Here is a 115,343-nt window from a genome sequence, read left to right on the forward strand (position 1 = left end):
CCCACTATAGTGAAGTGATGATGGCAAAGAGGTCACACCCGTTCCCATACCGAACACGGAAGTTAAGCTCTTTAGCGCCGATGGTAGTTGGGGGCTTCCCCCTGTGAGAGTAGGACGTCGCTTCGCTCAAAAAGTCGCTGCTGATTTAGTCAGTAGTGGCTTTTTTATATTATTGAAGATAATATATATGGTATAAACAATATAAAGAGTAAACTCATAACACAATAAACCAAAGATGGAGTCTTAAATAATGACTGCCTTCTTTGGTTTTTTATTTGAATTAAATTATTTTGCATGCCTTATAAGAGAATTGCTTTAGTAGTTGACCATTAAAGCTGAAAGAAATACGATTAATGAATGTAAAAGTTCTTACAAGGCGAAACATTGGAGGAAGTAACATGACAGCACCATTTTTAACAGTAGTGGACTTACGATTAATCGAGCAACAAGTAAATAAGATACTGAAGGCAAAGCTAACATCGAATGACAAGAAAATTGTAGCGGCTATACGGGAACTGGCAATTACAGAGCTAAGAGGAAAACTGACGCATGTAAATGAAGATATTATTAAAGAAGTGGAAACGGTTGAGGATACTATCGGTGCAGAACTATTTTTCCAAAGCATAAAGTCGTATACTATTCCGTTTAAGTCAATTTCCGAGCAAGGTTTGCAAAAGCTATTTAAAAAGGATAAAAAGTTGAAGTTACCTAAACTAGAAATGATTGATTGGCAAGCAATCAGTTATCTGTCCTGGGTTGATAAAGGAACAAACCGCCAATACATTGTACTGGAAAAGGAAGGTCAATACACGGCATTGCGTGGGGTTGTAGACGCCCATAACCCTATAAAAGGTGTCTGTGCGATTTGTAATCAGCATAGTGCTGTTCATTTGTTTACAGCTACAGTAAAGGGCAATGGTGATAATTATACATCTTACAGTAACTACATTTGTGAAGACTCACAACTATGTAATCAAAAGGTCAGTGATTATGAAAAACTTCAGGATTTTGTTGCCCGTAATTTAATATGAAAGTAAAAGTCATCTTTATTGGTGGCTTTTTATTTTGAAACTTTTTCCTGTTCTAACCGTAAAGGGAATTAAGAACCGAATCGGGGAGGATAGAGCCGTGCGAAAGATTGCTTATAGTTTAGCTATTGTGTTATTGCTGGCAGCTTGTAGTAGTGAAAGTACAGATAAGTCAACAGCGGAGGAACAAACGAAGCAGGAGGTTGTGCATATGGAGGAAGCATTATTAGGAAAATGGCGGGGGATGATTGAAATTCCGCAGTCACCTCTTGAAATTATTTTAAATTTGAAAGAGTCGAGTGGAAGTCTTTCTGTACCAGCACAAGGAATCAGTGATTTTGCATTTGAATCAATTAAGTATAATGAGTCGGATGTGGCCATCACCATTAATTTAGGCGGATCTCTAATTAAAATTGCAGGGAAGCTAAAAAATGAAACGATAGAGGGAACGTTTACGCAAAATGGACAATCCTATCCTATTACGTTGAAGGCTTATACAGAGACACCTGTTACGTATGAGAAGCTATTGATTCCTGTTGCAGGCGGAGAGCTTAAAGCAGCATTGCAAATGCCGGATAAAGGAACGGGAGAACTTGTTATAATACATGCAGGGTCAGGCCCTACAAATAAAGACGGCAATACAATAGGAGCTGGTTCGAATAATAGTTTAAAGATGATTGCAGAGAGCTTAGCGGAGAAAGGGATTGCTTCTATTCGTTTCGATAAGCGTGGAATCGGTGATAATACGGCATTAATTAAAAAAGAAGAGGAATTAACATTTGATCTGTATGTAGAAGATGTTAAAGCAATTATTGATTATGCTAAAAAGGATGACCGCTTTAATGAAATTCATCTACTAGGTCATAGTGAAGGTGCTTTGATAATGACAGTTGCTTCACAGCAAAATGACGTGGCATCTCTTATTTCGATTGCAGGTATTGGCAGACCGGCAGATGAAGTTTTAATGGAACAATTGTCAGCAAGCTTACCTCCGAATTTATTAGTGGAATCGGAAAAAGCATTGCAGCAATTAAAAGCAGGCAAAAAAGTAGAGACAGTATCTGGACAGCTCCAATCATTATTTAGACCGTCTGTTCAACCATATATGATTTCATGGCTTAAATACGATCCCCAGCATGAAATAAGCAATGTTAACGTTCCAATTATCATCCTTCAAGGAAAAAAAGATATTCAAGTAACAGAAAAAGATGCAGAAAACTTATATGCAGCAAATAATCATGCCACAGTCCATTATTTTGATAAGATGAATCATGTGTTAAAAGATGTAGAAGGCGATCGAGACCAAAATCTTGCGAGCTACTACAACCCTGATTTACCGCTAACAAATGGTCTGATCGAGGAAATTACTAAGTTTATAAAGCAGTAATGGACGACAAATATTCATTAATATGAGGTTTTTTCAATGGAAGAGAAACATAATAAATAAAATGTTCAAATTATTTCAAAAAACTACTTGTATAAATTTAAAACGTTGCTATAATAATAAATGTACGAAAGATGCCTTGTACATCACTGTATAATAGTAGCGTTCCGAAGTAGCTCAGTTGGTAGAGCATCCGGCTGTTAACCGGCAGGTCGCAGGTTCGAGTCCTGCCTTCGGAGCCATTTTTTTGCCTTTTTACTATTACTTAATAAACAATAAAACTTTTTTAAAAAAGTTTTCGAAAAAGGCTTGCACTATATAAAAAATGATGATATTATAAATCTTGTCTTAAAGAGAACTTCTTATATAACGGCCCGTTGGTCAAGTGGTTAAGACACCGCCCTTTCACGGCGGTAACACGGGTTCGAATCCCGTACGGGTCACCATTTAAGGCTTCATAAAAAAATAAAGCAGTAACACTTGTTATGTATGGAGGATTAGCTCAGCTGGGAGAGCACCTGCCTTACAAGCAGGGGGTCGGCGGTTCGAGCCCGTCATCCTCCACCATTCAACTTTAACAGTGTTGCATCATTTGTCGGAGGGGTAGCGAAGTGGCTAAACGCGGCGGACTGTAAATCCGCTCCTTAGGGTTCGGCGGTTCGAATCCGTCCCCCTCCACCATCTATAAAATGTTTGGGGTATAGCCAAGCGGTAAGGCAACGGATTTTGATTCCGTCATGCCCTGGTTCGAATCCAGGTACCCCAGCCATTTTTTTATTTTTTATGAGCCATTAGCTCAGTTGGTAGAGCATCTGACTTTTAATCAGAGGGTCGAAGGTTCGAGTCCTTCATGGCTCACTTTTATTTTATAAACTTAGAAGTGTACTTAAATATCAAATAACAATCCTTTACTTATTCATAAGTAAAGGATTTTTTGCGTATAAAAAGGGAAAATCGTTTAGTTGCTCGAAATTTCTATAGGAGGGTGAGCGGAGAAGAGAAAAGAATAGAATAGGAAAAATTATATGACATGTTAGGGGATGCAGAAATGATGAATAAGAAAATTTCAATTGTAGGGGTACCATGTGATTATGGACAACAGCGCCGTGGGGTAGATATGGGGCCAAGTGCCATTAGATATGCAGGGCTGCAGCAGCGTTTGGCTGATCTTGGATATGAAGTCGAAGATGAAGGGAATATACAAGTTATTGAGGGGGATGCAGCTGTACATAAAGATGAAAAGCTGCTTAATCTGGAAGAAGTTATTAAGGTCAATACAGCACTTGCCGAAAAAGTATTGAGTGTTGTAAAAAAGGATTACATACCGCTTGTATTAGGAGGCGACCATAGTATTGCAATTGGCACATTGGCAGGTCTCTCGATGAAATATAAAAATCAGGGCATTATCTGGTTTGATGCCCATGCAGATTTAAATACACCGGAAACAACGCCATCCGGAAATATTCATGGGATGCCCTTAGCAACAAGTATTGGGCTAGGACATGAAAGGCTAACATCAATTTTACATGCAGAACCTAAAATCAAAGCCGAAAATATTGTTATAATTGGCGGACGTTCTATCGATGAAGGCGAACGGGAGCTAATTAAGTCCAGAGGCATTAAAATTTACACTATGCATGAAATCGATCGCCTTGGAATGACATATGTAATGGAAGAAACTCTAAAATATTTTAAACAATTGCAAATAGACGGTCTTCATTTATCACTTGATTTGGACGCATTAGATCCTTTATATACTCCTGGGGTGGGAACACCTGTAGCAGGTGGAATCACTTATCGGGAAAGTCATTTAGCAATGGAAATGATCCAGGAATCCGGCTTAATGACATCGGCAGAGTTTGTAGAGGTGAATCCTATATTAGATGAACGAAATAAAACAGCAGATGTAGCGGTTGCCTTAATCGGCTCTTTATTTGGCGAAACTTTAGTATGATTATTACGAAAAAATTCGATTGGTCGTTACGAAGTTTGTTATAATAAAGGCACATATTTATGGGTGGAAAAAATTTTTTAGAGAAAATGAAACCTTTTAAAAAGCAATCCGTATATATAGAACAGCTGAAAAGGTGGAGAGGAAAGACAAATGGATGCGTTAGTTAATAAAAGAATAAAGCAAGTGCTTAAAGGTGACCAAAACGCATATGCCGACATCGTTAACCTCTACCAGCACAAGCTGTATCAAGTGTGCTATCGAATGCTTGGAAATAAACAGGAGGCTGAAGATATTGCACAGGAGGCATTCATACGTGCCTATATTAATTTACATTCGTATGATCAAAATCGAAAATTTTCAACATGGCTTTACCGAATTGGAACAAATCTTTGCATTGACCGAATTCGTAAAAAGAAGCCCGATTATTACTTAGATGCGGAGGTAGCAGGAACAGAAGGGCTGGATATGTATTCGCAAATTGCCGCAGAGGAGCAGTTGCCGGAAGAGGCCGTTGAGCAGATGGAGCTTCAGGACCGAATACAATATGAAATCAGCCGCCTTCCCGATAAGTATCGATCGGTTATTGTATTAAAATATATTGAAGAACTGTCCCTACAGGAAATAAGTGAAATATTGGATATGCCTTTAGGAACAGTTAAAACGCGGATTCACCGTGGCCGTGAAGCGTTAAGAAAGCAGCTAAACAATTTGTAGGAGGAAGATACGCATGAAAACGTGTGCATCAGAATTCGTGGATTATATGCACGAATATTTAGATGGTGATATTAGTCGTGAGCATGAACAAATATTGAAGCAGCATATACAAACATGCCCTGATTGCCAACAACATATGCATGAATTAAGTGACACGGTTGCGTTTATCAAGAGTGCAGCACATATTACTGCCCCTCCGCGCTTTGAGGATCTAGTGATAAGTCGTTTACCGAAACGCAAAAGTTCTGCTGGCATCAAACGTTGGTTCCGTCAGCATCCTGTACTTGTAGCTGCAGCAGTATTCTTATTATGTATGAGTGCCACATTGTTAGGCAGTTTTCCGAATGATAATCAATTCTCTGTGACGAAACAGCCTAATTTAGTCGTTGAAGGGCAAACGGTGACAGTGCCGGTCGGTGAAGTTGTTAAAGGTGACATCGTTGTGAAGAATGGAGATATTATTGTCGAAGGGGAAGTGGACGGCAATATTACAGTTATCAATGGCAACTACATGGCATCTACGGCAGTTGTTACAGGGCAAGTAGAGGAAATTGATGAAATGTTCGAATGGCTTTGGTACAAAATTAAAGTTGGCTTCAATAAAGCGATTGCTGTTCTTAATGAATAATAACTTAGAACTATCATCACGGTAATTACAATAAGAAATAATATTTTCTTAATAAATCGGAACTTTTCCCAAAAAAATCCGTTCTAGTATAGAAAGAAAAGTCTACTCGTTCGGGTAGACTTTTTTCTGTTAGGAAAGTTAATCACTGACAGAATTGTGCTATACTAAAATCAAGATGGAATAGCAAGTAAAGGTGGGGGATGCCACATGCAAATAATTGAGCAATTTACAGACATTGCTGCTGTAGATATGATTTTTAAAGTACTGGACGTACTGCTCGTATGGTACGTAGTTTATAAAGCATTGACCCTCATTAAAGGAACGAAAGCCGTTCAATTATTGAAAGGGTTATTAATTGTGGTGTTAGCGAAATTTGCTACCTACGTTTTCGGTTTAGACACCCTTGATTGGTTACTACAAGAAGTAATTGATTGGGGTTTCTTAGCCATTATTATAATATTCCAGCCGGAAATCCGCCGAGCCCTTGAGCAGATAGGACGGGGTAAGATTTTCCAACGAACGAATAACCAGCAGGAAGATGAGCAGACACGCTTAGTCGAGGCGATGAAAAAATCTGTAAGTTATATGGCGAAACGTCGAATTGGAGCACTTATTTCAATTGAAAAAGATACAGGATTAAATGAATATGTAGAAACGGGCATCAAGATGGATGCCGCAATTTCTTCTGAATTAATGATTAATATTTTCATCCCAAATACACCGTTACATGACGGGGCCGTAATTATACAGAAAAACCAAATAGCCGCTTCGGCATGTTACTTGCCATTATCAGAAAGTGCATTTATTTCCAAAGAACTAGGTACTCGTCACCGGGCAGCACTTGGGTTAAGTGAAGTAACAGATGCAATTACAATTGTTGTATCCGAAGAAACAGGTGCGATTAGTATAACAGCTAATGGTAATTTACACCGTAATCTCACTATTGCAGAATTTGAAGAATTACTGCGTAAACTGTGGTTTGGTCCTGAACAAGATTCTAACTTAGCATCTAAGTGGACTTGGGGAGGGAAAAAGAATGGATAAAATATTTGATAGCTCATGGATGCTCCGTTTAACCGCTTTGTTTTTAGCAGTGGCACTATTCTTGTATATTCAAACAGAAGAAAAACGTGAAACGGACTCGAGCACATCCAATGAAACAGATGTCATCACAAATGTGCCATTGGAAGTGTATTATGATTCTGATAACTTATTTGTGACAGGGCTCCCTGAAACGGTCGATGTGAAAATTTCAGGACCGAAACAAATTGTAATGAAAACAAAGCTTGAAAAGGATTTCAAACTTTTTGTCGATTTAAACTCATTGTTAATTGGTGAACATAGCGTTACAATACATCAAGAAAACTTTTCGGAAAAACTGGATGTATCAATTGAACCAAGAATAATTAATATAACAATTGAGGAAAAGGTTACTGAACAGTTTCGCGTAGAGCCGGAAATGAATAACCGTCTTTTAGCTGAGAACTTCGTACTGAACGAGATGACGGCAGAACCGTCAAAAGTAGCGGTAACAGGAGCGAAAAGCGTCATTGATAACATAAGTTATGTAAAGGCGACGGTTTCAGGCGAGAAAGATGTGAATAAATCATTTGAGCAGGAAGCGGCTGTAAAGGTACTCGACCGTGATCTGAATAAGCTCGATGTCAGCATTAATCCGGATAAGGTCAATGTAAAAGTAGAAATTAATGAATATAGTAAAGAAGTCCCGATTAAGATAAACGAAATTGGGGAACCAGTAGAGGGGCTTACAATTGACAGTTTATCCCCGGAAAAATCTAACATAACGGTATATGGTTCGAAATCTGTAGTGGATTCATTAAAAGAAGTTGTCGTAGACGTGGATGTTTCAAAAATAAAAAAATCCGGTCCATACGAATTTAAAGTTGAGCTTCCAACAGGGGCTACCAAGTTATCTCAAGAAAAACTAACGGTACGCGCAAATGTGAGTGGAGAGCCGGTTCGTGAAAAGGAAAAAGATAGTGAAACAAAAACAGATGCAGATTCTAATGGTGAAGATACAGATGGAAACTAACTATCAATAAAACAAGCAATCCACTTTAGGTGGTAAATTTAAAAACGTATGGTATTTCAAGCGTTGAAGGAGAGAAAAAGTAAATGGGTAAATATTTCGGAACAGATGGCGTTCGCGGTGTCGCAAATAGTGAACTAACACCAGAGTTGGCATTTAAACTAGGCCGTATTGGCGGCTATGTGCTGACGAAGGATGCTAAAGATCGCCCGAAAGTATTAATTGGACGTGATACACGTATTTCTGGGGAAATGTTGGAAGGTGCACTTGTTGCAGGTCTTCTTTCAATTGGGGCAGAAGTTATGCGTTTAGGTGTAATTAGTACACCAGGTGTTGCGTATCTTACACGTGTTATGAATGCTGAAGCAGGTGTTATGATTTCAGCATCTCATAATCCTGTTGCAGATAACGGCATTAAATTTTTCGGTCCAGACGGCTTTAAATTAACGGATGCACAAGAAGAAGAGATTGAACGTATTCTTGATGCAGAAGAAGATACATTACCACGCCCAGTAGGTGCTGCTGTTGGTTCAGTAACAGACTACTTTGAAGGTGGACAAAAATATATTTCATACTTAAAACAAACAGTTGAAGAAGATTTTGAAGGATTACATGTGGCATTAGATTGTGCGCATGGTGCGACTTCTTCTTTAGCAACACATTTATTCGCAGATTTAGAGGCAGATATTTCAACAATGGGTGCTTCACCGGATGGACTGAACATCAATGAAGGTGTCGGTTCAACACATCCTGAAAAATTAGCTGCATTTGTCGAGGAGCGCGGCGCAGATGTTGGTTTAGCATTTGATGGAGATGGAGATCGTTTAATCGCTGTAGATGAGAACGGTACGATTGTTGACGGTGACCAGATTATGTTCATCATCGGAAAATATTTACACGGAAAAGGCCGCTTAAATAAAGGTACGATTGTTTCTACAGTTATGAGTAACATGGGCTTCTACAAAGCGCTTGAAGACAACGAAATGACAAGTGTTCAAACAGCAGTTGGAGACCGCTATGTTGTGGAAGAAATGCGTGCAAATGATTATAACTTAGGTGGCGAACAATCAGGTCACATCGTATTTTTAGATTACAATACAACAGGCGACGGTTTGCTAACAGGTATTCAGTTAGTGAATATTATGAAAGCAACAGGCAAAAAACTTTCTGAACTTGCAGGCGAAATGACGATTTACCCGCAAAAGTTAGTGAACGTGCGTGTAACAGATAAACATGCTGTAACACAAAATGAAAAGGTTGCCGCTGTCATCGCTGAAGTAGAAGCGGAAATGGCAGGCAATGGTCGTGTATTAGTACGCCCTTCAGGTACAGAGCCTTTAGTGCGCGTTATGGTAGAAGCAGCTTCTGAAGAGGCTTGCGAAAACTATGTAGCACGCATTGCAGATGTAGTACGTACAGAAATGGGTTTAGCTGAATAAATCAAATAAACAGCACCGGTAGTGATGGAGACATTGCTATCGGTGTTTTTTTGTGATGGTTTTTCTAATATCGGGCTTAGAAAGTTCTAATAAAAAGGCGTTCTTCTAATAAAACTACCCAATGTTCCAAATGTTATCCAAGTATTTAAATATCCATATGAAACTTTCGAATATCGAATGCAATTCTTCTAATATCACCTATTGTTCTAATAAAAGAAGCATTAGATTAGCTCAAAACGACAAAACAACCTTTTTACCGCTTAAACCCAGTTATAAATTTTACCATTCTAATGAATACTGAACCTGTTCTACTATTTGCGGAAACCGATCTAAAACTACTTACATTTGTTCTAATAAAAGAACATAACTCATGTAAATATGTTTCATTTTCAAGAATTCGGGGAAACAAAATAAAGTATCCTAATAAGACGAAGGAGTGTTTTACATTGGCTAAAATTGCAACATTAATTACTGACAAGTTTGAAGATGTGGAGTTCACAAGTCCGAAACAGGCACTAGAGGCTGCAGGGCATACAATTGTAACAATCGATAAAGAAGGTAATAAATCGGTTACAGGTAAAAATGGCGAAGCAACAGTTCAGATTGATAAAGGGGTAGCAGAAGCAAACCCGCAGGACTTTGATGCGTTATTTATTCCAGGTGGTTTTTCACCGGATTTACTGCGTGATGATGAACGCGTTGTAGCATTTGCAAAGTATTTTATGGATGAAAAGAAACCAGTCTTTGCAATTTGCCATGGACCACAGCTGCTAATTACAGCGAAGTCATTAGAGGGACGAGATGCGACAGGTTATAAATCGATTAAAGTCGATATGGAATATGCAGGGGTAAAATTCCATGATGAAGAAGTATTTGTTTGTCAAAAACAGCTTGTAACAAGCCGTACACCGGATGATTTACCTGCATTTAACCGAGAAATTGTAAATTTATTGGAAGAGAAGGGGCTTTAATCGAGCTCTTTGCATACGATAGAAAATAGTGCATATCCCGTTTTGATGTCATGTGGAATGAGTCTTGTAATCAGTGGGAATGACAACGTTACTGCTGTTACAAACTTCATTTCCCAAATCAAAACGGGATGTTTTTCTTATGGGGAGAAATTCACATATGTAAGGCAACAGCCGCACTATTTTTAAGAAAATTTTTTTTCTGTGAAGCGCTTACAATGATAGCGTAGGATTGACGGTGAAATTGTTTATGTGTATGATGTAAATGCTCAGCAAATGGAAATCGTTGAGCTGCGCAAAAGGAGAGAAAATCGCGCATACAAAATCGGAAAACAATTATAGCGCCAGAACTAAGGAAATCGAGCGGACATAATCCTTAGTTGACGAGGTGGAGGTTTATCGAAATTTCGGCGGATGCCTCCCGATCGCACATGCCCGGTTGTAAATTTCGTTTTAAAACAGAGAAGTGATTTTCTGGACAGAAAAGCGAAACGGCATACAATTTAAAATAATATTTAGCTACATCACCTTTTTAAAAAAAGAGCAGGAATGTTACCGATGCGTGCTAGCTTTGCTAAACGAGAGCAAACATCACCTTCAGATTAACTTCCCATAAAGTGCACTAGGAGAAAAAAGGTAGATTTCGTAGTCTACTTTTGTGTTGCCAAAATGTACTTTGATGTAGCAATTACATTGGAGGAAACGGATTATGTGTGGAATTGTAGGATATAACGGCGTATTGGACGCTAAAGAGATTTTATTAAAAGGTTTAGAGAAACTAGAGTACCGTGGCTATGATTCTGCAGGGATTGCTGTACACAATGAAGAAGGCGTAACAGTATTCAAAGAAAAAGGACGTATTGCAGATTTACGTAAAGCAGTTGATGGCGATGTGGAAGCAGCTGTAGGAATTGGTCATACACGTTGGGCAACTCACGGTGTACCAAACCGCTTAAATGCCCACCCTCATACAAGTGCTTCAGGCCGTTATACGCTTGTACACAACGGGGTTATCGAAAACTATCACTTATTACAAAAAGCTTATCTTAAAGGAATTCAAATGAACTCGGATACTGATACAGAAGTTATCGTACAGTTAATCGATTTATTTGCGAAAGAGGGCTTATCTACATTAGAAGCATTCCGTAAAACATTATCGTTAGTGCACGGATCTTATGCATTAGCGCTTTTAGATAATGAAGATGTGGAAACGATTTACGTTGCGAAAAACAAATCACCGTTATTAGTAGGTGTGGGTGAAGACTTCAACGTTATTGCTTCAGACGCAATGGCGATGCTGCAAGTAACTGACCAGTTTATCGAATTACATGATAAAGAAGTTGTAATCGTTCGTAAAGATAAAGTTGAAATTACAACATTAAATGGACGCATTATTGAGCGTGCACCATATACAGCACAATTAGATGCTTCTGATATCGAAAAGGGAACATACCCTCACTATATGTTAAAAGAAATGGATGAACAGCCAACTGTTATCCGCAAAATTATTCAAGCATATGAACAGGGTGAAGATGTTACGGTTGATGCAGAGATTCTAAAAGCAATTGCGGAAGCTGACCGTCTTTATATTATTGCGGCAGGTACTAGTTACCATGCAGGCTTAATCGGGAAACAGTATTTCGAGAAAATTGCTGGTATTCCAGTAGAAGTACACATCTCAAGCGAGTTTGGCTATAATATGCCGTTACTATCGAAAAAACCATTATTTATCTTCATTTCACAATCAGGTGAAACTGCGGATAGCCGTCAAGTATTAGTAAAAATCAAAGAGCTTGGCTACAAAGCGTTAACTGTAACAAACGTGCAAGGATCAACACTTTCACGTGAAGCGGATTATACATTACTATTACATGCCGGACCGGAAATTGCTGTAGCATCTACAAAAGCGTATGTTGCGCAAGTAGCTGTTTTAGCAGTAGCTGCCTATGCAGTTGCAAAAGAATTAGGAATGGAACTGGACTTTGACTTAAAACAGGAGCTGGCGATCGTTGCAAACGGCATCCAGACTATTATCGATTCTAAAGATGAAATGGAGCAGATTGCCGAAGATTATTTAAAAATCGCGCGCAATGCATTCTTCATCGGTCGTAATATGGATTTCTGTGTATCATTGGAAGGTGCATTAAAACTTAAAGAAATCTCATACATTCAGGCAGAAGGTTTTGCAGGTGGTGAGTTAAAACACGGTACAATTGCATTAATCGAAGAAGGTACACCAGTCTTCGCTTTAGCAACACAAAAAGGTGTGGCGCTTAACATTCGCGGTAACGTGAAAGAAGTAGTGGCGCGCGGTGCCAACGCATGTATTATTGCAATGGAAGGCATGGAAGAAGAGGGCGACCGTTTAGTCATTCCTTCAGTACATGAATTATTAACACCACTTGTATCTGTTGTACCATTACAATTAATCAGCTACTATGCTGCCCTTCACCGTCGTTGTGACGTTGATAAACCTCGTAACCTGGCAAAATCAGTTACGGTTGAATAGGATAGAATATAAAAAACCGTTCGCTTATCTATTAAGTGAACGGTTTTTTTGTATATTAATATAGCTAATTACCTTCAGCGAAATTTCTATATAAAAAAATTAAATAGTTTATATAAAGTTTACATTTGAGGACTATACTAAAAAATGAAATGGAAGAAAATTATATTTATCCAATTTTTAATAACTATAATTTACTATCGGATTATAGTTTTTAAAAGGAAGATAATTTATTTAGAGGTGATCAATTTTCTAGTAATTAGAAGAGTTGAAAAGATCGGTTGATATATATTACTAAGGAGGATTTAGAATGTTTTTAGCAATTAAAGAAATGAAACACGCAAAAAAACGTTTCATGATGATTGGCGCAATTATTATGCTCATCGCATGGCTTGTTTTTATTTTATCGGGATTAGGTAATGGTTTATCGTCATTAGCTGCAGCAACGATGAAAAATATTGACGGAGATCTTTTTATTTATGAAGAAGGCTCTGAAGCAACTATGATGAAAACGAAGGTAGCAGGTACAATTGCCGATGACGTTGAAGGACAGTATGGTGTCAAAGAGGCAGCGAAGTTTGGACAATCAACTGTTATCGTGAAATCACCTGATGCGAAAGAAAAAGTAGACGTAGCATTCCTTGGAATCGAACCAGGTAAATTTATCGAGCCAAAAGTCGTAGCAGGTAAACAAATGACTGCTGATGACAAAATGGGTGTAATCATTGACGAGTCATTACAAGAAAAAGGCTACGAGATTGGCGATACAATTGAAGTAACAAGCTCAAGCATTGAATTAACTGTAGTCGGCATTACAAAAGGGGAAACGTTTAACCATTTACCAAGTGTATTTGTAAACTTAGACGTTTGGCAAAGCTATGCATTTGCAGCACCAGGATCAGATAATGGTCTAGAGAGTCCAGTAGCAATGATTGCGTTACAAGGTGCAGACATTGACGCTGAAAAGATCGAAAACAACTTTGATGAAATTGAAACATTTACAAAATCAGAAGCTGTAATGGGAATGCCGGGTTATAAAGAAGAAAGCGGTACAATCTATATGATGCTTGCCTTCTTATTCATCATTTCAGCCGTTATTATTGCGGTATTCTTCTATGTATTCATTTTACAAAAAACACAGCAGTTTGGTGTCATGAAAGCAATTGGCGCCTCAAACAGCTTTATTAAAAAATCAATTATTTCACAAGTATTTGTGTTATCACTAATCAGCATTATTGCAGGCATTGTATTAACGTACTTAACAGCTCTTGTTTTTCCAGAGGGAATGCCGTTTAACTTAGACTTTAAAATGGTTATTTTATATGCGATTGTGTTATTAATTGTATCTGTTTTAGGTTCTGTTATTTCAGCTCGCCAAGTGACAAAAATTGATCCTTTAACAGCGATTGGGAGAGTGGAATAAATGACAGGTTTAGTACTAAAAAACGTAACGAAATCATTCAAAGAAGGGGACTCTACAGTGGATGCACTTAAAAATGTATCCCTTACAGTAAACCCGGGTGAGTTCATCGCTATTATCGGTCCATCAGGTTCAGGGAAAAGTACACTTTTATCGATTGCGGGGGCATTACTTCAGCCATCGACAGGCGAAGTACTTGTTAACGGTACAGATATCGGCAAGATGAAAGAAAAAGATTTATCGGCTTTTCGTTTAACAGATGTCGGGTTCATTTTACAAACATCAAACTTAATTCCGTATTTAACGGTGTTAGATCAGTTGCTGCTAGTGCGTAAAATGAAAGGCAAAGTAAAAGCAGAAGATACAAAATTTGCGAAAACGTTATTAACGGAGTTAGGGTTGGGCGATAAGTTCAATAAATTCCCGAATGAGCTATCTGGTGGGGAGCGTCAGCGTGTTGCGATTGCCCGTGCGTTTGTGAATAATTCAAACATCATATTAGCAGATGAACCAACGGCAAGCTTAGATTCCAAGCGTGCATTTGAAGTCGTAAAGCAAATCCGAAAAGAAGTTAAAGAACGCAACAAAGCTGCTGTCATGGTAACTCATGACGAACGTATGCTGGAGTTTTGCGATAAAGTGTATCGTATGGAAGATGGACTGTTAACTCTGGAAGGATAATCAAATTATATTTAACCGTATTTAAAGTAAACTCATACTTTAAATACGGTTTTTTTATTTTCATAAATTATCTGCATTAGCCATACGACTAACTATACTCAGTGAAAGGTGATAACGATGTGGCTACTAGGTTTTTTATGGACTTCTGCAGGCATATTCATTGGTGGCATGGTCGCTTGGCTTTTTAAAGGAATTAACCAAAAGGCACATATTATTTATGCGCTTTGTACAGGGGTAATTCTAGGTTTGATCAGTTTTGAAATACTCCCGGAAGCTGTGGAATCAGGCGGCTGGTTAAGTACAATGATTGGATTTGTTCTGGGGATGATGCTATTCAAAGTGCTACATAGTAGATTGCACTTTAAACAAGACAAAGAAAGTCACGCTAAAAAGAAACTATATATTCGAACTGGCATATTGTTAATGCTTAGTTTTGCAATTCACAATTTACCGATTGGAATAACATTAGGGGCCAATGAACAACCCGAGCTTACTAAGGCATTACTGCAAACACTTTTGTTTCATAGTATTCCCGAGGGAATAATTTTGTTTATCCCTTTAATTTTGGCTGGATTCAACATATTTACTGTTTTAATAATTTCACTTATCGTATCAATTCCAGTAGCTATGGGGGTTTATATCGGTAGCTTTCTTGTTCATCCTTTACTTAATACTATCTTCATGAGTTTTGCTATGGGGATGATTTTTATAGTTACTGTCTCAGAAATCTTATATCCGGCACTTCATAAATCTTCAGCATTCAAAATTTTATGCGGCATATTTATTGGGTTTGGAGTAATAGGATATTATCTGCATTTCCTTTAAATTTTAGAACATCGATTTTAACTAATTTGGAAAATTATGTACATATATATGTTAAACTACTAAAAGCAATTACTAACAAATGGAGGAAATCTATGGTCGATATAAAAAACTACGATACATTCAAGAAAATTGAAACGATCCATAAAGGATGGTCGGACGATAAAAAGTACTATATTGAAACAGTTACAAATGAGAGACTGTTGCTTCGCATATGCGATATCGCAGAGTATGAAAAAAAGAAAAGTGAATATGAAATTATAAGTAGTTTAGCTGAAAAGGGCTTGCCTGTTTCACGGCCTGTCGATTTTGGAGTTTGTGACAAAGGCAAAAGTGTCTACACGATTTTCGTATGGTGTGACGGTGAAGACGCGGAGCAGATACTGCCTAACCTGACAGAAGCCGAACAGTATTCAATAGGAGTAAAATCAGGGCAGATACTGAAGGAAATTCACAGCATTCCTGCACCAGCAGAGCAGGAAAATTGGGGAACACGATTTAACCGTAAAGCGGACAGTAAAATTAAAATGTACCAGGACTGTAATATAAAAATAGCTGGTGACGATAAAGTTATTCGGTATATTGAAGATAACAGACACCTCCTGGAAGGAAGGGAGCAATGTTTTCATCACGGTGATTTCCATGTCGGAAATATGATTATATCCCCTCAGAAAGAGCTGTATGTAATTGACTTTAACCGCAGTGACTATGGAGACCCGTGGGAAGAGTTTAACCGGATAGTGTGGAGTGCGGATAGCAGCCCGTACTTTGCTACAGGGCAGCTTAACGGATATTTTAACGGAACACCACCGATGGAATTTTTCTCTCTACTTGCTTTTTATATTAGCAGTAATATGCTGTCATCTATTCCTTGGGCTGCAAATTACAGTGATCATGATTTAAACATAATGAAAAATCAGGCAAAAAACGTTTTGGAATGGTTTGACGGTATGAACGATCCTGTACCGACTTGGTATAAAGGAGAATTAAATTTGGGTTGATTAAAAGCTAGTGGACAATAAATAAAATAGAACGGAGATGAAATAATGGGAAAAGTATTTTGGATTCCGTTAGTTGCCTCGTTTACAACAATGGCCGTATTATATTTTATCGGTTATTTAGCTGACTTAAATTTTCTTATATTTAAAATTTCACTCTCACATACTGAAATTGCGTTACTTCCAATATTTGTTGGGGCAGCAGTAGGAATAATAACTGAACGGATGATTAAAAGGAAAGCAGGAGAATTTGAATGATTGCTTATTACTACGATCAGCTTCATACATGGGGGAAAGAAGACAATTTTTTCATGGAGCTTCTACAGGTAACAAAAGCTAAAAAGATTGCCGACCTGGGCTGTGGTACGGGACGGTTAACGATGGAATTGGCAAAGGCCGGTTATGAGGTAACTGGAATCGATCCAAATGAAGAAGCCATTCTTCGAGCTCAAGGCAAAGATAATACACAATCGGTTTCATGGATGATCGGCGATAGTCAGGACTTAACAACTAACGCATATGATGCCGTAATCATGACAGCGAATGTTGCGCAGGTCTTTATTTCGGAAGAGAGCTGGAATAGTGTACTACAAGATGTATTCACAGCTTTGAAGACTGGCGGGCACTTTATATTTGATGCACGGAACCCTCAAGCAAAAGCATGGGAAGAATGGCAAAAAGATGAGACGGTAGACGAACTTCTAGATGTTCATACAGGGGACCCTTTGCTGTATTGGGATGAATATGAAGGGTTAGATCGGAATGTTTTTACCTTTTATGAAAAAATTAAAAATGTTAATACGGATATTACACACGAAGCAAAGGTTCAGCTAATATTCCGTAGCTTTGAAGAAATTTCAGCCTCACTTAAAAGAGCAGGCTTTTCTACAGTGAAAGCTTATGAAGATTTCAAATTACAGCCGGCTACTAATCAGGCAAAGTCGTTTATATTTCATTGTGTGAAATGAGTTGAATACAAAAGTTGATACTGGATTAGGAGGGGGTTTTTTGGTCAACTTATTGGAAAATGCCTTTCAAATTTCAGGAGCGATCCTCCTTATATGTGGTATATATTTTTATTGGCATTTTAAAAAAATGAAGAAGGAAAAAAAGCTAACAACATCTGAACGCGTGGCCTATATAATTACACGAATCGCGATGTTTGTTTGTGCAGGGAGCTATGTTCTTCTGTTTCTAAATAATTAACATATATTATAAATCCTGTTTTCTTGTACAGGATTTTTTTATTCTACAAAAGTACCAAAATAAATTTATAGAATCTTTTTTTACTGCTGTTACGTACGAATAAATAGGAAAGGGAATGGAGGCTAAGACAGATGGAGAAGACGAAGAAATTGATGGCCGGCGTTTCAGCAACTGCACTTACTTTAAGCTTGGCAGGCTGCGGTACTTCAAATAGCAGTTTACCGCCAAAGCCTACTGACCAAAGCTGCAGGGATTGGGACTGGTCGGAAGAAGAAGGCGTATGGCGATGTGACGAGAGCCGTTCAGGATATTACGGCGCCTACTATTATGGGGGTAGATATTTCAATAATAGATCTGCACTAAACAGTAACAGTAGCTACATAAATTATAAAAACAGCGATAGCTTTAAAGCCGCAAAAACAAGTTCGGGTTTTGGCAGTGGCACAAAAAGTTTCGGAGGATAGGGGAGACAAAATAACATGAACGGGTATTTAAACTTTTTATCATATCTTGGTGTGTCTTTAGGTTTGTTAATAATCGGAATGGTGCTGTTTGCGCTCAGCACACCCAAGATTAAAGAATTTCAGTTAATTGCACAAAGGAATGTATCGGCCGCAATGCTACTAGGTGGTAAAGTAGTCGGACTGTCAATTGTATTAGGTGCAGCTGCCGAGTACTCGATTTCTTTAATGGATATGGCGATATGGGGAGCGATTGGAATTGTAGCACAAGTAATTGTATTTTTCCTTGCTGAAGTTATGACAATCCGATTCAGTATTCAAAAGGCGATCGAAGAAGATAATCGTGCAGTCGGAACAATGTTATTGTCGTTATCAATTGCGGTTGGGTGGATTGTAGCGAAATGCATATCTTATTAATTTAAGGAGCGGAAACAGTGAAGCGTTTAATTTACTATGTAGATAAGGGAAATGGCCATTATGAGCCGTTTTATGAATATACGGAAAAAAATGTAGGACTCGATGAGTTTTATGCAAGACAGCTGTGCACCTATTTTATTATGCGCGGGACACAGTATGAGCTCGTATCGAATGAAATGGAAGAAGATATGGAAGTCCTGGTTTTAAAGGAGATGGGCCGCAATTTATCCGGCGAGGATGAGAAAAGCTTTCGTGAACGGGGCATACATATAGAATTTAGAAAACCGAATGAACGTGAAAATTATCATCTGTTGTCGCGTATTCCTTGTGATACTCATTTTGAAGTGATCCGCTACTTATTGAAAGATGTAGTGGATATACCGTCCATTGGGCAAATGCTCGTTACATCTACAGAGATTGATGAAGATCGTGGTGTTTATGTAATTTACGTAACAGAGATGAAAGTGAGCTGAGCAATTCATGACGAACAGCGAGCGCAGCCAGTTTTATGCGAAGATTGACCAATTTTGGGCAGATTTATATGACGAGGAGTACGCCCTCTATGATCTTTATGAAATAACAGATGAAGAGGTCGAAAAGATCCGTATAGCTACAGAATGTGCCGGGAAAATCTATTTTAAGACAGCCCATTTATTACGTAATATTCCGGATGAAGCACTTCTTGAAATGGGGTATCCGGAAGAAACGCTTTCTTTTCTACGCATGAAAACACTGGAAGCAGAAAGTGTAATTGCCCGTTTTGATTTTATTGCACATAACGGCGGCTATAAATGTATTGAAATGAATGCTGATACACCTACCTTTATTAAGGAATTATTTGTTGTAAATGAACAAATTTGCAAAGAATTCGGTAGAGAAAATCCGAATACCGAAATGGAATGGCTGTTAAAAAGCAATGTGCGAAAAAGTGTTGCCCAAAGTATATTTTCCCCTGATGCACATATTGTATTTACCGCACATGATGACAATATAGAGGATTATCTTACTACGCTTTACATAATGCAATTTGTGCCCGGAGCAAAATTTACGCCTTTACATCAGTTGCGAATACAAAAAGGTGTGGGATTGTTTGATGAACACGGAAAGCGGATCGACTTACTGTACCGTCCGACATTTCCGATTGAAAATTTGATTCAGGACGAAGATGAAGCGCAGAATAGAATAGGATTGTGGTTAATAGAACTGATAGAGCTGAATTTGCTGACGATCCTAAACCCACCTTCTGCATTTTTACTGCAAAACAAAGCAGTACAGGCCATTATCTGGGGATTGCATGAAGAACGAAATGTATTTTTCACATCCGAAGAGCATGAATGGATTGCTGAATACTTTTTGCCGACGTATTTGGAAGACACCCCATTCATCGAAAAAGGTCTACGCTATGTAAAGAAACCGGTATATGGACGCGAAGGGGATACGGTGGAAATTTATGCTGAAGACGGAAAGCTTATAAAAGAAGATGTCCAAAAAACGTATAATCACTATACAAAAGTGTACCAGCAATTTATCGAGCAGCCGAAAACAATATTCCGAAGCGAAAAGGGAGTACAAACAGGAGAATTATTGGTTGGCAGTTTTTTAATAAGCGGAAATCCAGCCGCAATAGGGTTGCGTGTTGGCGGGATGATTACAAATAATTTATCGCATTATTTGCCGATCGGATTGAATAGAGAGTAGAGGTGTCATAAAACTTGAGCAATCGATCTATTGCTAATTTATCGTTTATATTATGTGCGGTTATTTTATTAAATAATTTATCAGTACTTGTACTACATACGGAAATTTCCAAAATGACATTCAAACTGTCTTTACTTTTATTGGTTATGTTATTTATCAATGGCATAGTACATAAGAAAAAGGCCAGTAAATAAATATGGCTGGGACAGATTTAACAAAAGCTTGTCCCAACCTCAATATTAAAATAGTAAATCCGATATAACTTGGACAATTAAAAGGAAAAATATAATTGGCAGCAGAATCTCTACCCATTTTCCTTTTAAATAAGGAATAATTTTCAGACCAATATGTGAGCCGACAATCGATCCGACAGCTACTGGAACGGCGACTCCCCAATTAACAATGCCATAAAATAAGTAAAATAGAAAAGCAGTTGTACAGCTTGCAAACATTAAAAAACGGGTCATTTCTGCCGCCATTACATAGCCGACGTGTTTCTTCAGAAAATATGTAATGTTCAGCAGTGCAGATCCTGTTCCTAGCCCGCCATCATAAATACTAATAAAAAACGGCACGATTAAATTAGTTTTCTTTTCGATGTCCGGCTGTTCGTCTCCAACTTCCTTCTTCTTCTTTTTTATAACAAAAAAGAACATCACGATTAACACAGTACAAGCAACAATATTCATCGTATGTTCTGCTAATCTTGTTGCTAAAAACGCCCCGCTTATACCGCCCATTGCAGCAACGAGCATAAAAGGAACCATTTTTTTCAATGATACTCTTTTTTTCTTCGTCAAAACAATGACAGTAGAAAATGAAGATATGCCAGTTGCAAATTTATTTATTGCGACTGTCGCATGAATCGGTATGCCAACTAACAATAAGGAAGGAAGCAATACGAATCCTGCAGCTCCAAACATGACCCCTACAATGGAAGCAAGTATGCCGATTGCGAATAAGATGAGCCCATCTACTGATAACCATTCTATTAATAAGTTCTCCATACAAATCCCTCCTATTCACAAAATACTGCTATACTACTCATAAAACAAATATATATATTTTGTATATTCATAAATATAAGTTATGAGTGGGTGAGAAAATGAATTTACATGCGCTAAGAATTTTCACAAATGTTGCTAAGCTGGGCAGTATAACAGAAGCAGCGAAATTCCTACATATCAGTCAGCCTGCTGTTACTGTGCAAATACGTAAACTTGAAAGAGAAATCGGTGTTAAACTTATAGAAGGAAAAGGTAGAGGGATTCAGCTGACATATGAAGGCGAATTTCTTTATGAGCAAGGGTTACGGTTATTTCATCTGGAAGAACAGATTGATGAAAAGTTTAAAAACTTTTTGGGAAAGAAAGAGAATATAAAAATTGCTTCGTCCTATATTTCGACGAATTATATTTTACCGCCAATCATTGCAGGCTATAAATCGGAAAACCCAAATATTGATATGTATGTATCATTAGGAAATGTTCAATCTGTTGAGCGTCTTGTCCTCGATTATAAAGTCGATTTTGGTTTCGTTGTGCAAAGCAATATAGGTCATGAAGATATAAACTTTGAAAAAATAATGGATATCCCGTTTTGGTTTGTTGTCCATCCAACGCATCCTTTGGCAAATAAAGTAGTATCGATTTTTGAACTAAGTGAACATGATTTTATATATAGGGAACGAGGCAGTTCAACACTGGACTTGATGGAGGCTATTTTTTATACACATAATTGCCCGTTACCGAGGTTCGGCTTACAAATAGAAGGTGTACTGGAATCGATTAAAGTTGTCGAATCGGGGTATGGAATGGCTATTGCCCCAGCCTGCAGTGTAAAAGAAAAGCTATCGCAAGGCAGCATTGCACGCATTTTTGTAGATCAGGTGGAAATCAGCCAAAGCCTATTCAGTTGTACAAGAAAAGTGGATAAGATGGAACATCCTTTTATTCAATATTTGAAAGCGAACTTAAGCGATTTAGAAGTTTAAATTATATAAAAATCTATGCAGGAAAATTTTTTGAAATAGTAATCGCTTACAAAATTGACACACCTCTAATGATGGAATAATCTGAAAATATAACGTCTGGAGGTGTGAATAAATGAAGTTTTTATCCAACCCTAAGCCTTATAAAGAAATCATTCCGAAAGTGCTGCAAGTGATTTTGAATATTGGTTTAACAGTAATGGCGTTGGCTCTTTGTGTTATGCTTATCATCGAAATGGTTGAGCTTTTAAAGTTCATATTTAACGGGGAAAAGCATGAATACAAATACTTTCTGGCAAAAATTTTAGTATTCTTCCTGTACTTCGAGTTTATCACGATGATTGTGAAGTATTTTAAAGAGGATTATCATTTCCCGCTTCGTTATTTTATGTATATCGGAATAACGGCAATGCTCCGACTCATTATTGTCGAACATGACTCCGCAATAGATACACTCATTTTTGCAGGAGTGATCCTGATCTTGATTATTAGTTACTACATTATCAATATTACACCGAGAGAGAGGCCGAATAGAAAAGCCTAAGCTTTAAATTAAAAAAAGGCTAATCAATATGATTAGCCATCTAGCCGATATAATTTAACTCCTGTTAATTAATCTTCTCAACAGCCAATTGCCACTTTCCGTTCGCATCTTTTGAAACAGCCATTTTCACGTTAATATCTTCGAACAAAATATCTCCTTCTTTATAGATCATCGTAGCCATAGTCACAGCATTTAAATATCGTATATCTCTATAGGAGGCTAAATATTTAACAGTTGCATTATTTGTTAGTGTTTTGATTTTTTCCATTGCAATGTCTTTAGAAATACCTAGACGTTCAAAGTCATTGAGCAGGTTGTTTTGGTTAAAGAAATACAGTTCGCCATTTGCAGCTTTCACAAGCATATTTGCAAACTGAGAACGTTTAATCGGTGTACTTGGTTTGAAATTTCCGTCGTCGTAACCACTTAAAATTCCGATTGTTTGAAGTGTTGCGATTTCCTGTCCCCAAGGATACGTAAAGTCATTTCCGTTAAATATATCAGATGGGGAAGCGCCACTGTCTTTGTAATCTTGCAATTTAATTAATGGAATTTCATATGCTTTTATAATGACGCCGGCAAATTGTCCCCGCGTTAAGGGCTGGTTAATACCGAAAGCTCTCGGAGAGGAAGAAGAATTATTCACATAATATCCGCGCATAATCCCGTTCCAGTCCAGCTTATTAATGTAAGGATAAAATTGATCCGTTTTTGGCACATCGATAAAGTTCGCACCACTGTACCATTCCGTATACTCAATTTCTTTTAAGCGGTCATCCAATACTTTTGCAAGTATACTTGCCACTTGACCCCGTGTAATATTTTCATATGGTCTAAATTGAGGCAATGTCCGGCTAATTGCTTTATGATTTAACAAATACTGAACAGAGGGATAAAAGTTGTCCGATTCTTTGACGTCTTTGTAATGAACAGTCGTTGCATTGACGTTTATCCCGACCGGAAACATCAAGCCCAGTGCAATACTAATAGAGGCAATCGTTTTTCTCACTTTTCCAACTCCTTTAAATAAAATTATAGTACTTTAACCAAAAGATAACATTATAAGGAAACTATTACAATGAACTATAAAAGTCCGAAATTTAAATAAGCGCATCTATCTTATTTGATAGATACGCTTATTTATATTAAGCCCTAAAATTGTAGTTAAGAAACCCCTTCACTCCATGTAGAATGCATCGAATGATTGGTTCTTTTCTTGTCACGCATTCGTACATACATATTGTTAGATAAAAGCGCAATGATAATCAACACTGTTCCGACAATATCAAACACCGTTACCGCATTCCCTTGAACAATGGAAATGAATAGTGTTGTGACAGGAACGAAATTGATGAACAGTAATGCATTCAAAGGTGACAAGTAGTTGACGCCAATGTTCCAGCCCAATAATGCAATGACACCGGGGAAAATAATCATAAACAGTAAGTGTGGACCTACTGCAACTACATCGTTTACACCTGGCACAGATAAAGTGCCGAACATTGTCGCACCTAAAGTAACGAATAATGCGGTTACCGTTCCAAGTAAACAGCTCAATGTAGAATAGCGCAAAGCAGACCAATGACTGAACTCATTAGCACCCATTGTATAAATCACCCATCCGACGACAGCGATAAAGATAAAAAGGGAAGGGATAAACTGACCTGTCGTGCCTAAAAATGCCTGAAGATCGCCTTTTGTAATAACTAATACCGCACCGATAAATGATAATAATACACATAGTAATGTAAACAGCGATGGACGGTGTTTAAAAATCATCCATGAGATGACAATCGAAATCATCGGCATCAGTGATTCCATTATAGAGGCTGTCATAACACCGGACTGTCCGAGTAAATCCTCGCCCCAGAAAATAAGCAAATTATAAACAGTAAAGGCCATCGTACCGAAAAACCAAAGCTGCAGGCCTTTTCCTTCCATACGGAAAGCTCTCTTTCCTTCTTTCCATAGTAGCAGTGCAATCAAAATGATCGTCACAGCGCCATATCTGAAAATCGTAAAGTAAAAAGGGTCTATATGTTTAAATGCATCATGTGCTACCGGAAACATGGCGCCCCATGATACTGCAGCTATAAAACAAAGAATAGAACCTATTAAAACGCTGTTTTTCAATCTTTATTAACCTCTTTTCACTAAATAGTCACGATTACTATCTTACAATCATACAAACATCTCGTAAAATGAATTAAATTTATTATTAGTATCATTATTAGAGATACCATAGTAGAGTAATGGTAGTGAAAAGGAGTTTGAAATCATCATGGAATTTAAAGACTTGGAAATTTTTCAACTTGTTGCCGAGAAGGGAACTGTAACAGAAGTAGCGAAAGAGTTAAATTATGTCCAATCGAATATTACATCAAGAATACAAAAACTCGAAGTAGAATTGAACACGCCATTATTCAATCGACATCGACGAGGGATGACTTTGACGCCTGAAGGGAAAAACTTGCTATCTTATAGTAAAAAAATATTGTTATTGACGGAAGAAATGAAAAGAGCCGTCCTTAATAAAAATGAACCAATCGGGAAGCTTGAAATAGGTACGGTCGAAACGGTTTACCATTTACCAAACATATTAACTTCCTATATGAAGAGTTATCAAAATGTCGATTTGTCATTAATAACAGGGGTAACAGAGAAATTGGAGCAAAAAGTACTGGATTATAAATTGGATGGAGCGTTTATAACCGCATCGAATATTCATCCGGATCTTGAGTCATATGAAGTATTTGATGAAGAGCTTGTATTAATTTCAAACTCACCTCATCTGAAGTTGGGAGAATTAGAAGGCATCCCGTTCCTATGTTTCAGAAAAGGCTGCGGATACCGGGCACGTCTGGAAACATGGTACCAGGATCAAAATATCAGTCCTCAAAAAGTGATGGAGTTTGGTACACTGGAAACGATTATACGCAGTGTTTCAATGGGACTAGGGGTTTCATTTGTCCCAAAGTCAGCTGTTGCACATCTGGAGCAGAGCGGGACTATTTATTGTCACTCATTGCCAAGTGAGTATAGTAAAGTAAAGACGGTCTTTATTAGGAGAGCGGATTCCTATTTGACGGCAACGATTGAAAAGTTTATTGAAACAATTCAACATAATAGACAAATCGTATAAAAGGAACAAAACTTTCCACATTAGGAAAACTAACTTAAAGAAAAATAGTGAGGTGAACAGATGAGTAACCAGCTATCTGAATTTCAAATTTCCTTAAAGGAGATTCATTATTTATCACCAAAAGTAAATCAGGGGCTTGAGTTAATATTTGTTGTTGAAGGGCAGATTACTGTCGAGACAGATAGCCATTTTTATGAATTAAATGAACTTGATTTATTGGTTATTAATCGAAACGAACTCTTTCAGATAAAGGGAAATCCTGATAATTATGTGCTCAGTCTAACAATTTCGGATGCATTTATCGACCGATTTTATAAAAATTACCGTGATAATCGCTTTGAATGCTACTCAAAGGAAGTGCATATGGGGCGCGAAAAAATGCTTAATAATCTTCGTAAGTGGCTTATTAAGTTAATTATTTCCTATTACCGTCAAGATGAAAGCCACCAAATTGAGTTTCAAAAATATTTATGTGATATCTTGCTTACGCTCATACGCGGCTTTAAGAAAAAAGGGAGCTCCTCAGAAAAATTGGATACAAATGATCAGCGGCTTATGCAAATTATCGATTACTTGGAAAGAAATTATGATCAGCCGATTACGTTGGAGGAAATGGCCCGAAAATCCTATTTGTCGACAGCTTATTTATCCCGTTATTTTAAACAAAAGATGAATATGGGGTTCAGTCGTTATTTAATGACAATCCGTCTAAAGCATAGTGTAAAAGATTTGCTCTATACGAATGATACGGTATCACAAATCTCGATGAATAATGGATTTCCCAACACGAAATCATTTACTACCCTTTTTAAAGAAAACTATGGGATGACACCGCATGTCTATCGGGAGAAACATCCTGTAGAAAAGAAGGATTCATTTAAAGAGTACCCGCTGGAAGATGCGGAACAGCCAGTACATTCCCCTGAAATTTTAGGCAAGTTAGGGGTTATTTTAAATACACTTGATCAATCGTATAAAAATACACAATCGAAATTTGAAGAATTGTCATTGGATATAACAGCACCTGGCAATATTCCTATTTCAAGGCCCAAACATATGGTTATTGCGCATGAGTTGAAGGAATTACAAAAGGAAAATATCCGTGCACAAATTTTAATGGCGAAAAGAGAAATCGGGGTAGATTTTGTAGGAATCAGTAATTTACTAAAGGGAGAAGCGATTTCAGCTGAGATTGAAACGGATGAAATTATCCCGACAAGTTCACAATATTTTAAAACCGATATTGCCCTGGAATTTTTAAAGCAGCAAAACTTGGCACTTTTCGTAAGAATTGATTATCAGGAATTATCGATGGATGAAGAAAATTATCTCAGAAAGCTGGAGCATTTTTTGAAGCATTGTCTGCAATTATATGGTGGTTCCTATTTAAGCGCCTGGCATTTTCTCTTTTATGAACCATACAATACTATCGTGGCAGCAGATGAGCTAAAACGGGTTTATTTTAGGTTATACCATTTGATAAAAGGCATTGTACCGGATATTCATGTCGGTATGTTTTTACCTTTTTCCTTTGAAAAGGAGAAGACAAGCGAAGCGCATATATGGCTGTTAAAAGAGGCGAAATTTGTAGATTTTATAGGGTATCATTCGAATCAAAATGATGTTGTAGATTTTAAAGAGTTGAACGATGACCGCTTTTTCCTGACAAAAGATTATTTGAAAGAAAAAACAGAAAAAATAAAAGCGTATTTAAAGAAGAATGGAATTAAAAAGCCGCTTCATGTCATTTCATGGAATACTCTTTCCGGAAATACACGCCTGACAAACGGCCGCTTTTTCCGCGCAGCATTAGTATTGGAAAATATACTGGACATATCAGATGAGGTGGAATCAGTAGGTTTTTGGATTAATACGGTTGTACATGAAAGTGAGAGTGACGGCCAACGTATCCGGATTGAAGGGCTAGAACTTTTCCATTATTTTGATGGAAAAAGACCGGCATATTTTGCATTAATGTTTGCAAAAAGGCTAAACGGTAAGATTGTTGCCCAAGGACCTGATTACATGATGACAAAAAATGAACGTGGGTATCAGTTAGTGCTCATGAACAGTAAAACCGTGAATCCTTATTATTTAATTGAGGAAACGTTTTTGCAAATGTTCAATAAGGACTTATTTGTGAAAATTAAAGGAATGGAGCCTGGCGAATATCAAGTGCGAAAATACACGTTTGACCGTGAGCATGGCGCACTTTATACAAATTGGATTGATTTGAATAGCCGCTATGGATTGGATATGGAAGTCATTGATTATATTAACAGGTCAAGCTATCCTCAACTTGAAATTTTTGATGAAAAAATTATGAGTGATTGGTCTTTTTATTCATACTTAACGGTGAATGCCATTCATTTTTTTGATATAAGAAAAGCTGTTTTATAAAAAGATTGTTGCGAGCGATACGCAGCAGTCTTTTTTTATTTAAGTAAAAAATTGACGGTATATTTTTGCTGCTCCAATTGTTCCCGTAAAAAATATACAGACTCGTATACATGTTATACGCAAATAATAACTTTTTGACATATAGATTTCTGTATAAACTAAAGACATGAAGTATTGATCAGGCTTTAACGGCTAAAGAATATTCTCGAGAAAATAAATCATTATTGTTAATTGTTAAAGCGTTGTTGAAATATTTCTTTTAATACTGAGGAGTATGATTAAAAGAGATTTGAAGACATTATAATTACGCGGGAAATTTTATAGGAGGATTATTATGAACACATACAAAGGTACGAATAAAATGATCATCGGAATTGTATTCGGTGTTATTACATTCTGGTTATTTGCTCAAGCAATGGTAAACGTTGTACCAGCTGTTCAAGAGGATTTAGGCATTTCGCTTGGTACGATTAATATAGCGATTAGTTTATCGGCATTATTCTCAGGTATGTTTATCGTAGCGGCAGGTGGTCTTGCTGACAAAATAGGTCGTAAAAAAATAGCGGTCATCGGTTATTGGCTAAGTATTCTTGGTTCACTCTGTTTAGTATTGGCGCAAGGTGCTGTTTTATTAATCATCGGCCGAATTATTATCGGTCTATCAGCTGCATTCATTATGCCGTCTACAATTGCATTAATCAAAGCTTATTTTGAAGGCGCGGACCGTCAAAGAGCATTAAGCTACTGGTCAATTGGTTCATGGGGAGGTTCCGGTGTTGCATCATTTGCAGGTGGTGCCATTGCGACTTCATTAGGATGGAGATGGATTTTCATCTTCTCGATTGTATTCGCTCTAGTTGGTCTGTTTTTATTAAAAGACACACCTGAAAGTAAACAGGAGTCTTCAGGAAAATTCCGTTTTGACTACGTCGGTCTAGGCATTTTTATTGTCACAATGGTTGCATTAAATATTTTAATTACGTATGGTGCAGACTTTGGTTGGACAAGCGGCATTTCCTTAATTTTGATGGCAGTAACAGTAATTGGATTAATTACATTCATTCGAGTAGAGATGAAAAAAGAAGTTGTACTAATCGACTTTGCGGTATTTAAAAACAAAGCCTATACAGGTGCAACGGTATCGAACTTTTTACTTAATGCAATAGCGGGTACATTAGTAGTAGCCAATACGTATGTGCAGGTAGGACGTGGATTTAATGCTTTCCAATCAGGCTTACTTTCCCTTGGCTATTTAGTGACGGTACTGGCAATGATCCGTGTAGGGGAGAAAATACTTCAACGTGTTGGTGCTAAAAAACCGATGATTTGGGGTGGAATAATTACTACGGTCGGTGTCGCATTAATGGGATTAACATTCTTGCCGGATGTAGCGTATACAATCGCGGTATTCGTAGGATTTGCTTTATTCGGTCTTGGCTTAGGTATTTATGCAACACCGTCAACAGATACATCTGTATCCAATGCACCTTCTGACAAAGTTGGGGAAGCGGCAGGTGTATATAAAATGGCAAGTTCTTTAGGTAGTGCGTTCGGTGTAGCCATTTCCATGACAGCTTACGGCGCGGCATCTGCAAACGGCAACCTGGAAATGGCCGCAACAACAGGGATCATCATTAACGTCATATTCGGTGTCCTTTCCATCTTATCAGTTTTATTCCTAGTTCCAAAAAACGCGGGGGAATCAGTCGATCAATTAGAATGATGTAAACGCCTTGTCAAAGGCGTTTACATTATTTTCTTCAAAATTTAAGTTCAGGAGTGGTAACCATGAAACAAAAACTAATGGAGATGCTGGAACTTCGTAAAGATGAAATGATTCAAATCCGGAGACATTTACACCAGCATCCTGAAATATCGTTTCAAGAAGAAAAAACTGCACAGTACATTCTCGACTTTTATAAAGGAAAAGATGTAGAAGTTCATTCAAATGTCGGAAATGGCTACGGAATTATTGTAACGATTAAAGGCGGCAAACCAGGCAAAGATATCGGGCTTCGCGCAGACTTCGATGCATTGCCGATTACCGAAGAAGCCGATGTTCCATTCAAATCTGTTAATGAAGGAGTAATGCACGCATGCGGCCATGACGGACATACCGCATATTTACTTGTATTGGCGGATTGTTTGATCGAATTGAAAGATGAGATACCAGGGACAATTAAAATTATTCACCAGCATGCAGAAGAAGTTCCGCCAGGCGGAGCGAAAAGTATCGTAGAGTCGGGGCTGCTCGATGATTTAGATAATGTTTTCGGGATTCACTTGCTGCCAATGGGACCTGCAGGATTTGTCGGTTATAATTCAGGTTTTGCCTTCAATGGGCGTGCCTACTTAAAACTGAAAATTCAAGGACGCGGCGGACATGGCTCCTCACCACATTTGGCAAACGATGCGATTGTTGCCGGTGCACACTTTGTCACTGCTGTGCAAACAATTATTAGCCGCCGTTTAAGCCCCTTTGATATCGGTGTTATTACAATTGGTTCCTTCGACGGTAAAGGAACATTTAATGTGATTAAAGATAGTGTAGAACTTGAAGGCGATATTCGCTATATGACGATAGAAACGAAGGAAAAAATTGAAGTGGAAGTAAAAAGATTAGTAAGAGGTTTGGAAGAAGAATTCGGTGTCACTTGTGAGTTGACGTATGAAAACGATTATCCGCCATTATACAATGACCCTGAATTAACAGCGAAAGTAGCAGGATATTTAGTAGGGGCGAATGATCCGATTATTACAGAGGTGAAGGAAGTGCCGCCAATGTCGCCATCTGAAGACTTTGCCTATTATGCAGAGAAGTTCCCGTCTTGCTTCTTCTATATTGGTTGTTCACCAAAAGGAGTAGAAAAACCTTATTACAATCATCATCCAAAATTCGATATTGATGAAGATGCGCTTCTGGTCGCGGCTAAAGCGGTCGGACATGTCGTATGCGGCTATTATGAAGAAAATTAATAATAAAAAGGAGTTTCGGATTCATGCCGAAGCTCTTTTTCTTTGGATAAATCCGTCTTACCGAACAACTCATGTAACAAATGTATATACTAATTTGATGCATAAGAACGAGTGAGAAAAGGATGTGTTCAAGTGCTTAACGAGTGGCATGCAGAAGTGGAGGAAGTGTACGATCAAATGGTTGCTTGGAGAAGGCATTTGCATGAGAACCCTGAACTGCCATTTCAAGAGGTACAAACGGCCAGAATGGTAGGGGATATTTTAGCCGGTTATGGAATTAAAGTGCAACGGAATATTGGCGGGCATGGCGTTGTCGGAATTTTAAAAGGGGGAAAAACAGGGCCGACGATTGCATTAAGAGCTGACATGGATGCGTTACCCATTCAACAGAAAAATGACGTGCCCTATAAATCCCAGGTCCCGAATGTTATGCATGCATGCGGTCACGACGCACATACAGCAACATTGCTTGGGGTAGCAAAAATACTAAGTAAATATGAAGACCAACTCCATGGGACGGTTAAATTTATATTTCAACCAGCGGAAGAGCAATTTCCGGGGGGAGCGATTCAAATGTTAAAAGAGGGTGTGCTCGAAGGGGTAGATGCAATCTTTGGAAATCATGTCCTATCTTCCGTCCCATTAGGAAACTTTACGGTACCAAAAGGGAGTGCTACCGCTTCCAGTGACTATGTAAAAATTAGAATAATCGGTAAAGGCGGACATTCTTCCGCTCCTCACACTTCCGTCAATCCAATTGTGATTGGCGCACAAATTATAACTCAAATCCATTTGTTAATGAGTCAAAAACTTGATCCGGTACAACCGGTAGTGGCAGCAATTACTGTGTTCAACTCCGGGGGTACAATAAATGTGATTCCCGAAGAAGCTGCAATTGAGGGGACAGTTCGTACATTTAACCAGGAACAACAGGAAAATGTCCAAACACTTTTAACACATATTCTTAATAATGTCACAGTAACTTATGGTGCTACTTATGAGATGGAATATACAAGAGGATATCCGCAATTAGTCAATACCGAGAAAGAAACAAAAGTTGTAAGAGATTTGCTTGATAATATTAACCATTTAAATGTCGTCGAGATGCCCCCCATTATGGCAAGTGAAGATTTTGCGTATTATTTGCAACAAGTTCCCGGAGTATATTTTTATACTGGTTCAGCTACAGATGCCCCCACTACACAATTTCCTCATCACCACCCAAAATTTAATATCGATGAACATGCAATGAAAAACTCGGCGAAAGGATTTTTAAGTATTGTACATTATTACTTAGTTCCAGACGATGCCTGACAAAATTCCCATAATATCAATTTATTTTGAACCCATTTCCCAAAAAATGCGGTATATAGGGAAAGGGGGAATAATATGAAATTTTTTCTAATCGGTACAGGGGTGTCTTTAATAGGAATTTTGCTTTGTATTATTATTTGGGATGTTCATATGATTTCCAATATTACGAGCGGGATTGGTTTTGTCTTTCTTATTGTGGCATGCATTTTTTCCGGTGCGTTTGTCAATGGTGACCGGATGCGGGCAAACATGGCAATGGAAACGAAAGAAAGCTGGATTCAAAGAAATAAGATTGCATGGCGTTCCCTGACGATGGCAGTTCCTAACTTTGCTGTCGCATTCTTCTTTTACTACTATTTAGGCTACTAATTTATTTCTCGAAAATATTACCAAAATATACTTGTATTCATATAAACTCTGTTTAAGTAATATGTTAAGGTATTATAGAATTTGGAGAAGTGGGGTTAACTAGATTGAAGGTACTTCAATTAGCAATTTTATTAGTTTTTACAGCTTGTTTTATAACTGTAACGCCAGCGTCGGCAGCAGAAAAAACGACCGATCAGTATTACATGGATGATGTAAGTTATGAACATGGTGCATATGAGCAGTTGGAACGTTTCTTATATGCAAATATTATCGACGGATACGAAGAACCGACAGTTTATGAAGAAGATGGTGAAGTATACGAATATACTTCAATACTCTTAAAGCCTGAAAATAGTATTACGCGTGCACAGTTTACGAAGATTTTAGTGAACGCAATGAACTTGACAAACGGCGATATTCAGAAAGAATTCTCTGATGTTAAGACATCTGCATGGTATTATGATTTTGTTCAAATTGCGAGCAGTAAAGGCATTATTACCGGAAAAGAAGATGGTACATTTAAACCGAACGATAAAATTACACGTGCTCAAATGGCAGCGATGATTTATCGTGCATTTAATGGAACAGTTGATTTTTCAAAAACAGGAAAAATGTTTAACGATGTAAATCCAAATAGCTATTCTTATGAGGCGATTGTGAAAACAGCAGGTGCCGGTATTGTAAATGGCTACGGAGAAACATTTAAACCGAATGATTATGCAAAGCGTTCTCACGCAGTATTGATGATTGACCGTGCGCTGCATTTAGAGAGTGGTGAAGCAGAAGATGAAGCTTCAATCATTGCGACAGTGAATCGCTATATTGATAAAGAATTTGAGTTTTCTTCAGACACGGAAAACGCAGAAGGTATGGATGCGCTCTATCGTGAAACAACAACAGGCTACTATTTAGCTTATTCACTTGATAGCCAATTGCTATTGGAAGATGCAGATTTTTCAACTGGTTCGAGTTCATCCCAAAAAATCGGCGAGTATTCAAGTAAGTTGATTACACTGAATAAACGTTTTGCCGCAGTAAAAATTGATGATTTAAAAGTTCATATTAAGATGACTGACCCGGAAATCAATTTTAATCTTGAGATGACATTAGATTTATCCGGTACGGCTTACTTAAAGAAAACAGAAGACGGTCTGTGGAAAATCTATAATCTGGTCTATGATGAAGAAGATTATGATAATATGCTGACTGCAGCTGCAGCGATGGAAGAATAATGAAAGATTCCCCTTCTATGTTATAGAAGAGGGAATTTTTTTATGGGAAAATGTTGGTTAGTGACAGAATGATATTTTGGAAACTGAAATATTTATATATTATTATTTAGTATATAATACTTCTAAAGGGGAGATGGATGATGCATACAAAATTACAAGCAGTGGTAGATACGATGGAGTTATATCAGGCAACTTTTCCGGAAGATGCTTGTATCGTTGTAGCGAATAAAGAAGAGGTTGTCGGATATCAGCCGGGTCAGTTCATTGATCTGAAAATTACTGTAGGGATGAAATTGGAGAATTTCCGAGGTACCGTTACAGAGCGGGCATTGACATCCAAACGTTTTTTAAGAGAAGAGAAGGGTCCCGAAAAATTCGGGTTTGCTTATATTTCAACAGCACAGCCTATTTTTGATGGCGGAGAAATAATTGGGGTCGTGAGTGCCATTATTTCAAATGGAAAAATGGATTCCATGCGCCAATTAGCGACAGAGTTATCGAGTGCGGTAGAAGAAATGACGGCTACGAATGAAGAGTTAACCTCAGCGAGCATGGACGTATCGAGCCGTTTGGACGGGCTTGTCACATCTACAGAAACGATGACCGCAGATATCGGGGAAATCAATCACATGGTCGAGCTTGTAAAAGGAATTGCATCGAAATCACAAATTTTAGGATTAAATGCATCGATTGAAGCGGCTCGTTCTGGCGAGCATGGAAGAGGATTTGCCGTCGTAGCGAAGGAAATTCAAAAAATGGCGCAGAACAGCAAAGAAAGCGCAGAAAAAATTGCTGCGCAGCTTAATAATATTCGCGTTTCCATTGAAGATGTAAGTGGAACAACAAGCCAAATCGCAGCGTTTACGGAACAGTTTGCTACAAGTATGCATGAACTGAATGATGCATATGGAAGTGTGAACGGCACGGCAGAAAAGCTATTGGAAATTAGTGAAATAAAATAATAGAACTCGAACAACCACTCCGAAAGATTATCGGAGTGGTTGTTTTTAATTCACATTCAATCGACTTTTTATAAGTACATATTTTAAAAATGCGGCACCTGTAGCAACAAGAATCGTAATTAAAATGATAACAATACCGATCAACGCCACTAACGGAGGCAGTGCATTTGTATAATCGAGCAGGAAGAAGCCCGAAATATATAAAACAAGAATGATATAGGCGCAATATTTTATATAGTTTAATCCTTGTTCAAGAAGAATGGAAAAAACTGATTCCCGCTCAATAAGTGTAATCATCTTCAATGTTTCATATAGCGCATAGAAAAATGGAATTGCGGTCGCGTACATACCTAATAAAATCGGATATTGCAGGTAAGCCACTTCAGGATTTAAATGCGCAGTTTCCTGAGCTAAACTCGGCAAAACAAATACACATAATGACAATACAAGTAAACCAGTTGATATAATAACCGTTCTTAAAAAGATTATGTTTAATTTCTGCATGTTAATCCTCCTTCTTTCAGATATTTGTATAATAGACGTTAGAAAATTCCGGAAGTTTCAAAGTGTGTTTAGCAATTTCCGCTCCTATATATTCCATTAATTGTTACAATAAGTAAAAGAGGTGAATGGAATGTTCGGTACGGAGGATTATAAAAAAATAGAAAAGTATAGAAAACATTTCTTAATTTTTAATCTCATGACGATCCTGTTTTTTACGGGAATATCTTTTACTAAGGTTATTCCAAATTTAAAGGGGTTTGATTTAGTTTCTACATTTATAGTTTTCCTTATTTATATTGTTGTTGCGAATGTCTTTGTCGGGATTTTTGTTCGCAAAACGCAAATGGTTTTTTTCATTTCGCTACTATTCAGTGCTCTTGGAATGGGCTGGCGTCTATGGCTTGAGTGGGGAGAATTCAGTTTAGTTGAACATACAAATATTGTTGTGATGATAGGTTATCCAAGTATTACAGCACTTATGATTACACTTATTTATGCTGTTTCAGAAAAGTTCAAGACGAAAAAGCTCGTCATTATGGATAGGAAATAAAAGAGCATCAAAAAAATCAGAAAGGTGGATCTGAATGGAATACCGATTGGCTACTAAAGATGATATGGAATTATTAATAGATTTACGTAAGCGGTTATTAGTGGAGGAAGGGCAAACCGTATCTTCCAATATCGATGAACAATTAAGGAGCTTTTTTGAGAAGCAATTGAACTCTGACCAAATTGTTCAATGGATTATTGAGGAAGAGAAAGGTGCGATTGCTACAGGGGGCATTCAGTTTATTTCCTTTCCCCCTAGCTATTCCAATCCCACAGGCATTCGCGGGTATATTTTGAATATGTACACAACACCGGAAAGCAGAGGTCGGGGGCTTGCGAAACAGTTGGTTGAGCGGTTACTGGCAGAAGCTCAAGAAAGAAATGTACATCACATATTTTTGATTTCTTCACCGATGGGCAAACCGTTATACAAAAAAATCGGTTTTAAGGAAAATGATATTTACATGGAATATTTCATTAAATAGTTTAGGGGATGAGGAAATGATTTTAGAAACGGAAAGACTTATATTAAAGCCATATGAAGTTGAATTTTCGGATGCTATTTTTGAAGTAGTAAAGCATAGGGAGATTGCGGACACAATGGTCATGATTCCGCATCCTTATCCACGCGAAGTTGTCGGTCAGTGGATTTCCTATTTGCAAAAAAGCTTTGAGCAAGGGACAGCCTATGAGTTTGCTGTGTTTTTAAAAGAAAATGGCCACTATATCGGGAATTGCGGGCTCGTTACGATTTCAAAAAATCACCGTAATGCAGAGGTGGGCTATTTTATTGATGTCTCGGAGTGGGGTAATGGCTATGCAACAGAAGCATGCAAAAAAATAATTGATTACGGATTTCAGGAACATCAATTAAATAGAATTTACAGCCGCTGCATGGTTAGAAATATCGCTTCAAGAAAGGTAATGGAGAAGTCCGGTATGGTTTGGGAAGGACGCCACAGACAGGAATTTTTAAAAGATGATATATATGAAGATATGGATTACTTAGCTATTTTAGCGGAGGAATATTTTAAGGAATAACTTAATTACATATCATGCATTGAGGGGTTATAAATGAAGGAAATGAAAGTCGATATACTTGTTACCTTTCAAATAGCTTTAGCATTTTTGGCTGCATTGATTGGTATTTATAGTTTGGTTACAGATCGCTTCCACCTGCAGCCGCTTATGTTTGTCTTTATGAGTGCGATGTATGGAATAATAGGATACAGAGAGTACAGACGGACTCAAAATAAACAATCAGGAATTCTCTTTTGGGTTGTGTCAGTAATTTTATTTGGCGTTGCGTTTGTATCGTTGTTTGTTAATTAGGAAATGCAGGATTTAAGAAAGATGCTCTTAATGGCAGGGTTTTAAATTTCCTCTATAGAAACTTTTAAAATAAGCGATATAGATACTTTTAAAAGGACTGATGAGATTGGAACAAATTCAGCAAATAATAAATACAACCCCTAAACATATTGTGTCTGCAGCTACGATTATACTGAACAGTAAAAATGAGGTTCTGCTTATTAAAGGACCTAAACGGGGGTGGGAAATGCCGGGCGGTCAAGTGGAAGAAGGCGAATCTTTGACAGCTGCAGCGATTAGGGAAACAAAAGAAGAATCGGGAATAGATGTGGAAATACTCAAATTCTGCGGTATTTTTCAAAATGTAGAGAAATCTATATGCAATACGCTTTTCCTAGCGAAACCAATTGGGGGGACACCGACAACTTCACCGGAAAGTCTGGAAGTCGGGTATTTCCCAATTGAAGAGGCCCTGGAAATGGTGACATTCGGAAACTTTCGACAAAGAATAGCATATTGTTTGGACACAACGAAGCACCCGTTTTTTATTGATTTTTAAATCGGTGAAACGGTATGGATCGCAAAGGACGCGGTAAACGTGGAGATAAGGATGATCAGCTGTACAAGCTTGAATTATAGGAGAAGGGAGTGTAAAAGTGAAATAGCTTTTGCACTCCCTTTTTATCGTTGCCGTTATTCGGTCTGATTAAAAAAGCCGCGACTGTTACTTAAAGCAATCGCGGCATAGCTGTTTTATTTTACTAAACCCAATGAGTCGAGCGGGTAAAAACGGATAGATGTAGAGCCAAGAATATGTTCCTTTGAGACAAGACCGATGCGTGGATCTCGGCTGTCACTACTTTTACGGCGGTTATCACCCATAACAAAATAATAGTCATTCGGAATTTCAGATACCCCAACTAAATCTTCCAGCGTGAAATCAGGAGTCAAGTCGCCAGGATCGTTAAGAGCAGATTTATATTCATCCAAATAGGGCTCGTCGATTTCCTGACCATTTATATAAAGTACATCATCTTTATATTCGATATGATCACCTGGAAGTCCGATAATCCGTTTAATAAAATATTCGCTTTCTAAGCCATCGAATACAATGACATCGAACCGATTGAAATCATGAAGCGATTTCCCGATTTTATTGACGATAATTCGGTCTCCGTCTTCATATGTCGGCATCATGGAAGCACCTTTCACGTCAATCGGAGTGAAAATAAACATACGAATAGCTACAACAAACAAGGCGGTTATGGCAATAACTTTAATCCATTCAAAAAGCTCGTTCTTTTCTTTTTTCATTTTCTATAACCTCCATAGAGAATCTGGCAGTTCAAGTCTAAATTATTTTATAACCCCATGAAGCTTTAATGCCTCCACAAACACATTGGCAATATTCAACATTGACTGTTCATCCACATCGAATCGTGGGTGGTGATGCGGGTAGACTGCATTGATCTCCGGATTGCCGCCGCCTGTGAAGAAAAACGTGCCGGGCTTTTCCTGTAAATAATAGGTGAAATCTTCTGCTCCCATGCGAGGTGGGGCATTCAATACTTGCAAGTCTGGCAAATTTGTTGAGACAGCTTCGCGAAGCATAGCTGTTTCAGTCGGGTGATTATATACGGCGTCATAGCCGCGAGTATAGTTAAATTCAAGCGTAGCACCGTACTGAATTTCAATCGCTTTGCATAAGTTGTTTAACTTTTGCTCTACCATATCGCGAATCGCCGGATTAATTGTACGAACAGTCCCTGTTAAATGGGCTTTATCAGGAATGACATTGCCAACTGTGCCACTTTCAATTTTTCCGATTGTAATAACAGCAGATTCAATCGGGTCAGTATTTCTGCTGACGATTGGCTGCACACCAAATACAAACTGTGCTGCTGCAACGATAGGGTCGATTGTTTCGTGAGGAGATGCGCCATGCCCGCCCTTACCTTGAATAGTGAGTTCAAAAAAGTCGGCAGCTGCCATTGCGTAGCCTTCACAAAACAGCACAGTGCCTAATTCGCTCCAGGATGAGACATGAGAACCGTACACATAGTCGACACCATTTAGGCAACCTGCCTCTACCATAGCCTTTGCACCACCTGGTACGACTTCTTCCGCAAATTGATGGATGAATACGACATTGCCATGAAGTGCGTCCCGGTTATCAGCAAGTGACTTTGCCAAACCGAGCAGTGCGGCTGTATGGATATCATGACCACAAGCATGGCTTACTCCATCGACTTTTGATTTGTAAGGTACTTCTTTTTCATCTTGAATCGGGAGTGCGTCAAAATCTGCGCGAAACGCAATTGTCGGTCCATCAAAAGTACCCTCTAAATAGCCAACAACTCCATTACCGCCAACATTTTCTTTCACTTCAATCCCATAAGAACGAAGCTTTTCGGCAACGAGTTTTGGTGTATTAACTTCTTTAAATGAAAGCTCCGGATACATATGCAGATGTCTTCGGATTTCGACCATATCCTCATAGTTTGCTTGCAGTTTCTCTTTTACGCTCATCTTCTCCACCCCTGAAAAATTATTCTTTATTCAATGCTTCCCATTCTTCTCTGAGTAACCCCATGCGAATCGAGTCATAATAGTGCCCTTCGTAATAGCGGACTTTACGGATTCTTGCTTCTAGCTGCATCCCCAGTTTTTCGCCAACACGAATCATGCGTTCATTGCCTGACCATGTCGTTAAACCAACACGCACTATTGGCATTGTATGAAATAAATGCGCAATCCATAATTTTAATGCCCGTGTTCCAATCCCTTTTCCCCACGATTGCCCTTCATGCAGAACTATGCCCATTTCAATCCACTTTGAAGGTTCGTGTTCCCAGTAGTAGGAGATAATTCCTCGAACGACACCGGATACTTCAATAACCCAAAAGCTGTTGTCACCAATCCAATCCTGCCTTTTCTGGATAAATTGTTCATAAGGAATCGCTCTATGCGGATAATACGGCGCATCCCATTTTTTCCATTCGGGCTGCTCATCTTTATAAATTAGTTCCCATAAACGTTCCATATCTTGCTCAATTATTGGTCGGATGATTAGTTCCTGATCTGTATACATCGTTTTCCTCTTTTCAAGTAGTTTTATATTATGTTTATATTCGATTGAAAAGAGTAGAAAGATTACTTTTCAATCACTTTCATAAATGTTTTCATTTTTATCAATCCTTTCAATGGAAATTACTATAATCTTATCAGAATATTCCAGTAAAAGGAGGAGGATGTTGAACATTTAATAGAGAACCTCGATAAAAAATTTCTAGTAAAATTCAGATAGAAATTGAAAAACACTTAAAAAAGAGAGAGAAAAAGTAAAAAATTATAAAAAATAGTCGAAATTATCTAAAAGAACTACCAAAATCGTTAATTAAGAACTATAATTATGGATTAAAGAGTGCAAATTTTTAGAAAATACATTAGAAAAGAATCACTAAATAGAAGTTGGTGGATATATGGTGAAAACAGAAGATACAAATGTACTAAGTTCAATGCAACTGACGGTAGAAGAATTACAAAATATTAAAGTTGCATTAGACGAGTCGTCCATTTTGGCTGTTACAGATCAACGAGGCATTATCACAATGGTAAATGACCGATTTTGTAAAATCTCCAAATATGAACGTTGTGAACTCATTGGTAAAGATCACCGACTTTTAAATTCAGGCTATCACCCAAAATCTTTTTTTAAGGAAATGTGGCGTACGATAGGTTCGGGTAAAACGTGGCATGGGGAAGTATGCAACCGCGCAAAGGATGGTTCAACATATTGGGTACAGACGACGATTGTGCCTTTTTTGAACGAAAAAGGAAAACCCTATCAGTATATTTCGATTCGTACAGATATTACCGCACAAAAGAAAATTGGGGAAATGATACATATTGCACACCATGATGACTTGACAGGACTGCCAAATCGCCGGATGTTGCTTAATGATTTAAAAACGTTGATCGAAGTTGAGCAACAGCCATTTTCACTTATGTTATTTGATGTGAACCGATTTAAAAACATTAATGATGGCTTAGGGCATCGAATTGGAGATCTGTTTTTAGTAGAAATTGCGGAGCGAACAAAAACATTGAATAGCCCGCTTATGACTTTTTATCGATTAAGTGGAGATGAATTTATCTGTATATTAAGAGATGCGACACTACTTGAAAATGCTGCAGAAGATATACAAGCGCTATTTAAACACCAATTCAATTTAAATAACTATGCATTTTATGCATCGATCAGTATCGGAGCTGTAAATTACCCGGAGCATGGTCACTCAGCACAAGACATATTAAAATATGCAGATATTGCGATGTATGAGGCGAAAAAAAGCAATAATAAAGGGTTTGTCATTTATAAAAAACAACAGCGCTTTTCACATAACCAACTACTGACATTGGAAACAAAGTTACATGATGCCATTAAAAATCAGGCATTTGAACTGTATTACCAACCGAAAGTGAATCTACAAACAAATAATATTGAAGGTATGGAGGCACTCATTCGTTGGTTTGACGATGAACTTGGTTTTGTACCACCGGATCAGTTCATCCCATTTGCAGAAGATTTTGGACTGATCAGTGACATTAGTGAGTGGGTTATCGCTAAAGCCGGTCGCCAAGTAACAGAATGGAATAAGCAATATAATTTGAATCTTCGAGTAGCTGTTAATATTTCGCCAAGCCATTTGAAAGCGGATAATTTTATCGAGCGTTTAAATCAAATTTTACAGGAGCATGAGATTTCACCTAGTGCACTGGAAATCGAAATAACAGAAATGAGTTTTTTAGATCAAAATTCAGATTTGCTCAATACAATCAAACATTTAAGTGAAATGGATATTACGTTAGCTATTGATGACTTTGGGACAGGATATTCTTCGTTAAGCTATTTGAAGAAATTCCCGGTAGATTTATTGAAAATAGATCGTACGTTCATCCACGAAATGTATAAAAACAACGCAGATATTGCCATGGTTTCAGCGATGATTTCCTTGGCACGTGCACTTAATTTAAAAGTAGTTGCGGAAGGTGTCGAAGAACATGAAGACTTGCACCTTTTACGGGAGTTTGATTGTGAATTTGTACAGGGTTACTATTATAGCCGTCCATTAACGATTGATGATTTTTCGCAACGTTTAAGTGAAAAGGGGATACTCGTGTAAAAAATCCACGCAGATTGATCATTCAATTTGCGTGGATTTTTTTATGATTTGACTGTAATACTTGGATTAATTTCAAGAAGCTTATTTACAAACAGCTCCCTTTCCTTTGGAGATACAAGAATGACTTGAATATGCGGATCAAAGGTTATTTCAATACGGTCGATTGACATAGCCGGAGCCGATAGAGGATTTTTCGATGGGCGTAAGCTGCGTATTTGTTGAATAGGAATTCGCTTTTTATAAATACCGGCGTATACGATGAGTTCGTCCTTTTCGATGACGTATTTTGTACCAAAAAACAGTATGCATAATAAGACAATAACGAATGCTGTTACGAGCAGTAAAACAGCACTTGGCTCGGTAATGACCCCGTATATCATTGAGATTGGCACAAGAATAAATATAATAGCCATCCAAATATCCACCTTCGAGTTAAAAACCATGAAAAAGCCTCCCTTCTACTTATAGCTTATAACAAAGAGGCAAAATTTAAAAATGCAATTCCAGCAATAGGAGTTTTTGGTTATTTAATTCCATATTTTCTGTCCAATGTCACAAGACGTGCATCGTCATTCGGGCGGTTCATGACTAAATCGGCAATAATTTGAGAGCCAAGCATACTATAAACCGTGCCGTTACCTCCAAATCCGAGCAGGTAATAATGGTTCGGCTGTTCTGGATGCTGTCCGATAAAGGGGAGATGGTCTAATGATTCACCGAAGGAAGCACAGTATTTGTAGGGTGCATGGAAGTTCTCGTCAGGCAATAATTCATGAAGTTTATCAAGCAGCACGTTTGCCATTGCGTCCACTGTTGTTTCCTGTTTGGCAGGCTCGGCTCTCTTTTCGTCTAATCCCCCAATTATAATGCGGTGATCCACTGTTTTTCGCATATATAAATACGGGCGAGCACTTTCCCAAATGAGTGCATTTTCATACCAGCCCTCAAAGCCGGGTTTTTGCTCTGTTACAATCGCATAAGAGCGGTTAATGTCAGCACCTTTCATTTTTCCATAAGGAAGACGATCGTAACCGGTTGTGTATACAATACGGGATGTTTTAAAGATTCCGTTCATTGTATGCAAAATAATCTCATTTCCCTCATCCTCAATAATATTGGCATACGTATTTTCAAATAAATCCAGCCCTTTAGCGATAAGCTGCTCAGTTAATGAAACAACGAATTTATAAGGGTTCATTTCCGCATCATTATGTGTGTACAAAGCTGCAGGTGCTTTAAAGGGCAAGCGCTTTTCAACGACAAGTTCATTCCAAAGTTCAGCAGGGAATCCGTGCTTTACTAATATTTCACATTCCTTTTCAAGCTTTGACACATCTTTTTTTTCACTGGCAAAACAGATACTTGGACGTCGAATGAAATCAGCCTGATCTTTTAAAGGTTGCGCAATTTTTTCGAGCTGGTCAACTGCTTCAAAGCAAAGTTTATAAAAACGTACAGCATCCTCTTCTCCGATTAAATCACTTAGTTCATGTAATTGAATATCATTTGAATATTGGAGTAGTCCTGTATTGGCAGAAGTACTTCCGGAGCCGAGCTTGTTTCGTTCTAAAACGGCTACCGTTAAGCCCTCATCAATTAGTGCTTTCGCCGTCAGTAGTCCACTCATTCCGGCACCTACGATAACTGCATCATAATGAGGTTTAATTGGTGGGTTTGTGTGTGGTTCTTTCAAAAGTGTCGTTGGCCAAAACAATAAACCATTGTGTAATTCCATAAATAGTCCCCCCTTGTATTATGTAAAGAATATTTCCCGCTCGTTTCTGTTTCTAATCTTGAAATTTTTAATAACTTAATTTAGGGGTAAAGGGGAAAGAATAGAAACTAAGAGGAGGGATATGATGGATCCTTATATTTTCGGATTTTTCACGATTGCCTATATTGCCATCTTCGTCTGGGGAATGGCAAAACATAAAAAAACTGCATCTGCCATTTTGTTTTTGGTTATTGCTGCCCTGATTTATGATAATGCAATATTAGCGTTAGGCCATCTCATCGGAGAGGGGAGCCTTCTTGAAACCCTGAGCTATGGCCGTTTTTGGCTTCATGCAATATTTACACCAACTTTAATACTTTTTTCATTGTTTGTAATGAAAGAAGCAAACCTTCATTTTGCCTATAAGAAATGGGTTCCTTTTACATTTGGCGTTTTATGGATTGTTGCCATGATTATTGAATATTTTGCGGAACTGAGTGGACTGGAATTAGCTCCGGAGGAATCATTTGGTGTACTTAGCTACAGTACAACAGCAGCAGCATCCGGACCGCCACCAATGATTTTGATTGTCCTTGTCGCCTTATTAATCGCCGCAATCATGCTAGTCCGGAAAAGAAAATGGTGGTGGATGCTTGTCGGTACAATCGTTATGACGATCGGTAGCGCAGTTCCGATTGATATTGGCAGTGACGCGATTACAAATGCCTTCGAGTTAGTATTAATTGCGACGTTAATGTGGACGGCAATCCATTATTCGAACGACAGACCTTATAGAAGGTTTTAACGAACAAAAATTGTGCTGAGGATAAATCTTAGCACAATTATTTTTTGTTCACTACCTTGCAATGAATAGTAGTGTTTGTTACACTATTGTATATTAAATAGTAGTGAGGTGAAATAATGAATCCTCAATTTAAAAAAGGTGTGTTGAATTTATGTGTCCTCGCCTTATTAGAAAAGAAAGATATGTATGGATATGAGCTTGTGCAAGCAATTTCTACACAAATTGAAATATCAGAAGGAGCGGTATACCCGCTGTTACGCAGGTTAACAAAAGACGGTCTTTTTACAACATATTTAATGGAATCAACAGAAGGCCCGCCGCGTAAATATTATCAGATTACCGAACTAGGGATTGAACAACTACAGAGCTTACGTAATGAATGGGAAAGTTTTATTTCGGGTGTAAATACTTTAATTCAAGGGAGCAAATAAAAATGAATGAACAACAGTTTTTAGATTTACTTGATAACCATTTAGTAAAATTACAACAGCAAGAAAGAGATGACATACGCAGAGACTTTGAAGAATACTTCGAAAATGGCCGTGCAGAAGGAAAGACAACTGAAGAAATTATAAAATCATTCGGAAATATTGAAGAGCTGGCTGAAGAGCTCCTTGCTTCATATGATGAAGAAGACTTTATGGAAAATGTGGCGGTTATGAAAAATGATAAGCCAATTCCGTATCGAAATGTAGATATTGAGGCTAATGGTGTGAATGTTGTAATTGTTCCAACTGACGCTGACGAGGCACTTATTGAAACAAAGGATAAGGACCAGTTGACTGAAGCATCTATGCTAATAAAAGATGACACACTTTTCATCTCTATAAAGCGTCAGGAGCAGGTCCGTCGTTTTTGGTTTATTACGATAATAGGGACGATCAATACAATAGATACAGTGGTTTATCTGCCTAAAAAACAGTATGAAAAGCTTGTGATTCATAATGACAATGGACGGATTAAGGTGTCTGAAACTATCGCACAGCAATTTTATCTAAAATCAGATAACGGCCGTATTTTAACAGACCATATTCAAGGGAAAGTTCTTGATGCTCATTCGGCTAACGGGCGAGTGGTGCTCACAGAAACTAACATTGAACATGTTAAAGCAAGTTCCAATAATGGCCGGATTATCGCAGAGGATGTAACGGGTCAAGAGCTTCAGTTTGAGTCAGATAATGGACGTGTCGAAATTAAGAATGTTTTAGGGAAAATCAAAGCACAGTCACGAAATGGCCGGATTGTTGCACAGTTAAAAACTGTCCAATCACCATTAAATTTTGAATCTGATAATGGTCAAATAGTATTGAGTACAGAAGGAAAGCTTCAAAATATTGAAATTGGTAGTTGGACTGCTTGGGGATCCGTATCTATTTATAATGAAAAAAAATCGCATTATTCGCACGGTACTAGAGAAAACACCATACAATTAAAAACAAGCAACGGGAAAATAACAGTTGAGGATCTTTTAGCTCAGTAATCTATGTAAAAGTTAGAAACTCAGCGGCATAATCCGTATAATAAAACTAATGATAGTTGAAATGGAGTCGTTAACGATGAAAACATATAGCTTTAGATTATTTGGTGGCTACAAGGTGATACTTGATAAAACAGAAATAACAATTGACTATGCTGGTGAAAAGTTTCTATTTATAAATAAATCTAAACCTCGGGTGAAAACTATTTCATACGAAGATATATTGAGAGTGGATTATAAAGAAGCCGGTATGACATTCGGTTATGTGCGTCTGATTACAGCGGAAAATGCCCCATATGTAAGCAGTACGTATGTTGCTCAGCATGACGAAAACGCCTGGATGGTTGAAAAAGATGAAATTAGTTTTTTAAATGAAGTATTGGATATCTTGAAAAAACATTGTAAACATATACAGTTTGCTCAATTGAAAGCTTAGAAATAAAATACAGCACGTCAAAAGTAAATTAACTTTTGGCGTGTTTTTCTATAGGGGAAAAAGTGCTGCGAAGTTTCCTTCGAGCACCTTTCATGCTAAATCACTTGCATTTTAGACCATAGCTGCTTGTAGTATGAATGTGAGATAATAAGCTCTCCATGAGTACCTGCACCTGACAACTGCCCGTCTTCAAATAATAAAATCTGGTCGGCATTTGTAATTGTAGAAAGACGATGTGCGATAATGACAGTCGTTCGGTTTTTCATCAATGCCTGTAAAGCAAGCTGGACTTCACGTTCAGATTCATTGTCCAAATTCGATGTCGCTTCATCAAGCAGTAATATTTGAGGATTGCGTAGAATTGCACGGGCTATCGCAATCCGCTGCTTTTGTCCTCCTGACAGTTTAATGCCGCCTTCACCAACTTCTGTTTCGATTCCTTGTTCAAGTGCAATTACAAAATCGTAGGCATAGGCGGCTCGCAATGCTTCCACTACCTGTTCGTCAGTTGCTTCGTTTTGACCATATAAAACATTTTCGCGGACCGATCCATTCATAAGGGGCGCGTCTTGTGTCACATAACCGAACAGTTTCCGCCATTCGTATAAATCATACTTTTCAATATTTGTCTGTCCATATAAAATTTTGCCCCCTGTTACTTCATAAAAGCGCTCAATTAACGAAAACATCGTCGTTTTCCCGCCGCCGCTACTGCTTACAAATGCGGTAGTTTTGCCAGAGGGAATCGTAAAGTTCATCCCTTTTAAAATAGGCTGCTCGGCATATTGAAACTTTACATTTTGAAAAATGATATCTTGTGCCACCGCAGGAATTGAAAGACCGGATATCTTTTCGGTTGCCTGAGCAATGATTGATTGAATACGTTCTGTTGCACCAAGTGCTTTCTGTAAGGCTGTGAAAAAAGTTGCCATTTGTGTAAATGGAATGATGATTTGCACAAGGTAAATCATAATCGCAACAAGTTCCCCTGAAGAAATTGCTCCTGAAGATACTTGTGTGCCCCCATATCCGAATAAAAGAATCAGCACAATCATCATAATGAGCGTCATAATCGGTGATAAAATAGCGAGGATTTTGGCCTCTTTTAAACCAAAACGGTAAAGCTGTTCAATCCGGTTTTCACCCCGTTCTTTTTCCAATGGTTCGGTTTGGGAAGATTTTACAAGTCGGATATTAGATAATACCCGTCCAAGATGCCCACTGAATAAAGCGAGTTCGTCTTGATTGGCTTTAGCGATTTTATGCATTTTTTGTCCAAGTGGCAATGTAACAAATATCGCAAGCGGTACGGCTATTAGCATAAGAAGCGTCATTCTCCAGTCAATCCAAAGTAAAATTGCAATCGCACCAATTATAGAAAAAATGCCCGATACAAAGCTTACTAGATGATCTGTTACAAGTTCTTTTACGACGCTTGTATCTTGTGTAATACGGCTCATCGTTTCCCCGGATTCGTGGGCATCAAAGTAAGGGGTTTTTAAATGTAAAATATGCTGCCAAAGTGTATTTCGTAAATTCGCGACTATCCGTTCCCCGAGCATACGCATTAGAAAATAAGTCAACCCACTAAGAACCGCCTGTATGACTAAAATTAGAGCAACGGCAGTGACCGCTGTCCAAGCAAAACCTATAGTCGAAAAATCGTTGATCATATTCATCGTAAATAATGGTACAGCAAGTGAAGCGAGTGTTTCGATAATACTTAATATAAAAACAATGATAACGAGTTTTTTGGGGAATTTGCTTTTTTTAATGAGTTCCCATAATTGCTTTAGCTGAACGTTCATGTAATAACCCCCTCTAGTATTTTCAATCGTGCAGCTTGATCCAAGAGCCAATTTTCTTCCTCACTAGAAAGCGGAATTGTAAATAACCAATTATCAAAATCAATATTTGGATGTTTTTCAAATTCCTGCGCTAAACTTTTCGTCAGTTCTGGCGGAATAATGGAAAATAACTGTTCGATCAGTTGTGTTAGTTCCGTGTCTTCTGGCGGATGCAGGAAAGCCTGTTTAATTTCATAGAGACTTTCAATATAACGTCGATTAATTTCGATAAAATTCATATCTAAAAAACTGTATATCTGTTCAATTAGCGGCTCCGGAATATACTGTCTTAAATAATCCTTCTGGGCATCCTCTGTCAGTAAACTATGAATGATGAGCAGTAATGTAGTGGGGTCGACAGCCGTATTTTCCTGGTGAATGTGAATGGCTGTATCAATTGTTGCAAGCATTTGTTCCAGCTGTTTTTTCTTCTTTATTAACTGCAACTTTTGATGTTCCAAAGATTGAAGCAAAGAATCATCTTTTTTGAGCAGCTCTTTAATTTCCTCTAGAGAATAATCAAGATATTTGAAAGTCACGATCTTTTGGACAGTGATGATATTAGCATCATTATAATAGCGCTGTCCGCCTTCAGAAATACTGGCAGGTATTAATAAACCCTTTTCTCCGTAATAACGCAAAGTACGAATCGTAATGCCGGTCTTTTTAGAAAATTCCCCGATTGAATACATTTCCCTCACTCCTTATATGTAGTATAAAAGCTGACGTAACGTAACATGCAATGAAAAGATTCGAAAAAATTAAAATGATGAATTTGCAATAAAAAATAATGTGCAAATTTATCGAAAGTTGTCACATTATGTTCCACGTGAAAAAAAATTGACTAAATATGAACTAATTAATTTAGAGGGGATAATAAAAATTTGTAAAAATCTAAAAATAGTGACGAAATAACATAGAAAAAAATTACAATAAATACTATTATTTAGAAAGGAAGGGTAAGAGCGTATAGAGATTGATAGGTAAATTTTTATATTATGGAGGTTAAGGAAAAATGGAGAGTAGGAACATAAAAAGAATGAGGAAAATTTTACTTCAAATTGGGGTGATTTGTTTCCTGTTAGCAGCAGCTACGAATATAGGCTATGCCCAAATGTTTTCGGACGTAAAAGATGACTCTAAATTAAATGAAGAACTTACAGTGTTAAATAATTTAGGTGGAGTGGTACTGTCACCAAACGATAATTTTCGTGCAGATGATCCGATTACACGTTATGAAGTGGCTGAGTTTATCGTACGTACACTGCAAATTGATTTAGAAATGAGTACAATTCCTACATATTTAGACATTCCTGCAGAGGATTCGCGAATGCCTGTCATTGCAGCAATAACTGAGCTTGGCATAATGACAGGGTTTGAAGGTAAATTTAATCCGGATGCAAAATTATCGCGTGCACAGGCGGTAAAGATTTTGGTACCTGCGTTTCAGTTAAGTGGATCGGAGGCAATTCCATATACGGATATTACAAAAAATCATAGTGCTGTACCTGCAATTCAAGCATTAATAGCAAATAAAATTGTATACCCGGCAAAAAATCAAAAATTCAATCCGAGCGAAATGATGACTCGCGGGGATTTTGTTTCTTACCTTGCAAGAATTATTGAGCCATCATTAAGACCTACTGAACCTGAACAGCCTGTGTTCCAAAGCTGTGTAAAAGAAACAGCGAAAAAACGTTATGTAGTTGATGTTGCAGTAACAAATTTATGGAATAAACCTAACCAGGCGCGTGCTGTTGATTATCCTTCGACAAAAAACCCGGTAGAAATGCAAAAATGGATCTCATCATTAAGTTTATCTCAAAAGAAATGGCTTGTTGGACGTACAGATACCCAAGCGTTGTATGGCGATGAAGTATCATTGCTTGAAACAAATGGGAAATGGCAACGTGTCGCGGCAAAAGATCAATATGTACCATATTTAAAGGCAGGTTATCCTGGATGGGTTCCACAATCTCATGTTGTGGCAACGAACAAAAATTATGATGATTGCGGCATTGCGATTATTACTGCGGATAAAACGAATCTTTTAGAAAAAGATGCGAAAACGAAATTTTTACAAATCAGTTATGCAACAATTTTGCCGGTAATTGATGAGACTTCAAAATACTATTATGTAGAAACACCGGGTGACGGGGTTAAACTACTAAAGAAAAGTGCGGCAAAATCTTATGCATCCTATAGCGATGTTCCAAAACCGACAGCTAATACAATCATTAACGAAGCGAAGCGTTATTTGGGCTTACCATATCTTTGGGCAGGAACCTCTTCCTGGGGCTATGACTGTTCGGGTATTTTATATGCGGTATTCCGCACACACGGCATCATGATTTCGAGGGATTCATTCTATCAGGCAACAGGTGGTAAAGCTGTTGCGAAGAAAAATTTAAAGCCTGGGGACCTTGTATTCTTTGCGTATAATGGCGGCAAGGGGAAAGTGTACCATGTTGGCCTTTATATCGGTGACGGCAAAATGTTACATGCACCACACTACGCATCGAAAGTGAAAATCGAATCAATGAACAATGGTGTTTATAAAAAGAACTACTCAGGTGCAAGACGTTATTTATAAAAGGGCATGAATAAAATAAAAATTTTCCGTTTCTTTTTAACTTACATGACAAAATATTTAGTGTATTGTTAGGAGTAAGTTGGGTATATGTAAGGAATAAAGGAATTTTAATAAGGAGGCATATTTTATGAATCCGTGGTTAATAGCAGCCCTCGTTATATTGGGAATTGCTGTAGTTCTGTTAATCGTCTGTATTATTGTTGTAATTGGACCAATAAAAAGAGTTGTTACACTGCTGTTGGCACATGCTGAAGGAATTAAAAAACAGCTGAATCCTATTCAAACCGAAACAACGAAATTAACAACAACAGTCAATCGTATGATGGCAGATATTGAATATAAAAAAGAATCTGTCCAGTCTGTCATTCAATCCGTCAAACATACAGTTGAAGTATTGGACCAAGTGAGCGATGTGTCACACGATGCGACTGTGAAGGCTATGAAGAAAGCAAACAATGATCCGTATCTACAAGCTGAGGTAGAACGTTGGACCAATACCGCAATGGGTATTATTCAGCGAAAAGCATAATAGGAAAAGGGATGTACAGATTTTCTGTACATCCCTTTTTTGTTACATAAAAAAAGAAAAAAATATAAACGTAATTTTATATGTAAGCGTTATTATTCTGTACTAGAACAGAACTTGCTAGCTTATCTTCTATTCTTCTCTTTTTTGTTTAAAACATGAATTTCAGGACTTTCACAAAGTGTTCAAAGAAATCAGATAAATTATGAACGTATTGTGAAAATAGGGGTTAGGAGGTTTCTTTTTAATTGAAATAGAGTAAAATAGAAAACAGCAAGTGTGTTATATAACAATCTGCAACTGTCACGGGAGAATCGACTATTTATAATACAGTGTTATAAAAAAGGAGAAATGAAACATGTGGGTAGTAACAGTATTTAATGATATAAACGATATTCGTATATTCGAATATACGACGAAAATTGAAGCGACTTCAAAATTAGAAAAATATAAAAACGCAATATTATCATATACAAAATAAAGAATGGAAAGGGAGCGGTAAAATATGTGGGTAGTAACAGTGTTCAATAATCCTAATGACATTCGTATGTTCGAATACACAACTAAAAGCGAGGCTGCCGCATTTTTAGCTAAGTATAAAAATGCTGTCCTATCGTTTACCAACTAGTTAAAGAAAGGTTGATGCAGAAAGTGAAAGCTTTCTGCATCGACTTTTTTTATTTGGAAGGAAATACTGAGAGTAGATTGGTCCGTTTTCTCGTTTATTGTATTAAGGATACGTTAAACGAGAATGGCGACTATTATAAAGAGTGCTTGCTGCAGGTTGTAGCTGGAGAGGATAATATTATAAATTTAATAACTATAATTGAGTGAGATGAATATACAGAAATAACGCTTTAAAGACATGATTTTGTTTTTAAGTACTATTTTGTTGCGTAGAAATTCCTTTCTTGTTCTTGTGTGACGTGAATTTGTGATTTATATAGAAGAATTCACGGAATTTAAGTTGTAGAAGGTTGACGAAATATAACTAATATAAGATAATTTTAGATGGTAATAATAATTATTTTATAATAATTATTTCATTGATATTTATATAGGAGGAATTTTAAAATGGCATTAATCGGTAAAGAAATCGCACCATTCGCTGCGAAAGCATTCCAAAAAGGTGAATTCATCGACGTAACTTCAGAAAACTTCAAAGGACAATGGTCAGTAGTATGCTTCTACCCAGCAGACTTCACATTCGTTTGCCCAACTGAGTTAGAAGACTTACAAAACGAATATGCTACTTTAAAATCTTTAGGCGTAGAAGTTTACTCAGTATCGACGGATACACACTTCACACATAAAGCATGGCATGATACTTCTGAAGCAATCGGTAAAATTGAGTACATCATGATTGGTGACCCATCTCATACAATTTCTAAGGCGTTTGACGTGTTAAACGAAGAAGATGGTTTAGCAGAGCGCGGTACATTCATCATCGATCCAGATGGTGTTGTACAAGCATTAGAAATTAATGCTGGCGGTATCGGCCGTGACGCTTCTATTTTAGTAAACAAAATTAAAGCAGCTCAATATGTACGTAACAATCCAGGTGAAGTTTGCCCAGCTAAATGGGAAGAAGGCGGCGAAACGTTAACGCCAAGCTTAGATCTAGTAGGTAAAATCTAATCTGAGTAGTAAATAACAAACAAGTAAGCGACAAAAACAACCGTTATGGCTTGGTTTTGTCGCTCTGTTTTTAACTGGAGAAAGAAAGGTAAGCTCTCTATCTTTAAAATTAATTGGAAAGAGGTGAGAGGCTTGCTGTATTTGAGAGAGAATGGCCACTTATTTTTCGGGAGGGAACAATAAGTGGTATTCATACAGCAGCTTGTGCAGTGTTAGATAATCAGATTAAAGCGCAATTAAAGCAGTATTTATCAATGCTGGAAGGTGATTTACTAATTAAAGTGAGTGTTAGTGATGACAAAACATCGCAAGAAATGCTCAATTTAGTTGAAGAGTTGGAAAAGATGTCTCCTCGTATTACGGTGCAACATGCATTATTAGAACGTACACCAAGTTTCAGTATCAATAAAATAGACGAAAGTGAATCTGGTATTACTTTTGCTGGATTACCACTTGGTCATGAATTTACATCATTAGTTTTAGCACTATTACAAGTTTCAGGCCGTGCACCAAAAATCGATGCAGCCGTTGTAAAACGCATTCAGGCGATAAAGCATCCATTGAAATTTGAAACGTACGTGAGTTTAACTTGTCATAACTGTCCGGATGTTGTGCAGGCACTAAACATTATGGCAGTGTTAAATCCGAACATCTCGAACACAATGATTGAAGGTGGAGCTTTCCAGACTGAAATTAAAGATCGAGACATTATGGCGGTGCCTACTGTATATTTAAACGGCGAAAACTTCGGCGGCGGTCGTATGGAGTTGGAAGATATTTTAACGAAGTTGGGTGAAGTATCGGACGGCTCAGAATTTGCAGATAAAGAAGCTTTTGATGTATTAGTAGTGGGTGGCGGTCCAGCAGGTTCTGCGGCTGCTATTTATTCAGCACGTAAAGGAATTCGTACAGGTATCGTAGCAGAACGCTTCGGTGGTCAGGTTAACGATACGTTATCAATTGAAAATATTATCGGGACAAAGGCTACAGAAGGCCCTGCATTTGTTTCGAGCTTGGAAGCACATGTATTGGACTATGACATCGATGTGATGAAATCACAACGTGCAGCAAAAATCGAGAAAAAAGATCTAATTGAAGTGACGTTAGAAAATGGAGCGGTATTAAAAGGGAAAACAGTTATCCTTTCTACAGGGGCTCGTTATCGTCAACTTGAGGTGCCTGGTGAGGAAGAATTTAAAAATAAAGGCGTTGCGTATTGCCCTCATTGTGATGGTCCGATTTTCAAAGGGAAAGATGTTGCGGTAATCGGTGGCGGTAACTCAGGTGTAGAAGCGGCAATCGACTTAGCGGGTATTGTAAATCATGTTACGTTACTACAACGTAACAGTGAGTTGAAGGCGGATAAAGTGCTTCAAGAACGCGTTCGCAGTCTAAAAAACGTTACAGTTATTACAAATGCTTCAACTACTGAAATTACAGGAACTGATAAAGTAAATGGTTTAACGTATAAAGACGTTGTTACAGGTGAAGAAAAGCATATCGAATTACAAGGTGTATTCGTTCAAATTGGTTTATTGCCAAATACAGAGTTCCTTGAAGGCGCAGTAGAGATGAATGCACATGGTGAAATTATTATTGATAAGCACGGTGCAACTAATGTTCCGGGGATCTTTGCTGCAGGCGATTGCACAGATACGGTTTACAAGCAAATTGTTATTTCAATGGGCTCCGGGGCGACAGCTGCTTTAGGGGCATTTGACTATATGATCCGTAATGTTGATTCACGTGAATTTGTAGAAGCATAATATAAAATCCGTTGTACGTAAAATCGTGCAACGGATTTTTTTAAGGATAGAATAATGGTGATTAGATAAGAATTTAACTGAAACAGGAGTTGATGTGAATGGTGGAAAGGGAACGGACATTGCGTATTTGTCCAATGGGTCACCGGTATTATAAAAGTACAAATTGTGGAACTTGCCCTAAATGTGAGCAGGCGAATAAACCATCAGAAGGATTCTTATCTCGTTTATCCTCACCTGCGCGTAATGCATTAATAAACGCAGGCATTACAGAGTTGGAGCACCTTGCTGAATATACGGAAAAAGAAATTTTACAATTGCATGGGATTGGACCTTCTTCCTTGCCTACATTAAAACATGCGATGGCCGAGAAAAACGTAAATTTTAAAAGTTGAAAAAGGGTTTTGCTTAAAACTAAAAGTGTAATCATCTCTAATTTCGGGTAATAGATAAGAGACTATTCGAAAAGGAGGCTTTTATAAATGAAAGACGATAAAATAAAGCATAAAAAGCTCGACAATCCGGATTTATTGAATACCGAAAAGGAAAGCATTTTCGATATAGATGAGGAAATGAAATTTGTGGATCCAATTCCGATGGAAGAATTGAATGACCAAGTAAAAGATGAGAAATATCGTGCGAACACGAAGACTACTTCCGGTAGTGAGCGTAAAAACCAGCCGGACGAAACGAAAGACGCATAAATTTTAAATAATAGTAATTACAAAAGGATTGACCATTTTGCAAATCAGGCAAAGTGGTCAATTTTTCTTTTCGGAAAAGTGAGCAAAAAGCTCGCTGTAAACAGAAATACAGCGAGCTTGGTATGGAACATTGCTAAAGGTTGGCAGGAGGAAGGATATCATCAATTGTTCTTGCTAATTTTAATGCTTTTAACTGGAACTGTTCATAAAAAAGTTCTGTTCCTGCGCCACCAATATAAAAAGAAATATGCTCGTGAACTTGTGCCAATTTTTCAAGTGTATGAATGGACTGGGCAAATTCATTGTAAGCAATCTCGGTAGATCCTGTCAGCAGTACAATGGCAGGCTTCTTTAATGCGATAGCGGATTGAATTGCTGTTGGAGCCGGTGAAGGGCCGAGCATTAGTGTGCGGTAACCCCGCAACATACATTGGATAAGCAGAATTTGCATTGGAATTTCATGTCTCTCTCCAGGTAGACAGCTCCCTAATGCTAGTGGCGCATCGTCCGGAACATAAAAATGTCGACGAAGGTGGCTTAAAAAGTCACGCACTGTTTGACTGCTTATTGCTTCTTGGTATTCACCCCATGCTTTTTCGCACCAAAGCTGTCCAACTTCATGAAGGAAGGGAACGACAATGTCCCGTATCAGCTTCTCTACACCGAATTTATGGTGAGCCTGTTCGAGCAAATGCAGAATTTCATGCTCGTTTGCTTCGGTGCCGGCTTGAATTAGTGCCTTGTGGAAAAACGATACAGGATCAGCTTCTGGTACATCCTTATTTTTGATATAGTGATCTACCGCTTGTTTAATCGTCATACCGCTATTTATATATTGTTTCAGCTGCATTAACGTTTGAACTTCATCTTCCGTATATACGCGGTATCCATTGTCTAATCTATCAGGTTGAATGATTTGATAACGATCTTCCCATTTTCGGATCAGTTGTTTAGAAAGATTCGTTAAGTTGGATACTTGTTGTATCGAGTAAGTTTTTTTAGTCATATTTTACCACCTCCTAAAAGGAATCCTTGTTAAACTCTATTCAACCGAAAAAGAAAGTACTTGTCAAATGTTTTTCGTATGCTGTACAATGTTTGTATAATATGGAGCAAGGGGTATTATTAAAAAGCATAATTACTTTGTAATATTTGGAAGAGGAAAATAAGAGGAGGTTATGTGATGTCTAAACATCCATTGGAAAAATGGGGAAGTGTAATGGGCGGTAAGAAAACACGTTGGATCGTTTTGGCTTTATGGATTATGTTTGCTGTTTTATTTGCACTTATCTTCCCGCAAATTAATAGTGTTGAAAACTTTGTGGGCGATGAAATCCCTGATACTTATACATCAATTCAAGCGGGAAAAATTATGGAGGAAGAGTTTTCTTCTGATAGTGGGATTCCGCTATTAATTACTTGGTATAACGAATCAGGTCTTACAGAAGAAGATTTGACAAATATTAAAGGGTTATACAAACAACTGGCGGATGAACCGTTAGATGGGCAGGAAACAATCCCGCCATTCCATGACCTTCCCGTTCAAGCATTGATGGGGTCACTTTCTGAGAACGGTGCAGCACTTGTCACACCTGTTTTCTTCTCAACAGAAAAAAATTCAGATGTTCTAAAAGAAAATTTAGCGATTATTAAAGAACGTACAGAAAATCAATTTGGCGAAAATCCATATGATACTAATTTAGATGATGAAGGGCTTCATGCTCGATTCTCCGGACCCGTTGGTATCTCGATTGATGCGACAGATCTTTTCAAAGCAGCTGATGTACAACTAATGGTTGCCACTGTAATTATCATTTTAGTCATCTTATTAGTCATTTACCGTTCACCAATTTTAGCGATTATCCCGTTAATTGTTGTAGGGGTAGCGTATTTAGTTGTAAGTCCATTATTGGGCGTGATGGCTGAAAACGGATGGATCGCTAAAGATGCACAAGCGGTAGCGATTATGATTGTATTATTGTTTGGTGCAGGTACGGACTATTGTTTATTCTTAATTACACGTTACCGAGATATACTGCTGACCGAAGATAATAAATTTACAGCATTGGCATCGGCTGTTCGTGAATCAACAGGCGCAATTGTAATGAGTGGCTTAACAGTAGTAATCGGTTTAGCGACATTGGCATTGGCGGATTACGGCGCATTCCAGCGTTTTGCTGTTCCGTTCAGCTTTGGTGTATTAATTACAGGTTTTGCAGTAGTAACATTACTTCCGGCTGTTCTTGGTATTTTAGGACGCGCAGCGTTTTGGCCGTTTGTTCCTCGTACAGAGGAAGCTGAAAAAGCAAATGCTGAAAAGAAAAACAAACCATATAAACAACGTAAACCTAATCACCGTTATATGCGCGCGGTCGGTGAATTTGTTACTTCGAAACCATGGCTTGTCATAATTGTTGCAGGAGCAATTTTAATTGGTTTAGCATTCACTTCCACAAATATTAAATACAATTACGATTTAATTTCCTCATTCCCTGAAGATATGCCTTCGCGTGAAGGATTTAAAATCATTGAAGAAAACTTTACACCAGGTGAATTGGCACCGGTTCAGTTGTTAGTAGACAGTGAAGATACTGATCTGGATATTACAGAACAACTGTTAAGACTCCCGTATGTCGGTGTCGTAAAAGAAATGCGTACAGGTGAAACAAATAACAACATCCAACTTTATGAAATTGATTTGGATAAAAATCCATACTCGAATGAAGCGATGAACGATGTTGAACAAATGAAGGACGATGTTAAAGGAATTCTTGCGGATAACAATCTGGAAGACGGCCAATTCTGGATCGGGGGCGAAACGAGCTCTCAACTAGATACAAAAGTCGTTCAGTCGGGCGATGAAAACATTATTCAACCTGTCATGATTATTATTATTTTCATCGTATTATTAGCATACTTACGTGCTCTAATTACATCGATTCAATTAATGGTAACGGTAGTAATATCCTTCTTCTCTGCTTTAGGTGCAGGTTGGTTGATTATCCATTACGGTTTAGGACATGAAGCGATGGCTAGTGCGATTCCACTGTACAGTTTTGTATTTATTATCGCATTAGGTAACGACTATAATATTTTCATGATTTCTGATATATGGAAAAACCGTAAGCGTGGTATTGCGCATAAGCAGGCCATTTCAAATGGTATTGCTTCAACAGGTGCGGTTATTACATCTGCTGGACTCATTTTAGCAGGTACATTCCTTGTATTAGCGACATTACCAATCCAGCTATTAGTACAATTCGGTATCGTAACAGCGGTAGGGGTACTGCTTGATACATTTGTCGTACGTCCATTACTCGTACCGGCTCTAATTACGGTGTTTGGTAAATGGTCATACTGGCCGAACAAAAAGCTTAAAGAATAGCAAAAAGCGTATAGCTCCTTGATGAAAGGGGCTATACGCTTCTTTTTTTAAGAAGTTAATGAACCGGATTGCAGGCGATACATGAGTTCATACTTGCCGCCAAGTGCAACAAGTTCATCATGGCTGCCTTGTTCAACAATTTCACCACGATCCAATACTAAAATTTTATCTGCATTTTTAATAGTGGAAAGTCGGTGGGCAATAATAAACGTTGTACGACCTTTTTTCAGTACATCCATTGCATGTTGGATAATTTCCTCTGTTTCCGAGTCAATATTTGATGTCGCCTCATCCAAAATAAGGATAGCCGGATCAAATGCAAGCGCACGCGCAAACGAAATTAACTGGCGCTGACCGGATGAAAGGGTACTTCCTTTTTCGATTACAGGCTCATCAATTCCTTTTTCGAATTTTGATAAAACACGTTCACCTCCGACTGCTTCAAGCGCTTTTTCAACGGTTTCTCTTGAAATTCGCTTATCATTGAGGCTAACATTCGAAGCAATCGTTCCAGTGAACAAATACGGATCCTGCAATACGATTCCCATATGCTCACGAATCGCTTGGCGCGGAAGCTTCGTAATATCTTTCCCGTCAATGATAATACGGCCTTTTTGCGGATCATAGAAGCGGAATAGTAAATTCATAATCGAACTTTTCCCCGATCCTGTATGGCCGACAAGTGCAATTGTTTCGCCTTCTTTTGCTTCAAAGTGAATATTTTTCAATACATATTCATCATTTTTATAGGCGAATGATACATGATCGAACACAACATTCCCTTTATAACGTTCAATTCGTTCTGTACTTACAGATTCCCCTTGCTGATCGAGCAGTTCAAATACACGTGACCCTGCTACAAGAGATCGTTCAAGCTGGGAGAACTGGTTGACTAAGTTCGTAATCGGATTGAACAGGCGCGTAATATAATCAACAAACGCATATAGCGTACCGGCTGTTACAGCTTCAGGTAATGTCATGGATTGGGTGCCGAAGTAATAAACGAAAACGGCAAACATTCCAAGACGTAAAATATTGACAAGGTTATGTGATGTCGCGGAGTCCAGCAATAAAAGCTTACGATTGTATTTGTAATGTTCATCATTCATCTCGTCGAATTCCTGCTTCATCTGTTCTTCACGACGGAATGCCTGAATAATCGTCATTCCATTAATTGATTCATTGATCATTGCATTAATATCCGCAATTTTTGTTCGAATAATATGGTTGTACTGTGAAGCGAATTTTCGGTATAAAATCATCCAAATATAAACAATCGGAATGAGTAATAGAGCGAAAAGTGCCATTTTCCAATTTAAAATAAATAAAGCTATATATACCCCTGCAATGGTAATAAAGCTGTTCGCAAATTGCGAAAGTACAGTTACATACAGATTGCGTATTGCCTCTGTATCATTTGTGACACGGGCAACGACTTTACCGGCCGGCAAGTTATCGAAGTATTCAATTGGCAGCTTTTGAATATGTCCGAATACATCTTTTCGTAACTGCTGAATAACAAAGTTTGCACCGCGTTGTAAAAAGATGAACATTAAATAACGGAACACAGCAGTCAGCACAGATAACAAGAAGAAGATCGACAGCAGTATTGCGATCGGTTCAACTTGCAGATTCCCTGGTTCCATGTAATGGTCGATAATATATTTTGCAATGAACGGTCCTGCAATATCAGTTGCGACCGCAATTGTTAATAAAGCTAACCCGATTAAAATCGGTTTTTTAAATTTTAAAGCATACAGGTACAGTCGTTTAGATGTACTCATTGCTCCACCTCCTCAAGCTGCTGGCGGTCAAACTGTTCTTTGTACCAACCACCTAAGCGTAGGAGCTCTTCATGTGTACCTCGTTCAACGATATAACCATCATCCAGCACGATAATTTCATCCGCGTGCTGAATACCTGACAGGCGGTGAGTTGAAATGATCGTCGTTTTTCCAGCGCGCTCTGTTTGTATATTTTCAATTATTTTTGATTCTGTTTTCGCATCGACAGCAGATAAAGAATCGTCCAAAATTAGAATTTCCGGATCTTTAATCAATGCACGTGCAATTGATACACGTTGTTTTTGGCCTCCTGATAAAGATACGCCTTTTTCACCGACAAGTGTTTCAATGCCAAGCGGTAAATTTGATAAATCCTTTTCAAAGTCTGCCAGTCGAATGGCTTCTTCGATTTCACCGTTCGTAGCATTTTCTTTTCCGAATAAAATGTTTTCACGAATTGTACGGGAAAATAGTACATGGTCCTGTGGCACATAGCCGATCCAGTCCAATATTTGTTCTTTTGTCATTTGTGCCAAGTCCGTATCATTAATGGCAATTTGCCCATTGCCTAGCGGATATTCTCGCAACAGCTGACGAATAAATGTTGTCTTACCTGCACCTGTTTTCCCGACAATACCAAGAGTTTGCCCTTTTTTCAGGTTCAGTGAAATTTGCTGCAAGTTTTTCACCTGAGATAGAGGGTACTGGAATGTAAACTCAGAAAACCCGATAGAATTCGGTACATGATGCGTCATTGGTGAAGGAGGATTTTGTACATCCGCTTCATATTCCAACGTATCCTGTACACGGTCTAGCGAAGCACTTCCTTGCTGCATGACGTTAATAAGCTCGCCAATTGCAAACATTGGCCAAATTGCCAACCCTAAATACACGTTAAATGAAACGAGCTGGCCGACCGTTAGTTCAGAATTTGAAACAAGAACAGCACCGTAACCTAATGCGATGACATAACAAATACCAGTTCCAATTTTCGTAATTGGCATAAAGAGTCCGTTAATATAAGCGACGCGCATGTTTTTAGCAAAAATGTTCTCGCTCATTTCCGAGAAGCGTTCTTCATCCTTCTTTTCTTGAACATATGCGCGGATTACACGAGTTCCCGCAACAGATTCCAGAACATTGTCATTCATCTCACCGAATGCATCCTGTGCTTTCATATAGCGTTCATGAACAATTTTCCCTAAATATTGAATGATTATAGCCATGATTGGAATTGGGAGCATCGCAAAAAATGTCAGCTTCCAAGAGATAAAAAAGCCCATTGCTAAAATAATCAGTGCCATATAAACCGTCGAATCAATGAGGGTCATAATACCGAAGCCGGCAGTTAATGTAACTGCATTTAAATCGTTTGTAGCTTTGGCCATTAAGTCACCAGTACGGTTTTTTTCATAAAACGTCGGGGTCATCTTTAAAAATTGATGCATCAGTTTTTTTCGCAAAATACGGTCAAGCGTAATGGAACCTCCAAATAACTGATATTGCCATATGAAGTTTAAAGCGTAGCTCACGATGGCAGCGCCAATAACGAAGCCTACATACTTCATCAGCTGCATCTGATCCATATCTCCATTTGTCATGTCATCAATGGCTTCCCCTAAAATCCATGGAGGCAAAACTTCGATAAAGCTCGCCAGCATAAGGAGTACAATCGCAATTGTATACTGCTTACGATACATTTTTAAAAACCATTTTAATTTCACAAATACATTAAACATTACATATACCTTCTTTCTTCAATGTTGATCGTGTTGCTACCCGTCATCATATCGATCCATTTTTAATAGTTTTCGTTGCAAAAAGATAGTCATATAAGGCCCTCCTAAAATTTTGTTACACTAAAATGCACGATCCATTTCTTAAGGCGTATTTAAACGTCGGCACAATGTAAACAAAAAAGACACCTATTCCGATTTTTCGAAAAGGTGTCAAAACGAAAAAGGGCACAGGGGAATCCACACCTGTGCCTTTTATTTACATGTACGTGCAAAATTAAAACAAAAGTTCAGGTTAGGGCAATATGAAATTGTCGCTGTTGAAATGTGTACATTCACAATTGATGTGTTCATATCCCTTAACTCCTTTCCTCGTTTTAATTTATTTAGTGTTCCTTAATATTAGTGGAGGCAATTATTGTTGTCAATATTTTTTGAAAACATTTTATTTTCAGTGTTGTAATTTATTGGTTTTCTTATAATTTAATAGGCCTAGTCATTTTTCGGTATAAAAGGTCCACAGAAAAAAGCCGCCGGAAGTTTGAAAATTGTTTGTTAATTCTGTATCTTGAAAGTAATACATCAAAAGGAGTGAGGCAACGATGAAGAAATTGTTACTAGTCATGCTATTTACGCTTGTGCTCGCAGCATGCGGGACAAAAGAGACGAGTGATGATGTAAATAATGTCCCGGGAAATAATTCAGATAATGTGACACAGGGTAGCTCTGAAGTGAAAGAGGAAAAGATTACATTATATAAATCAGATGAAAATGCTGAAAATACCGTTCCATTTGATGAAAATTATGATAGCGGTGAAGAAGAACTAGTACCGTTTATTTACTCAAAAGTAAATGAACATGATGTAGAGCTGCTGGATTATACGATGGAAAACGAAGATAAAAGCTTATTGCTTAATTTAGGTGATGATATTTATACAATTCAAGGGTCTGCAGGTGCCAATATGTTTGTTGAAACGTTAGCGCGTTCTTATTTTGAGAACTTACCTGAATTGCAGGATATAACGTTTCTTTATAAAGGATCGGATGAACCAGTGCTAGATCATATGAATATAGGACTACCATATAAACGACAAGATTTTGATATGTAGACGGGGGATAGCTGAAGATGAAGCAACTATGGACTAATGGCACGATATATACGATGGAACAAGAAGGTGCGACCGTGCAGGCAGTGCTTGTACATGATGGTAAAATCGTGGAGACAGGGGCTTTCGACGATTTACTAGTAGATGCAGATGAAGTTATCGACTTGCAGGGCGCAGTTATGTACCCTGGCTTTGTAGATAGTCATCTCCATATGATTGGACACGGTGAAAAGTTGATGCGTCTTGATTTGAAAGTAGCAACAAGTGGGGTAGAGCTTGTGCAACTGGTTAAAAATGCGGCAGACCAACTTCAGGATGGGCAGTGGCTCATTGGGGACGGTTGGAATGAAAATCAATTTACAGATGGCCGTATTCCAACAAAAGAAGAATTAGATGCTGTCACGAATACCCCTCTGTTCCTTAACCGTGTGTGTCACCATGTTGCTTTAGTTAATTCATCTGCACTCCATTTGGCGGGGGTTACAATAAATACTGAAGATCCAGCAGGCGGAAAGATTGGTCGTCATGAAAACGGTGAGCTAAACGGATTGTTGTACGAACAGGCAACGAATCTAGTATCTTCACTATTCAAACAAGAGGGGGAAAGCTATATTGAAAGCTTGGCGCAGTCCTTGCAGCTGGCTATTGAACATATGCAATCCTATGGTTTAACTGGCGGACATACTGAAGAAATGAGTTATTATGGTCATTATATGAATCCATTAACTGCCTATCATCGCGTTGTTGGTGAACGGAAGCATTTCCGCGTCAATTTATTACGTCATCATGCAGTATTTGAGGAAATGATCAAGAATAATGCGCAATTTAATGAGCCATATATCGAACCAGGTGCGATGAAAATTTTCGCAGATGGGTCATTAGGCGGATCTACGGCATCCCTATTGGCTCCCTATGCAAATGATGAACATAATGAAGGGATGCTCATTCATACGGATGCTCAAATGGAAGCACTCATTCAGTTAGCGCGAAAATATAATGAAGCGGTAGCCATTCATATAATCGGTGATGGTGCAATGGAACAGGTGCTTCAGTATCTAGAAAAATATCCTGTAGCTGACGGGAAGCGTGATCGCCTGATCCATTGCTGCGTCGTATCAGAAGAACAGCTTGCCCGAATGAAGAAGCTGCAGGTTATATTGGATTTGCAGCCGGCCTTTGTTACATCAGACTATCCATGGGTAACGGAGAAGCTTGGTGAAAGCCGTGCCGGTCATCATTATGCTTGGAAAACGTTTATAGATGAGGGATTCATATGTGCGGCAGGTACCGATGCGCCGATTGAAGCGATGAGTCCATTTGAAACAATCTATGCGGCAGTCGAGCGAAAGAAGCCAAAAGATACACATGAAGGTTATAACCGTGAGCAAAAGGTTTCCCGTTATGAGGCAGTGAAAATGTACACGGTTGGAAGTGCCGAGGCAATTTGTAAAGAAGACGAACGTGGCTATATCCGAAAAGGATATGATGCGGATTTTACAATACTCGATACGGATTTAATGAACTGTAGCGCTGAAGAAATTCTACAGGCGAATGCATTATTGACCGTTGTTGATGGAACAATTGTATATAAAAATGAATAGTAGAGTGAAAGAACCGCATACTTTTATGTGGTTCTTTTATCATTAAAATAATTGTAAAGAATGGTGGGAGTTGTGATGGAGCTAATCCAAAATATATTACCTCCGATTGTGGATGGAAAAACAAAAGTGCTTATTCTTGGCTCAATGCCAGGAAAGCAGTCACTGGAAAAACAGCAATACTACGGCAACCGACGGAATCATTTTTGGCCGATTATAGGAAAGCTTCTAGCAACCGATATTCCGGAAGACTATAACGAAAGAATTGCACTTCTTCGTAAACATCGTATAGGGCTATGGGATTCAATTGAAAGCTGTGAACGCGAAGGCAGCCTGGATGCAACAATAAAAAATGAGGTACCGAATAACTTTTCAGAGCTTTTTAAAAAATACCCGCAAATACAGCTTGTCCTATTTAATGGCGGGAAAAGCTTCGATGTTTTTAAAAGACATATAGGTCTCGAAGTATTGGACGGTCGAGCGTACAAAAAGATGCCATCAACAAGTCCGATTCCAGGGAAGAATATTAAAACCTTTGATGAAAAAGTAGAAATATGGAGCATCGTGCTAGATTTTTTATCGTAATCAAAAATCTTAACGGTTGATTGATAGCGCAATGCCATCTTATTCGGTATGATAAAAACAAATCGTAGTAAAGGGGAATTATTTATGTATCGTGTAGCTGAAGATTTTGTAAAAGATTGGGCGATTTCATCAAAGGGTGCATTGAAAGTAATGCAAGCTATTCCGGATGACAAAATGCATATTGCCATCGTAGATGAGCACAATTCATTAGGATGGTTATCATGGCATTTAGTGAGTGTAGCAGGCGCATTCGGCCATTTTGCGGGATTGCAAATTCCGGGCCCAGGTCCTGATATGCCACAGCCAGAAACAATGGCTGGAATTATAGAGAAGTATGAAATGGTGCGCGAAGCGTATAAAAAAGAAGCGGCAGCATTAACAGAGGAACAGCTTTTAGAAGAAGTACCTGCTTTTGGAGGAATGATGAAGCGCGGTGAATTACTCAGCAAAGTAATCTCACACCAAACACATCATACTGGCCAAATGACAGTATTACTTCGCCAAGCAGGCTTAGCAGTGCCTCCAGTAATGGGACCTACAAAAGAAATGCAATAAGAACTCAGCCCCGAATATATTTCGGGGCTTTTTAAATGAAAAAAGATGCCCAAGTATACGTTGGACATCCAGTAAATTCATTTCAGGAAGAAATCATAGCTATTTTTTGCAAGTAGTGTAATTGTGACGATGATGAAAAGGACACGCACATAGCCGCTTCCACGCTTAATTGCAAACCGTGAACCGACAATCGCTCCGACAATCTGAGCGGCCCCCATTATCAAACCGTATGTATAATTAATCTGCCCTAAATAGATAAACATTAAAAGCGCCCCGATATTACTCCCAAAGTTAAGGAGTTTTGCATTACCGGCTGCCTTTAAAAAATCATAGCCGACCATCAGAAATGCAAAAATCAGGAATGACCCAGTACCAGGGCCTAAAAATCCATCATAAAAACCAATCAGTGAAATCACTAAGAAAAATAAAATATACTTTTTCGTTGAAAGTGATTTGACCGCCGAAATACTGCCCCAATCTTTTTTGAAAATTGTATAGACAGCTACAGCTGCCAGCATAATCAGCATTAAAGGTTTCAATAAGTTTGGATCAAGTAAATGGACAATCCAAGCCCCGATCATCGAGCTAATAAAAACCCATGGGAAATACTTCATGACAGATTTAATATCCAGCTTTCCAGACCGATAAAATGTAATAGTACTCGTTAAGGATCCCATTGTCCCGGCGAGTTTGTTTGTTGCAACAGCTGCAGAGGGACTTAGCCCTGCAAACATTAATGCAGGCAGTGAAATAAGGCCACCGCCTCCCACAACAGAATCGATAAATGCTGCTAAAAAACCAAAACAAATTAAAATAATAACTAGTTGTGGGTCTAACTCAAATCCCATAAAAGAACCCTTCTTTCTTCAAATAGAGCAATACACTCATGCTATCGAAAATCAGGAGTAGTGTAAATAGTTAAAATTATGATTCGATTATGATAAGGTAATATATTAGTATAATGGAAACGGAGTACACAAATGAAGGATTATCAATTTTTATTGTTTGACTTAGATGATACATTACTGGATTTTAAAGCTGCAGAAAGATTAGCTTTGCCGAAATTATTTGAAGCACATCAGCTACCATTAACACCTCAAATCGAAGCTGTTTACCGAGAGATTAATACCGGTTTATGGCGCTCGCTTGAGGAAGGTTTGATTACTCGTGACTTTTTAATGGAAACCCGATTCGGAAAGACATTCAAGCATTTTGGCGTTGAAGTGGATGGCAGGATATTGGACGCTGAATACCGTGGCTATTTAGCAGAAAGTAAAGTGTTTGTTGAAGGTGCACTGGAGCTGATTCGAACATTGGCACCTGACTATGAACTGTACATTACATCGAATGGATTGGCGGAGACACAGATAAAACGCCTCCAAGTAACAGGGTTGGCACCTTATTTTAAGCAAGTTTTCGTTTCGGAAAATACTGGCTATCAAAAACCGATGAAGCCATTTTTTGATTATGTGTTTGAACGGATTCCGAATTTCGATCCGAACAAGGCGATGATTATTGGGGATTCCTACAGTGCAGATATTATCGGCGGTGCAAATGCCGGAATCGATACATGCTGGCTTAACCCGTTGAATGCAGTACCATCAACAATTCACCCAACTTATGAAATACAAAAGCTGGCTCAGCTTTTACCGGTTATAAACAGTAATAAAGCCATCACCCAACAGCCTTTAGGAATTTAGTAAAGGTATTTAGTGTTATATAAAATGAAATGCGATGATGCAGGCAAGGAGTGAGCGCAATGACCCTATTTATACTGGTCGTTCTAATTGCGATTATAGGTTACTTTATATTTAAATTATATAGTCATGACAATACAACATTTTATCAATTGACCGGCTATTCGTATTTTGACGTCCTTATGAACAAAAGTGTCCGAACATCCTATCAGCTTATAAAGGAACTGGAGCATGTTCAAGGTACAAAAAAAGTAATGGTGAATCTACAGCTTCCTGTTCACAATGAAGTTCAAACAATTGATGCTCTTTTACTTCATGAATCAGGGATTTATGTAATGAATATGAAAAAGAAATCAGGCTGGATTAACGGACGGGAACAGAGCATCGAATGGATTGAGTTATTACATAAAAATCAAAAACAAGTATTTAATAATCCAATCCATGAAACAAAACGTTTAATCCATACATTAAAAGACCAGTTGCCGGAAGTAGATGGTATGCTTTTTGAAACAATGGTAGTTTTTGCGAACGATTGTTCATTCCAGCAGATTGAAATTCAATCTTCCAATGTTGAAGTGCTGAAAATTGCGGAATTAAAAAAATGGGCTACAACAATTGAAGGGAAACGTTTATCAGATACAGAAATTGAAAACTTGTACTCAACATTAGAAACCTTTATGCATGGTAAAAATCCGACAATACGTTCAAAAACTGTCACAGCCACAAATTAATAAGGAAGAGAGCAGAGTAGTTTTTTCTACTTTGCTTTTTTATGTGGAAAATTTATAAAAAAATCCAAATTTTTATCAACTTTTTGCTCTCTTCATACGTCTAATAAATATAAGAGGAAAGGAGGGTAGTAGAATGGGCAAAAAAATAACCGTGCTCAGCATATTATGTGGAATATTAACAGTTGTCGGATTCCGTCTATGGGTCGATACACCGCCAACTTATGCAAGTAATAAAACGGTCACGGTAAGTGCTACTTATAATGAGCCGTCCGCTTCCAATGATTATATAAACAAGTCGTCCGGCAGCTTAAATAAAATGATGCCGTATTATATGAATGACGGAGGGTCACCGGGCAGAAATTGTACAACATACATAAAGGTTGAAAATATATTGGATAATAAGGAGGCCGATGTTGTACAAGAAAGTGACCAGCAGCAAAAACAGGCAGAACAGCAGGCCAGTCATAAAAGAATTGCTCTCACGTTCGATGACGGTCCCCATAAAAATGTGACCAATCAAATTTTAATGACCTTGCAAAAGTATGAAGTGAAAGCAACATTTTTTGTAATCGGTCAAAATGCTGCAAAGTATCCAGATGTCGTGAAAAAAGCGGATGCTTTCGGTCATGAAATTGCCAATCATACGTGGAGCCACAAAAATTTAACGAAGCTAAACGTACAACAAATTCAGGCAGAAATTGACCGGGCAAACGAGGCAATTTGTAATGCAACAGGAAAGACGCCTACGATGTATCGTCCACCGTTTGGAGCATTGGATGAAAAAGTACGGGAGTCGATTGATTTAACGCCAGTGCTGTGGAATATCGATACACTTGATTGGCAGCATAAAACACCTAAAAAGACATTGGCGAATTTAAAGGCACAAGCAAAGGACAATGGCATTATTTTGATGCATGATATTCACCAGCAATCCGCAGACGCATTAGAGGATGTCATATTGTATTTAAAAGAAGAAGGCTATGAATTTGTGACAACGAGCCAACTATTATAGATTGAAAGTATTTGAAGGGAGTAGTGACCACTATTTCCTTTTTTTATTTGAATGAGTTTATGGTACGATACTAGCGAACACATATGAAGGAGGATCCATCATGGGTCTATTATCAAAACGAGCGTTAAGTATTCAGCAGTTTCAATTCAATAGCCGACTTTTTGCATGTCCTATTTGTAAACAGGAAATAGAGATAAGTAATGAAGGAAAAATGAGCTGTCTATCAAATCATACATTCGATGTGGCAAAACAAGGCTATGTTTATATGTTAAACCGTCCTGTCCACTCAATGTATGGAAAAGAATTATTCGATTCTCGCCATACTGTCATTCAAGCAGGTATCTATGATCGATTACAAGCAGCGATTGCCCGGGAAATCACTGTAGATCAACCGATAATTTTAGATACAGGTTGCGGCGAGGGGTCTCATTTACATCGTATTTGCCAACAGCTTGATTGCCCAGTTGGTGTAGGAATCGATATTTCAAAAGAAGGGATAATTGCAGCGGCAAAGTATAATCCCGAAGAGCTTTGGTGTGTCGGTGATTTAGCGAATAGCCCGTTCAACGAGCAATCTTTTGATGCGATTTTAAATATCTTATCTCCAGCAAATTACGATGAATTTAAACGTCTGTTAAAGCGAGGCGGTAAAGTAATTAAAGTCGTGCCACAGGAAAATTACCTAAAAGAACTGCGTAAACAGGCGTTTGCAGATTCGGAAAAGGAAAGCTATACAAATTCCCAAACTGTAGAGCGATTTAAAGCAAGCTTTGCAAATACAGAAGTAAAAAGAATTACGTATACAGTACCGCTTGAATCCCATTTAGTACAAAACCTACTTGAAATGACACCGATGGGCTGGCATATTGACGATAAAGAAAGTATTCAATTACAGGAAATTACAATTGATTTAGATCTATTAATTGGAATGGAGTGATCGTAGATGAAGAAAATCTTAGTATTAGGCGGGACCCGGTTTTTTGGCCGTAAATTAGTGGAACTTTTATTGGAGCAAAAGCATGAAGTAACAATTGTCACGCGCGGAATGTCGGAAAATCCATTTGGCGATGCAGTAGAGCATATTAAAGTGGATCGAAAAGATACGGCAGCTTTTGAGAAAGCATTGGAAAACCGTACATTTGATATTGTTTATGATAATATTTGTTATTCGCCAAACGAAGCAAAACAGCTGTGCGATCTGTTCAATGGGAAAATCGGCAAGCTTGTTTTCACATCTACATTAGCTGTATATGAAGCAGATGGCAAGCCGCATTCTGAAGAAGATTTCGATCCGACTTCATATGGCATTATCATGGGGGATACACATGAATTTACGTATGGTGAAGGAAAGCGTCTGGCAGAGGCGGTATTTTATAAATTTGCCGAGTTTCCTGTAGTTGCAGTTCGTTTCCCAATCGTCATGGGAGAAGATGATTATACGCGCCGTTTGCATTTCCATATTGAGCGCATAATTAATAAGGAACCAATCGGATTTTTAAATATGGATGCAGAAATGTCCTTCATTCAGGCAACAGAAGCTGCCCTTTTTTTACAGTGGGCAGGTAATGATCATGTTGTGGAAGGACCGATTAATGCGACAGCAAATGGGGTCATTTCTTTAAAAGACTTCATTTCTCTTATTGAAGAAAAGTCAGGCGAACGTGCTAAAATAGCATTGCTTGGGACAGAGGAAATCCGTTCACCATACGCCATTCCAGCCACATGGTATATGAAAAATGACAAGGCGGAGCAATTAGGATTTTCGTTCAGTCAGCTTGAAGAGTGGCTGCCTCCATTAATCGAGCAAATTGCAGGAACTACGGCAAAACAGTAGTCATTGAATGAAGGTAGTACTTTCAATTAAAATGAAGTGAGATTAACGATAAGGTAGGAATGAAACGTGTATAAATTTATTGCAAGAGTTGTATATGGAATATTAGGGGTTAACGGGTCCAAGGCAAAGGTATATGGAAAAGAAAATATACCGAAAGAAGGCGGCTTTGTCGTTGCCTGTACTCATAATGGCTATATCGATATTTTGAACCTGGGGATATCGATGCTGCCAAAAGAAGTACATTTTATGGCTAAGAAACAACTGTTTGATGTAAAAGGGTTAGGCTGGCTAATTACGAGATTGAATGCATTCCCGGTGGATCGTGACAATCCGGGACCAAGTGTTATTAAAATCCCTCGTCAGCTTATCAAAGAAGGAAAAGTAGTCGGAATCTTCCCGAGTGGAACGAGAAGCTCGGAAAACTCGGAATTAAAAGCCGGTGCAGTGACGATTGCCCAGTTGGCGAAGTCAGAAATTTTGCCGGCTGCTTATATCGGTCCGAAAGATGCGAAAGGTGTATTCAAACGTCAAAAAGGCTATTTAATTTACGGTAAGCCATTTACGGTTGGCGCAGGAAAAGAAGGCCGTGAACAATCCGTTCAATTTTTGGAAGATGAGCTGAACCGATTAACAGAGCATTTGAAAGAAATGCACCCAGAAGTAAAATAACAGAAGCTGCGCGGAAACTTTCGTGCGGCTTCTTTATTAGGAGTGGAAAAGAGATGAAGCAAGTACTATTCGTATGTTTGGGCAATATTTGCCGTTCTCCTATGGCAGAAGCTGTTATGCGTGATTTAATCGCTAAACGCGGTTTAACGGATAAAATTACAGTCGACTCAGCAGGCACGAGCAATTACCATATTGGGGAACCCCCGCATAAAGGGACAACGGCGAAATTACAGGAATACGGAATTATGACAACCGGTATGCTTGCAAGACAGTTACGCACTTCCGATTTAGACAGCTTTGACTATATTGTCTGTATGGATGAAAGCAACGTGAAAAATACGATTGAAATGCTGCGTGCAGAAGCAGATGCAAAAGTGTTCCGTTTCCTTGATTTGACGACACATCAAAAAGATGTTCCCGATCCTTGGTATACGGGAGATTTCCAGGAAACGTACGACCTATGTTTAGAAGGCTGCGAGGCATTGATGGAAAAAATTGAAGCGGATTTATAAGGAAAAGCGAAGTGGGCATCATCCGTTTCGTTTTTTATTATTCTTTGGTTGGTTAACTAATGTTATTTTCTACTGTCTGTTATAAGAAGCACAGTTAAGGGTAATTATATGGCAAAGTATGTAAAGATTCATATGGAGGGAATAGCTATGGATGTGAAAGGAAGACGAAAAAGCAGTAATGTGGAAGATCGTCGGGGGATGAGTGCCGGGAAAATCGGCGGAGGTCTTGGCGGAGTCGGGATAATTATTGCTATTATTTTCACATTACTTAATGGCGAAGATGCAGGGGATGTTGTTTCGGAAGTATCAAAGAGCATTACACAAAACGGTGCAACTTCTGAAAACTATGAACCGACCGCTGAAGAAGAGGAACTTGCGGAATTCGTTTCTGTAGTACTCGCGGATACAGAAGATATATGGCAACAATTGTTTGCTGATAATGGGATGACTTACGAAAACCCGACGCTCGTATTATTTACGGATAGTGTAAGCTCTGGGTGCGGGATGCAAAGTGCTGCGGTTGGACCATTTTACTGTCCGGCAGATTATAAGCTTTATATTGACTTAAGTTTTTATAAAGAATTAAGAAACCGGTTTGATGCACCGGGTGATTTTGCGATGGCTTATGTAGTTGCACATGAAGTTGGTCACCATGTCCAAACATTATTGGGCACATCCGAACAAGTACATGCGCTAAACGGAAAAGTATCACAAGCCAAGTACAATGAAGCGGTGAAACGTCTGGAACTTCAGGCGGATTATTATTCAGGTGTATGGGCGCACCATGTTCAGGACAAGGGCTATTTGGAAGAAGGCGACTTTGAAGAGGCGTTAACGGCAGCAAATGCCATTGGCGACGATACATTACAGATGGAAGCGCAAGGATATGTCGTCCCGGAAAGCTTTACACATGGTACAAGCGAGCAGCGGATGCGCTGGTTCAAAAAAGGCTATAATGCCGGTACACTTCAAGGCGGGGATACATTTAGCTTAGAGGCTTCCCAATTATAAACGTGACCTATAGCATAGAAAAAATGCTATAGGTTTTAACATTTTTTTATGCAGAGTAATTTAAAATTATTTCAAGTTTATGTATAATAAATAAGTTAAATATATTTTTTCGTTTTTAAATAACGTTACTAATAGAGTATGAAAGAGAGTGAACAAAATGGGTCGTAAGTGGAATAACATTAAAGATAAAAAGGCTGGGAAAGACGCAGCAAATAGTCGTATTTACGCTAAATTCGGTCGTGAAATTTACGTAGCAGCAAAATCAGGTGAACCAAACCCGGAATCTAACCGTGCACTGAAAACGGTTTTAGAACGTGCAAAAACTTATTCTGTACCAAAACATATTATTGAAAAAGCAATCGACAAAGCAAAAGGTGGCGGCGATGAGCAATTCGATGAGTTACGCTATGAAGGTTTCGGTGTCGCTGGTACAATGGTAATCGTTGATGCATTAACAAACAACGTAAACCGTACAGCTTCTGAAGTACGTGCAGCATTCGGTAAGAATGGCGGTAACATGGGCGTATCTGGTTCAGCGGCGCATATGTTCCAAAATACAGCTGTATTCGGAATTGAAGATAAATCAGAAGATGAGATTCTTGAAATTTTAATGGAAGCGGATTTAGATATGCGTGACATTATGGATGAAGAAGGCACAATTATCGTTTATGTTGAGCCGGAACAATTCCATGCTACACAAGAAGCATTTAAGGGTGCAGGCATTGAAGAATTTACTGTAGCAGAGTTAACGATGCTGCCAATGACAGATGTTGCTTTAACTGGTGATGATTTAGTGAAATTTGAAAAAATGATTGATGCATTGGAAGATTTGGAAGACGTGCAACGCGTGTACCACAATGCTGATTTAGGAGAATAAAAAATGTAAGCCCAAAGATGATTCTTTGGGCTTTTTTTGTGCTTTCATCAATTCTGGAAACTAACGGGAAATTGATAGTGCTATTTTCTTATTATTCATTAATAACATATAGTATTCATTAAAAGACATTGCTTTTAATTAATCTTTAATTCAAAATAAATTTAACAATTAAATATTATATTAGGAGATTAAATAGGCTATGAAAAGAATGGATAAATTAGGTAGTAGAATCATATTGATGATTGGCATTATTTTCGCCGTTATTTTACTATTAACAGTTATTATGCTTCAGTTTAATTCAGCACGTTCAGTTCAGTCATCAGTGAAGGAACGTACGATAGAAGTAGCTAGTAATATTGTAAATTACATAGATGTACAAAAGTATGAGCAGCTTATTGAAGAACCAGAAGAAAATGCAACATATTGGGCATTACGTGAACAGTTGAATGAATTACGTGAATACAATGGTGTCATGTATGCCTATACCTATTTTGTACCAGAAGAAAATGGGGAAGTTACATTTTTAGTTGATGGCATGCCGGCAGATGATACTGAAAATGCCGGGAAGCTGGGTGACGCATCGGGTTCTACAAAGTACGAGCATATTGAGCGCGTTATCGAAGACGGCCAATTTGCATCAGACCTTTTAAGCAGTGATTTTGGTGAATATATTACCGGTATTGTTCCGATTAAAAATGATGCAGGGAAAACGATTGCCTATTTAGGTGTTGATATCGATGCATCGTATGTTTCATCGTTAACAAAAAATGTAGCAAAAGAGATTGTCCCAATTATTGCGCTCATTTTCATTATTATTTTTATAGTAGCTTTAATCGGTATTTATACTTATATCCGTCGAGCGTTATCGCCATTACAAACATTAAATAAAGCAGCAGAAAATCTAGCTTCAGGTGATATTGTTGAATCACAGGCTATGTTGGATAAGCTGAATTTTAAAACGAATAATGAAATTACAGCATTCGCAAAAAACTTCCAAAGCTCGCTTGTCGAGTTATCAGCCACATTCCAAGTATTGAAGGAACGTACAGATGGGCTGGGAGAAGTAGTCGATCTAATCGAAACATCTACGGAACGTGTGAACACATCAAATGAAAAAATGGTGGAAAATATCGCCACGATATCACACAGCGGGACATTACAGCAAGTAAGCAATAATGAAGTAAATGCTGCGATGAATGAAATGGCAATCGGCATTCAGAAACTGGCCGATACATTTAATGAGATTGCTGAGATTTCTTCCGATATGACGAGCCTTGTTGAAGATGGTGCACAAAGTTCCGGTAAGGTAGTTGGCCAGATTCAAGGGGTAGAAAAATCGGTAGAAAATACGGCTAAGCTAGTAAAAGAAATGGGAGAAAACTTCCACTCAATTAAAGAAATGGTAACAGTCATTACGAATATTTCGGATCAGACGAATTTACTGGCGCTTAATGCAGCAATTGAAGCAGCACGTGCCGGAGAGGCAGGAAAAGGATTTGCGGTTGTAGCTGATGAAGTGAAGAAGCTGGCTGAAATGTCCCGTACATCTGCGGAGGAAATTTCGGGTCATCTCCAAAAATTCTCGCATATTACGGATCGATTACTAGTTGAGATTGATATGACAACAACAGATGTTAAAGAAGGAACGATGGCAGTAGGTGAAATTGGTCAACGCTTAGATCAAATTTTAAATTCTGTATTGAATGTCAATAATCGAATTCAGGACGATTCAGCAGTTGTTGAGCAAATGTCAGCAGGTGCAGAACAAATTTTAGCTTCGACTGAAGAAATGAGTCGTTTAGTAAATGATACATCCGACTATGCAAAACATTTGGCTCTTGCTTCTGATGAACAAACACTCGTAGTCGATGATTTAACAAAAGCGGTTGAAGAATTGGATAACCATTCACAACAAGTTGTATTGGAAATGAATAAGTTCAAAATATAATGACTGGCATAAGCAGCTGAGACCTTTTCTCGGCTGCTTATTTTTTATGTCTATTAGCCTAAAATAAAGCTAGATAAATATTCTGAAAATAATTGCAATTTATGCCATAATCATAAATAATAAAAGAGGGAATTTCGAATTCCGAATGAAGTGAACAGATGGGGTGAATGAGTTTGGTAACATTTAAAGACTTTGATTATAAACGACCGGATTTAGAACAAATGAAAGAACAGACAGCAGCATTATTAGAGGAATTTAAAGCTGCAACTACTGTAGATGAACAAAGCGAAGTTATTGAAAAATTAAATGCGATTCGCAACACATTTTCTACAATGGCTAATATCGTCTATGTACGTGCATCAATTGATACAAACGATGAGTATTACCAAAAAGAGCGTGACCATTTCGATGAAGTAAGCCCAATGGCAGATGAGCTTGTATTTAATTACTATACGGAACTAGTAAAATCGCCATTCCGTGCTCAACTGGAAGAAAAATGGGGTACGCAACTATTTGCATTAGCTGAGAACTTATTAAAAGGTTTCTCGCCTGCAGTAATCGAGCTTATGCAAAAGGAAAACAGATTAACGTCTGAATACAGCAAGCTAGTTGCTTCTGCTCAAATTGAATTTGATGGCAAAACTTTGACATTGGCACAGCTTGGGCCATATGCAGAATCTACAGAGCGTGATGTTCGTAAAGCAGCACGTGAAGCGAGTGCAGATTTCTATGCTTCAAACAAAGAAAAGTTCAATCAGATTTATGATGATTTAGTGAAGCTTCGCCATGAAATTGCGACAAAATTAGGCTTCAAAAACTATGTAGAACTTGGCTATGTCAATATGAACCGTGTTGACTACAATGCAGAGATGGTTGCCAAATTCCGCGAGCAAGTGCGTGAAAGTATCGTACCGCTTGCAACAAAACTGTATGAGCGCCAAGCAGAACGCATCGGTGTGGAAGACTTTAAATTCTATGATGAAGGCTTAACATTCTTAACAGGAAATGCCGTACCTCAAGGTGACCCGCAATGGATTATCGATAACGGTAAAAAAATGTACGAAGAACTATCTAAGGAAACAGGCGAGTTCTTCAACTATATGATCGAGCATGACCTGATGGATTTAGTTGCGAAAAAAGGTAAGGAAAGCGGAGGATACTGTACGTTTATCGAAGACTACGAATCACCGTACATCTTCTCGAACTTTAACGGCACATCCGGAGATATTGATGTACTGACACATGAGGCAGGACATGCATTCCAAGTGTATTCAAGCCGAAATATTGGAATTCCGGAATACTTATGGCCGACATATGAATCAGCAGAAATTCATTCTATGAGTATGGAATTCTTTACATGGCCTTGGATGGAGCTATTCTTCAAGCACCAAACAGATAAGTATAAATTCTCGCATTTAAGCAGCGGGTTACTATTCTTACCATACGGTGTAGCAGTAGATGAATTCCAGCATGTCGTGTATGAAAATCCACAAATGACACCAGCAGAGCGCAATGCTGCATGGAAAGAAATCGAAGCGAAGTATTTACCGCATCGCGATTATGACGGTCATGACTATTTAGAATCAGGAGCTTTTTGGCAACGACAAGGTCATATTTATTCAAGCCCATTCTATTATATTGACTACACGTTAGCGCAAATTTGTGCATTCCAGTTTTGGAAACGTTCACGCGAAGACTTTGATGGTGCTTGGAAAGACTATCTGCATTTATGCAGTCTTGGCGGGTCATTTGCTTTCACAAAACTTGTTGAAGAAGCGGGCTTAATCTCGCCATTTGACGAAGGCTGTGTGGAGTCGGTTGTAGGTACAATCGAAGACTATTTAAATTCAATTGACGATAAAAGGCTATAAAAGTTAAGAGGTTTGTTCCGCAAAGACTCCTTTGCGGAAGAAACCTTTTTTATTTTTTGTATTTTATGAACCTTTATGGCATGCTAAAACGTACATAGTTATAGTAAAAATATAAAGTAAAAGAAAGTTTGGGAAAGAGAGTGAGCCGATGACAAGAAAACTGTGGTTCCAAGTTGGCGTAGGTATTTTATTAACATTATTAATTATTAAATACTTTATTGAAATTCATTCGATATTTAATCCGATTATCATCATTTTTACGACAATACTTGTACCGTTATTACTCGGTGGGGTGCTCTATTATATTTCAGAGCCGTTACAGCGTATATTGGAAAAACGGGGAATGCCGAGATGGGGTAGTTTAATAACGATTGTTCTTATAATTGCGGGTTTATTCGCAAGTTTTTTGATTTTGGTTGGTACTCCAATTGCAAACCAAGTAAACAGACTTGTTGAAAATGCACCGACGATCGCTAAGGATATTGAAGAAGCAGCTGATTTTATTTTAGATAATAAGGAAAATATTCCGATGTTACCTCCGCAAGTAGAAGAGTTTATAGCATCTGTAACCAATTCGATACAAGACATTGCTGTCGCAAGTAGTAAATATCTTGTTTCTTTCTTAAGTGGGGCGGTAACCGTCACATTAACATTAGTATTAGCACCATTTTTCTTCATTTTCATGTTGAAAGACCATGAAAAATTCGCTCCTCAGATTTATGGTATCTTTTCTGGGGAACGCCGCACATGGGTGAAAAAAACATTAGAAGAAATTGATAACGTATTAAGAAGCTATGTACAAGGACAAGTATTGGTCAGCTTTTTACTCGCAATCATGATGTATATTGGCTATTTAATCATTGGTTTGGAATATTCATTATTACTTGCCTTATTTGCATTTTTTATGAATATGATTCCATTTATCGGTCCGTGGCTTTCCCTTGTACCGGCAGTGATTGTAGCACTTCTGAATAATCCGTTTGACGTTATTTGGGTTGGTGTTGTAACGCTTGTCGCACAGCAAGTAGAAAGTAACTTAATCACACCAAATGTTATGGGACGATCTTTGGATATTCACCCGTTGACAGTCATTTCAATCGTATTGGCAGCAGGTAATATTGCCGGGTTTATCGGAATTCTGATTGCGATCCCTACGTACTGTGTCATTAAAGTAATCGTTCAAAATATTTATGAAGAACGAAAACAGATTAAAGAGACTGCCAATAAGACGATATAACCTAGTTTATATGGCTAAGTTGCGGAGCATATGTGATAAGCATATGCTTCGCTTTTTAATTTTCGCCGGACACTGTATACTTAATAATTGAAAAGACATTTAAAAGGAGCAGACAATGCTAACATTTGAACAAAAACAAGAAATTATCGAATCATTTCCTCAGTTGACTAAAAAGGAAATTTCATTAAAACGTGTGAACTACCACTTTGAAGAAAGTCTTTACGAAAAATCGATTGTTGTAGAAAAGTTGCATCCAAACGGCAATGGCTTTGTTTTCGTAGGCGACTTATTGAAATATGAAAAAGAAGCTGGCGATAACGGGCTTGTTAATATTCGCGACTATAGTGAAGAAGCGTTACGTGAAATAGTGCGCGACTCGATTAACTATTTATCTGAGGAAGAAGAAGAGATTTTACCGATTGTCGAGACATGGACATCGCGTGAAGGAACAAAACTAGAGCTGGAGTTTAATGACCGTTCTTGGAATATTTACCATCAAGGAAATTTAGAGGAATCTTTCGGTACGCGTGAAGACGCTGTCGCTTATTTACGTGAGGAAGGTTTCCGACTTTCAAAATAGATAAGTGAGGGAATTGAAGAATGACACAACAGAATTCATCGAAAGAAATGTCCGGAAATAAAATGGTCAAAATTATCGTCGGTACAATTTTAGTAGCATCCATTGTGATTGTCATTGCAATTCAAGCATTTTACATGTTGTGGGAACCTAAAGACCCGAAACAAATCGAGTTGAACAAAAGTGAAGAGTCGAGCAATGTAAGTTCAGTTATGCTTCCGTTTGAGGAGCAGCTGTATTTAGGTTAGGCAGATTGCTTCAATTTCTAAAATCCTTTTCGTCGGTATAGCGGCGGGGGGATTTTTTTGTTTGAGGTGCGGGGCGGTGGTGTTGGTTTTCTAATAAAGGCAACGGAAGTATTAATATCCACACTATTTCTTCTAATATCTTCACCAATTGTTCTAATAAACTCAAACCCGGTTAGCCGGCCCCCTATAAATAAAAGAAAAGTCACCAGTTTCACCCAGTCTTCTAATAAAAGCAACGGAATTTTTAATTCCCCCGACAAATGTTCTAATAACAGAAACAAAAAAAGCCGCCCAGCCCACTTACAACAGGCCGGACGACTATTTATTAACATTATCTCGTATTCTTCTTAAACGGCAGCCACCAGTTCCAGTCGCCAAACAGTTTCATGAAGCTTGGGACAAGCATCAGGCGGATGACTGTTGCGTCAATAGCAATAGCGATCGCAATACCGACTCCGATTTGCTTCACGGGCATGACATCCGTAAATGCGAATGCTCCTGTAATGACAATCATAATAAGCGCTGCCGATGTAATGATTTTACTTGTCGAGACAAGTCCATCGACCGTTGCCTTCGTATTAGTTGCCCCTTTTAAATATTCTTCCTGAATACGGGAAATTAAAAATACTTCATAGTCCATACTTAAGCCGAACACTAAGCAGAAGGTCAACACCGGAATAATCAATACAATTGTCGTTGCTTCCAAACCGAAATGGCCATATTGGAAAATGTATACAAGAATACCGAATGTCGCACCTAAGCCAAGGATATTCATTAAGATTGCTTTCAACGGAATTAAAATCGAACGGAATGCAATCATTAAAATGAAGAAGGTAGATACAATGATAATCGCAATGGCAATAAGTACTTTGCCGGCAATCTCATCAAAGATTTCCTGATTGAATTTCGCTTGACCGGACAAAGCGAAATCGACGCCTAAGTCTTTTTCACTCCAGTCGCGTACAAAATCCTGAGCTTCAAATGAAGAACCTTCAGCATTTAAATAAGCGACCATATACATTTTGTCTTCCTGAATAAAGTTTTCCGCCACTTCATCCAGTGCACCGGGAGCTTGTGGGTTGCTGTTCGCCATTTCCCACATTTCAACGGACTCAATATTGGCTACAGTAAACATCGATGTTACACGACCGACAAGAGGGTCATCCAACAGCTGCTGCTGAATATCGAATATTTTTTCGCGTCCTTCTTTCGTATCCCAAGCAGCGGCATCTTCATTTTCTGCCAGAAGGAATACCGGTGTATTATCGGCAAGCCCAAACTGTTCATCGAGCGTATCAAAGGTTTGGCGCGATTCATATGATTCCGGCAATGATTCCGTAGAAGGGATCGTTAACTCGATATCTTTGATCGGCACCATTGCAACACATAACAGAATGATGGCCACAACAATAATTGTGACAGGTCGTTTCATGACAAAGGCGGCGAACTTCTGCCAACGAGAGGCAGTCGCTTTTATTCGGAAAACACGGCCTTTATTTAAACGGTCACCAAGAAGCATCAATGTTGCCGGTAAAAGTGTAATACCAGTTAAGACAGCCAGCAACACGACAATTGATCCGCCAAGCGCGATGTTCATGAAAATTTCCACATCAATGACGATCATTGCACCAAGACCAATCATGACACAAAGCGCTGAGAAGATAATCGATCGTCCTGCTGTTTGGATAGCAATTTGAACTGACTGCTCAATGGATTGTGTGTTGCGTTCTTCACGGTAACGGTTAATAAGCAGCAAAGCAAAATCAATACTTAAAGCTAACCCGAGCATTGGGACGATATTTAAAACGAAAATCGATAAGTTCACACTATCGCCTAAAAGAGCCAATAGACCAAGTGTGATGACAACCGTGGCACCGCCAACTAAAATAGGCAGTAAAGAAGCTACAATCGTACCGAATGCTAACAATAAAACGATTAAAGCAATCGGAAGACCAATCGTTTCAGCTTTAATTAAATCATTTTGACTTGCTACATTAATATCCTTTGAAATAACCGGTTCACCTGTAATGGAAATACCGTTAACTTCGCCGAGCTTTTCACGCAACTCGTCAATAATAGGGAAGTAATCATCTACCGAATTATCAAACTCCAGCATTCCATAGGCATAGCCGTCTTTATTTAATTCTTCGACACCTACAGGAGATGTTATTGTTTGAATTTCTTCAATTGTTTCTAATCTTTCAAGGGCAGACGAAATTTCCTCATCTGTTTTATTTTCAAACAGCACAAAAATCGTTTTTGCGGGTAAATTGAATGTATCCGATAACTCGTGCGTTACATACGAGTGGTCGCCATCATAGAAAAACCCATCCCCTTGCAGTTTAGAAGGGAGTTGAAGCGCAAAAAATGCTAGAACAACTAAAATTGCACACCATAGTAGAACGATCGGTTTTGCAAATTTTGTAATGAATGCTGCGAACTGTTTCATAAATTACCGCCTTTCTTTTTCCATAAATACAGTGTAATGGATTCATAGAAAAAAAGAAAAGAGGGAGGTTTGTCCGAAAAAAAATTTCGAAACATACCTCTCCTCTTTACTAAAAGAATAGATTTAATACTGTATAAATAATCGCTGCCATTACAGCAGAAATAGGCATTGTAATAATCCATGTTGTGACAATTTTACGAGCCATACCCCAGTTTACGCCTTTTACATTTTGAGCTGAACCAACACCCATAATTGCAGAAGAAATAACATGTGTTGTTGATACAGGCAAGTGAATTAATGTTGCACCGAAAATGATGGATGCGGAAGCAAGGTCTGCAGCAGCACCATTTACAGGACGGATTTTCATAATTTTGCCGCCAACTGTTTTAATGATTTTATAACCGCCGATTGATGTACCAAGACCCATTGCTAAAGCACAGGCAAAACGTACCCAACCCTGTACATCATCCGTTGTTTGCAAATTCGCTGCAATCAGTGCCATCGTAATAATACCCATCGCCTTTTGAGCATCGTTTGTCCCGTGGGTAAATGATTGAATGGCAGCAGTGAAAATTTGCATAATACGGAAACCTTTATTTGTTTTATATAGGTTCATATTCTTAAAAATGAATTTCATTATTGTCATCATTATATAACCAGCACAAATCGCAATGATTGGTGATGCTAATAAAGCAATGATGATTTTTGTGAATCCGCTATAGTTTAAAACCCCGACTCCAGATGCTGCAATGGCAGCACCTGCAATCGAACCGATCAATGTATGAGACGAACTTGATGGAATTCCAAAATACCAAGTGACTAAGTTCCAAGTGATCGCTGATAATAGAGCGGCCAAAATAACAACAGTACCGATTAATGGTGCATCAGGTGTAGATAATGTAAAAGGGTCAACAATATCTGACGCAATCGCCTTTGCAACACCTACGAATGTAATGGCACCCAAGAAATTCATAAACGCTGCCATGACTACCGCTACTCGAGGAGGTAGCGCACGTGTTGAAACGGATGTTGCTATCGCATTTGCCGTGTCATGAAAACCATTAATGAAGTCAAATGCAAGTGCAAAAAAGACTACTAGGACAGTAATGATAAGTAGTGTATTCATTAAAAGGACTCCTCATTAATTACGCATTACGCATAATAATTGTTTCGATTGTATTAGCAACTGTTTGACAGTAGTCGGCAATTTCTTCTAACTGTTCATAAATATCTTTGAATTTAATTAGACGAATAGGATCTTTTTCGTTTAAAAACAGCTTTTTAATAGAAGAACGTAAAACTTCATCACATTCACGCTCATAATCTTTAATTAAAATTGCGTGTTGACGCATCCCAACAAGATCTTTTTTGTTTAATAGTTCCATCGCTTTAACGATTTCATCAGTAGATTTGGCAATATATGCTAGGAAATCGCGCATCGATTCATCGATTTCTGTTAATGAAAACATTTCGAAATGTGCAATCGTACCTTCTGCACCATCTAACACATCATCCATACGAATTGCTAATGATAAAATATCTTCACGCTCAATTGGCGTCATAAATGATTTATTAAGCATGACAATTAATTCATGAATTAATTTATCACCTGCTGTTTCGTATTGCTTCATACGAATGCTAATTTCCTTTAAGTCTGCAACCGTTTCAATGCGGAAATCATTTGCATAATGGATACCTTCACGCATATTTTCAGCAATTTTCAATAAGGCTGAAAAAAACGGATCTTGCTTCTTTGAACTAAACATGGAATGCCTCCTGGATATATATAATTAAAATAATTTTAAAAATTAACCTCAATTATCATAACAAAAACTTAAAAAAATCTATACAAATTTTACTCTAACCTTATCAATCTTTACAATTCTGTAACAAAAGGAAAAGGTGAATAAGTAATTATTTTTAGTCGAAAGATAGAAAAAATACAACTAAACGAGTAAACTGTTTTGGTATTATAGTAAATTTTGTAGCTCATTTTCCAAAAATGGCTTCGCATTCAAAAAGCGTACAAATTCGTCATATTTTAATCGCTGCTCACTTGTTGGCTTCTTCCCGGTGAAATAAGCACGTATTAAAATATTCTTTGGAGTATTTTCCATATCGATAAATTCCAATAACTGTGTATCATAGCCGACAAGTGATAAAAGTTCAGCGCGAATTGAATCCGTAGCCAATGCGGCAAAGCGCTCCTTCACTAAGCCATGCTGTGTCATAATCGATAATGCAGGTGCCTGCAGCTGACGGTTCAATTCATGTTGACAGCAAGGAACACTTAAAATAACTTTTGCGCCCCATTTTACAGCACGGGCTAATGCCATATCTGTCGCAACATCACAAGCATGAAGGGTTACGACCATATCTACAGAAGTTTCTTCATTGAAGTCATTAATATCCCCAACTAAAAACTGTAGATCTTCATATTGTAAATCTGCTGCAATCCGGTTACATTCCTCAATCACTTCCTTTTTGAGGTCAAGGCCTGTGACATGTATATCAAGACCCTTTTCAATTTTTAAGTAATGATACAAAGCGAATGTTAAATAGGACTTACCAGAACCGAAATCTAGTATTTGAATAGTTTTATCTTTCGGCAAATGGGCTAAAGAATCATCGATAAACTCAACAAAGCGATTGATTTGTTTAAACTTATCGTATTTCTGTTTCTTTATTTTCCCATCCTCTGACTGCACTCCTAAACGGACTAAAAACGGGTGAATACGGGAATCATCCAATAGATATTGTTTTTTTCGGTTATGGGATAAGTTCACTTGTTTAGTTGTCGCATTTTGATCAGATTTCCAAAGCACTTTATTTTTCTTCGAGAGTTGCACTTGTACAGTCTGCTCCTGAAACTCAGCATGTACTTGCCGGAACTGTTCAAAAAGAGCATCGAGCTTCGCGGCTAAATCTTCAACTGTTATATTTTCATGCTTTAAAATGCGCTCATATTGATATTCCAGTTGGATCATATATTCTCCGCGAATTTCTACGGGCTTGAGTTTGACCCGTTTTAAGTCACTGGATTTTTGACGTGGCTGGCTAATAGTTGCTTGAAGTAGTGTTTTATTAGAAATGAGTGCATGAAGCCGCACTTTCATTTGTTCGAATTCCATAAAAACCGCCTTTTCTTTTTTCAAAATATTGTTTCCCTATAGTATCATAATGCGCTTATATGTTGTCATTGTACAGGCTTTTGAATTGTATGTTACGATGGGGAAAAACTATAGATGGTAGCAAGGAGGCAAAAATTTGAAAGATGTTGAAGTATTAATTGAACGCGGTGTATTAGTTGGCGTCAATTTACAAAAGGATGAGCATTTTGATTACTCAATGGAAGAGTTGGAAAATTTAGCACAAGCTTTAGATGTAAAAGTTGTCGGCATGGTGACGCAAAATCTAGAACGTGTGACACCTTCACATTATGTAGGTACAGGGAAAATTGAAGAAATTAAGGCGTTCTTTGATGAAACAGATGCCAACATTATTATTTTTAATGATGAACTCTCACCGTCACAAATCCGTAATTTAGAGCGTGATTTACAATGTAAAGTAATTGACCGTACAATGCTGATTTTAGATATTTTCAGCCGCCGTGCAAAATCACGTGAAGCGCAATTACAAGTAGAGCTCGCTCAATTACAGTATATGCTTCCGCGTCTAGTTGGGCTCCATGCTTCACTATCCCGTCAAGGGGGAGGAACAGGCGGCGGCTTTAAAAACCGTGGTGCAGGGGAAACAAAACTTGAACTTGACCGTCGTAAAATTGAAGATCAGATTTCGAAAATCAAGAAAGAACTTGAATCCGTTAAAGAACAGCGTGAAACACAGCGCAAGCAACGCCGTAAAAATGCAGTACCTGTCGTATCAATTGTAGGTTATACAAATGCAGGAAAGTCCACGATTATGAACCAGTTACTTGCGAAGGCGGGGCAAGATGATACAAAGCAAGTGTTTGAAAAGGATATGTTGTTCGCGACACTTGAAACTTCAGTCCGTAATATTGAACTGGAAGATAATAAATCCTTTTTACTGACTGATACGGTTGGTTTTGTTAGCAAACTGCCACATCACTTAGTAAAAGCATTCCGATCGACATTGGAAGAAGCACGAGAATCCGACCTGCTGCTGCATGTTGTAGATGTATCAAATGAAGAATACCGTTTTATGATGGAAGTAACGAATGAAACATTAAAAGCGATTGATGTTGAAAATATTCCTACTATATATGTATACAATAAATCCGACTTGGCTGATGTGGAATATCCATTAGTTAGCGGGGACAATATTTGGCTTTCTGCGAAGGAAGATGTAGGACTGGAAGAGTTGCTTCAACAAATCAAACAACAAATTTTTGCTAATTATGTTACATGTCAAATGCTTATTCCATATAATCAGGGTGGAATTGTTTCCTATTTAAATGAGCAGGCAACTGTTTTAGAAACGGAATATGAAGAAGAGGGTACATTATTAACGCTTGAACTTAAAGAGGCGGATTATCAGAAGTATGAAATTTATGTGGTAAAGTAATAATGGAGATAACAAGCTAAAGTACGTTGTGGTTGCATCGTACTCTAGCTTTTTTTATTAAATCTTTATCTAGTTGAAAAGTCAAAATAATTTCTTTACTGAATTAATTGTTTTATAATACAAAAATCCTGTTGTGGTAATTTGTTCTATTTATCTGAAAATAATGAAAAAACATAAAATTATAACATTTTGATTATTTGTTGATTTTAATCAACTATTAGGCTAAAGTGTTCAAGTATATTATTTCAAATGTCAGACAACAGACGACGGAGTTTATTGTCAGAATATTTATTAATCGGGAGGATTTCAAATGTATTCAAAAGAAGAAATTGTGAAGTCCGTTCCTCAAACTGGTTTTGTCGGTCAACCTAAAGGGTTGTTTACACTATTCTTTACAGAGTTTTGGGAACGTTTTTCATATTATGGTATGCGTGCCATTCTACTATTCTACATGTACTATGCAGTTAAAGATGGTGGATTAGGACTAGATCGTACGCAAGCTAACATCATCATGTCGATTTACGGTTCATTAATCTACATGTCAGGTATTATCGGCGGGTGGATCGCTGACCGTATTACTGGTATGCGTAAAGCGATATTCTATGGCGGAATATTAATTATGATTGGTCATATATTATTGGCCTTGCCGCTTGGTGTATCAGCATTATACTTATCGATGTTCTTTATCATCATTGGTACTGGTTTATTAAAGCCAAATGTTTCATCAGTAGTTGGTGACTTGTATGCAGAAAATGATGCACGTCGTGATTCAGGATTCTCTATTTTCTATATGGGTATCAACATGGGTGGTTTCCTGGCACCTTTATTAGTTGGTTTATTCCAAAAAAACTGGGGCTTCCATGCAGGATTCAGTGTCGCTGCGGTAGGTATGTTCATCGGTTTAGTTGTTTACTTAATGTCACAAAAGAGCCTTGGTTTAGCAGGTTCTGTAGCACCTAACCCACTATCAGATAAAGAGAAGAAAACGACAACACGTAACTTCACAATTGGTGGTTTAATTATTGTAATTTTAGGTTTTGTAGCTTACCAAACAGGTAACGCAAGCATTGAAAACTTCTCATTATTAATTACATTCTTAGGTGTAATGATTCCTACGTTATTTATTATTTATATGTATCGTAGTCCAAAAACAAATGCAGACGAAAAATCTCGTCTATTAGCATATATCCCATTATTCATTTGTGCGGTAATGTTCTGGGCAATTGCTGAACAATCTTCAACAGTCATTGCAACGTTCATTGATACTCGTACAAACTTAAATTTATGGGGCTTTGAAATTCCGGCTGCATGGTTCCAGTCATTTAACCCGTTATTCATCATCGTTTTAGCGCCAATGTTTGCGCTTATGTGGACGAAATTAGCGGATCGCGGACCATCAACTCCGAAGAAATTTGCTTTATCTTTATTCTTTGCAGGTATTTCATTCTTCGTAATGATCGCAGCAATCGTTTTAACTCCAGAAGATACGTTAGTAAACCCACTTTGGGTTGTATTCTCAATCTTCCTGTTAGTATTAGGTGAGCTATTGCTTTCACCAGTTGGTTTATCAGCTACAACGAAATTGGCACCAGCTGCATTCGCAGGCCAAACAATGGCGTTATGGTTCCTGGCATCAGCTGCTGCACAAGCAATTAATGCACAGTTAGTTCGAGTTTACGGAATCGTATCTGAAACAACTTACTTCGGTGTATTAGGTGGTTTATCGGTTGTATTAGGTGTTATTATCCTCCTGATTTCGCCAATCATCTCTAAAGCAATGCGCGGTATTAAATAATTAATAATCATCAAACCTTTATTTACAGAATTTCTGTAAATAAAGGTTTTTTCTTTTGGTCAATAAGGAATAATAAAAGTTAACTACTTAAAAAGGTAGTCTGTGGTATATAATGGGATTGGGATGATACTTAAAGAAGCGCTATAAATTCTTTCAGTAAGGAAGTATCGATTCTTCACATGAACTTCTTTCAGCGATTGTCAAAAACTTTTGCCGAAAGAGACCCATTTGGGTTAATTTCGCTACATTTGGTCGAAAATAACCGGGGTAACCGATATATGTAGAACATTCCCGATGGTTACACATCTTTTTCAAAAATCATGCGACAAAGCATGATTGCGGAGAGACACTAAGTAAAGCAAGGCGTTTTTAAGTATGAAGAAAAGTAACTATAGGGGAGGCAGAATTATGTTAGAATCAGTGACGATTAAAGAATTAACGACAATTGAACAAATTGAAGAGGCACGAAAGCTAGAGCATGAAATTTGGGCTGTCGGCAGCATTCCAGTACATCAAACAATTGCGACGATTCGCAATGGCGGGATTGTACTCGGTGCATATTTAAATGATGAAATAATTGGTTTTAACTATAGTTGCCCTGGATATATGGATGAGAATATATACTTATATTCCCATATGATTGGTGTGAAGCGTAATTATCGTGAGCAAGGCGTTGGAGAATTGCTTAAAAATTACTTAAAGGATATCGCAATAGAGCGCGGTTACAGAACTTGCCGCTGGACGTTTGATCCACTTGAAGCGCGCAGCGGATTTTTGAACTTTTCAAAGTTGCGTAGTTATAGCGATACTTATATAGAAAATTGCTACGGTGAAATGGAAGACCCGTTCAATCGGGTATTGCCTACAGATCGTCTTTGTGTAGAGTGGCAACTTGTTGATAATGATTACTTGCGCTGGGATGCGAAAGTGGAAGAATTACTGGATGAAGCAAAGCCGGTAGTGAATTGGGAAGAGAATATGGTAGGCCTTCCGACATTGGATCCGGAGCAAAAGTTTAATAAAGAAGAGGCGCTTATTCATGATGCCTATCTGTTACCTATCCCTACGAATTTCCAGAAAATCAAAGTGGAAAGTGTTGCGTTGGCAGAAGATTGGCGCTATAAAACGAGAAATATTTTACAGGCAATGTTTGATCAAAATTATAAAATAATTTATTTACACAAAATAAATGATAATATTAGCCATTACTTACTTGTAAAGCGTTCATTATTTGCTCTTTAATTTATCAGTGAATGATGTCGCAGCTAAATATTATTAGGAGCAATAAAGATGAAATTAGTAGAAGTGACAATACATGAGCTAGTGATGCGAATGAAAACTCCGTTTACGACAAGCTTAGGGACTATGCAAGACAAGCGTTTTATAGTTGTGGAAGCGACGGATGAAAGTGGTGTAGTCGGCTGGGGTGAGGGGGTTGCATTTGAAGAGCCTTCCTACACAGAAGAAACATTTAAAACTTCACTTCATGTATTGGAGGATTTTTTGATCCCTTCATTACTCGGGAAAGAATTAATGCATCCGGATGATGTGTATGAGCGATTCCGTACGATCCGACGCAATAACATGGCGAAAGCGTCGATTGAAGGCGCGGTGTGGGATATTTATGCTCAATTGACGAACCGATCGTTGGCAACGGCTGTTGGCGGTGTCCAGGAAAAAATTGAAGTAGGAATCAGCATCGGTTTACAACCTACAGATGAACAGCTGGTCCATACAATTCAGCAGTTTTTGGATGAAGGTTATAAGCGTATTAAAGTAAAAATCAAACCGGGAAAAGATATTGAGCTGATCCGAACAATACGGCAAGCATTCCCGGCAATTCCTTTAATGGCAGATGCAAACTCTGCGTATACATTGGGTGACATTGATCGATTAAAAGAGCTGGATGCATTCAATTTAATGATGATCGAGCAGCCATTAGCGCATGACGACCTTATCGATCATGCCATATTGCAAAAGCAGATAAAAACACCGATTTGTTTGGATGAGAGTATTACTTCTTTAGAGGATACGAGAAAAGCGATTCAACTAGGAAGCTGTCAGGTGATAAATATTAAAATTGCGCGAGTTGGCGGTATTAGCGAGGCGAAGCGTATCCATGACTACTGTATGGAACACCATATTCCTGTGTGGTGCGGGGGAATGCTGGAAGCGGGTATTGGCCGTGCGCAAAATGTAGCACTGACAAGTCTTGCAAATTTTATAATGCCTGGGGATACGGCTGCTTCTGAACGCTATTGGCATGAAGATATTATTCAACCGGAAGTAACCGTTACAGATGGATACATTACCGTTCCAAAAACAAAGGGGCTTGGCTATAATGTAAACCGCGAAGCAATAAATAAGTACAGTATAAATAAAAAAACATATCGCATGTAAATGTAAGGCCACAATTTTAATAATTGTGGTCTTTTTTCTATTCAATTTTTTTCTATTAGAATACATACGGGATGTTGTATATAAAACGAAGAATCGCTCTAAAAATACATTTTTCAATATATTCCTCTTTTAATACAAGTTAATGTAAATTGTCTGTTTGATTTTCATTATTAGCAATTATATAATGATGTAGGGAAAGAGTTGATTCTCATTTTCATTTAGAATTTACGCAATTTAAATAAAGTTAAAATATATATAGAATAGTGGGAGAATGTAATGAGACTTTGGATGCTCGTAGTAGCGACCATCGTCCTGTCCTTTTTATCATTGTTTATCGGAGCTATCGACATTAAGCCATCTGATTTATTAGATTGGGATTCAGATAAAATGCAAATTTTCTTAATGAGTCGAGTACCGCGATTAATGGCAATTATACTTGCCGGGGCAGGGATGGGTATTTCTGGATTAATTATGCAAAGCTTAAGCCGTAACAAATTCGTATCGCCGACAACATCTGGTACGCTCGATGCGGCAAAGCTAGGTATCGTTGTATCAATGATATTTTTCACAAGTGTAGGATATATGGAGAAGATTCTCTTCAGTTTTACATTTGCACTCATCGGTATGATGGTTTTCATGCGTCTTCTTGAAAGCATTAAATTCAAGGACGTTATTTTTGTGCCCCTTATCGGGATTATGTATGGAAATATTATTGGTGCCATTTCAACATTTCTTGCGTATGAAGCAGATGTGTTACAAAGTGTGGATACATTCTTTCTAGGGAGCTTTACGCTTGTTGTATCAGGTCGCTATGAATTGCTTTATGTAGCAGTACCTGCAATTTTCCTAGCGTACTTATATGCCAATAAGTTTACAGTGGCTGGTATGGGTGAAGATTTTGCCAAAAATCTTGGCTTAAGCTATCGTACCGTATTGAATCTTGGTTTAGTACTGGTAGCGATTATATCCACTACAGTTGTCTTGACGGTAGGAATTATACCTTTCCTCGGGTTAATCGTACCGAACTTGGTTTCATTATATATGGGGGACAATTTACGTAAAACAATTCCACATACTATTTTCTTAGGTGCAGCATTCCTATTAATGTGTGATATTTTAAGTCGTTTAATAGTATACCCGTTTGAAATACCAGTAAACACAACTGTTGCGGTAATCGGCAGTGCAATCTTCTTAGTAATGTTGTTTAGGGGGAAAGCATATGCGAAAAAATAGTACGAAGCTAATCTTCTTAGCAATTATCGCATTAGTGTGTATAGCGTTATTTGCTTTTTACAATATTCAAGGCGGATTCAGTTATGCCTTTCCAAAGCGATTAGAACGTATTGCGGCAATGATTATAACTGGTACGGCGATTGCTTATGCGACCGTTACATTCCAGACGGTTACACATAACCGTTTACTGACACCTTCAATGATGGGTGTCGATTCGATGTATGAAGTAGTGCAAACGATTATTTTCTTCTTTGCAGGCTCAGCATCAATCTTTGTAGTAAGTCGTTATTTAAACTTTGGTTTATCAATTGTGGCGATGGTAATTTTCGCCCTGATTTTATATCGATTCTTGTTCCGTGCAGATAAACATCCGATCTTCCTGCTTTTACTTGCCGGAATGATTATCGGGACATTGCTCGGCAGTTTTGTAACATTTTTACAAGTAATAATCGACCCGGTAGAATATGAAAGCTTACAGTCGCGTTTGTTTGCTAGTTTCATGAATGTGAAAACAGAGCTGCTACTCATTGCGGTCATTATATTAGGGGCTTCATTTATATACGGTTACCGATTATTGCGTGATTTGGATGTCATGTCACTAGGTCGAGAGAACGCAATAAACTTAGGTGTAAATTATGATAGAATAGTATTGAAAGTATTAATTTTATCTTCAGTTTTAATTGCAACATCTACTGCGCTAGTTGGTCCGATTACATTTTTAGGTTTAATCGTTTCAAACTTAGCCTATCAGTTTTTTGCTACGTACAAGCATTCCGTTTTAATAGTGGGTGCGAGTTTAATTAGTATTATTGCACTTGTCGGTGGGCAGTTCTTAGTACTGCATGTATTCCAGTTAAGTACAACGATCAGCGTTATTATTAACTTTGTCGGTGGACTTTACTTTATTTACCTAATACTGAGGGAAAGTAGGAAAGCAGGATGATTGAAATTAAAGGGCTTTCTAAAAGCTTTGGAAAAAAACCGGTCGTTGAGGATGTCTCATTAACTATACAGCCAAAAGCAATCACTTCATTTATCGGACCGAATGGAGCAGGTAAATCAACATTATTATCAATGGTAAGTCGATTGCTTGATGCAGATACAGGTGAAGTATTTTTAGATCAAAGTGATGTTAAAAAAATGAAGTCCAATGATTTTGCGAAACGTGTTGCAATTTTACGTCAGTCAAATCATTTAAATGTGCGTTTAACAGTTCGTGAGCTTGTATCATTTGGTCGTTATCCATACTCAAAAGGTCGTTTGACTCCGGAAGATGAACAGCATATTGACCGTGCGATTGAATATATGACATTAGGTGATATGGAGCATAAGTTTTTGGATGAACTATCTGGTGGTCAAAAGCAGCGTGCCTTTATCTCGATGGTAATTGCTCAGGATACGGAATATATTTTATTGGATGAGCCATTAAACAACTTAGATATGAAGCATTCTGTTCAGATTATGAAAATTTTACGCAAGCTTGTTGATGAATTAGGCAAAACAGTAGTAATTGTTTTGCATGATATTAACTTTGCTTCCGTGTATTCAGATCGCATCGTCGCATTAAAAGATGGTCGCCTTGTAAAAGATGGCCCAACAAATGAGATTATTAACTCAGAAGCATTACGAGAAGTATATGATATGCATATTCCTGTGCAAGAACAAGATGGATGTCGAATTTGCGTATACTTTAATTCACATAGTTAAATAAAAATGAGGATAAATGCATAGGTTTTGCTCGCTTATGCATTTATTTTATGAATTTAATTGAGAATGAATATTAGTTTCAGAATATTCGTTGACAACTATAGGCAGTTGATTTACACTAACGTTAGTTAATTGAAAACGATTATCACTCTCGCTTGAGGGTATACTAGGAGGAAAAGTAATAATGAAAAAGTGGAAATTTTTAACGGCAGCAGCATTAACATTAATGTTAGCAGCATGTGGTTCTGATGAAGAAACATCAACAAAGGATGAAGCGAACGAAACTGCTAAAACAGAAGAAACAACTTCATCTACAGAAGCTTCAGCTTTCCCAATGACAGTATCTCCATTATCAGCAGGCAGTGAAACAGAAGATGGTAAGTCTCTTACTTTCGAAGATGTAACATTTGAAGAAATGCCAAAAAACATCGTAGTATTTGACTACGGTTTCTTAGATACACTTGATGCATTAGGTGTTGAAGGTATCGTTGGTATCGCTGCAAACGGCGGTAAAGGTAACTTCCCTGAGCATTTAAAAGAAAAATATTTAACTGATTCAGTTACTGATGTTGGTTCATTAAAACAAATCGACTTCGAAAAAGTAGCAGCTGCTAATCCGGATGCAATTTTCATCTCAGGTCGTCAAGGTACATTCTATGAAGAATTAAAAGAAATTACTCCAAACGTAGTATTCATCGGTTCTGATAACTCAAACTATGTTGATGGCGTATTTGAAACGGTTGATTTAGCTGCTGAAATCTTCGGCAAACAAGAAAAAGCTGAAGAGTTAAAAGCTGCATTACAAGAAAAAGTTGACGCTGTAAAAGAAAAAGCAGCTGGCTATGAAAATGCATTAGTAGCAATGTACAACGACAAAAAAATCTCTGGTTTCGACAACGGTGAAGATTCTCGTTTCGCATATGTATACAATGACTTTGGTTTCAAACCATCAACAACTGATATCAAAGCTTCATCACACGGTTCTGACTTCTCGTATGAGTCAATTCTTTCTGTAGACCCAGAAGTATTATTAATCATCGACCGTACAGCATCTGATGTAGAAACAATCAAAGCTGACATCGAAAACGATATCATCAAAAAAACGCGTGCTTACAAAGAAGGCAAAATCGTTTACCTTGATGGCGTAAACTGGTACTTCTCTTCTAATGGTGTAACAACTGAAGCAGAAAAATTAGATGAAATCTTAAATGAATTAAAATAATATAATTAAAGATGGCATGTCTCTCAAGTAGAGGCATGCCTTTTTAAAAGAGAGGGGAATTAAAATGTTCGTACAAATTCGCAAATGGATCGTAACAGAAGGCAACTCGCTTAAAATTATCGAGCGCTTTAGCAAAAAAACTGGTCAAGGTCCATCGATGCTTGAACAACGCGAAGGATTTATTGGCCGTGAACTGCTTGTAAAAAATGTGCGACGTGGTGAAGAGGAAGTTGTAATGATTATTCGTTGGGAATCGGAAGATGCATGGAAAGCCTGGGAGAAGAGCCCTGAGCATATTGCGGGCCACAAAGCGAAAATCAAAGAGCATGGCGGTAAACCACCTAAACCGGATTTCGTTATTTCAATGGAGCACGGAAATTACACAGTTGTAGAATAATGAATGTTTAAGAGGGAATCTACTTTGCAGAGTTTTTTAGCGAAGTGGATTTTTATTTTTTGTATACTACATATAATAATAGTGAAGTAACAGTTCGTATAAGGAAAGTAGGTTATCGTTTGAAAAAGAAAGTTTCGATTTTTGCATTCGTTACATTGCTGGTGTTTATTATTATTGCACTGAATTTTGATATACCAAGCTTCGAGGCATTTGATATGAAAATCCGCTCTTTATTATTTGGTAATAATTTCATTATTTTATTTCATTATTTAGGAGAAATAAAGTTTGTCATAGTTGCAACCGTTATTATCTTGCTGTATTTGGCAATCTTTAAAAAAGATTTTCGCGGTGTGCTCTTTGTGCTTCTTACAGTTGGGGTTGGAAATGGGCTGAATCAGCTTTTAAAGCGTATTTTTTCACGACCACGTCCGGAAATTGAAGATCAGCTTACTTCATTTAGCTTTCCTTCAGGACATGCGCAAATCAGTGTAATGTTCTTTTTAACGCTCGCATATATGATTTCGAAATGGCTGAAAAATAAAAGTTGGAAATTTATTACATACAGTGTAATGCTAGTCCTTATTTTTTTCATAGGTTTATCACGTATAGCGGAAGGTCGTCACTATGCAACGGATGTTTTAGCAGGGTGGAGTATCGGGTATACTTGGTTTATCATATGCGTATTATGGTATGAGTCAAAAAAGCACAAATAGAAGTTATGGGATTCCTGATATTTAGGAATCCCTTTTTTAACACTTGATTTGGTTAGCGGCATAAGATGTTTCCTGATTGAAAAAAGTTGCACAAAGGAAACATTGTGCGTATAATATGAGAAAAGAATTATAAAGAAGGAGAATAGTATGGATGAGAATGTATTATTAGCGTTAGGCTTAACATTGTTTGCAGGGCTTGCTACGGGTATTGGTAGTTTGATCGCATTTTTTACAACACGCACAAATAAGAAGTTTCTTTCGGTTGCATTAGGCTTTTCGGCAGGTGTTATGATTTATGTATCACTTGTTGAGATTTTTGTAAAAGCGAAAGACGCATTAGTAAACGTTCATGGGGAAACAATAGGGTATTGGTACACCATCATCGGCTTTTTCGGAGGGATGCTCGTAATTGCCTTAATTGACCGCTTTATTCCGAAAGGGAAAAATCCGCATGAAGTAAAGTCTGTAGAAGATGTTCAAAAAGCTCAATTGATTGGGAATGAAGATGTAGAAGCAGACCGCCTGATGAAAATGGGATTATTTACAGCGCTGGCAATCGCGATTCATAACTTTCCTGAAGGTATTGCGACATTTATGGCGGTACTGCAAGATCCGAATGTCGGATTTGCGATAGCAATTGCGGTAGCAATTCATAATATCCCTGAAGGTATTGCGGTAGCCATTCCTATTTTTTATGCAACAGGGAAGCGTATGAAGGCATTTAAATGGTCGTTCGCCTCTGGTTTGTCAGAGCCGTTCGGTGCGCTTATTGCCTACTTAGTACTAATGCAATTTATGACAGATACATTGTTCGGTATTGTTTTTGCTGGTGTTGCAGGGATTATGGTATTTATTTCGATTGATGAACTGTTGCCGGCTGCTAAAAAATATGATGAAGCTCATTCCTCTATTTACGGATTAATAGCAGGTATGGCAGTTATGGCCATCAGCTTAGTGATGTTAACTTAATTTTAATTACTTCATGAAAAAGCCAGCATCTCCTTCACGGAGTATGCTGGCTTTTTCATGTATTGAGACTAAAGCTTCGGTGCATATTAGCCGAATAGAAGCTTTAGCCCTTTTTTATTAAGATGCGGCTGTTACATTTTCAGATGCAACAGTAAATGTTGTATTAGGGTATTCATTTTTTTCGATTTCATCAAGCAATGCGACAGCAAAATCAGCATAACTGATATAACTGTTAAATTGCGAGTTTACTAGAATCTTCTCTTCGCCTTTAATGTAATGGCCGGTACGTGGTCCATCCGAATCGAACATAGCCGATGGAATCGCAAAGGACCATTGGATTGAAGAGCTTTCCAAATCACGTAGGTTTTGCAATTGAGCCTTTGCCGCGATAGCCAGATCTTCAGGATAATCTTCAAGATCCATAAGTCGAACTGTTTTTTCACGATCAACAAAAAGGCAGCCTGAACTACCAATCACGAACAATTTTTTCTCTGTTCCTTCAAGTAAGGAAATTAAATGTTCACCGGCATCAACATGTAAATGTTCTTCCCCTGGTAGCGGAGCAAAAGCATTAATTAAAATATCGAAAGGAGCAATTTGTTCCTTTGTTAAATTAAACAGGTCGCTTTCAATAATATTGATATTTTCTTCTTGTACTGTTGCCTTATTTTTTACGATCGCTGTCACATCAAAGTTTCTCATGATGGCTTCTCTTAAAATATGAGTTCCTGCCTTACCTGCAGCTCCAATAACTGCAATTTTCATAAACATTACCCCTTTCTAACAGTAGATTTATTAATATACCCAAATTTAAGGGGAATTATGCATAAAAGACAAAATAGATTAGAAAAAAACAAAAAATGTACGTTATTCTATTATGAGAATAACGTACATTAAACATTTAACGAAGAGTTTTATCTATCATTTTATTATTAATAAGTGTGACAGTTGAGCCGGATGGTGAAGCGGTTGTCACTACGACTTGATGGTCCGGAAATTGTTGCTGCATTGATTCGACAAATTGTTCGGATAAAGCGAGCGGAATCATCGAGATTAATGTTGGACCGGCACCACTTAATGCAGTACCATACGCTCCAGCCTTTTTTGCAGCTTCGCGAATTTCATTATATGCGGGAATAAGGTTTGCACGGAAAGGCTCATGGAAAAGATCCGCTTCCATATATCGTCCAATTCGCTCATAATCCTTTGCAATAAGGGAAGCAGCGAGCATATTCGCATTGGCACTTGCACGTACTGCATAGCTTCTTTTCAGCTCTTCCGGTAAAACACCGCGTGATGCTGCTGTTTTAAGTTCGATATTCGGAATAAATACTACGAATGCCGCATCCATCTCCTGAATATGCAGTGTGTCGACAATTCCTGCTTCATCCATTGAAGAAATCGTCAATCCCCCTAATACCGAAGCTGTTGCATTATCAGGATGGCCTTCAATTTGAGATGAAATGTTCAGCTTATTCTGTTGCGATAATTTTAAATCCCCTAAAATATCGGCTAATTCAATAGCAGCTACAATAGCAGCCGCACTGCTGCCGATACCACGTGCAAGGGGAAGCTCACTAGTCATCTCAATTTTACATGGTGGCAGCGTTGCATTATATTGCTTTGCTACCTGCTGTGCGATTGTATAAATTAAATGCGATTCGACTGACGTATCAGATGGCACATTGTCACCAATATGCACAAATTCCCACTCATCTTGTAATGTGACATCCAATGTTAGATAGAGCGATAATCCAAGACCAATGGAGTCAAATCCAGGACCTAAATTTGCTGTACTGCCAGGAACTTTGATTTGCCACTTTTTACTCATAGACTAAATACGCCCTCGATATAATTACGGATTTCCTGCTCATCATTTTGAAGTGAGACGAGGTCTACAGTCGAAACATTCATAGCTGTATCCGGATCTTTTAAGCCGTTACCAGTAAAGACTGTAACAACACGACTGCCTGCAGCGATTTCGCCGGTTTTCACTGACTTGATGACACCAGCTAATGAAGCAGCTGAACCAGGTTCGACAAAGATACCTTCTTTGTTGGCGATTAGTTTATAAGCGTCTAAAATTTCATCATCTGTTACTGAATCAATTAAACCGCCTGATTCATCACGAGCTGTTTCAGCGAACTTCCAGCTTGCTGGGTTCCCGATACGAATCGCTGTTGCTACAGTTTCCGGATTTGCAATTGGTGCTCCTTGCACGATTGCAGCGGAACCTTCTGCTTCAAAACCGTACATTTTAGGAAGACCGCTTTGTTTTGCTTCATTATATTCTTTAAAGCCTTTCCAGTAAGCTGTAATATTCCCTGCGTTTCCTACAGGAATACATAAGTAGTCTGGGGCTTGGCCAAGTTGATCTACAATTTCAAACGCCGCTGTTTTTTGGCCTTCAATACGATATGGGTTTACAGAGTTAACAAGTGCGATTGGAGTATTTTCCCCGATTTTGCGCACAATATTTAATGCATCATCAAAGTTGCCGTCAATTTCAATAATTTTCGCACCGTACATGCAAGCTTGTGCCAATTTACCAAGTGCTACTTTGCCTTTAGGAATGACAACGATTGACTGAATACCGGCACGTGCCGCATATGCTGCAGCTGCCGCAGATGTATTGCCTGTAGAAGCACAAATGACAACTTTAGAGCCTTCTTCAATTGCTTTTGCAACAGCAAATACCATACCACGGTCTTTAAACGAACCTGTTGGGTTAGCGCCTTCAATTTTCCCGTATAACTCAATTCCAAGCTCTTTAGATAAATTTACTAATGGAATTAGTGGCGTATTTCCTTCATTTAGTGATAAAGCAGGTGTATTTTCAGTAACAGGTAGGTACTGTTTATATTCTTCGATAAGACCTTTCCACATAGATAATAAACTCCTTCTGTTCTCGCTAGGTGAACATTTGTTTTTGTATACAAGACATTTTATACCTATGTGTCCCTTATTTCAATAGGAATTGTTAAATTGTCGGAACAATTCGTTAAGTTAAAAAAATGTTGTCACTTTTAAGAAAGAAATGTATGATAGTAATGTTGTTAAGTCAAGTGTAAAGACACATGGAAGGTGGAAAAGTAATGTCGGTGGAAACAAATGAACAAAAGCCCCTATCACGTAATAAACTTCTACGTATAGCTGGGGTTGGATGGATGTTCGATGCAATGGATGTCGGAATACTATCTTTTATCATTGCAGCGCTTGCAGTTGACTGGGGATTAAATAGTAGTCAAATGGGTTGGATTGCAAGTGTAAACTCGATTGGTATGGCAGTTGGTGCGCTGTTTTTTGGTGTACTTGCAGACAAAGTAGGACGTAAGCAAATCTTTATGTGGACACTAATACTATTCTCAGTTGCGAGTGGTTTATCCGCATTTACAACAACTTTGACGCTCTTTTTAATTTTACGCTTTTTTGTCGGCATGGGGCTTGGCGGGGAATTACCTGTTGCTTCAACGCTTGTATCTGAAAGTGTAAAAGCTGAAGAACGCGGAAGAGTTGTCGTTTTACTTGAAAGTTTTTGGGCTGGAGGCTGGCTAATCGCCGCGCTTATTGCCTATTTCGTTATACCGGCTGAATTTTGGCCAATTGAAGGATGGCGAGTTGCACTATTAATTACGGCAATCCCTGCAATTTATGCAATTTATATAAGAATGAAATTACCGGACTCTCCACAGTTCAGGGTAAAAGAAGAGTCGAAAAAACGTTCGGTGTTCCAAAATATCGCAACGTTATGGGAGAAGAAATATGCACGTTCTACACTAATGCTTTGGATTTTATGGTTTGCAGTTGTATTTTCTTACTATGGCATGTTTTTATGGTTACCAAGTGTAATGGTTGGCAAGGGATTTGATTTAATATCAAGTTTTAAATATGTATTAATCATGACGTTAGCCCAATTACCGGGTTATTTTACAGCTGCTTGGTTCATCGAGAAATTTGGGCGCAAATTTGTATTAGTTACATATTTATTAGGGACTGCAGCAAGTGCCTTTGTATTCGGTGGTGCAGAAACGATCGAAACATTGTTGATTTCCGGTATGTTGCTTTCGTTCTTTAACTTAGGAGCATGGGGTGCCTTATATGCGTATACACCTGAGCAATATCCGGCAATTGTACGTGGAACGGGAGCGGGTATGGCTGCAGCAATAGGTCGTGTTGGAGGTATTTTCGGTCCGTTATTAGTTGGGACACTCCTGACAAAAGGCTATGATATTAGCTATATTTTCGCGATTTTCTGTGTGGCCATCGTCATTGGAGTGTTGGCGGTTATTTTTTTAGGGAAAGAAACAAAGCAAACAGAATTACTATAGTTGTAAACTATTAGTATTAAAATGTTTTTTTTGATAATGAATAGGGACTTGTGCTAATAAAATAGCGCAGGTCCTTTTTACATTTATGAGCTGTAAAAAAATACCTAATAGATAAATGTCCATAACAGGTTTTTAATAATAGTTTATTTATAAATTACAAATTTTACAAAAGTATGTCAATTTCCTATTCAAATTTTTATATTCTTTAGTAGGCTAAAGTTTTTTCAGAAAACTCGTTGAATTCTATTATTATTCATGTTAATGTATTTTTTATTATTAAGAATTTAGCGCTCGTAAAGTTACATGAATAAGTGAGATATTATTTTAAAAAAATATTAGAAAGGGAGATGGAGAATTTGACTATTTGCGAAAATATTAAGAAGAAGTATATTCGTCTTTCTAAGGGGCAGCGAAAAGTTGCTCAGTTTGTTATGGATAATCCGAATATAGTGGGGACACATACCGCCTCCGAAGTAGGAAGGTTAGCAGATGTAAGTGAATCGACTGTAATCAGATTTTGCTATTCAATGGATTTAGCAGGTTTTAGTGAGCTCCAAGATAAACTGAAGGAATATTTAATGGATAAAGGTGAAGTAACGGAAGTTAAACAAGCGATGCCTGTTAAAAAAATCCGAAATCACATTGGAGCGGACATTGTAAAAAAAGATATCGCCAATATATCTAAAACATTCAACCAGTTAAAAGAACAGGATGTTGAAGAAGTTGTGCAATTGTTACATACATCAAAGAAAATCCATTTTTTAGGTTTCAGACAATCGACACCAGTTGCTTTTTGGATGTACAGCAATGTCAACAGGTTACGTGACCATGTTCATTTTATTCCTCATGAGGCAGATAAAATTGCACAACAACTTGCGTATATGGATGAAGATTCATTGCTTTTCGTTATATCGCTTGATGAAGAGTATGAAGATATGGCAACAACAGTAGAAATCGCTAAAAGAAAAAATGTTAAAATTGTCGCAATCCGTAACAAAGAGCTTACATCTCAAGAACCGGCTAACCCCGTACTTATTGTTCCCAATACAAAAGAAGCCGGAGCCACATGTACAATTGCTATATTCTCTCTATTACATATATTAGTGGAATCAATGGTAAGCCAAAACCCACAACAATATGAGCAATATAATAAAAAGACAAATGGCGCGCTCAATACGCCGAATTTAATAGCAATCAGCTAAAACTGTAAAGGCTAACTCATAGCCATTACAGTTTTCCTTTTTGCTAAGCAATATTGGCAAATCTTCTGTTTTTCACTTTCTTTACGTTATGTTAAAATGAAGAGCGAAAAGCATTTAATAGGAGGCTCACTCATGAGTAAAACATTAGTTTTCGGACATAAAAATCCAGATACAGATACAATTACTTCAGCAATTGTTTATGCATACTTAAAACAACAATTAGGTGTAGATGCAGAAGCAGTTCGACTTGGAGAATTAAATAACGAAACAAAGTATGCAATAGAAAAATTCAACTTTGAAGCACCACGTCTAATTGCTAACGTAAAAGATGAAGGAGCACAAGTAATTTTAGTAGACCATAATGAGTTCCAGCAATCAGCAGATGGAATCGAAGAAGTACAAATCACTGAAGTAATCGATCATCACCGTATTGCGAATTTTGTAACAGCTGATCCAGTATATTTCCGTGCTGAGCCTGTAGGTTGTACAGCGACAATCTTAAATAAATTATATAAAGAAAATAATGTAGAAATTCCGGCTAACATTGCAGGTTTAATGCTTTCTGCTATTATTTCGGATACATTATTATTCAAATCGCCAACATGCACAGAGCAAGATGTGAAAGCTGGCGAAGAATTGGCAGCAATTGCAAATGTTGATACTGCACAATATGGTTTAGCTATGCTAAAAGCAGGTGCGGACCTTTCAGATAAGTCACTGGAAGATTTATTGTCATTGGATGCAAAAGGCTTTGAATTTGGTGAATATAAAGCGACAGTTGCCCAAGTAAATGCAGTGGATATTGAAGACGTTCTTGGTCGCCAAGAAGAGCTTGAAAACTTATTGAACAAAAATATTGCGGATAATGGCCTAGATTTATTCTTCTTCGTCGTAACAGATATTTTAAACAATGATTCAACAGCAGTAGCAGCTGGACAAGTTGCCGAAGAAGCAGCAAAAGCGTTTGGTGCAACAATGGTTAATGGTCGCATCAGCTTACCAGGCGTTGTATCACGCAAAAAACAAATCGTTCCAGTTTTAACAGAAAACTTAAAATAAAAAGTAAATCCGGCAACTCATTTAAGAGTTACCGGATTTTTTCATTTTTAACGGATAGACTGCAGGGCCTTCGATAACTTCGCCTTTTGCGTTGTAGCGAGATCCATGACATGGACAATCCCATGTATCATCTGCAACATTCCATCTTGTTTTACAGCCAAGGTGTGTACACTTAGGCGCATCCGGTCTGTCGATATAGCCTTTTACAAGCTCTTTTCCAATCATCCCGCCCGTTTGCAGCATGAAGTAAAATGTCTTCCCGAAATTCGAACGATTCGGTGAGAATAAAGCGGCTGCAGGGTTTGCAATTCTTTTAATAAGATTTGTAAGCAATGTTCCTGCAACAAGTGAAGAAGAAAGCCCCCATTTATTAAAGCCCGTTGCAATATACAAACTGTCATCGCCCGGTGACAGCTGGCCGATATAAGGAATTTGGTCTGCCGTCATGACATCCTGTGCACTCCAGCCGTATTCATATGGCGGAAGTTCAAAATCTGTTGTTAGTTCATGCTGCAATGTTTCATAAAACGGGTCTGTATCGCTTGTCGATCCAGCTGTATGCGATTGTCCGCCATAGATGAAGTAGGGCTGATTATCGATAAGTGCCGTTCGGATTGTACGACTTTGAGCATCAACGCTTAAGTATTGGCCTTCTAATAGCTGTGAATATTTTGTTGCTGTTAGGTAAGACCGTTTAATCTGCAGTTTCATCGAATAAAGTTGTCGAATTGATTCAATCGGGTAATGTGTACATAAAATTAGCTTTTTATATTGAACAGTATGGTCATTGCTTGTATGAAGACAATTTTTGGACATTTCTAATTTAGTCACTCGCGTATTTAAATAAAGTTGTGCCCCATGTTTTCTAGCTAAATGAACATACGTATTCGTAAACTCGACAGGATTTATCTGACCTTCATTTTTGATACCGAGCGCAAGTTCTACAGGAACCGAAAGCTCGATGTCCTTTGTTGCAAGAAAGGGAATACCGATTTTTTTATAGCTTTCCGCCTCGTTTAAAAGCTGCTCTTTTCCTTGAGGGGTAGCTGTATAAACGTACGAAGTAGCACGAGAAAAGCTGGTGCTACTTTCGGAAACAGCTTGTTCAATAGCTTGTTTATTCGCCTCGTAGTAAATTTTACCATCTTCTTCATTGAGTTTTGAGTAAATGAGATTATGCTGTACTGTCAATTTTCCTGTAGAATAGCCTGTTGTTCCTTGTGCAAACTGAGGCATTGCTTCGATTAGCGCGACACTAAGCCCCTCTTTAGCCAGCGAATATGCAGTATAAATACCACTGATTCCCCCTCCAATTATACATATGTCGCAGTTAATCGATTCTTGCAGAGTAGGGGCAGCAAAATCTGAATGTGTTGGAAGCCAGAGAGATTGTTTCAAAATATCACCTTTTTATTTTTCAGCATAGGGTAATTGACCAGGATTTATTCAGCTAACGTCACATAATAAAAATTCCTCGGACCTTTATGTGGGAGGAGGCTAGTTTCAAACATTGTACTTTTGAATAGTTGCTCGCTACAATACAAGACAAGGAGAGTGATTAGCATGAAAATCGAAGTATGGTCTGACTATGTATGTCCTTTTTGCTATATCGGCAAGAAACAATTAGAAATCGCATTAGATGAACTTGGGTACGGAGATTCAATTGAAGTAGCCTATAAAAGCTATTTATTGGATCCTTCCACACCAGTTGATACGACAAGCTCTGTATATGAAGAACTGTCACGAAAATATCAGATTTCATTAGATGAAGTGAAGAAGATGACAGCAAATGTTACATCACGTGCCAAAGAAGTAGGGCTTGAGTACAATTTTGATGAAATGAAAAGTGCAAACACTGTAAAAGCGCACCGTTTAGCAAAATGGGCTGAAACAGAAGGGAAAGAAAAAGAGTTTACCGAGCGCGTTTTAAAAGCTTACTTTTTAGAAGGTGAAGCGATCGGACAAACTGAGGTATTACTGACATTAGCAAAAGAAGTAGGGTTATCTGCAGAAAAAGCTCGTCAAGTTATTGAGAGCGATGAGTATATGGAACAGGTGCAACAAGATATTGCAGTCGCTCAAAATCTTGGTGTACGTGGTGTTCCTTTCTTTGTCATTGATAATAAGTACGGCATTTCAGGTGCACAGCCACAGGAAGTGTTTGAACAAACGATTGAAAAGGCAGCACAGGAAATTGGTTTACGTAAGCCTTTGAAAATGCAAGGGGTAGACGGTGCTGCATGTACCGATGATTCTTGTGATATTTAACTGGAGTTAATAGGAGTTAAACAGGGAATTTTACCTAGATTCGTATTTTTATATAAATTCGAAATAGGAATTCAGACTAAAGTATGAGAACAATCTAATTGATTTTTTTAGGTTGTTCTTTTATTATATAAAAGTGCCTCGAATTTGAGATACTTTAAAACAAGATAATAATTTAAAAATAAATAATATTGAAAATAGTAGGGAGAAATGAAAATGACAAACGTATTAGTAGTAAAAGCAAATAACCGCCCAGATGGCGTATCAACAAAAATGTATGAAACATTCATGGCTGAAGTTGCGAACAATGAAGGTTTAAACGTAACAACTTTTGACGTATTTGAAGAAAATATGCCATATTTCGGTCAAGAATTATTCAACGCTTTCGGTAAAGCACAATCAGGCGAAGAATTATCAGCAATCGAAGCAGGTTCTTTAGCTGCTTTCAACAAATCTCGTGAAGCTTTAACAGCTGCAGATGTAGTAGTATTTGCATTCCCATTATGGAACTTAACAATTCCAGCAGCATTACAATCATTCATCGATTATACTTATGGCGCTGGCTATTCATTCAAATACAATGAACAAGGTCAATTAGTAAGCTTAATGACTGACAAAAAATATATCGTATTAAACGCACGTGGCGGTATTTACTCAACACCACAAGCATCTGCATCAGAAATGTCAGTAAACTATATTAATGCGGTTATTGGTGGCGTATATGGTATGGAAAAAATTGATGAAGTTATTATCGAAGGTCATGCATCAAATCCAGCTGGAGCTGAACAGATTATTGCTGAAGGCTTAGAAAAAGTAAAAGCTGCAGCGCAAAATTTGGCAAAAGTAACAGCTTAATTAAATTATTCATATAGTAGAGAAGGGTTGCTCACAAAGTTGTGGGCTCCCTTCTTTTTTTAATCGGACAACGGCATTTATTAATGTAAAATTCACTTGGTAGTAAGCTACTTACTTTTTGTAATTAATAAGAAGTGGTAATATAATAAGTAGCAGTTAAATAAATTTAGTTTTAGAGTAGTGAATATGAGGTGAAGAAAATGAAAGAATCAGCACTATGTCCGCGTCTATCAAAAGCAATGGAGCTAGTCGGGAAACGCTGGACAGCTTTAATTATTTATCAATTGTTGGAAGGACCTCAACGTTTCAATGCGATCGAATCAGCATTACCGATTAGTGGACGCTTACTGTCAGAGCGTTTAAAGGAACTCGAAAAAGAAGGTATTGTTGAACGTAAAGTGTATTCGGAAGTACCGGTTCGTGTTGAGTATAATTTAACGGATAAAGGGCATTCACTTGAACAAACTGTGAGAGAAATTGAAATATGGGCGAAAACTTGGTTATAAATCATGCTGTTTTACTTGTAAAAAGCGTTATAAAAACAGATACTTAAAAAGTACGTCAGCTTTACAGGAAAGGAAAATGTTTTTTATGACAATTCAACAGTGGGAAAATGATTTATCACAATGGATCCCTTCAACTAATATAAAAATAAATGAAACACTAAAAAAATATACGATGACAAAGCTTGGCGGTAAGGCAGATATTTTAGTGCTGCCGAATACAGAAGAACAAGCAGCAGCTGTCGTTAAGTATGCATATGAAAATAATGTACCGCTACTCATGCTGGGGAACGGCTCCAATATGGTCGTACGTGATGGTGGAGTACGTGGTATTGTCCTGCATTTTGCTTTATTGGACGAAATTCGTATTGAAGGTGATACGGTTTATGCGCAAAGTGGCGCATTGATTAAAGAAGTATCAAAGCAAGTCGCAGCTCAGAGCTTAACCGGTTTTGAGTTTGCATGCGGAATTCCAGGTTCAATCGGTGGAGCAATGGCAATGAATGCCGGGGCTTACGGTGGTGAGGTTAAAGACATCGTTACAACTTGTAAAGTACTAACACCGAAAGGAGAGCTTCTTGAGCTGAACAACGAGCAACTGGAGCTTTCTTACCGGAAAAGTATCATTGCAAAAAAAGGCTATTTCGTACTGTCTGCTACGTTTCAGTTAGCACATGGTGATCAAAAGCAAATAGATGAGAAGATTGCCGATTTAACGTTCCAGCGTGAATCGAAGCAGCCGCTAGAATACCCTTCGGCGGGCAGTGTATTCAAACGTCCACCAGGTTATTTTGCAGGTAAGCTTATTCAGGATAGTGAATTGCAAGGTAAAGGTGTCGGAGGGGCAGAAGTTTCTACAAAGCATGCAGGATTTATCGTCAATAAAAACAATGCTACGGCAAAGGACTATATCGATACAATTCAAATGGTACAGCGTGTTGTAAAAGAGAAGTACGATATCGACTTGGAAATGGAAGTAAAAATCGTCGGTGAAGACTAATCTTGGATGATATAAAATGACTTCAACTCGTGCTAATTTAGCGCGAGTTCTCTTTTTTTTTAATGATAATTAATATGAGATTACATAAAAGGAGTAAGAAAGATGAAATTTATTTCGTGGAATGTGAACGGGATTCGTGCTTGTGTAAATAAAGGATTTTTGGATTATTTCCGTGAAATGGATGCGGACTTTTTCTGTATCCAGGAAACGAAATGCCAGGTAGGACAGATTGATCTTCAACTGGAAGGATATTATCAATATTGGCATTCAGCAGTGAAAAAAGGTTACTCCGGTACAGCTGTATTTACGAAACATGAACCGTTAGCAGTGTACTACGGAATTGAACATGAAATTGCGGCAGATGAAGGCCGCATCCTTACATTGGAGTATGAAAACTTTTATTTAGTAAACACGTACACACCGAATGCTAAGAGAGATTTAACTCGTCTGGAAGAGCGGCTGCAATGGGAAGACCGGATGACACTATATTTGAAGGAACTTGATGCGAAAAAGCCCGTCATTTATTGTGGAGATTTAAATGTTGCACATAGTGAACTGGATATTAAAAATGTGAAATCCAATATCGGGAACTCCGGATTTACATATGAAGAGCGCGGAAAGATGACAGAATTACTTTCAAGTGGATTTACGGATACGTTTCGTCATTTCCATCCGGACTTAACCGACCATTTTACATGGTGGAGTTATATGGCCAAAGTACGTGAGCGAAATATCGGCTGGCGCATCGATTATTTTATTATATCTGACCGACTTGTTGAAAAAGTAGAGGAAGCATCTATACATTCAGAAATTTTAGGTAGCGATCATTGCCCTATCGTATTAAAATTAAAAACGGTGTAAGATGAATAGACTAATAGAAACAGAACTTTTACAGCATAATAAAGCTTTGTAAAAACAGAAAAAAAGAGGTGGAATTTATGGCACAACAGGCGAAAAAGTCAAAAGGGCGCAAATTTATAAACATCGTCATTTGGGCAGTTGGGATTTTAATTATTGTAGGTGGTGCAGCGGTAGCAGGATTGCACTTATACGTAGCAAATTCTAAACCTGTCATTGAAGGTGAACTCGCGGTATCGATTTTAGATGATGATGTTGAAGTTACGAGAGATGGTGTAGGGGTTCCACACATTGTGGCCAAGTCTGATGCGGATCTTTACCGTGCACAAGGCTATGTGCAGGCACAGGATCGTTTATTCCAAATGGATTTAGCGCGCCGCCAAGCAAGTGGTATGTTAGCTGAAGTGGTAGGGGAATCTGCAGTAAATACAGATAAGTTTTTCCGTACATTCAGTTTACGACATGCTGCAGAGTTATCATGGGATGATTATGATGCACAGTCAAAACAAATTCTTGAATGGTATGCGGAAGGTGTAAATGCTTTTATCGATGAAGTAAAAGGTACGAGCAAACTTTCATATGAATTCAAACTACTAGGGTATACGCCTGAAGCTTGGACACCGATTGATTCATTGACAATTGGTAAATATATGGCATATGACTTAGGCGGAAACTGGAATCAGCAAGCTTTCCGATCATGGGCAATGCAAAACTATACACAAGAACAAGCTGAAGAATTATTTATAGAGTACCCAGAAAACGCTCAATCAATTATTGAAGCAAATTTAAATCTGGAAACGGATATTGCAAGTGCCATTCCGACAGATTACTTACCGTCAGAACATAACGGCAGTAATAACTGGGTTGTAAGTGGCGAGCTGACAAAATCGGGTAAGCCATTACTTGCAGATGATCCACATCTAGGATTAAGCACGCCATCTGTATGGTATCAAATGCATCTGGAATCACCTGAACAAAATGTTAGTGGTGTAATTTTTGCAGGGATCCCTGGAATTATTCTTGGGCATAACGAACAAATTGCATGGGGCGTAACGAATGTGAACCCGGATGTACAAGATTTATATATTGAAAAACCAAACCCTGAAAACCCATATGAATTTGAATATGACGGTGAATGGGAAGAGGCAACTGTCCGACAAGAGCCGATCAAAGTAAAAGACGGTGAAACGGTGGACTTTGAAGTTGTGGAAACACGCCATGGCCCAATCATTTCTAACATTATGTTAAAAGATACAAAAATGAAAGAGCAGTTCTCTATGCAGTGGACAGCACTGCAATCAACACAAGAATTAAAAGCAGTATTAGGCTTCAATAAAGCGACAAATTGGGAAGAGTTTGAAGTTGCGCTAGAGGACTTTAAAGCACCGGCACAAAACTTTGTGTTTGCTTCAACTGATGGAACAATTGCTTACAAAGCAAATGGTCTAGTACCAATCCGTAAACAAGGTACAGGTTCATTACCGGTGCCAGGTAACTCGTCGGAATACGGCTGGGAAAGCTATATCCCATTTGATGAGCTGCCAACTGTTATTAATCCGGAAGAAGGCTATATTGCAACAGCAAACAATCAAGTTGTAGGTGATGAATACCCTTACCATATTTCAAATCTTTGGGCACAGCCTTATCGATATGAGCGAATCGTAGAAATGATTAAAACACCGATGTATGATGAGGAAACAGGTGAATTATTAAAGCTTTCTGTTGCAGAAATGAAAGGTATGCAAATGGATAAAAAGAATTTGCATGCCGCAGAATTTTTACCGGGCTTGCTTGAAACGATTAAAGCTCAAGATAATGAAGACAAGTATAAGAGTGTCATTACTCTCCTGGAAGAATGGGAGTATTATGATGACAAAGATCAAGGTGCACCACTTGTGTACCACTTCTTAATTGAAAATATGGAAAAAGCATTATTCCAAGATGCAATGCCGGAAGATGTTTACAAATTAATGCCTGGCAAATCGCAAATTACAGACCAAATGCTGCGTGATGCATATGCAGGCAATCCGGGTGTCTGGATTACAGAAGAAGGCGGACTGGATAAATTTGTTTATACTGCATTCGAGGATGCTGTAACAAAGATTAAAGGTAAATTTGGGACGTCTGTTTCAAAATGGAAATGGGGCAGCTATAATCAGCTGACATTTGATCATCCATTAGCAAGCGCATCGGACTTTTTAGCGGACTATGTCAACCCTGAAAAGCTACCGGTTGGCGGTTCTAGTGTTACCGTGCAAGCAGCTTCTGAAGATGGCAACGGAAATGTAAATCACGGTGCATCGTGGCGCTTTGTAGCTGACTTGGATAATTTAAAATCAGCATATCATATTGTCGGTCCAGGACAGAGCGGACATGTGAAGTCTAAATGGTATGACAACCAGACTTCAAACTGGGTTTACGGGCGCTATCATAAAACGAAAATCAATGGCGATATCGATCATGGTTATGAATTGATATTAAAAGCTGAGTAATAAAATTGAATCAGTCCTCCCTTTTTAAAAAGGGGGGATTTTTTATATTTAAATGTTACTTTGACGTTTAAGTTTTGATATAAGGAGAATAGTAGTGCAGTAAATATTTTAAAGTGAGTTAAAATGCAGAGGTGAAAATTACTAATTTAAAGTAAAAAAGTCACATATGCTAATCGAAATGTTTGAGTTAAATTACTTGGCGTTATATGATTAGAGAAGAGAATCTGGTTTTATAAATGGGGCGAAAGATGACAATGTCAGGTATTAAATTAATAAATGTAACAGAAGAAATTGTAAAAGGGCTTGTTAGTTTTCTGCTGCATGGCGTTGAATATCAAACATTTTGCCATTGTGAACAATGTGAGATGGATGTGAATGCAATTGTTTTAAATGTATTGCCTGCTCGTTATGTTACATCGGATGAGACGAGAGATGCTGTATTTAAACAAATGAGCACCCCGGAATATCTTGAGGAAATCAATAAACAAATTATCCATGCACTTCACATCGTAAAACAATATCCTAAGCACCCATAAGAAATGATTTCAATGCGTTAATTATGTATATAAGCAGTCATGATCAAGTTTTGTAAAAGATAAAATGAAGAGGTTATTCAATTAGGGGCATACTAATTGCAATAGCCTTTTTCTTTTAATGCCTTTTAACGTAGGGAGACTTTAAAATTGCCACTATTCACGTCGATGGCTGACTAAATTGCTTCCTGTGTAACCATAGCCGAATTGTTATGAAACTGAGCCTATGAATTTAAGCGTTTACTGTTTTCAGTTAACTTTTTGCGTGAAATTGTAGTAAACTGAAAGAAGCAATTGGAAAGAGAGGGAACAGCTATGCCAACACCTAGCATGGAGGACCACATTGAACAAATTTATCTACTAATTGAACATAAAGGGTATGCACGTGTGTCCGATATTGCGGAAGCTTTATCTGTTCTACCTTCCTCCGTTACAAAAATGGTGCAGAAATTAGATAAAGACGGCTATTTAATATATGAAAAATATAGAGGCTTAACATTAACGCCAAAAGGGCAAAAGTTAGGAAAGAGACTTGTTCAGCGACATGATTTGCTGGAGCAATTTTTGCGTTTAATAGGGGTTGATGAAGAACGTATATATGAAGACGTTGAAGGTATTGAACATCACTTGAGCTGGAATTCCATTGATCGCATTGCGGATCTTGTACAGCTTTTAGAAGAACAGCCTCAAATGACGAAGAAGCTGGAAGAAATGAAATCAAATCATAGTATGTAATGATTGACAAGAAAAAGGAGAATATGATGAATCAATTAATAAAATCAGGACAAGTAGTGGAATTAACGGTATTGGAAGAACAAGGGTCACGTTATATTTTAACAAATGGTGAGTTGGAAATTCCCTTAAATGCATCAGATGTAGCTGAAACAATTGCGATAGGCGATGTTTTAAAAGTATTCCTTTATACGGATCGCCGTGGAGACCTGCAGGCAACGACAGCCATTCCGCATATTACAGAAGCGGATTACGGTTGGGCACGTGTATTGAAAGTAACAAAAGAAGGTGCCTTCTGTGATATTGGTACATCCCGCGAAGTATTAGTACGTGCTGAAGACTTGCCGGTGATTGAAGAGGTATGGCCGGAAGCAGGAGATCATTTGTATATTACATTACGTACAGATCGCAACGGAGATTTATTCGGTCGTTTAATTACAGAAGAAAAAGTTAATGACATGTATGAAGGCGCAGCGGAAGACATGTTCAATAAAAACATTACAGCTCGACCATACCGTCTATTACCGGTAGGATCGTTTTTATTAGGGGTTGAAAATCCTTATCGTATTTTCGTCCACGAATCGGAAATGAAAGCTGAGCCGCGTTTAGGACAAGAAGTGCAAGTGCGCATTATTGATGTGAAGGAAGATGGCTCGTTAAACGGCTCGTTTTTACCTCGAAAACATGAGCGTTTAGGTGATGATGCTGAGAGAATCTTTGCATATTTGGAAAGTGTCGGCGGAAAAATGCCGTTTGG

At 38.0% G+C, this 115,343-nt stretch carries 113 protein-coding genes, 6 tRNA genes and 1 rRNA gene (1 of these 120 running past the window's edge); 97 read left to right on the forward strand and 23 right to left on the reverse strand.

Translation table 11 applies throughout. From position 1 onward, the window contains the following. Positions 1-10: 10 nt before the first annotated feature. The 28 genes from rrf (at position 11) to M3166_RS16905 (ending at position 20,568) form a co-directional block, all read left to right on the forward strand. Positions 11-126 (forward strand): 5S ribosomal RNA (gene rrf, locus M3166_RS16770). 272 nt (positions 127-398) lie between these two features. Continuing rightward, positions 399-1,031: a FusB/FusC family EF-G-binding protein gene (locus M3166_RS16775; protein WP_251691076.1), complete on the forward strand. Its 633-nt coding sequence runs from the start codon at positions 399-401 to the stop codon at positions 1,029-1,031. A 97-nt stretch (positions 1,032-1,128) separates the two neighbouring features. Beyond that, the gene (locus tag M3166_RS16780) at positions 1,129-2,415 is read left to right on the forward strand and encodes an alpha/beta fold hydrolase (RefSeq protein ID WP_251691078.1); all 1,287 of its coding nucleotides are present in this window, start codon (positions 1,129-1,131) and stop codon (positions 2,413-2,415) included. Between the two features lie 163 nt (positions 2,416-2,578). Then, positions 2,579-2,654 (forward strand) — tRNA-Asn (locus M3166_RS16785). 129 nt (positions 2,655-2,783) lie between these two features. Beyond that, a tRNA-Glu gene (locus M3166_RS16790) sits at positions 2,784-2,858 on the forward strand. Positions 2,859-2,903: 45 nt separating this feature from the next. Further along, a tRNA-Val gene (locus tag M3166_RS16795) sits at positions 2,904-2,979 on the forward strand. 30 nt (positions 2,980-3,009) lie between these two features. Beyond that, a tRNA-Tyr gene (locus tag M3166_RS16800) sits at positions 3,010-3,093 on the forward strand. 13 nt (positions 3,094-3,106) lie between these two features. Beyond that, positions 3,107-3,181: transfer RNA gene (locus tag M3166_RS16805), tRNA-Gln, on the forward strand. Positions 3,182-3,197: 16 nt separating this feature from the next. After that, positions 3,198-3,270: transfer RNA gene (locus tag M3166_RS16810), tRNA-Lys, on the forward strand. A gap of 193 nt (positions 3,271-3,463) precedes the next feature. Beyond that, a complete protein-coding gene (gene rocF / locus M3166_RS16815; RefSeq protein ID WP_251691326.1) occupies positions 3,464-4,366 on the forward strand; it encodes an arginase in 903 nt (300 codons plus the stop codon). A 150-nt stretch (positions 4,367-4,516) separates the two neighbouring features. Next, positions 4,517-5,080: an RNA polymerase sigma factor SigW gene (gene sigW, locus M3166_RS16820; RefSeq protein ID WP_251691080.1), complete on the forward strand. Its 564-nt coding sequence runs from the start codon at positions 4,517-4,519 to the stop codon at positions 5,078-5,080. A gap of 13 nt (positions 5,081-5,093) precedes the next feature. Next, the gene (locus tag M3166_RS16825) at positions 5,094-5,708 is read left to right on the forward strand and encodes an anti-sigma factor family protein (protein ID WP_251691082.1); all 615 of its coding nucleotides are present in this window, start codon (positions 5,094-5,096) and stop codon (positions 5,706-5,708) included. A 207-nt stretch (positions 5,709-5,915) separates the two neighbouring features. Continuing rightward, positions 5,916-6,752 (forward strand): diadenylate cyclase CdaA, encoded by an 837-nt coding sequence (gene cdaA / locus M3166_RS16830; RefSeq protein WP_251691084.1) that lies wholly within the window; start codon positions 5,916-5,918, stop codon positions 6,750-6,752. Further along, complete coding sequence (locus tag M3166_RS16835) at positions 6,745-7,761, forward strand: CdaR family protein (RefSeq protein WP_251691086.1); 1,017 nt, start codon at positions 6,745-6,747, stop codon at positions 7,759-7,761. The genes cdaA and M3166_RS16835 overlap by 8 nt, the downstream gene beginning before the upstream one ends. 83 nt (positions 7,762-7,844) lie before the next feature. Next, positions 7,845-9,197, forward strand: coding sequence for a phosphoglucosamine mutase (glmM, locus tag M3166_RS16840; RefSeq protein WP_251691088.1), 1,353 nt, complete (start codon positions 7,845-7,847; stop codon positions 9,195-9,197). Positions 9,198-9,643: 446 nt separating this feature from the next. Further along, positions 9,644-10,168 carry a type 1 glutamine amidotransferase domain-containing protein gene (locus M3166_RS16845; protein ID WP_251691090.1) on the forward strand — a complete coding sequence of 175 codons (525 nt, stop codon included), beginning with the start codon at positions 9,644-9,646 and terminating at the stop codon, positions 10,166-10,168. Between the two features lie 706 nt (positions 10,169-10,874). Beyond that, positions 10,875-12,674 carry a glutamine--fructose-6-phosphate transaminase (isomerizing) gene (glmS, locus tag M3166_RS16850; protein WP_251691092.1) on the forward strand — a complete coding sequence of 600 codons (1,800 nt, stop codon included), beginning with the start codon at positions 10,875-10,877 and terminating at the stop codon, positions 12,672-12,674. A gap of 307 nt (positions 12,675-12,981) precedes the next feature. Next, entirely contained in the window at positions 12,982-14,094 is a 1,113-nt protein-coding gene (locus M3166_RS16855; RefSeq protein ID WP_251691094.1) for an ABC transporter permease, read from the forward strand. After that, positions 14,095-14,772 carry an ABC transporter ATP-binding protein gene (locus M3166_RS16860; RefSeq protein ID WP_251691096.1) on the forward strand — a complete coding sequence of 226 codons (678 nt, stop codon included), beginning with the start codon at positions 14,095-14,097 and terminating at the stop codon, positions 14,770-14,772. Positions 14,773-14,889: 117 nt separating this feature from the next. Beyond that, complete coding sequence (locus M3166_RS16865) at positions 14,890-15,597, forward strand: ZIP family metal transporter (protein WP_251691098.1); 708 nt, start codon at positions 14,890-14,892, stop codon at positions 15,595-15,597. A 92-nt stretch (positions 15,598-15,689) separates the two neighbouring features. Then, on the forward strand, positions 15,690-16,595 hold the full coding sequence (locus M3166_RS16870; protein WP_251691101.1) for an aminoglycoside phosphotransferase family protein: 906 nt from the start codon (positions 15,690-15,692) through the stop codon (positions 16,593-16,595). A 45-nt stretch (positions 16,596-16,640) separates the two neighbouring features. Beyond that, positions 16,641-16,850 (forward strand): ATPase, encoded by a 210-nt coding sequence (locus M3166_RS16875; protein ID WP_251691103.1) that lies wholly within the window; start codon positions 16,641-16,643, stop codon positions 16,848-16,850. Then, positions 16,847-17,560: a class I SAM-dependent methyltransferase gene (locus M3166_RS16880; RefSeq protein ID WP_251691105.1), complete on the forward strand. Its 714-nt coding sequence runs from the start codon at positions 16,847-16,849 to the stop codon at positions 17,558-17,560. Before M3166_RS16875 ends, M3166_RS16880 begins: the two co-directional genes overlap by 4 nt. 369 nt (positions 17,561-17,929) lie before the next feature. Then, positions 17,930-18,262, forward strand: a complete 333-nt coding sequence (locus tag M3166_RS16885) for an aminotransferase yhxA (RefSeq protein ID WP_251691107.1) — start codon at positions 17,930-17,932, stop codon at positions 18,260-18,262. Between the two features lie 15 nt (positions 18,263-18,277). Then, positions 18,278-18,676, forward strand: a complete 399-nt coding sequence (locus M3166_RS16890) for a DUF350 domain-containing protein (RefSeq protein ID WP_251691109.1) — start codon at positions 18,278-18,280, stop codon at positions 18,674-18,676. Positions 18,677-18,693: 17 nt separating this feature from the next. After that, a complete protein-coding gene (locus tag M3166_RS16895) occupies positions 18,694-19,149 on the forward strand; it encodes an RNA helicase (protein ID WP_251691111.1) in 456 nt (151 codons plus the stop codon). 7 nt (positions 19,150-19,156) lie between these two features. Continuing rightward, positions 19,157-20,374: a glutathionylspermidine synthase family protein gene (locus M3166_RS16900; protein WP_251691113.1), complete on the forward strand. Its 1,218-nt coding sequence runs from the start codon at positions 19,157-19,159 to the stop codon at positions 20,372-20,374. Positions 20,375-20,388: 14 nt separating this feature from the next. After that, entirely contained in the window at positions 20,389-20,568 is a 180-nt protein-coding gene (locus M3166_RS16905; RefSeq protein WP_251691115.1) for a hypothetical protein, read from the forward strand. 45 nt (positions 20,569-20,613) lie between these two features. Here M3166_RS16905 and M3166_RS16910 read toward each other — a convergent pair whose 3' ends face one another. Then, a complete protein-coding gene (locus M3166_RS16910) occupies positions 20,614-21,381 on the reverse strand; it encodes a sulfite exporter TauE/SafE family protein (protein WP_251691117.1) in 768 nt (255 codons plus the stop codon). Positions 21,382-21,479: 98 nt separating this feature from the next. Here M3166_RS16910 and M3166_RS16915 point away from each other — a divergent pair, with 98 nt between their 5' ends. Both M3166_RS16915 and psiE read left to right on the forward strand, forming a co-directional pair. Then, positions 21,480-22,367, forward strand: coding sequence for a LysR family transcriptional regulator (locus M3166_RS16915; protein WP_251691119.1), 888 nt, complete (start codon positions 21,480-21,482; stop codon positions 22,365-22,367). A 112-nt stretch (positions 22,368-22,479) separates the two neighbouring features. Further along, positions 22,480-22,908 carry a phosphate-starvation-inducible protein PsiE gene (psiE, locus tag M3166_RS16920; protein ID WP_251691121.1) on the forward strand — a complete coding sequence of 143 codons (429 nt, stop codon included), beginning with the start codon at positions 22,480-22,482 and terminating at the stop codon, positions 22,906-22,908. Positions 22,909-22,972: 64 nt separating this feature from the next. Here the strand turns inward: psiE and M3166_RS16925 are convergent, their stop codons facing one another. After that, positions 22,973-23,917, reverse strand: coding sequence for an S-layer homology domain-containing protein (locus M3166_RS16925; RefSeq protein ID WP_251691123.1), 945 nt, complete (start codon positions 23,915-23,917; stop codon positions 22,973-22,975). A gap of 155 nt (positions 23,918-24,072) precedes the next feature. Beyond that, complete coding sequence (locus M3166_RS16930; protein WP_251691124.1) at positions 24,073-25,041, reverse strand: DMT family transporter; 969 nt, start codon at positions 25,039-25,041, stop codon at positions 24,073-24,075. A 148-nt stretch (positions 25,042-25,189) separates the two neighbouring features. On the opposite strand from M3166_RS16930, the gene M3166_RS16935 reads away from it, so the two are divergent. From M3166_RS16935 to M3166_RS16970, 8 genes are all read left to right on the forward strand, one after another. Continuing rightward, a complete protein-coding gene (locus tag M3166_RS16935) occupies positions 25,190-26,050 on the forward strand; it encodes a LysR family transcriptional regulator (RefSeq protein ID WP_251691126.1) in 861 nt (286 codons plus the stop codon). A 60-nt stretch (positions 26,051-26,110) separates the two neighbouring features. Next, entirely contained in the window at positions 26,111-28,450 is a 2,340-nt protein-coding gene (locus M3166_RS16940; protein WP_251691128.1) for a helix-turn-helix domain-containing protein, read from the forward strand. 328 nt (positions 28,451-28,778) lie between these two features. Further along, entirely contained in the window at positions 28,779-30,173 is a 1,395-nt protein-coding gene (locus tag M3166_RS16945) for an MFS transporter (protein WP_435368093.1), read from the forward strand. 65 nt (positions 30,174-30,238) lie between these two features. Further along, positions 30,239-31,426, forward strand: coding sequence for an amidohydrolase (locus M3166_RS16950; protein WP_251691132.1), 1,188 nt, complete (start codon positions 30,239-30,241; stop codon positions 31,424-31,426). Between the two features lie 132 nt (positions 31,427-31,558). Further along, positions 31,559-32,740 (forward strand): M20 metallopeptidase family protein, encoded by a 1,182-nt coding sequence (locus tag M3166_RS16955; RefSeq protein WP_251691134.1) that lies wholly within the window; start codon positions 31,559-31,561, stop codon positions 32,738-32,740. Positions 32,741-32,815: 75 nt separating this feature from the next. Then, a complete protein-coding gene (locus M3166_RS16960) occupies positions 32,816-33,109 on the forward strand; it encodes a DUF5316 domain-containing protein (RefSeq protein ID WP_251691136.1) in 294 nt (97 codons plus the stop codon). Between the two features lie 104 nt (positions 33,110-33,213). Next, positions 33,214-34,341, forward strand: coding sequence for an S-layer homology domain-containing protein (locus M3166_RS16965; protein ID WP_251691138.1), 1,128 nt, complete (start codon positions 33,214-33,216; stop codon positions 34,339-34,341). 140 nt (positions 34,342-34,481) lie between these two features. Next, positions 34,482-35,303 (forward strand): methyl-accepting chemotaxis protein, encoded by an 822-nt coding sequence (locus tag M3166_RS16970; RefSeq protein WP_251691139.1) that lies wholly within the window; start codon positions 34,482-34,484, stop codon positions 35,301-35,303. A gap of 45 nt (positions 35,304-35,348) precedes the next feature. On the opposite strand, the gene M3166_RS16975 is transcribed toward M3166_RS16970, so the two are convergent. After that, complete coding sequence (locus M3166_RS16975; protein WP_251691141.1) at positions 35,349-35,807, reverse strand: DUF2975 domain-containing protein; 459 nt, start codon at positions 35,805-35,807, stop codon at positions 35,349-35,351. A gap of 130 nt (positions 35,808-35,937) precedes the next feature. Here M3166_RS16975 and M3166_RS16980 point away from each other — a divergent pair, with 130 nt between their 5' ends. The 5 genes from M3166_RS16980 (at position 35,938) to M3166_RS17000 (ending at position 38,226) form a co-directional block, all read left to right on the forward strand. Further along, positions 35,938-36,357 (forward strand): ABC transporter permease, encoded by a 420-nt coding sequence (locus tag M3166_RS16980; RefSeq protein ID WP_251691143.1) that lies wholly within the window; start codon positions 35,938-35,940, stop codon positions 36,355-36,357. A 34-nt stretch (positions 36,358-36,391) separates the two neighbouring features. Beyond that, the gene (locus M3166_RS16985) at positions 36,392-36,841 is read left to right on the forward strand and encodes a GNAT family N-acetyltransferase (protein ID WP_251691145.1); all 450 of its coding nucleotides are present in this window, start codon (positions 36,392-36,394) and stop codon (positions 36,839-36,841) included. Positions 36,842-36,857: 16 nt separating this feature from the next. Then, positions 36,858-37,397, forward strand: coding sequence for a GNAT family N-acetyltransferase (locus M3166_RS16990; RefSeq protein ID WP_251691147.1), 540 nt, complete (start codon positions 36,858-36,860; stop codon positions 37,395-37,397). A gap of 33 nt (positions 37,398-37,430) precedes the next feature. Further along, a complete protein-coding gene (locus M3166_RS16995; RefSeq protein WP_251691149.1) occupies positions 37,431-37,688 on the forward strand; it encodes a DUF3953 domain-containing protein in 258 nt (85 codons plus the stop codon). A 100-nt stretch (positions 37,689-37,788) separates the two neighbouring features. Further along, entirely contained in the window at positions 37,789-38,226 is a 438-nt protein-coding gene (locus M3166_RS17000) for an NUDIX hydrolase (protein WP_251691151.1), read from the forward strand. 194 nt (positions 38,227-38,420) lie between these two features. Here the strand turns inward: M3166_RS17000 and lepB are convergent, their stop codons facing one another. The 3 genes from lepB to M3166_RS17015 are packed head-to-tail and all read right to left on the reverse strand — an operon-like array spanning position 38,421 to position 40,758. Next, complete coding sequence (lepB, locus tag M3166_RS17005) at positions 38,421-38,981, reverse strand: signal peptidase I (protein WP_251691152.1); 561 nt, start codon at positions 38,979-38,981, stop codon at positions 38,421-38,423. 42 nt (positions 38,982-39,023) lie between these two features. Further along, positions 39,024-40,196, reverse strand: coding sequence for a M20 metallopeptidase family protein (locus M3166_RS17010; RefSeq protein ID WP_251691155.1), 1,173 nt, complete (start codon positions 40,194-40,196; stop codon positions 39,024-39,026). Between the two features lie 19 nt (positions 40,197-40,215). Continuing rightward, on the reverse strand, positions 40,216-40,758 hold the full coding sequence (locus M3166_RS17015; protein WP_251691156.1) for a GNAT family N-acetyltransferase: 543 nt from the start codon (positions 40,756-40,758) through the stop codon (positions 40,216-40,218). 391 nt (positions 40,759-41,149) lie between these two features. On the opposite strand from M3166_RS17015, the gene M3166_RS17020 reads away from it, so the two are divergent. Then, positions 41,150-42,853, forward strand: coding sequence for a sensor domain-containing protein (locus M3166_RS17020; protein ID WP_251691158.1), 1,704 nt, complete (start codon positions 41,150-41,152; stop codon positions 42,851-42,853). 41 nt (positions 42,854-42,894) lie between these two features. On the opposite strand, the gene M3166_RS17025 is transcribed toward M3166_RS17020, so the two are convergent. Both M3166_RS17025 and M3166_RS17030 read right to left on the reverse strand, forming a co-directional pair. Beyond that, positions 42,895-43,266 carry a PH domain-containing protein gene (locus M3166_RS17025; protein ID WP_251691160.1) on the reverse strand — a complete coding sequence of 124 codons (372 nt, stop codon included), beginning with the start codon at positions 43,264-43,266 and terminating at the stop codon, positions 42,895-42,897. A gap of 110 nt (positions 43,267-43,376) precedes the next feature. After that, positions 43,377-44,588: an NAD(P)/FAD-dependent oxidoreductase gene (locus tag M3166_RS17030; protein WP_251691162.1), complete on the reverse strand. Its 1,212-nt coding sequence runs from the start codon at positions 44,586-44,588 to the stop codon at positions 43,377-43,379. A gap of 124 nt (positions 44,589-44,712) precedes the next feature. Between M3166_RS17030 and M3166_RS17035 the strand changes: the two genes are divergently transcribed. From M3166_RS17035 to M3166_RS17050, 4 genes are all read left to right on the forward strand, one after another. Further along, entirely contained in the window at positions 44,713-45,372 is a 660-nt protein-coding gene (locus M3166_RS17035; protein ID WP_251691164.1) for a phospholipid phosphatase, read from the forward strand. 116 nt (positions 45,373-45,488) lie between these two features. After that, the gene (locus tag M3166_RS17040) at positions 45,489-45,803 is read left to right on the forward strand and encodes a PadR family transcriptional regulator (protein WP_008405902.1); all 315 of its coding nucleotides are present in this window, start codon (positions 45,489-45,491) and stop codon (positions 45,801-45,803) included. Between the two features lie 2 nt (positions 45,804-45,805). Next, positions 45,806-46,852 carry a DUF4097 family beta strand repeat-containing protein gene (locus M3166_RS17045; protein ID WP_251691166.1) on the forward strand — a complete coding sequence of 349 codons (1,047 nt, stop codon included), beginning with the start codon at positions 45,806-45,808 and terminating at the stop codon, positions 46,850-46,852. A 76-nt stretch (positions 46,853-46,928) separates the two neighbouring features. Beyond that, positions 46,929-47,285: a hypothetical protein gene (locus M3166_RS17050; protein WP_251691168.1), complete on the forward strand. Its 357-nt coding sequence runs from the start codon at positions 46,929-46,931 to the stop codon at positions 47,283-47,285. 95 nt (positions 47,286-47,380) lie between these two features. Here M3166_RS17050 and M3166_RS17055 read toward each other — a convergent pair whose 3' ends face one another. Together M3166_RS17055 and M3166_RS17060 are read right to left on the reverse strand one after the other, a co-directional pair. After that, positions 47,381-49,093 carry an ABC transporter ATP-binding protein gene (locus tag M3166_RS17055; RefSeq protein ID WP_251691170.1) on the reverse strand — a complete coding sequence of 571 codons (1,713 nt, stop codon included), beginning with the start codon at positions 49,091-49,093 and terminating at the stop codon, positions 47,381-47,383. Then, entirely contained in the window at positions 49,090-49,824 is a 735-nt protein-coding gene (locus M3166_RS17060) for a MerR family transcriptional regulator (RefSeq protein WP_251691172.1), read from the reverse strand. Before M3166_RS17060 ends, M3166_RS17055 begins: the two co-directional genes overlap by 4 nt. A gap of 347 nt (positions 49,825-50,171) precedes the next feature. On the opposite strand from M3166_RS17060, the gene M3166_RS17065 reads away from it, so the two are divergent. The 7 genes from M3166_RS17065 to M3166_RS17090 all read left to right on the forward strand — a co-directional run bounded on the left by M3166_RS17065 (position 50,172) and on the right by M3166_RS17090 (position 56,356). Further along, positions 50,172-51,725, forward strand: a complete 1,554-nt coding sequence (locus M3166_RS17065; protein ID WP_251691175.1) for an NlpC/P60 family protein — start codon at positions 50,172-50,174, stop codon at positions 51,723-51,725. A 127-nt stretch (positions 51,726-51,852) separates the two neighbouring features. Continuing rightward, positions 51,853-52,254 (forward strand): DUF948 domain-containing protein, encoded by a 402-nt coding sequence (locus M3166_RS17070; RefSeq protein ID WP_251691177.1) that lies wholly within the window; start codon positions 51,853-51,855, stop codon positions 52,252-52,254. 355 nt (positions 52,255-52,609) lie between these two features. Further along, complete coding sequence (locus tag M3166_RS19425; RefSeq protein ID WP_285848962.1) at positions 52,610-52,732, forward strand: hypothetical protein; 123 nt, start codon at positions 52,610-52,612, stop codon at positions 52,730-52,732. Positions 52,733-53,325: 593 nt separating this feature from the next. Next, positions 53,326-53,889 (forward strand): alkyl hydroperoxide reductase subunit C, encoded by a 564-nt coding sequence (ahpC, locus tag M3166_RS17075; protein ID WP_087618112.1) that lies wholly within the window; start codon positions 53,326-53,328, stop codon positions 53,887-53,889. A 209-nt stretch (positions 53,890-54,098) separates the two neighbouring features. Next, a complete protein-coding gene (gene ahpF, locus M3166_RS17080; RefSeq protein WP_353056587.1) occupies positions 54,099-55,655 on the forward strand; it encodes an alkyl hydroperoxide reductase subunit F in 1,557 nt (518 codons plus the stop codon). Between the two features lie 98 nt (positions 55,656-55,753). Beyond that, on the forward strand, positions 55,754-56,047 hold the full coding sequence (locus tag M3166_RS17085; protein ID WP_251691179.1) for an RNA polymerase alpha subunit C-terminal domain-containing protein: 294 nt from the start codon (positions 55,754-55,756) through the stop codon (positions 56,045-56,047). An 87-nt stretch (positions 56,048-56,134) separates the two neighbouring features. Next, positions 56,135-56,356, forward strand: a complete 222-nt coding sequence (locus M3166_RS17090; protein ID WP_251691182.1) for a hypothetical protein — start codon at positions 56,135-56,137, stop codon at positions 56,354-56,356. A gap of 133 nt (positions 56,357-56,489) precedes the next feature. Here the strand turns inward: M3166_RS17090 and M3166_RS17095 are convergent, their stop codons facing one another. After that, positions 56,490-57,362 carry a MerR family transcriptional regulator gene (locus M3166_RS17095; RefSeq protein WP_251691184.1) on the reverse strand — a complete coding sequence of 291 codons (873 nt, stop codon included), beginning with the start codon at positions 57,360-57,362 and terminating at the stop codon, positions 56,490-56,492. Between the two features lie 177 nt (positions 57,363-57,539). Between M3166_RS17095 and M3166_RS17100 the strand changes: the two genes are divergently transcribed. After that, positions 57,540-59,741, forward strand: a complete 2,202-nt coding sequence (locus tag M3166_RS17100; RefSeq protein ID WP_251691186.1) for an MMPL family transporter — start codon at positions 57,540-57,542, stop codon at positions 59,739-59,741. A gap of 47 nt (positions 59,742-59,788) precedes the next feature. Here M3166_RS17100 and M3166_RS17105 read toward each other — a convergent pair whose 3' ends face one another. Both M3166_RS17105 and M3166_RS17110 read right to left on the reverse strand, forming a co-directional pair. Continuing rightward, entirely contained in the window at positions 59,789-61,525 is a 1,737-nt protein-coding gene (locus tag M3166_RS17105) for an ABC transporter ATP-binding protein (RefSeq protein WP_251691188.1), read from the reverse strand. After that, positions 61,522-63,264: an ABC transporter ATP-binding protein gene (locus M3166_RS17110; protein WP_251691189.1), complete on the reverse strand. Its 1,743-nt coding sequence runs from the start codon at positions 63,262-63,264 to the stop codon at positions 61,522-61,524. The genes M3166_RS17105 and M3166_RS17110 overlap by 4 nt, the downstream gene beginning before the upstream one ends. A gap of 599 nt (positions 63,265-63,863) precedes the next feature. On the opposite strand from M3166_RS17110, the gene M3166_RS17115 reads away from it, so the two are divergent. The 4 genes from M3166_RS17115 (at position 63,864) to M3166_RS17130 (ending at position 67,105) form a co-directional block, all read left to right on the forward strand. Continuing rightward, positions 63,864-64,370, forward strand: coding sequence for a fructose-2,6-bisphosphatase (locus M3166_RS17115; protein WP_251691191.1), 507 nt, complete (start codon positions 63,864-63,866; stop codon positions 64,368-64,370). Between the two features lie 17 nt (positions 64,371-64,387). After that, a complete protein-coding gene (locus M3166_RS17120; protein ID WP_251691193.1) occupies positions 64,388-65,968 on the forward strand; it encodes an amidohydrolase in 1,581 nt (526 codons plus the stop codon). Between the two features lie 75 nt (positions 65,969-66,043). Further along, positions 66,044-66,550 carry a DNA-deoxyinosine glycosylase gene (locus M3166_RS17125; protein ID WP_251691195.1) on the forward strand — a complete coding sequence of 169 codons (507 nt, stop codon included), beginning with the start codon at positions 66,044-66,046 and terminating at the stop codon, positions 66,548-66,550. Between the two features lie 84 nt (positions 66,551-66,634). Continuing rightward, the gene (locus tag M3166_RS17130) at positions 66,635-67,105 is read left to right on the forward strand and encodes a DinB family protein (RefSeq protein WP_251691197.1); all 471 of its coding nucleotides are present in this window, start codon (positions 66,635-66,637) and stop codon (positions 67,103-67,105) included. A gap of 77 nt (positions 67,106-67,182) precedes the next feature. Here M3166_RS17130 and M3166_RS17135 read toward each other — a convergent pair whose 3' ends face one another. Next, positions 67,183-67,953 (reverse strand): TSUP family transporter, encoded by a 771-nt coding sequence (locus M3166_RS17135; RefSeq protein ID WP_251691199.1) that lies wholly within the window; start codon positions 67,951-67,953, stop codon positions 67,183-67,185. 132 nt (positions 67,954-68,085) lie between these two features. Between M3166_RS17135 and M3166_RS17140 the strand changes: the two genes are divergently transcribed. The 14 genes from M3166_RS17140 to M3166_RS17205 all read left to right on the forward strand — a co-directional run bounded on the left by M3166_RS17140 (position 68,086) and on the right by M3166_RS17205 (position 81,329). Then, complete coding sequence (locus M3166_RS17140; RefSeq protein ID WP_251691201.1) at positions 68,086-68,805, forward strand: YjjG family noncanonical pyrimidine nucleotidase; 720 nt, start codon at positions 68,086-68,088, stop codon at positions 68,803-68,805. 59 nt (positions 68,806-68,864) lie between these two features. Beyond that, the gene (locus tag M3166_RS17145; RefSeq protein WP_251691203.1) at positions 68,865-69,533 is read left to right on the forward strand and encodes a nuclease-related domain-containing protein; all 669 of its coding nucleotides are present in this window, start codon (positions 68,865-68,867) and stop codon (positions 69,531-69,533) included. 133 nt (positions 69,534-69,666) lie between these two features. Next, the gene (locus M3166_RS17150; RefSeq protein WP_251691205.1) at positions 69,667-70,545 is read left to right on the forward strand and encodes a polysaccharide deacetylase family protein; all 879 of its coding nucleotides are present in this window, start codon (positions 69,667-69,669) and stop codon (positions 70,543-70,545) included. A 100-nt stretch (positions 70,546-70,645) separates the two neighbouring features. Further along, positions 70,646-71,482 carry a putative RNA methyltransferase gene (locus M3166_RS17155; RefSeq protein WP_251691207.1) on the forward strand — a complete coding sequence of 279 codons (837 nt, stop codon included), beginning with the start codon at positions 70,646-70,648 and terminating at the stop codon, positions 71,480-71,482. Positions 71,483-71,488: 6 nt separating this feature from the next. Then, a complete protein-coding gene (locus M3166_RS17160; RefSeq protein ID WP_251691208.1) occupies positions 71,489-72,379 on the forward strand; it encodes an NAD-dependent epimerase/dehydratase family protein in 891 nt (296 codons plus the stop codon). A 66-nt stretch (positions 72,380-72,445) separates the two neighbouring features. Beyond that, a complete protein-coding gene (locus M3166_RS17165; RefSeq protein ID WP_251691210.1) occupies positions 72,446-73,048 on the forward strand; it encodes a lysophospholipid acyltransferase family protein in 603 nt (200 codons plus the stop codon). Between the two features lie 53 nt (positions 73,049-73,101). Beyond that, positions 73,102-73,560, forward strand: coding sequence for a low molecular weight protein-tyrosine-phosphatase (locus M3166_RS17170; protein WP_251691212.1), 459 nt, complete (start codon positions 73,102-73,104; stop codon positions 73,558-73,560). Between the two features lie 147 nt (positions 73,561-73,707). After that, the gene (ypfJ, locus tag M3166_RS17175; protein ID WP_251691213.1) at positions 73,708-74,571 is read left to right on the forward strand and encodes a KPN_02809 family neutral zinc metallopeptidase; all 864 of its coding nucleotides are present in this window, start codon (positions 73,708-73,710) and stop codon (positions 74,569-74,571) included. A 157-nt stretch (positions 74,572-74,728) separates the two neighbouring features. After that, entirely contained in the window at positions 74,729-75,448 is a 720-nt protein-coding gene (locus tag M3166_RS17180) for a YebC/PmpR family DNA-binding transcriptional regulator (RefSeq protein WP_251691214.1), read from the forward strand. Between the two features lie 199 nt (positions 75,449-75,647). After that, on the forward strand, positions 75,648-77,396 hold the full coding sequence (locus M3166_RS17185; protein WP_251691215.1) for a methyl-accepting chemotaxis protein: 1,749 nt from the start codon (positions 75,648-75,650) through the stop codon (positions 77,394-77,396). A 167-nt stretch (positions 77,397-77,563) separates the two neighbouring features. Beyond that, the gene (locus M3166_RS17190) at positions 77,564-79,267 is read left to right on the forward strand and encodes a M3 family oligoendopeptidase (RefSeq protein ID WP_427713863.1); all 1,704 of its coding nucleotides are present in this window, start codon (positions 77,564-77,566) and stop codon (positions 79,265-79,267) included. 148 nt (positions 79,268-79,415) lie between these two features. Beyond that, complete coding sequence (locus M3166_RS17195) at positions 79,416-80,504, forward strand: AI-2E family transporter (protein WP_014822503.1); 1,089 nt, start codon at positions 79,416-79,418, stop codon at positions 80,502-80,504. A 115-nt stretch (positions 80,505-80,619) separates the two neighbouring features. After that, entirely contained in the window at positions 80,620-81,084 is a 465-nt protein-coding gene (locus M3166_RS17200; RefSeq protein WP_251691219.1) for a hypothetical protein, read from the forward strand. Positions 81,085-81,104: 20 nt separating this feature from the next. Next, on the forward strand, positions 81,105-81,329 hold the full coding sequence (locus M3166_RS17205) for a hypothetical protein (RefSeq protein WP_251691221.1): 225 nt from the start codon (positions 81,105-81,107) through the stop codon (positions 81,327-81,329). A gap of 331 nt (positions 81,330-81,660) precedes the next feature. Here the strand turns inward: M3166_RS17205 and M3166_RS17210 are convergent, their stop codons facing one another. The 4 genes from M3166_RS17210 to M3166_RS17225 form a co-directional block, all read right to left on the reverse strand. Next, complete coding sequence (locus M3166_RS17210) at positions 81,661-83,778, reverse strand: MMPL family transporter (RefSeq protein WP_251691223.1); 2,118 nt, start codon at positions 83,776-83,778, stop codon at positions 81,661-81,663. Positions 83,779-83,887: 109 nt separating this feature from the next. Beyond that, positions 83,888-84,904 carry an inorganic phosphate transporter gene (locus M3166_RS17215; protein WP_251691225.1) on the reverse strand — a complete coding sequence of 339 codons (1,017 nt, stop codon included), beginning with the start codon at positions 84,902-84,904 and terminating at the stop codon, positions 83,888-83,890. A gap of 19 nt (positions 84,905-84,923) precedes the next feature. Next, positions 84,924-85,544, reverse strand: coding sequence for a DUF47 domain-containing protein (locus M3166_RS17220; RefSeq protein ID WP_008405849.1), 621 nt, complete (start codon positions 85,542-85,544; stop codon positions 84,924-84,926). Between the two features lie 204 nt (positions 85,545-85,748). Further along, a complete protein-coding gene (locus M3166_RS17225) occupies positions 85,749-86,909 on the reverse strand; it encodes a class I SAM-dependent methyltransferase (protein WP_251691227.1) in 1,161 nt (386 codons plus the stop codon). A 136-nt stretch (positions 86,910-87,045) separates the two neighbouring features. On the opposite strand from M3166_RS17225, the gene hflX reads away from it, so the two are divergent. The 11 genes from hflX (at position 87,046) to zupT (ending at position 98,759) form a co-directional block, all read left to right on the forward strand. Next, positions 87,046-88,323, forward strand: coding sequence for a GTPase HflX (gene hflX, locus M3166_RS17230; protein ID WP_251691229.1), 1,278 nt, complete (start codon positions 87,046-87,048; stop codon positions 88,321-88,323). 310 nt (positions 88,324-88,633) lie between these two features. Further along, positions 88,634-90,118, forward strand: a complete 1,485-nt coding sequence (locus tag M3166_RS17235) for a peptide MFS transporter (protein WP_251691231.1) — start codon at positions 88,634-88,636, stop codon at positions 90,116-90,118. Between the two features lie 408 nt (positions 90,119-90,526). Next, positions 90,527-91,360, forward strand: coding sequence for a GNAT family N-acetyltransferase (locus M3166_RS17240; RefSeq protein WP_251691233.1), 834 nt, complete (start codon positions 90,527-90,529; stop codon positions 91,358-91,360). 48 nt (positions 91,361-91,408) lie between these two features. Next, a complete protein-coding gene (gene menC, locus M3166_RS17245) occupies positions 91,409-92,518 on the forward strand; it encodes an o-succinylbenzoate synthase (protein ID WP_251691236.1) in 1,110 nt (369 codons plus the stop codon). Positions 92,519-92,794: 276 nt separating this feature from the next. Continuing rightward, positions 92,795-93,751 (forward strand): ABC transporter permease, encoded by a 957-nt coding sequence (locus M3166_RS17250; RefSeq protein ID WP_251691237.1) that lies wholly within the window; start codon positions 92,795-92,797, stop codon positions 93,749-93,751. Then, a complete protein-coding gene (locus M3166_RS17255) occupies positions 93,738-94,694 on the forward strand; it encodes an iron chelate uptake ABC transporter family permease subunit (protein ID WP_251691239.1) in 957 nt (318 codons plus the stop codon). The genes M3166_RS17250 and M3166_RS17255 overlap by 14 nt, the downstream gene beginning before the upstream one ends. Then, positions 94,691-95,458, forward strand: coding sequence for an iron ABC transporter ATP-binding protein (locus M3166_RS17260; RefSeq protein WP_079523338.1), 768 nt, complete (start codon positions 94,691-94,693; stop codon positions 95,456-95,458). Before M3166_RS17255 ends, M3166_RS17260 begins: the two co-directional genes overlap by 4 nt. A gap of 184 nt (positions 95,459-95,642) precedes the next feature. Next, positions 95,643-96,680: a siderophore ABC transporter substrate-binding protein gene (locus M3166_RS17265; protein WP_251691241.1), complete on the forward strand. Its 1,038-nt coding sequence runs from the start codon at positions 95,643-95,645 to the stop codon at positions 96,678-96,680. Between the two features lie 64 nt (positions 96,681-96,744). Next, positions 96,745-97,077: an antibiotic biosynthesis monooxygenase family protein gene (locus tag M3166_RS17270; protein WP_014822513.1), complete on the forward strand. Its 333-nt coding sequence runs from the start codon at positions 96,745-96,747 to the stop codon at positions 97,075-97,077. 119 nt (positions 97,078-97,196) lie between these two features. Then, entirely contained in the window at positions 97,197-97,790 is a 594-nt protein-coding gene (locus M3166_RS17275) for a phosphatase PAP2 family protein (protein WP_251691244.1), read from the forward strand. A gap of 147 nt (positions 97,791-97,937) precedes the next feature. Then, positions 97,938-98,759 (forward strand): zinc transporter ZupT, encoded by an 822-nt coding sequence (gene zupT / locus M3166_RS17280; RefSeq protein WP_251691246.1) that lies wholly within the window; start codon positions 97,938-97,940, stop codon positions 98,757-98,759. 117 nt (positions 98,760-98,876) lie between these two features. Here zupT and M3166_RS17285 read toward each other — a convergent pair whose 3' ends face one another. The 3 genes from M3166_RS17285 to thrC all read right to left on the reverse strand — a co-directional run bounded on the left by M3166_RS17285 (position 98,877) and on the right by thrC (position 101,645). Further along, positions 98,877-99,524, reverse strand: a complete 648-nt coding sequence (locus M3166_RS17285) for an NAD(P)-dependent oxidoreductase (protein ID WP_251691248.1) — start codon at positions 99,522-99,524, stop codon at positions 98,877-98,879. 136 nt (positions 99,525-99,660) lie between these two features. Further along, the gene (thrB, locus tag M3166_RS17290; RefSeq protein WP_251691250.1) at positions 99,661-100,590 is read right to left on the reverse strand and encodes a homoserine kinase; all 930 of its coding nucleotides are present in this window, start codon (positions 100,588-100,590) and stop codon (positions 99,661-99,663) included. After that, positions 100,587-101,645 carry a threonine synthase gene (thrC, locus tag M3166_RS17295; RefSeq protein ID WP_251691252.1) on the reverse strand — a complete coding sequence of 353 codons (1,059 nt, stop codon included), beginning with the start codon at positions 101,643-101,645 and terminating at the stop codon, positions 100,587-100,589. The genes thrB and thrC overlap by 4 nt, the downstream gene beginning before the upstream one ends. 209 nt (positions 101,646-101,854) lie before the next feature. On the opposite strand from thrC, the gene M3166_RS17300 reads away from it, so the two are divergent. From M3166_RS17300 to M3166_RS17310, 3 genes are all read left to right on the forward strand, one after another. Further along, the gene (locus M3166_RS17300; protein WP_251691254.1) at positions 101,855-103,087 is read left to right on the forward strand and encodes an MFS transporter; all 1,233 of its coding nucleotides are present in this window, start codon (positions 101,855-101,857) and stop codon (positions 103,085-103,087) included. Positions 103,088-103,434: 347 nt separating this feature from the next. Further along, complete coding sequence (locus M3166_RS17305; RefSeq protein WP_251691256.1) at positions 103,435-104,289, forward strand: MurR/RpiR family transcriptional regulator; 855 nt, start codon at positions 103,435-103,437, stop codon at positions 104,287-104,289. Positions 104,290-104,421: 132 nt separating this feature from the next. Next, positions 104,422-105,348 (forward strand): manganese-dependent inorganic pyrophosphatase, encoded by a 927-nt coding sequence (locus tag M3166_RS17310; RefSeq protein ID WP_251691258.1) that lies wholly within the window; start codon positions 104,422-104,424, stop codon positions 105,346-105,348. A 21-nt stretch (positions 105,349-105,369) separates the two neighbouring features. On the opposite strand, the gene M3166_RS17315 is transcribed toward M3166_RS17310, so the two are convergent. Next, positions 105,370-106,746, reverse strand: a complete 1,377-nt coding sequence (locus M3166_RS17315) for an FAD-dependent oxidoreductase (protein ID WP_251691260.1) — start codon at positions 106,744-106,746, stop codon at positions 105,370-105,372. A 165-nt stretch (positions 106,747-106,911) separates the two neighbouring features. Here M3166_RS17315 and M3166_RS17320 point away from each other — a divergent pair, with 165 nt between their 5' ends. From M3166_RS17320 to M3166_RS17360, 9 genes are all read left to right on the forward strand, one after another. Then, positions 106,912-107,616, forward strand: coding sequence for a DsbA family oxidoreductase (locus tag M3166_RS17320; RefSeq protein ID WP_251691261.1), 705 nt, complete (start codon positions 106,912-106,914; stop codon positions 107,614-107,616). A gap of 213 nt (positions 107,617-107,829) precedes the next feature. Further along, positions 107,830-108,468, forward strand: a complete 639-nt coding sequence (locus M3166_RS17325) for an FMN-dependent NADH-azoreductase (protein ID WP_251691263.1) — start codon at positions 107,830-107,832, stop codon at positions 108,466-108,468. Positions 108,469-108,668: 200 nt separating this feature from the next. Continuing rightward, positions 108,669-108,974: a winged helix-turn-helix transcriptional regulator gene (locus M3166_RS17330; protein WP_251691265.1), complete on the forward strand. Its 306-nt coding sequence runs from the start codon at positions 108,669-108,671 to the stop codon at positions 108,972-108,974. A gap of 85 nt (positions 108,975-109,059) precedes the next feature. Beyond that, positions 109,060-109,971, forward strand: coding sequence for a UDP-N-acetylmuramate dehydrogenase (gene murB, locus M3166_RS17335; RefSeq protein ID WP_251691267.1), 912 nt, complete (start codon positions 109,060-109,062; stop codon positions 109,969-109,971). Between the two features lie 102 nt (positions 109,972-110,073). After that, positions 110,074-110,832, forward strand: coding sequence for an exodeoxyribonuclease III (locus M3166_RS17340; protein ID WP_251691269.1), 759 nt, complete (start codon positions 110,074-110,076; stop codon positions 110,830-110,832). Between the two features lie 77 nt (positions 110,833-110,909). Further along, the gene (locus M3166_RS17345) at positions 110,910-113,321 is read left to right on the forward strand and encodes a penicillin acylase family protein (protein WP_251691272.1); all 2,412 of its coding nucleotides are present in this window, start codon (positions 110,910-110,912) and stop codon (positions 113,319-113,321) included. Positions 113,322-113,569: 248 nt separating this feature from the next. Beyond that, a complete protein-coding gene (locus M3166_RS17350; protein WP_427713826.1) occupies positions 113,570-113,857 on the forward strand; it encodes a late competence development ComFB family protein in 288 nt (95 codons plus the stop codon). A gap of 312 nt (positions 113,858-114,169) precedes the next feature. Then, the gene (gene mntR / locus M3166_RS17355; protein WP_251691274.1) at positions 114,170-114,589 is read left to right on the forward strand and encodes a transcriptional regulator MntR; all 420 of its coding nucleotides are present in this window, start codon (positions 114,170-114,172) and stop codon (positions 114,587-114,589) included. A 26-nt stretch (positions 114,590-114,615) separates the two neighbouring features. After that, positions 114,616-115,343: the 5' portion of a CvfB family protein gene (locus M3166_RS17360; RefSeq protein WP_251691276.1), read on the forward strand. It continues 130 nt past the right edge of the window; the window shows 728 of its 858 coding nt (coding positions 1-728); the start codon lies at positions 114,616-114,618; its stop codon lies off the right edge, out of view.

Source organism: Solibacillus isronensis (genome assembly GCF_023715405.1).
Lineage (GTDB): Bacteria > Bacillota > Bacilli > Bacillales_A > Planococcaceae > Solibacillus > Solibacillus isronensis_B.

Coding starts and splice junctions, on each gene's coding strand:
- M3166_RS16775 (WP_251691076.1), top strand. CDS start 399: ATGACAGCACCATTTTTAACAGTAGTGGACTTACGATTAATCGAGCAA.
- rocF (WP_251691326.1), top strand. CDS start 3,464: ATGAATAAGAAAATTTCAATTGTAGGGGTACCATGTGATTATGGACAA.
- sigW (WP_251691080.1), top strand. CDS start 4,517: ATGGATGCGTTAGTTAATAAAAGAATAAAGCAAGTGCTTAAAGGTGAC.
- M3166_RS16825 (WP_251691082.1), top strand. CDS start 5,094: ATGAAAACGTGTGCATCAGAATTCGTGGATTATATGCACGAATATTTA.
- cdaA (WP_251691084.1), top strand. CDS start 5,916: ATGCAAATAATTGAGCAATTTACAGACATTGCTGCTGTAGATATGATT.
- M3166_RS16835 (WP_251691086.1), top strand. CDS start 6,745: ATGGATAAAATATTTGATAGCTCATGGATGCTCCGTTTAACCGCTTTG.
- glmM (WP_251691088.1), top strand. CDS start 7,845: ATGGGTAAATATTTCGGAACAGATGGCGTTCGCGGTGTCGCAAATAGT.
- glmS (WP_251691092.1), top strand. CDS start 10,875: ATGTGTGGAATTGTAGGATATAACGGCGTATTGGACGCTAAAGAGATT.
- M3166_RS16855 (WP_251691094.1), top strand. CDS start 12,982: ATGTTTTTAGCAATTAAAGAAATGAAACACGCAAAAAAACGTTTCATG.
- M3166_RS16860 (WP_251691096.1), top strand. CDS start 14,095: ATGACAGGTTTAGTACTAAAAAACGTAACGAAATCATTCAAAGAAGGG.
- M3166_RS16865 (WP_251691098.1), top strand. CDS start 14,890: ATGTGGCTACTAGGTTTTTTATGGACTTCTGCAGGCATATTCATTGGT.
- M3166_RS16870 (WP_251691101.1), top strand. CDS start 15,690: ATGGTCGATATAAAAAACTACGATACATTCAAGAAAATTGAAACGATC.
- M3166_RS16875 (WP_251691103.1), top strand. CDS start 16,641: ATGGGAAAAGTATTTTGGATTCCGTTAGTTGCCTCGTTTACAACAATG.
- M3166_RS16880 (WP_251691105.1), top strand. CDS start 16,847: ATGATTGCTTATTACTACGATCAGCTTCATACATGGGGGAAAGAAGAC.
- M3166_RS16885 (WP_251691107.1), top strand. CDS start 17,930: ATGGAGAAGACGAAGAAATTGATGGCCGGCGTTTCAGCAACTGCACTT.
- M3166_RS16890 (WP_251691109.1), top strand. CDS start 18,278: ATGAACGGGTATTTAAACTTTTTATCATATCTTGGTGTGTCTTTAGGT.
- M3166_RS16900 (WP_251691113.1), top strand. CDS start 19,157: ATGACGAACAGCGAGCGCAGCCAGTTTTATGCGAAGATTGACCAATTT.
- M3166_RS16910 (WP_251691117.1), bottom strand. CDS start 21,381: ATGGAGAACTTATTAATAGAATGGTTATCAGTAGATGGGCTCATCTTA.
- M3166_RS16915 (WP_251691119.1), top strand. CDS start 21,480: ATGAATTTACATGCGCTAAGAATTTTCACAAATGTTGCTAAGCTGGGC.
- psiE (WP_251691121.1), top strand. CDS start 22,480: ATGAAGTTTTTATCCAACCCTAAGCCTTATAAAGAAATCATTCCGAAA.
- M3166_RS16935 (WP_251691126.1), top strand. CDS start 25,190: ATGGAATTTAAAGACTTGGAAATTTTTCAACTTGTTGCCGAGAAGGGA.
- M3166_RS16940 (WP_251691128.1), top strand. CDS start 26,111: ATGAGTAACCAGCTATCTGAATTTCAAATTTCCTTAAAGGAGATTCAT.
- M3166_RS16950 (WP_251691132.1), top strand. CDS start 30,239: ATGAAACAAAAACTAATGGAGATGCTGGAACTTCGTAAAGATGAAATG.
- M3166_RS16960 (WP_251691136.1), top strand. CDS start 32,816: ATGAAATTTTTTCTAATCGGTACAGGGGTGTCTTTAATAGGAATTTTG.
- M3166_RS16970 (WP_251691139.1), top strand. CDS start 34,482: ATGCATACAAAATTACAAGCAGTGGTAGATACGATGGAGTTATATCAG.
- M3166_RS16975 (WP_251691141.1), bottom strand. CDS start 35,807: ATGCAGAAATTAAACATAATCTTTTTAAGAACGGTTATTATATCAACT.
- M3166_RS16980 (WP_251691143.1), top strand. CDS start 35,938: ATGTTCGGTACGGAGGATTATAAAAAAATAGAAAAGTATAGAAAACAT.
- M3166_RS16985 (WP_251691145.1), top strand. CDS start 36,392: ATGGAATACCGATTGGCTACTAAAGATGATATGGAATTATTAATAGAT.
- M3166_RS16990 (WP_251691147.1), top strand. CDS start 36,858: ATGATTTTAGAAACGGAAAGACTTATATTAAAGCCATATGAAGTTGAA.
- M3166_RS16995 (WP_251691149.1), top strand. CDS start 37,431: ATGAAGGAAATGAAAGTCGATATACTTGTTACCTTTCAAATAGCTTTA.
- M3166_RS17000 (WP_251691151.1), top strand. CDS start 37,789: ATGAGATTGGAACAAATTCAGCAAATAATAAATACAACCCCTAAACAT.
- lepB (WP_251691152.1), bottom strand. CDS start 38,981: ATGAAAAAAGAAAAGAACGAGCTTTTTGAATGGATTAAAGTTATTGCC.
- M3166_RS17010 (WP_251691155.1), bottom strand. CDS start 40,196: ATGAGCGTAAAAGAGAAACTGCAAGCAAACTATGAGGATATGGTCGAA.
- M3166_RS17015 (WP_251691156.1), bottom strand. CDS start 40,758: ATGTATACAGATCAGGAACTAATCATCCGACCAATAATTGAGCAAGAT.
- M3166_RS17020 (WP_251691158.1), top strand. CDS start 41,150: ATGGTGAAAACAGAAGATACAAATGTACTAAGTTCAATGCAACTGACG.
- M3166_RS17025 (WP_251691160.1), bottom strand. CDS start 43,266: ATGGCTATTATATTTATTCTTGTGCCAATCTCAATGATATACGGGGTC.
- M3166_RS17030 (WP_251691162.1), bottom strand. CDS start 44,588: ATGGAATTACACAATGGTTTATTGTTTTGGCCAACGACACTTTTGAAA.
- M3166_RS17035 (WP_251691164.1), top strand. CDS start 44,713: ATGGATCCTTATATTTTCGGATTTTTCACGATTGCCTATATTGCCATC.
- M3166_RS17040 (WP_008405902.1), top strand. CDS start 45,489: ATGAATCCTCAATTTAAAAAAGGTGTGTTGAATTTATGTGTCCTCGCC.
- M3166_RS17045 (WP_251691166.1), top strand. CDS start 45,806: ATGAATGAACAACAGTTTTTAGATTTACTTGATAACCATTTAGTAAAA.
- M3166_RS17050 (WP_251691168.1), top strand. CDS start 46,929: ATGAAAACATATAGCTTTAGATTATTTGGTGGCTACAAGGTGATACTT.
- M3166_RS17055 (WP_251691170.1), bottom strand. CDS start 49,093: ATGAACGTTCAGCTAAAGCAATTATGGGAACTCATTAAAAAAAGCAAA.
- M3166_RS17060 (WP_251691172.1), bottom strand. CDS start 49,824: ATGTATTCAATCGGGGAATTTTCTAAAAAGACCGGCATTACGATTCGT.
- M3166_RS17065 (WP_251691175.1), top strand. CDS start 50,172: ATGAGGAAAATTTTACTTCAAATTGGGGTGATTTGTTTCCTGTTAGCA.
- M3166_RS17070 (WP_251691177.1), top strand. CDS start 51,853: ATGAATCCGTGGTTAATAGCAGCCCTCGTTATATTGGGAATTGCTGTA.
- M3166_RS19425 (WP_285848962.1), top strand. CDS start 52,610: ATGTGGGTAGTAACAGTATTTAATGATATAAACGATATTCGTATATTC.
- ahpC (WP_087618112.1), top strand. CDS start 53,326: ATGGCATTAATCGGTAAAGAAATCGCACCATTCGCTGCGAAAGCATTC.
- M3166_RS17085 (WP_251691179.1), top strand. CDS start 55,754: ATGGTGGAAAGGGAACGGACATTGCGTATTTGTCCAATGGGTCACCGG.
- M3166_RS17090 (WP_251691182.1), top strand. CDS start 56,135: ATGAAAGACGATAAAATAAAGCATAAAAAGCTCGACAATCCGGATTTA.
- M3166_RS17095 (WP_251691184.1), bottom strand. CDS start 57,362: ATGACTAAAAAAACTTACTCGATACAACAAGTATCCAACTTAACGAAT.
- M3166_RS17100 (WP_251691186.1), top strand. CDS start 57,540: ATGTCTAAACATCCATTGGAAAAATGGGGAAGTGTAATGGGCGGTAAG.
- M3166_RS17105 (WP_251691188.1), bottom strand. CDS start 61,525: ATGAGTACATCTAAACGACTGTACCTGTATGCTTTAAAATTTAAAAAA.
- M3166_RS17110 (WP_251691189.1), bottom strand. CDS start 63,264: ATGTTTAATGTATTTGTGAAATTAAAATGGTTTTTAAAAATGTATCGT.
- M3166_RS17115 (WP_251691191.1), top strand. CDS start 63,864: ATGAAGAAATTGTTACTAGTCATGCTATTTACGCTTGTGCTCGCAGCA.
- M3166_RS17120 (WP_251691193.1), top strand. CDS start 64,388: ATGAAGCAACTATGGACTAATGGCACGATATATACGATGGAACAAGAA.
- M3166_RS17125 (WP_251691195.1), top strand. CDS start 66,044: ATGGAGCTAATCCAAAATATATTACCTCCGATTGTGGATGGAAAAACA.
- M3166_RS17130 (WP_251691197.1), top strand. CDS start 66,635: ATGTATCGTGTAGCTGAAGATTTTGTAAAAGATTGGGCGATTTCATCA.
- M3166_RS17135 (WP_251691199.1), bottom strand. CDS start 67,953: ATGGGATTTGAGTTAGACCCACAACTAGTTATTATTTTAATTTGTTTT.
- M3166_RS17140 (WP_251691201.1), top strand. CDS start 68,086: ATGAAGGATTATCAATTTTTATTGTTTGACTTAGATGATACATTACTG.
- M3166_RS17145 (WP_251691203.1), top strand. CDS start 68,865: ATGACCCTATTTATACTGGTCGTTCTAATTGCGATTATAGGTTACTTT.
- M3166_RS17150 (WP_251691205.1), top strand. CDS start 69,667: ATGGGCAAAAAAATAACCGTGCTCAGCATATTATGTGGAATATTAACA.
- M3166_RS17155 (WP_251691207.1), top strand. CDS start 70,646: ATGGGTCTATTATCAAAACGAGCGTTAAGTATTCAGCAGTTTCAATTC.
- M3166_RS17160 (WP_251691208.1), top strand. CDS start 71,489: ATGAAGAAAATCTTAGTATTAGGCGGGACCCGGTTTTTTGGCCGTAAA.
- M3166_RS17170 (WP_251691212.1), top strand. CDS start 73,102: ATGAAGCAAGTACTATTCGTATGTTTGGGCAATATTTGCCGTTCTCCT.
- ypfJ (WP_251691213.1), top strand. CDS start 73,708: ATGGATGTGAAAGGAAGACGAAAAAGCAGTAATGTGGAAGATCGTCGG.
- M3166_RS17180 (WP_251691214.1), top strand. CDS start 74,729: ATGGGTCGTAAGTGGAATAACATTAAAGATAAAAAGGCTGGGAAAGAC.
- M3166_RS17185 (WP_251691215.1), top strand. CDS start 75,648: ATGAAAAGAATGGATAAATTAGGTAGTAGAATCATATTGATGATTGGC.
- M3166_RS17190 (WP_427713863.1), top strand. CDS start 77,564: ATGAGTTTGGTAACATTTAAAGACTTTGATTATAAACGACCGGATTTA.
- M3166_RS17195 (WP_014822503.1), top strand. CDS start 79,416: ATGACAAGAAAACTGTGGTTCCAAGTTGGCGTAGGTATTTTATTAACA.
- M3166_RS17200 (WP_251691219.1), top strand. CDS start 80,620: ATGCTAACATTTGAACAAAAACAAGAAATTATCGAATCATTTCCTCAG.
- M3166_RS17205 (WP_251691221.1), top strand. CDS start 81,105: ATGACACAACAGAATTCATCGAAAGAAATGTCCGGAAATAAAATGGTC.
- M3166_RS17210 (WP_251691223.1), bottom strand. CDS start 83,778: ATGAAACAGTTCGCAGCATTCATTACAAAATTTGCAAAACCGATCGTT.
- M3166_RS17215 (WP_251691225.1), bottom strand. CDS start 84,904: ATGAATACACTACTTATCATTACTGTCCTAGTAGTCTTTTTTGCACTT.
- M3166_RS17220 (WP_008405849.1), bottom strand. CDS start 85,544: ATGTTTAGTTCAAAGAAGCAAGATCCGTTTTTTTCAGCCTTATTGAAA.
- M3166_RS17225 (WP_251691227.1), bottom strand. CDS start 86,909: ATGGAATTCGAACAAATGAAAGTGCGGCTTCATGCACTCATTTCTAAT.
- M3166_RS17235 (WP_251691231.1), top strand. CDS start 88,634: ATGTATTCAAAAGAAGAAATTGTGAAGTCCGTTCCTCAAACTGGTTTT.
- M3166_RS17240 (WP_251691233.1), top strand. CDS start 90,527: ATGTTAGAATCAGTGACGATTAAAGAATTAACGACAATTGAACAAATT.
- menC (WP_251691236.1), top strand. CDS start 91,409: ATGAAATTAGTAGAAGTGACAATACATGAGCTAGTGATGCGAATGAAA.
- M3166_RS17250 (WP_251691237.1), top strand. CDS start 92,795: ATGAGACTTTGGATGCTCGTAGTAGCGACCATCGTCCTGTCCTTTTTA.
- M3166_RS17255 (WP_251691239.1), top strand. CDS start 93,738: ATGCGAAAAAATAGTACGAAGCTAATCTTCTTAGCAATTATCGCATTA.
- M3166_RS17260 (WP_079523338.1), top strand. CDS start 94,691: ATGATTGAAATTAAAGGGCTTTCTAAAAGCTTTGGAAAAAAACCGGTC.
- M3166_RS17265 (WP_251691241.1), top strand. CDS start 95,643: ATGAAAAAGTGGAAATTTTTAACGGCAGCAGCATTAACATTAATGTTA.
- M3166_RS17270 (WP_014822513.1), top strand. CDS start 96,745: ATGTTCGTACAAATTCGCAAATGGATCGTAACAGAAGGCAACTCGCTT.
- zupT (WP_251691246.1), top strand. CDS start 97,938: ATGGATGAGAATGTATTATTAGCGTTAGGCTTAACATTGTTTGCAGGG.
- M3166_RS17285 (WP_251691248.1), bottom strand. CDS start 99,524: ATGAAAATTGCAGTTATTGGAGCTGCAGGTAAGGCAGGAACTCATATT.
- thrB (WP_251691250.1), bottom strand. CDS start 100,590: ATGAGTAAAAAGTGGCAAATCAAAGTTCCTGGCAGTACAGCAAATTTA.
- thrC (WP_251691252.1), bottom strand. CDS start 101,645: ATGTGGAAAGGTCTTATCGAAGAATATAAACAGTACCTACCTGTTACT.
- M3166_RS17300 (WP_251691254.1), top strand. CDS start 101,855: ATGTCGGTGGAAACAAATGAACAAAAGCCCCTATCACGTAATAAACTT.
- M3166_RS17305 (WP_251691256.1), top strand. CDS start 103,435: ATGGAGAATTTGACTATTTGCGAAAATATTAAGAAGAAGTATATTCGT.
- M3166_RS17310 (WP_251691258.1), top strand. CDS start 104,422: ATGAGTAAAACATTAGTTTTCGGACATAAAAATCCAGATACAGATACA.
- M3166_RS17320 (WP_251691261.1), top strand. CDS start 106,912: ATGAAAATCGAAGTATGGTCTGACTATGTATGTCCTTTTTGCTATATC.
- M3166_RS17325 (WP_251691263.1), top strand. CDS start 107,830: ATGACAAACGTATTAGTAGTAAAAGCAAATAACCGCCCAGATGGCGTA.
- M3166_RS17330 (WP_251691265.1), top strand. CDS start 108,669: ATGAAAGAATCAGCACTATGTCCGCGTCTATCAAAAGCAATGGAGCTA.
- murB (WP_251691267.1), top strand. CDS start 109,060: ATGACAATTCAACAGTGGGAAAATGATTTATCACAATGGATCCCTTCA.
- M3166_RS17340 (WP_251691269.1), top strand. CDS start 110,074: ATGAAATTTATTTCGTGGAATGTGAACGGGATTCGTGCTTGTGTAAAT.
- M3166_RS17345 (WP_251691272.1), top strand. CDS start 110,910: ATGGCACAACAGGCGAAAAAGTCAAAAGGGCGCAAATTTATAAACATC.
- M3166_RS17350 (WP_427713826.1), top strand. CDS start 113,570: ATGACAATGTCAGGTATTAAATTAATAAATGTAACAGAAGAAATTGTA.
- mntR (WP_251691274.1), top strand. CDS start 114,170: ATGCCAACACCTAGCATGGAGGACCACATTGAACAAATTTATCTACTA.